This is a genomic window from Mesorhizobium sp. M1217, assembly GCF_040318275.1.
In the GTDB taxonomy this organism is placed as follows: domain Bacteria; phylum Pseudomonadota; class Alphaproteobacteria; order Rhizobiales; family Rhizobiaceae; genus Mesorhizobium.
Map to the genome: position 1 here is coordinate 1 of NZ_JAMYMA010000019.1, position 109,770 is coordinate 109,770.

A 109,770-nucleotide genomic window follows, 5' to 3' on the forward strand; every position below is an offset into this window, starting at 1 on the left:
TGGGGGTTCCCCCACCCCCCTGCGGCCTGCGGCCCCTACTTTCTGCCCACACCCAACCCAAAAACCCGGGGCTATGGGCGGGGCGCTCGGGGGGGGTGGCCCGCGCCCCCCCTCGACGCCCCGGCGGCGGCATTGCTGGCACCGTATCTTGGAGCCGTCCGTTCGCTCAATCCGGACGGCGGCGTGAAAAAATACCCGGGTTCGCCGCTGATCGCCCGGCACCTGCTGCGCAAGCAGGACCGGCTGTCGGCGGTCGAGCTGCACCCTAAGGATGCTGCCAGGCTGAAGGCGCTGTTCGACGGTGACTTCCAGACCCGGGTGATCGAGCTCGACGGCTGGCTGGCGCTCGGCGCGCATCTGCCGCCAAAGGAGAAGCGCGGCCTCGTGCTCATCGATCCGCCTTTCGAGGAAGAGGGCGAGTTCGGTCGCTTGGTCGACGCGCTGCAAAGAGCCCATCGGCGCTGGCCAGGCGGCATTTACGCGCTGTGGTATCCGCTCAAGGACCGCAAGGCGGTCGCCGCCTTCCGAAAGGCGCTGAAGCAAACGGGCATTCCCAGGCTGCTCGACGTCGGCTTTGAGATCAGGCCGGCCTCGGTCGAGCCGAGCCTCGACGGCTGCGGCATGGTGATGGTCAATCCGCCCTTCACCCTGGAGGGCGAGTTGCGGACGCTGCTCCCGGCGCTGCACCGGCTGCTTGCTGTCGAGCAGCCATCGCATTGGACGCTGGACTGGCTGGCGGGAGAGTAGTTTGAGGTGCGGTCCTTGCCGTTCCCTCAGCGCAACCATCGTCACCGTAACCATCGTCACTACAACCGCTTGACCGCGCGTCAGCGAATCCGCACAGTGCGCGCAGTCGACCTTGAGAGGCTGCCATGACTCGCTTCGCCCAATCCGCCCTTGCCGCACTGCTCGCCGTTTGCACGCCGCTGGCTGCGCCTCTCGGCGTTACTCAGGCGGTGCAGGCCGCCGACCTTGCAATCTATACCGATGAGGACAGCGGCGTCTGCGGCGAGGCCTGGGTGCTGAACAAAATCACCGACCGCTTCTCGTATCAGGTGCATCACGTGCCGCATCTGCCGGATGTGCAGATCGTCGACTTCCAGCGCATCCACCAGCATCGCTATCTGCCGGCCGACGACACCTGGCCAATCGGCCGCCATTATTGCGGCGCCACCGTCAGCCTCTCCGACGGCCACGCCCGCACCATCTGGTATCTGATCGAGGAAGGCCAAGGCTTTGCCTCGATAGGCGACAATGTCGAATTCTGCGTCTCGGGCTTCGACCGCTGGATGGTCTACAACGGCCGCTGCCGCGTCCTGCGCTGAACCAGTGCCTTCCGATTCCCGATGGATTGTTGCGTCACTTAGGTGGTCGAGAAAAGAAACACCTGACGGCCGTCAGGATCGCGGACGATCACACGCCTGCCCATAGCCGTCGCCTTGACATCCGCAATGATTCCAAAACCATTGGCCTTCGCGGCAGAAGCCGCTTCGTCCGCGTCGGTGACCTCGAAGCCGATCATCGTTCCCGCTCCTTCCGCCGTCGTTCCTTCGTTTGCCGGATAGAGTTCGATCGCGAGCCCTTGACCTTGGAACGCGAAATGTATCGGACCGGAGCCGTGCTGCTCTTGCCTGAAGACAATTCCGAAATTCGCATAGAAAGCCGCGGCTGATCTGGGGTCAGCCGAAAACCATGTGACAAATGCCAAGCTCGGCAAGGGGGGCATTCATACCTCTTTGGTGTGTGGACTGTCCGGCGCTCAAGGTCGGACGGAGGTTGCGAAAATCGTAGATTTCCATGCAGGTCAACGCCAACCGGCCACATCGATCACTTTGCGGGGAAACAGCACTACATGGATTCGCTTGTTTATATTGTTGCAATTGGGGCGGTCGTTGCAGGTTTCGTCCAAGGGCTGTCCGGGTTCGCTTTCAGCCTGGTTGCCATGTCGTTTTGGGTTTGGACCGTGGAGCCCCAGCTTGCTGCTGCCATGGCGGTCTTTGGGGCGCTCACCGGCCAAATCATCGCCGCCGTCACCGTCCGCCGGGGTTTCGACCTCAAGCTTCTGCTGCCATTCCTGATCGGCGGGACCATAGGAATTCCGGTCGGTGTCGCCATCCTGCCCCTGCTGGATGTGCACTTGTTCAAGTTGATCTTCGGCGCGCTGCTGGTCGTTTGGTGTCCCTTGATGCTTTTTGCCCGTCGCCTCCCTCCCATCACGCTCGGGGGTCCTGTTGCAGACGGTGCAATAGGTCTGGTTGGCGGCATCATGGGCGGGCTTGGCGGCTTCACCGGCCCGGTTCCAACGTTGTGGTGCGTGCTGCGGCAATGGGAAAAGGACAGTCAGCGCATTGTCATCCAGAATTTCAACCTTGTGACCCTCTCCATGACGATGGCCGCCTATCTTGCGACCGGAAAGATCAAGCTCGAAATGCTGCCGATGTTTGCCATCGTCGCGCCGGCGATGTTGATACCGACACTCCTTGGCGCGAGACTCTACATCGGCATCAGCGAAGCAACGTTTCGAAAGATCGTCCTCACGCTCTTGGCCGCATCAGGTGCGGCATTGCTGGCATCGGCCTTGCCGCATCTCATGAGCCGGGTTTGAATCCGACGTACAGAAATCCCCGACTTCCGCCGTGCCCTGCGCTATCGACCGATGCGGCCCGCGCCCGATAGGTAGGCGCAGATCAGTTCGACGAGTTGCTTTTGCAGCTCCGGCGCGGCGAGCATGTTCCGGCGTGCCGCGTTATGGATCACACCTTCGATCGCCGACGACAGCACGCGCGCGACGGTCTCCATGTCGGCGCCTTTCCTTGGCTTGCGATAGGCGGCGACGGCGGTCGCGTAGTGGTTGAGATATTGTGTCTGGAACGAAGCGTGGGCGGCCCTGGAGCCGCGATCGCCCGGCGCCTCGTCGAGCAGCACCTGATGCAGTGTCGGGTGAATGCTGTGCGCCGCGATCATGCCGCGCACCAGCTCCTGCGCGAATTTCCTGAGCGGCTTTTGGCCTTCCGCCGAATCGCGAATGACCGACAGCACATGATCGAAATGACGGCGCCGGACGGCTTCGAGCAGGGAAAGCTTGTCGGGAAAATACTGGTAGAGCGTGCCGATGCTCACGCCCGCAGTCTCGGCCACCTTGTTGGTGGTGAAGCCGGCCCAGCCCAGCCCGCTCAGAACATGAGCCCCTGCCTCGACGATCGCCTCTACGGTCGCCCTGGAACGCGCCTGGCGCGGCTGCTTGCGCATGCGCGGATACGGTTTTGCAATGCGAGTAGACACGCCCGCCCATTCTCCTGAAAATATGAACAACATACTCGCATTTCCAGAAAAGGACACCGACCATGAGTGCGCACGCCCTGCTTCGCAGCCTGTTTGCCTATCAGGCCTGGGCAAATGACGAACTGCTGGAAAGGCTCGTCAGTCTCGACCCGCCCGTTCACGGCAAGGAACGGCAGGCCGTGATACGGCTCATCGATCACAGCCATGTGGTGTCGCCGATATTCTCAGCCCACCTGGTTGGTGCAAGCCATGGCTACTCCGCCGACAACATCGAGGACACGCCGGCCCTCGACGAACTTCGTGCCGCAGTCGCGGCGACCGATCGGTGGTATCTCGATTATCTCGAAACCGTTTCGTCGCAACAGCTCTCCGAGCCCGTCGCATTCGTGTTCACCGACGGGGATAAGGCATTGATGTCGCGACAGGAAATGCTGACCCACGTCGTACTGAACGGCGTCTATCATCGCGGTGAAGCGGGGCGCATCCTGGCGCAGATTTCCGTCACGCCGCCATGGGATACCTTCGCCGTCCATCTCCACAGGGCCGAGCCTTCGCGCCGGCTGCAGAAGCAGCGCGAGCCGCTCGGCGCCTGAACGGCCGAGCGTTTTCGATTAGGAGATCGGCTCGACCGGATCTATCGAGCGATATCCTGTCTTTCAGAAATGCGAGCTATCTGCTTATTTTCATCGCGTCGTGCAAGATAGTGCAGCGGCGTGCTCGTCGCGTTGCTTCGTACTTACCTGTAGTTTATCGTTTCGGACAAGACGAGGCGGGCGACCGCCTTCACTCTTGACAATGTTCGCGCTGAGCGTCGGACGTTGAAGCGCAGAGCTGGTCGAAAAGGTCCTGAGCTTGACGCGAAGACCGGTCGAGATAGAGCGAGCAGAATTTCTGTCGCAGAACTTCGCTGCGCGACACAAAGATTCGCAGCCGATTTTTGCACCGGTAAAATGGTCGCGCGCTCGCCGTAACCGAAACTTAAGCTGCAGAAATCATTCTAATGCTTCGCTGGCTAGCAAGCCGCGAGTCAGATATGCATTGCGCGCCGGGTCAATAACGGCCGTCGGCACAACGGAAGGGGCATGATATGGCTAAGCAGTCATCCAAAGCGCCGGCATCCAAGGCACCGGCAAAGAAAGCACCAGTAAAAGCAGCGGCGGCAAAGGCCGCAACTGCTGTGAAGAAAGCAGCACCCGCTGCCAAAGCGAAGGCCGCCGCGCCTAAGGCAAAAGCAGCGCCGGCGAAAAAGCCGGCCGCCAAGGCGGCAGCAAAACCAGCCGTGAAGAAAGCAGCACCTGCCAAGGCAAAAGCAGCACCGGCCAAGGCCAAGGCTGCACCGGCAAAGAAGGCGGCACCGGCCAAGAAGCCGGCTGCAAAGGCCGCTGCGAAACCCGCTGCGAAGAAGGCAGCACCGGCAAAGGCCGCCGCTGCAAAATCTTCCGCAGCAGTGAAGAAAGCAGCGCCCGCGGCCAAGCCGAAGGCAGCGCCCGCAAAGGCGAAGGCCAAGAAGTAGTCGCCGCTCTCCGATCGCCGGGGACAGTACTCAAGACAGCCAGGGCGGGATGCCGGACAGGCGCCTCGCTTGCTAGCTGACGGTCGGGCAGGACGAGAAAGAGGCGGGAGGAAGATGTCTTTTCGCAGCTCCCAGGACTTCGCCACGCGGCGAAGTCCGGTGGGATTTTCGTGGCTGCCAAAGACCAACCTTCGGTGCAAGGCCGAGTTGGTAGCTGATCGGATTTGGATTGTCCGACCTGCTCGCTTCTGCCGCCGCACCTCCGGCTCATCGCATCCAGATTGAAGTCGAGACAATGGCTGCGCGCTGGCGGCGCGGTTTTCCGCCTCTGGCCGTTGATGAAGCCAGCATGATCGGTCGTCAACAGTGCCCACGCACGAGCCCCAATCGGAATCGATTTTCGGTGAGGGTCATGCGCGAAGTCACAATGCTACCGCGTCCTCTTGCGCGTCCAACAGGACATATGGAACTGTAGCCGGTAAACAGGAATCGACAATGCCCAGACTGCTCTACGCGTCTACTTCTCCCTACAGTTCCAAGGTGCGCATGGCAGCACTTCATGCCGGCATTGCGGTCGATCTCGTGCCGATAAAGACCGAGGAAAAGCCGGCCGCGCTGATCGGCGCCAATCCGCTCGGCAAGATCCCGGTGCTGGTGCTCGACGACGGCCGCTCGGTCCACGACAGCCGCGCCATCACCCAGCATCTCAACCGGATGTCCAAGAACGCATTGTTTCCGCGCAATCCCGACAAGCGCCTCGAGGCGGAGGTGCTGGAGGCGTTGGCCGACGGCATCTGCGACTGCGCGCTGTCGATGGTCTATGAGCGGCGCACGCGGCCCGAAGAGATGGTCTACCAGCCTTGGCTCGAGCGCCAGTGGAGCAAGATTTCGGCCGCGCTCGATCTGCTCAACGCCAACCCGCCGAAGCTGCCGAAGAAAATCACTGTCGGCCAGATCGCGCTGCGCGCTTGCCTCGGCTATCTCTCGCTGCGCTTCGCCGGAAAATGGGAAAAGGGCCGCGGCCGGCTGACGCGCTGGGCGGCACGCTTCGACGAGAAATTCCCGGAGCTGAAGCCCGGCATCCCGGCTTGAGGGCGGGGATGGCGAAGCTACCGATCTTCCCCTAATGCATGTCGCGCAAAAGTGTGCAGCGGTTTTGTGATAACGACATGCATAAAACAGGAACCTAAGGCGCGTCGCATGCCGCCGGTCGAACGCGACGCGCTTTAGCGGATTCCTGGCGGGGGAGGCGCAACGGCCAATTTCGACATGCTGGGAGTGAGCCGGGCCGGCGAGGCTGGAAGGTTGGTCTTGGGGGCATTTTGGTCGACAGACGTTCCGCCCAGTCTTATCGTCGCTTTCTCAAACGTAAGCCGGTGGGGGAGGGCGATTTGATACAGCGCTTGTTTGCCCTGATCATTTGTCTATCCGCGTGCACTGGCATTGGCCTTGAACTCAGCACCTTGATCAAGGGCGGTGCATCGATGCTTGGCTCGCTGTGGGTGTTGGTGGGATATTTCACGATCCTGACCAACGGTCTTGTCGCCATTGTATTCGCAGCCATAGCGCTCCTCGGGGAGCGTTTCGACCATCCAACGCTGGTGGCGTGGACGGCTGCCGTGATGGCCCTGGTCGGGGTGATTTTCGCGGTGTTGCTCCAAGGGCTGCGCACTTTGGCTGGCGCGACCGCCGAAGCAACCTTTCTGCTCCACCAACTCAATCCTGTCCTTGTCTTATTGTTCTGGCTTCTATTCACGCGAAAGGGGAGGCTCTCGTGGCGCGATCCGCTTCTATGGGCGCTCTATCCCCTGGCCTATCTCGCTTATGCCCTGGCTCGTGGTGTCGCTGAAGGGAAATACGCTTACCCGTTCATAGATGTGTCCGCCAATGGCTGGGTCGCAGTCATGTCGAATGCCGCCACTATCGCCCTCGGTTTCATCGCAGCAGCCGAAGTTCTGGTCCTGGTCGACCGGATGCTGGCTCAACGCTGACCTCGAGATCACGCGTGCCCATGCCGACAGGATGGGCACCGGGCACAAAAAAAGCCGGGCGCGAGGCCCGGCTTTTTCGTGTCGTGGCTTGGACGACTTAGAACTTCATACCGACGCCGAAAGTGACGCGATTGTCGGTCGACTTGACCTTGCCGATACCGTCGAAGTTCTTGTCGCCGAAATCGGTGTAGCGGTACTCGACACGGCCGAACACATTGTCGGTGATCTTGATGTCGGTGCCGACGCCGGCCGTCCAGCCGAGCATGGTGTTGGTGTCGCTGAAGCCGGCGGCTTCCACCTTCTGGTTCTTCAGCGCGCCACCGGCGGTGCCGTAGAGCAGGATTTCCGGGGTAACAGCGTAGCCGAGGCGAGCGCGCAGCGAGCCTTCGACGCCGCCCTTGGCCTCGATGCCGGCATCGTCGCCCTTGACGCCGTTATAGCCGATATCGGCTTCGGCACCGTAGACGAAGTTCTCCTGCTGCCAGTTGTAGCCGCCGAAGACGCCGCCGACGAAGCCCTTGGTATCGATGTCGACACCAACGGTTTTGGCATCGGCATGGCCGGCGAAGCCGTAGCCGACGCTCACACCGGCATAGGGGCCGGCCCAGGATGCGACCGGAAGTTCGGCGATCGGGGCAGGTGCCGGCGGCTCTTCCTGAACCACGTCCGCGGCATAGGCGGTTCCGCCGAGGGCGAACAGCCCAAACGCCACCGCGAGCGGTCGCGCAAATTTAAGATTGGCTTGCATTGTTCTTTACTCCTTAAGCCACAGGACACAGGCTTGTTTTTTCATGAGCGCCCTCAACCCGTCCGGGGGGTGAAACGGATCCGGCGTTCAACGGTTCCAAATGTCGTGTCGAAATGCGGCTGAAGCGAACCTGAACTTGGGTCATTCCCTGGCACGAATGAGGCAGAACCTTGACGTTGCATCTTCGCAACAGCGAGATGTCAGCAGGTTCGCCGTGCTGCACTGCACACGGCTTGGTGCAAGGGCTCCCGCGCCCTATATTGCGGTCGGGCTGGCCCGGATTCCGGTCGAGCCAGAATGCCGACCGGGCCACTTTGCCACAATCCTGCCCCAGGTGGAAATGGGATTTAACACTTGGCAGGCCATATTTTGCCGGCCCGGTCCCGGCAGGTCGGAATCGGCATCAGATTGAGGATTGACAGATGAGCAAGGTCGCCGCGACGGCACTGGTGACAGGCGGGGCGAAGCGGATCGGCAGGGCGATCGTCGAGGATCTTGCTGCGCACGGTTTTGCCGTCGCCATTCACTGTAATCGCTCGCTGGCCGAGGCGGAGGCACTGGCGGCCGGGATCAACAGTGGTCATTTTGGTCGAGACGGCAGGGCCGCTGTGGTTGCTGCCGACCTGACCGACATGGACGCCGTCGGCAACCTTGTCGGCCGCGCGGCGGCGGCGCTCGGACCGGTGTCGCTGCTGGTCAACAACGCCTCGCTGTTCGAGCACGACAGTGTTGACGATTTCGACTGGCCGGCCTGGGATCGCCATTTCGCCGTGCATGTCAAGGCGCCGGCTCTGTTGGCGCAGACTTTCGCCCGGGCCTTGCCGCAGAGCAGTGAGGGGTTGATCGTCAACATGATCGACCAGCGCGTCTGGCGGCCGACGCCGCGTTATTTCTCCTATGCGCTGTCGAAGTCGACCTTGTGGGCAGCGACCGAGATGATGGCGCAGGCGCTGGGTCCCCGCATCCGCGTCAACGCCATCGGTCCGGGCCCGACCTTGAAGAACACGCGCCAGCACGACAGCGATTTCGACGCGCAGATTGCCGGCCTGATCCTGAAGCGCGGCCCGGAATTGCCCGAATTCGGTGACACCATCCGTTACCTCTGGGCGGCACGCTCGGTCACCGGCCAGATGATCGCGCTTGACGGCGGCCAGCATCTTGCATGGCAGACGCCCGATGTGACAGGCATGACGGAATGAGCCCCATGGACCAGAAACAAAAAACGCGCGGCGGCGCCGACGACCTGCCGCCCGAAATCGACCTCGAGGACGAGGCAGCCGAGGAGGTCGTCGAGCCTGCAGCCGCTGGTCCGGACGTCACCTTCACCGCCATCGACTGGACGCCGCATGCCGGCGATGCCGACGGCATGGTCGGCGCCGAGGTGATCCAGACGCTGGTCAAGCGGCTGCCCAACGCGCCCGGCGTCTACCGCATGATGAATGCCGCCGGCGACGTGCTCTATGTCGGCAAGGCACGCAGCCTGAAGAAGCGGGTCACCAACTACGCGCAAGGTCGGTTCCACACCAGCCGCATCGGCCGCATGGTGCGCGAGACGTCGACGATGGAGTTCGTCGTCACCCGCACCGAGATCGAAGCGCTGCTGCTTGAAGCCAACCTCATCAAGCGCTTGCGGCCGCGCTTCAACGTGCTGATGCGCGACGACAAGTCGTTTCCCTATATCCTGTTGACCGGCGACCATGTCTCCCCCGGCATCTACAAGCATCGCGGCGCGCGCTCGCGCAAGGGCGACTATTTCGGCCCCTTTGCCTCAGCCGGCGCCGTCGGCCGCACCATCAATTCGCTGCAGCGCGCCTTCCTGCTCAGGAGCTGCACCAACTCCTTCTACGAGAACCGCACCCGGCCTTGCCTTTTGTTCCAGATCAAGCGCTGTGCCGGCCCGTGCACCGGCGAGATCTCGCATGGCGACTATGCAAGGCTTGTCGCCGAGGCGAAGGATTTTCTCTCCGGCCGCAGCCAGAAGGTGAAGACGGAGATCTCCGCCGCCATGCAGCAGGCTTCGGAGAACCTCGATTTCGAACGCGCCGCCATCTATCGCGACCGGCTGGCGGCGCTGTCGCATGTGCAGAGCCATCAAGGCATCAATCCGCAGACTGTCGACGAGGCCGACGTCTTCGCCATTCATCAGGAGGGCGGCCAGGTCTGCATCCAGGTGTTCTTCTTCCGCACCGGCCAGAACTGGGGCAACCGCGCCTATTTTCCCAAGGCCGATCCGGCGCTCGAAGCTGGCGAGGTGCTGGGTTCGTTCCTGGCGCAGTTCTACGACGACAAGCCGACGCCACGCACCATCCTGTTGTCGTATGGCGTCGAGGACCAGGAATTGCTGGCGGAGGCGCTCTCCACGCGCGCCGGCCGCAAGGTGTCGATCTCGGTGCCGCAGCGCGGCGAGAAGAAGGACCTGACCGACAACGCGCTGCAGAACGCGCGCGAAGCGCTCGGCCGACGGCTCGCCGAGACCTCGACCCAGGCGCGGCTGCTCACCGGCTTTGCCGAGACCTTCGGCCTGGAAAAGCCGCCGGTGCGCATCGAGGTCTATGATAACTCGCACATCATGGGCACCAACGCCGTCGGCGCCATGGTCGTCGCCGGGCCGGAAGGGTTTGTGAAGAACCAGTATCGAAAGTTCAACATCCGCTCGACCGAGATCACGCCGGGCGACGATTTCGGCATGATGCGCGAGGTGATGCAGCGGCGCTTCTCGCGGCTGTTGAAGGAACATGGCGATGCCCCGCAAACCGAGAGTGCGGACGAGGCGAGCGCTACCGGACCGGGCGACGATGTCGAGGACGCCGGCGGCTTTCCGGCCTGGCCCGACGTCATCCTCATCGACGGCGGCCAAGGCCAGATGACGGCGGTGCGCAAGATCCTGTCCGATCTCGGCATCGAGAACCGCGTCGTGGCCATCGGCATCGCCAAGGGTCAGGACCGTGACGCCGGCCGCGAACGCTTCTTCGTCAAGGGCAGGGACTCATTCTCGCTGCCCGTACGCGATCCGGTGCTCTATTTCGTCCAGCGGCTGCGCGACGAGGTCCATCGCTTCGCCATCGGTTCGCACCGCGCCCGCCGCAAGAAGGAGATGGTCAAGAGCCCGCTCGACGAGATCAGCGGCATCGGCCCCGGCCGCAAGCGCGCGCTGCTGATGCATTTCGGCACGGCCAAGGCGGTCAGCCGCGCCGCCGTTGAGGATCTGGTCAAGGTTGACGGCATTTCCGAGCAGGTGGCGAAATTGGTCTACAATCATTTTCACGAGAGCTAAGATCTATTGCCGATATTTCGGCTGGCTAATCGATTCTGGCCTGTTGACCCCCCACATTCGCTTCTGATTTGACTAAGCAGGCAGAAAGAGTTCCCAAACATGGCCCAGCGCGCGTTCAACCTGCCTAACATGCTCACCTATGCCCGCATTCTGGCGGTGCCGTTGGTCGTGCTGTGCTTCTTCCTGGAAGGGCATCTGAAATCGAGCGACTTCGCCCGCTGGTCGGCGCTCATCATTTTCCTGCTCGCCTCGATCACCGATTACTTCGACGGCTATCTGGCGCGCGCCTGGCAGCAGACCTCCAATATCGGCAAGATGCTCGACCCGATCGCCGACAAGCTGCTGGTCGCCACTTGCCTGCTGCTGCTCGCCGCCGACACCGACCGCCATGCCGGCATCGCCGGCTGGTCGCTGTGGGCGGCGATCATCATCCTGTGCCGCGAGATCCTGGTCTCGGGTCTGCGCGAATATCTGGCGGCCCTGAAGGTCTCGGTGCCGGTGACGCAACTGGCCAAATGGAAGACCACCATCCAGATGGTCGCCATTGCCTTCCTGCTTGCAGGCCCCGCCGGCGACAAGATCTTTCCACTGACCACCCAGACCGGGCTGGTGCTGCTGTGGATCGCAGCCCTGGTCACGCTCTACACCGGCTACGACTATTTCCGCGCCGGCCTCAAGCACATCATGGACGAGTAACATGTCGACCAAGCTCATCTATTTCGCCTGGGTGCGCGAGCGGATCGGCAGACCGGAGGAAGACGTCGAACTGCCGGACGGCATTGAAACCGTCGCCGACCTGTTGCGCTGGCTGAAATCACGCGGCGAGGAATACGAGAACGCGCTGCAATATCCTGATGTGATCCGCGTCGCCATCAACCAGGAACATGTCGAGCACCGCGAGAAGATCGCCGGCGCGCGCGAGATCGCGCTGTTCCCGCCGATGACCGGTGGCTGAACCATGTCCGCGGTGGTGCCTGTGGTGCGCATCCAGGCGGAGGACTTCGATGTCGCCGCCGAGATCGCCAGGCTGACCCAGGGTCGCAACGACATCGGCGCTGTGGTGACCTTCTCCGGCCTTTGCCGCGACGAGCAAGGCAGGCTCTCCGCGCTTGAGCTCGAACATTATCCCGGTATGGCCGAAGCCGAGATTTCCCGCATCGCCGGCGAGGCAATCGAGCGTTGGCCACTGCAGGGCCTCACCGCCATCCATCGCCACGGCAAGATCGCGCCCGGCGAAAACATCGTGCTGGTGGTGGCGGCTTCCGCCCACCGGCAGGCGGCGTTCGAGGCCGCGAATTTCCTGATGGACTATTTGAAATCACGGGCGCCGTTCTGGAAGAAGGAACACCATAGCGACGGTTCGGAGGGCGGCTGGGTCGACGCCAAGGAGGCCGACGACAAGGCGGCGAGCCGCTGGAAGCAGCCGCCGTCCGAATAAAATCCCGACGGCCGTTCCCATACCCTGCCGGCCATTTATTGACCGCAATCCTGCGAGACCCTTGGCCGGAAGGGGAGCAGGATCATGCTGGACAGGATCGCCGAGTTCTTCATCTTCGGACTGGTGCCGCTGGCCGTCGGCATACTGGCCGTTCCGGATCATTCCGTGGCTGCCGAAAAGACCCTCAAGGGCAAGGTGATGTATCGCGAGCGCATCGCGCTGCCGCCTAATGCCGTGCTTTCCGTGCAGCTTGCCGACGTTTCGCTGGCCGACGCGCCGGCTGCAATCATCGGTGAGCGCAAGGTGGTGCCGGCCGGCCAGGTGCCGATCAAGTTCGAGATCAGCTTCGATCCGCAGGTGATCCGGCCTGATATGACCTACGCTCTGCAGGCGCGCATCACTGTCGACGACCGGCTGCTGTTCGTCACAGGTGCGCGCCACCAGGTCGACCCGCTCAGCGACGCGCCACAGACCATCATGCTGAAAATGGCGGCGCCGAGCGCCGAGCCGGCGACAGCTTCCGTGTTCGGCCAAAGCTGGCTGGTCGAATATATCGACGGCATCGGCGTGATTGCCGAGCCGCGGGCGACATTCCGGATCAGCGAAGCCGGCAAGGCCGGCGGCAGCGGCCCTTGCAACGTCTATTTCGCCACCGCCAAAGTCGATGGTTCGACGATTACCATCAGTGACATCGGTTCGACCTTCAAGGCCTGCGCGTCCGAGACCATGGCCGAGGAAAAGGCGCTGTTCGAGGCGCTGGCCAAGGCAGCGTCGTACCATATCGACGCCGGCAAGCTCATCATCGCCGACAAGGATGACCGCGTCATCCTGCGGTTCAATGCTGCGAGTTGAGACTTGTCGATATTCAGGTGAGGCCTGCACCGGCTCGGCCTGCCCTGATTCTCAACAGGCCTTGGACCGTTCCGAAACGATCACACCTGTGGTGGCTGCGCAGGCGTCAGGCCGAAGCGGCGCATCAAAGGCTGGCTCGCCGGAAGAGATAGCGAAGGTCGTGGCCTTCCTTGCTTCCGATGACGCCTCGTTTGTCTCAGGCCACGGCCTGCTCGCCGATGGCGGCTATTCGGTCGCCTGATCGGCCGCATGCCGATCACGTTGTGTTTCAGGGGGAATAAACTGGGCAGAGCGCGCGTTACGTCCTCATACGATGGCGGGTAAGGCAAAAGGGATGTTTGTCCCTTCGTTGAAGCCGCCAGAATGGCTGCGGCTCGTTCTGGCCTAACTCAAAGGAGTCCAGACATGAAAACGCACGCGCTTATCCTTGCCGCCACCGGTGCATCGCTCCTTGCCTTCACCGGCCTTGCCAAGGCAGACGACCATCTGTTCGACGCCCTCCAGCATGGTCTCAGTCCTGACAGCCAGCCTTTCCAGACCAACAAGGCTGGTCATAGCGGCGATCTCGCGCCCGGGCAGGGCAGCCCGTTCACCGGTCACGATACACAGACGCCGGCCACCGACACGGAAGCGGCGAACGAACATGCGAACGTGAAGGAACGCCAGGCGAAATAGACTGGCAGAACCCGCCGCTAGGGGCGGCGGGCGAGATCTATCGGGGCGACGACCGCATACACCAGGCATTCTCAATTTGTCGCGAGTTTGAATACCGCGCCGTAGTGGTAGGGCGGTATGTCGACCAGCCCGGCGAGCTTGAACCCGCTTGCTTCCACCGCCGCGGTGGTCTGTTCGGGTGACAGCCTCAGCTCGGTCTTCGGTCCGCGCGGCTCGCCCAGAACCGTGGTCTGCTCGCGCGGCTTCTGGTGCCAGTTGACGATGGCAAAACGACCGGCCCTGCCAAGCGTCGCCCGCACGGCGCGGGCAAGGCGCGGCCGGTCCGGAACGCCATGGAAAGCGTTGGCCATGAAGACGAAGTCGACGGGCCGGGGCACCAGCCTGGCAAGCTCATAGGCGTCGCCCGCCACAAACTCGCAATTGCTCGCGCCTCCGTCGGCCAGCCGCCACCGGGCGACTTCGAGCAGATCGGCATCGATGTCGATGGCGATGACCTGACGAACGACCCTGGCCATTGGCAGCGTGAACCAGCCGTCGCCGCAGCAGAGATCGACCACATCTATGCCGGGCTTCATTCCCACCGCCGTCAACACCCCGGCAGGGTCGGGCCACAACGCCTCCCACCAGCCACCGGTCGGCATCTCGGTGCCCTGGAACAAGCCGGGAATGGTGCTGGTCATGGCCTGGTCGGCTCCGTTGTCGCGACCGCGTTTGATCCGTGCCCTCGAGCTTAACGCACCCATGACCCGTCGAGGAGCCTGAACCTGAAAATGTCTGCTAACGAAAAAGGCCGGCGTTGCGCCGGCCTCTTTGATGGGTTCGGGATGCCGGCTTAGCCAACGATCTCGGTGTCCGAGAACCAGTATTTGATCTCCTGCGCGGCGGTTTCCGGCGCATCGGAACCATGCACGGAATTCTCGCCGATCGACAGCGCGTGCAGCTTGCGGATGGTGCCTTCGGCGGCGCTTGCCGGATTGGTGGCGCCCATCACTTCGCGGTTCTTGGCAATGGCGTTCTCGCCTTCCAGCACCTGCACGATGGTCGGGCCCGACGACATGGACTCGACCAGCTCGCCGAAGAACGGACGCTCCTTGTGGACGGCATAGAAACCTTCCGCCTCGCGGCGGCTCATCCACACCCGGCGCGAAGCGACCACGCGCAGGCCGGCATCTTCCAGTATCTTGGTAATGGCGCCGGTGAGATTGCGGCGGGTCGCGTCCGGCTTGATCATGGAAAAGGTGCGTTCGAGCGCCATGGGATCGTCCTTGTGATGGAGAGTGGAATTGAGGGTGGCGGGCTCTATACAAGCCGCCCGCCGGCTTGCCAAGGGGAGGTGGGCGCACAGCGCGTCGCCGTCAGCCAGACCCAATGTGTCATAGCTCAATCTCGATCGTCAGATTGGCCGTGTCGCCAGCCCCAAGGCCTTCGCGGACCCGCACCGCCGTCTTGATCGGTAAGAGCAGGCTGCCGGATTTCTTGTCGGGAAACAGCGATGTCCGCCATCTGGTCTGGCCGATGACGGCTTCCACGCCAAGCGAGCCCCAGGGCCTTGCCATCCCCACCATCGCCGTCTTGATCCAGGCTCCAGGTTCCGGCGGCAGCGTCACGAAATGCCAGCCGCCCTTGCCCGGATAGACCCAGATCTCGGCCTGCACGTCGCAGCGAAACATTCTATGCCCCTTCCTCAGATCAAGGCCGTCACGACTGGCTTTGCCTTTGGTCTCTTGTTGGCGATGCTGACGATTGGCGAAACATCCATGACATCCATTCTGCCCTGCAGGGGAGGAGTCATTCTCCCCTGCAAAGAGAATGGCTTCCCTGCAAAGAGAATGGCTTTCCTGCAACGAGAATGGCAGCGCCGCCGTTGCACTACCGTTTTGTCACGATCGAAGCGCGCCGGACTTCCCAGCCTTGCCGTTCCAGTTCCGGCACGCTGTGTTCCTCGCTTGGATAGCCGACGCAGAAATAGCCGATCAGCGTCCACTCCGGCGGTGCGTCCAGGATCGTCACCATCTCGACCGGATCGAGGATCGAGACCCAGCCCATGCCTATTCCTTCGGCGCGCGCCGCCAGCCACATCGTGTGAACCGCCATGACAGCGGAATAGTCTATGGTGGCTGGCATGGTCAGGCGGCCGAGCCCATGCCCTTGCTCGGTTGCGCGGTCGGCGAAAACCGCAAGCTGGCAGGGCGCCTCATTCAGGCCGGCAAGCTTCAGGCGCCCATAGAGCGCGGCGCGTTCACCGCAAAAATTTGCGAGTGCCTCCGCGTTGCAGCGCTCGAAGCATGCCCTAACGGCGGCGCGGCATGCTTCGCTCTCGACGATAACGAAGCGCCAGGGCTGGCTCAGCCCGACAGACGGCGCGGCGCTGGCAAGCTCGAGCAGCCGCTCCAGCGCCCCTTCGGGGAGCAGCGTCGGCTTGAACCGCCTGACGTCGCGTCGCCACAGGAAAAGATTGGCGAGCCCGGCGCGAAAGTCGGCCGGGAACTCTGGGTTTGCGGTCATGGCGCGCTGCCTCTGTTGTGATTGTCCGGTTCGCCGGACTTTCGTCTTGTTTGCTTCGATCCGGGCAGTGATGAGGCGCTTCGAGCGACACGTCGTCTACCCGCATTGTCGCATTTCGCCGGGGCGGCAATTCTAATGCATGTCGCGCAAAAGTGTGCAGCGGTTTTGCGCTAACGACATGCATCAAAACAAGAACCTAAAGCGCATCGCATGAGGCCGGTCGAACGCGACGCGCTTTAGCCGAGGCCCGGCGACATTGCCGCCATCTGCGCCGTTGGACCTTGATCGGCAAACAAAACCCGCCTCGGCAAGCCGGGCGGGTCGTTGGAGCCAATTAGCACCATACCCAGATTAGTAGCATAGCTGCCGGCACAAAGCAAGAACAAAATGTGGCGCCGCTGTAAAACTGCCGATTTCAACTCTCAAGCGAGGCGAGCGCCGCCGGCGCGACGGTGCGGCCGAGGCCGCCATGCAGATCGAGGCATCGTTCGAACCATTGCGCCACGACGTCGCTGTCGTCGAGCAGCCGGTAGGGCGTGGCGATGCGCGCCCATTGCAGCGCGCCGAAAACGATGTAGTCGGCAAACAGCGGCGACGGGCCGCCGATGAAGGGCTGATAGCCAAGCATCGAGCGGAGCGGCTCCAGCGAGGCCCGGAAGCTGGCGAGCCCAGCGTCGCGGGTGGCGTATACCGCCTCCAGGCGCTTGCCGAAGCGCTGCTCGCGGTTCTGCCGGAAATAGGCGGCGTTCGCCTCGTCCTGCATGGCGTGCAGGTCCAATATCGCAGCGGTGGTGACGTAGGGATGGATGGTCAGCTGCGACCAGCGTTCGATGAAGCGCGCCGTCGCCTTGCCGCCGTCGCCGGAAAACAATGTCGGCCGCTCGGGATAGGCCTGCTCGAGATAGAGCGCGATAGCGAAGGAATCGGCGACCACCGTCTCGCCGTCGCGGATCACCGGAACGAGCTTCGAGACGCCGCCTTCCACCTTCGGCACTTCGAGAAAACGGGTCGGCACGCTGGTGATGTCGAGCCCTTTGTGGGCCAGCGCCATCGCCGCCTTCCAGCAATGTGGGCTGAACGGGCGGGCGGCGTCGCGTCCGACAAGGTCGTAGAGCAGAATGGTCATTGGCGGCAGCGTCCTCGCAGTCTAACTATGCCCGAAACAGACCCACGCGAAACAGGGTCTCGCAGGTCGAGAGAAGAATGAAACAGCATTTCAGGATGTTTGCGGCCTACAATCAATGGGCCAATGGCCGCATCTACGATGCCGCCGCCGATCTCGACGAGGAAGAGTTCGACCGCAATATCGGCGTCTTCTTCGGCTCGATGATGGGAACGCTCAACCACCTCCTGGCAGCCGACCGTATCTGGATGAAACGCTTCACCGGCGAGGGCGACGCGCCGGCAAGGCTCGACACGATCCTGCACCGCGCCTTGCCCGGCTTGCGGCTGGCGCGCGAGGCCGAGGACAAACGGATCATCGACTGGGTCGACGGCCTGAGCGACAAGGCGCTGTCGGGCCGCTTCTCCTACATGACCGTCTCGGATATGCGCACCGTCTCGCAGCGGCTGGCGCCGGCGCTCGACCACTTCTTCAACCACCAGACCCACCACCGCGGCCAGGCGCATGCGATCCTGACCATTCTGGGCAAGCCAAGCCTCGGACTGGACCTGACGATGTTCCAGCGCAGCGAGGAGGGCAGGGCATTCGCCTGAACCTGGGGCGGCTGGGGAAGCGGTGGATAGGGGACGATCTGCCGAGATTGCAAAACGCGCCAAAACATTTTATGGAGCGCACGGTCGTGAGGGCGGCCGCTTCAGCAGCATTCAGCAGCAACAGCGAGAATTGGCACGCATGCCCAATGAACCCTTGCGCCTTGTGGCGTTCTTCGCCGTGGTCCTGGCGCTTCTCAACTCCGGTTATTATTTCCACCAGGGCGACATTGTCGCGACCATCTATTTCATGATCGGCGCCATTCTTGTGACTGCGGTGACCCGGATGAGCATCAGAAGGCAGCTGATTTAGGATCTGCCGACCTAAAACCACCGACAACGGACCGCATCTCCGGCCGGCCATGATGACGAAGAGGTTGCGTCAGGCGGCGTAGCCGCCGAGGCCCCGGGCGACCGGCTTGACCGAGACTGCCGGCTGGGCGGCCGGCCAGAGGATGCCGGCCGTCACGGCGAAGGTGATCAGGGCGTCGCGTGCCGCTTCGGCCGAGATCTCGCCGGCGCGTGCCGCCTCGCAGGCCTTTACCGCGGCGCCATAGCTCAGCCGCCGGCGCGAAGGCGGGAACTCGGTCAGGAACTCGTGCATCTCGGAGAACGAAGCGATCGTCCGCTTGTAGCCGGCGCCAACGGTTAGGGCGACCGGTGTGGAAAACGTCCTGTCGTGCATTCTGGCCTCTCGAATGGGCGGAGGTCACGGCGGACGCCGTTCTCCGGTCTGGGGGTCGGGCAGAAACGCGGATCACGGCGCGAGGTTCCATGTTGCCGGGATTTGTTTTTCGCCGGCTCTGGGGGTTGTCGCCGGGAGAGCAGCGCCAGCGGCGAGGGCGCGTGCCTATTTCCACATGCCGCGCATGCGGGCGCCGAGGTCGACACGCACCTGCGGCTGGCGGCACGGATCGTCCCTGGCCTGGACGCTGGCCCACGCCACCTGCTCGAAGGCACCAAGGATCGGGCGCGGGATGAAGCGCGTGCGCGAGGCATAGACATGGCGGTCGCCGCGCGCCGCCTGGCCGTGGACGAAAAAACGCTGCGGCATCACCAAATGCAGGCTATCCTTGGCCCGCGTCATGGCCACGTAGAGCAGCCGCCGCTCCTCGTCGACGTCGTCCTTGCTGCCGACGCCGAGGTCGATCGGGATGCAGCCGTCGACGGTGTTGAGCACGAAGACGTTCTTCCACTCCTGGCCCTTGGCCGAATGGATGGTCGACAGGATCAGATAATCCTCGTCGCGGTGCGGCGGGCCGGCTTCGTCGCTGGTCGCGTCCGGCGGATCGAGCGTCAGCTCGGTGAGGAAGCGCTCGCGCGATCCATAGCCGGAAGCGATCTGCTCGAGCTGCAGCAGATCGGCCCGGCGCGTCGTCGCATCCTCATGGATACGTTCCAGATGCGGTTCGTACCAGAGCCTGACCTGCTCGATGTCGGCCGGCCATTTCTTTGCGCCGGCGCGCAGGCCGCAATAGAGCGCGACAAAGCCCGGCCAGTCGTCGGCGGCGCGCTGCGGCGGCCGGTAGCGGGCAAGCCCCATCGTCTCGTCGAGCGACGTCGCCATGGTCTCGACAATCGCATTGGCGGCCGAAGGGCCGATGCCGGGCAGAAGTTGCAGCACGCGAAAGCCGGCGACGCGGTCGCGCGGGTTTTCGGCAAAGCGCAGCACGGCCAGCACGTCCTTGACGTGGGCGGCATCGAGGAATTTCAGCCCGCCGAATTTGACGAAGGGGATGTTGCGGCGCGTCAGTTCGATCTCCAGCGGGCCGCTATGGTGCGAGGCGCGAAACAGCACGGCCTGCGCTTTGAGAACGGTACCGGCCTCGCGCTCGGTGAGTATCGCCTGGCAGACATAGCTCGCCTGCTCGATCTCGTCGCGCACGCTCACCAGCTTCGGCTTTTCCGCCGATTTGCGCTCCGACCAGAGATTTTTGGTGAAACGTTCCGACGCTTCGCCGATCACCGCATTGGCCGCCGCCAGGATCGTCTCGGTCGAGCGGTAGTTGCGCTCCAGCATGACGACCTCGGCCGGCTGCGCGAACTGCTTGGGAAAATCCAGGATATTGCGCACTTCCGCGGCGCGGAACGAATAGATCGACTGCGCGTCGTCGCCGACCACCGTCAGCCCCGATCCGTCGGGCTTGAGGGCCGTCAGGATCGAGGCCTGCAGCCGGTTGGTGTCCTGGTATTCATCGACCAGCACATGGTCGAAACGTGCACCCAGATGCGCGGCGATTTCCGGCTCGCCGGCCATCTGCGCCCAGTAGAGCAGCAGATCGTCGTAATCGAGCACGTTCTGCGCCTGCTTGGCCTCGACATATCTGGCGAATAATTGTTTCAGCTGTTCGGCCCAGCCGGCGCACCACGGGAACACCGAACCCAGCACCTCGCCGAGCGGCGCCTGTGCATTGACGGCACGCGAATAGATCGCAAGGCAGGTGCCCTTGGTCGGGAAGCGGGCTTCGGTCTTCGAAAACCCAAGCTCGTGGCGGGCGAGGTTCATCAGGTCGGCGGAATCCTCGCGGTCGTGGATGGTGAAGGCGGGATCGAGACCGATCTCCAGCGCATAATCACGCAGCAGCCTGGCGCCAATGCCGTGGAACGTGCCGGCCCAGCTCAGCGCATCGGTGATGACAGAAGCATCGCGGCCCAGCACCTCGCCGGCGATGCGCTCGACCCGCTTGGCCATTTCCGCCGCGGCACGGCGGGAAAATGTCATCAAGAGGATGCGGCGCGGATCGGCACCCCTAACGATCAGATGCGCGACCCGGTGCGCCAGCGTGTTGGTCTTGCCGGAGCCGGCGCCGGCAATCACCAGCAATGGTCCCGCGACCTTGCCGTCGCCATGTTCGACGGCAAGCCGCTGCTCGGCGTTGAGCTTTGCCAGATAGGCCGGCTGGAAGGACGAATCACGGGCGGCGAGGTTCATCGCCCATCAAGCATCGTTTCTGCTTTGTTCGCAACGGTTTGCGGAGCCGGGATAGGGCTCGTGAACGAAGAAGCCTTGCGGGCAGGCCTGTTGACTAACGCCCGGGCTCGACGCCCATCCTTGCCGATTGCCGCCGCAGCGCCTCGCGATCGTCTTCTGGTGGCGGCAGCAGCAGCGGATCGAAATCGTCGGGCACCTCGTCGATCACTTTCTTGGCGACGCGATAGGCAACATAGACGATTGCCCCGGCGATAAGCAGACGGATCATGGCTTCCTCCATTGATTCTGGAGCAACCGGAGACGCGGCATTTTGTTCCCCGACTGCTCGGCAAATGCGGGAACGACACCGATCGCGCAACCAAATCGCCGACGCCTCGTTGTCGGGCGAGAGGAGACTGCGATGAAAAAGCGCTCAATCCTGCTGCTTGTGGCAGCGCTGACCGTTGCGGGTTGCGACAACAACATCCAGCCGACCAAGGCCCCTGGCGATACGGTCGAGCAGAATCCGCAGGTCGACAAGAATCCGGTGCCGAAGTCGACGACCGGCGGCGATCAGCCCGGCACGCCGCCGAAACAATGACCGCTTCAAATGGCGTCGGCGCCGGTCAAAAAAGGGTGGCCGGCGCCGCTTGGGAGGAAGCTGATGACGCCGGCCAGGCGGAGATCAGGCCCGCCGCACATCCAAGAATAGCCGAGTCTTTCCGCAGCGTCATGGTCCGATAGCGTACAAACGGCACGCCCTGTGGACAAACCTGCCGCCACGCCGGCGTTTGTTCATCACATGGTTTGTCTATCCCATGGAACAAACCCGGCTGCTGCGTGTTTGGGTGTCGATCGGACGCTCCCAAGGCCGCCGTTCACGAAAGAACCCGCTTTCCTTGTCCCCCCTCAGGATAGCGGGTTCTTTTTGCGTTTTGCGGGAAGTCGCGGTGCGCGGGGGTCGGCGTCACCTGCTTGCCGGTTTTCGCGCCTTATGCGGCGAACCGGGGCTCAAGCCCTTGCGAAGCATGGTTGTCCCGTGCAAAAGCGCGGCCATGCTGATCATCAACGACCTTTCGCTCCGCATGGCCGGACGCCTGCTTCTCGACCATGCCTCGCTGACCTTGCCGGCCGGCAGCAAGGCTGGCCTTGTCGGCCGCAACGGCACCGGCAAGACGACCTTGTTCAAGGCGATCACCGGCGACCTCGCCTCCGAGACCGGCTCGATCAGTCTGCCCAAGAACACACGCATCGGCCAGGTCGCTCAGGAAGCGCCGGGCACCGAGGAGCCGCTGATCGAGATCGTGCTCAAGGCCGACCTTGAACGGAGTGCGCTGCTCGAAGAGGAAAAGACGGCGACCGATCCGCACCGCATCGCCGATATCCATATGCGGCTGGCCGATATCGATGCGCACTCGGCCGAGTCACGCGCCGCCACCATTCTCGCCGGCCTCGGCTTCGACGACGCCGCACAACGGCGCCCGGCCTCGTCCTTCTCCGGCGGCTGGCGCATGCGCGTCGCGCTGGCCGCGGTGCTGTTTGCCGAGCCCGATCTGCTGCTGCTCGACGAGCCGACCAATTATCTCGATCTCGAAGGCACGCTGTGGCTGGAAAACTACGTGTCGAAATACCCGCACACTGTGCTGCTGATTTCGCACGACCGCGACCTGCTCAACCGAGCCGTCAATTCGATCGTCCATCTCGACCAGAAGAAGCTGACGTTCTGGCGCGGCGGCTACGATCAGTTCGAGCGCCAATATACCGAGCAGCGCGAATTGCAGGAGAAGGGCCGCGTGAAGCAGGAAGCCGCGCGCAAGCACATGGAATCCTTCGTCGAGCGCTTCCGCGCCAAGGCGTCGAAGGCGAGGCAGGCGCAGTCGCGCATCAAGGCGCTGGAGAAGATGAAGCCGATCGCCGCGATTGTGAACGACACGGTTCGGCCGTTCTCCTTTCCGGAGCCGGTGAAGACGGTGGCCTCGCCGATCATCGCGCTGAACAACGTCAATGTCGGCTATACCGAGGGTGCGCCGATCCTGAAGAAGATGACGCTGCGCGTCGATGCCGACGACCGCATCGCGCTGCTCGGCGCCAACGGCAACGGCAAGTCGACCTTCGCCAAGCTGTTGGCCGGCCGGCTGAAGCCGGAGACCGGCGGCATGACCGTGGCGCCCGGGCTGAAGGTGGCAATCTTCGCCCAGCACCAGCTCGACGACCTCAGGCCCGACGAAAACGCCTATGAGCATGTCCGCCGGCTGATGCCGGACGCGCCGGAATCCAAGGTGCGCGGCCGCGTCGCGCAGTTCGGCCTGACCACCGAAAAGATGAACACCGCCGCCAAAGACCTGTCCGGCGGCGAAAAGGCGCGGCTCCTGATGGGCCTGTCGGCCTTCGAGGGGCCGAACCTGTTCATCCTCGACGAGCCGACCAACCATCTCGACATCGACAGCCGTGAATCGCTGATCCATGCGCTGAACGATTTTCCCGGCGCCGTCATCCTGATCTCGCACGACCGCCATCTGCTCGAAGCGACCGCCGACCGGCTGTGGCTGGTCAAGGAGGGCGCGGTTAACCCGTATGACGGCGACCTCGAGGACTACAAGACGCTGGTCACCGGCGTCTCCGGCGACCGCCGCGGCAAGCGCGAGGCGGACAAAGCCTCGAAGGCCGACCGCCGCCGCGATGCAGCCGCGCGCCGCGCCGCTTTCGAGCCGCTGGCCAAGGAAATCCGCGCCACCGAAGCGCTGATGGACCGCCTCCGCAAGCGCATCGACCTGATCGAGGACGAACTCGCCAATCCGGCCGTCTACGAAAAGGACCCCTCGACCGCGACAAGGCTGGCCAAGGAACGCTCACAACTCGCGCAACAGCTGGCCGGCCACGAGGAGAAATGGCTGTCGATGTCGGCGGAGTACGAGGAAGGCACGGCGGAGTAGGACGATGTCGGCAAAACTGTGGATCGAAGCTGCCAAGGTTTTGGCCGTCAATTCCGGAGCTGTCGTAAAATGTCCTGAGTGTGGAGACGGCAATCTGCTGGTCATCGACGCCGGAGCCGGATCATCGCATGTCGAGCGCCACATACATTGCCCGAAATGCGGTGCCTACAACGCCTTGTTCAAGCGCATTGATGGCGTGTAACTGGCCCTACACGCCGCTATCACAACCGGCTAGTTTGCTCCCATGAATCAGCACGCCAAGCTCAAAATCGGCCATTCGGCCTGTCCGCATGATTGTCCCTCAACCTGCGCGCTCGAGGTCGAGTTGCTTGACGCCAGGCGTATCGGCCGCGTCCATGGCGCCAAGGCCAACAGCTACACGGCCGGCGTCATCTGCGCCAAGGTCGCCCGCTACGCCGACCGCGTCCATCATCCCGACCGCCTGCTGAAACCGCTGATCCGGGCGGGCGCCAAGGGCGAGGGCGCCTGGAAGGAAGCGAGCTGGGAGGCCGCACTCGACCTTGTCGCCGAAAAGTTCATCGCGGCGGAGGCAAAATTCGGCTCGGAGACGGTCTGGCCCTATTACTATGCCGGCACGATGGGTCTGGTGCAGCGCGACGGCATCGAGCGGCTCAGGCATGCCAAGAAATACTCCGGCTTCTTCGGTTCGATCTGCACCAATCTGGCCTGGACCGGCTGGATGATGGGGGCAGGCGCACTGCGCGGTCCCGATCCGCGCGAGATGGGCAAATCCGACTGCGTGGTGATCTGGGGCACCAACGCCGTGGTCACGCAGGTCAACGTCATGACCCACGCCATCAAGGCGCGCAAGGAACGCGCAGCCAAGATCGTCGTCATCGATGTTTACGAGAACGCGACGATGAAGCAGGCCGATCTCGGCCTAGTGCTGAAGCCCGGCACCGACGGCGCGCTGGCCTGCGCGGTGATGCACGTGCTGTTCCGTGACGGCATGGCCGACCGCGCTTATTTGGAAAAATACACCGACGACCCGCATGGTCTGGAAGCGCATCTTCAAACGAGGACGCCGCAATGGGCCGCTGATATCACCGGGCTTTCTGTCGACGAAATCGAGACCTTCGCCCGTCTCGTCGGCACGACGAACAAGACCTACTTCCGCCTCGGCTACGGGTTTTCGCGCCAGCGCAACGGTTCGGTCAACATGCACGCCGCAGCCTCGATCGCCGCGGTCACCGGCTGCTGGCAATATGAAGGCGGCGGCGCCTTCCATACCAATTCGGGCATCTTCAAGCTCAATCAGGAACTGCTCGAAGGCACGCGGATGCGCGACCCCGCGATCCGTCATCTCGACCATTCGCGCATCGGCCCGGTGCTGACCGGGGCTGAGGATGCGCTCTATGGCGGCCCGCCGGTGACGGCGCTGCTGATCCAGAACACCAATCCGGTCAATGTCGCGCCGGAGCAGCGGCTGGTGAAGCAGGGTTTTTTGCGCGACGATCTGTTCTCCTGCGTGCACGAGCAGTTCATGACCGACACCGCCAAGCTCGCCGATGTGGTGCTGCCGGCGACGATGTTTCTCGAGCATGACGACGTCTACAAGGGCGGCGGCAACCAGCACATCACGCTCGGGCCGAAGCTGATCGACCCGCCGGAAGGTCCGCGCACCAACCATTTCGTCATCGAGGAACTCGGCAAAAGACTCGGTGTCGCCGATCGCCCGGGCTTCGGCATGACCGAGCAGCAGCATATCGACGTCATTCTGGGCAAGCGCGGGCTGGGCAGCTTTTCGAGCCTGAAAGAGCAGAAATGGGTCGATTTGCAGCCGGATTTCGATGCCGCGCATTACCTCGACGGCTTCGGCCATGCCGACAAGAAGTTTCATTTTCGCGCCGACTGGACGGGCCAGGCGTCGCCCAATCGGCCACCGAAAAGCATGGGCCTGTTCGGGCCGGTGGCGAGCCTGCCGGAATTCCCCGACCATGTCGATCTGATCGAGGTGGCGGACGAGGCGCACCCGTTCCGGCTGACCACCTCGCCGGCGCGCAATTTCCTCAATTCGACCTTCACCGAAACGCCGGTGTCGCAGGCAAAAGAGCGCCGGCCGGAGCTGCTCTTGCATCCCGATGATGCGGCGGCACTCGGCGTCGCCGACGGCGGCCGCATCGAAGTCGGCAACCAGCGTGGCGAAGTGGTGCTGCACGCAAAACTGTTCGACGGCATCAAGCGCGGCGTGGTCATCGCCGAAGGCATCTGGCCGAACAGCGCCCATGAGCGCGGCGAGGGCATCAACGTGCTGACTGGCGCCGATGCGCCGGCGCCCTATGGCGGCGCCGCCTTCCACGACAACAAGGTCTGGCTGCGCCCGGCAACTTGAAGCGTTCGGAACGATATGTTCCTCCGTCCGTTTTCGCATGGCGGGTGGAGGCATGGTCATGGCAGAAGCGTTGGCGGCGCCGGACCCCATCGGGCGAACGCTTTCGTCCGGCGAACTCGTAACCACGATGTCCCACTTCCATCGCGCCGAGATTGCGCGCATGGCTGGGTGGCGCGACCGCCTGGACCGGACGAGCAACTGGGCGATAACGGTTGTCGCGGCGATGCTGTCCGTCTCGCTTTCGACAGCCAGCGCTCACCATGGCGTGCTGCTGTTTGCCATGCTGCTTGTTCTGCTGCTGCTGTGGATCGAGGCGCGGCGATACCGCTTCTTCGACTTCTATCGGGCTCGCGTGCGCCAGTTCGAACGGCACTATTTCGCACAGGTATTCTCACCGCAGCCGGATTTTGCGTCCGATTGGCTGTTGATCGTCGGCGAGAGCCTGCGCGCACCAAAATTCCTGATTTCGCAACGCGTGGCTTTGGCGCGCCGCCTGCGTCGGAATTACATCTATATGCTGCTGATCCTGCTGCTGGCCTGGATCCTCAAACTGTCGACCCCCAGCCTCTTAAACGAAGGCGTCCGCATCGGCTTCGTCGGGTCGATGCGTGAGGCCGTCGCCAGTGCTGCGCTGGGTCCAGTTCCTGGTGGCGCCATCGTCGTGCTGGTCGCCGTCCTCTATGCCGGCCTGCTGATGGCAGCCTACCTGACGGAGAGCGACGACGGCGAACTCTCCTTCGGTGACGTCCACGTCTAGCAACGCAACTCATTGTCGCGCGTTGTTGGGCAGGTGCATTGGGCGATGGGGGTTTCATGGCTTGGCAGGCTCCGACACGTTCCAGCCTGGCGCTGTTGGTTTGCGCTTTCGCCCCCGCAGGCGCGGCCCGGGCGGCGGAGACGCTTGTTGCCGGAACCAAGGCTTCGGGAATGGGCGGTTCGGGCGAAGGCGCTTTCGTTGCCGAGATCGTCCTGCTGCTGCTTGTCGGGCGCGGCCTGGGCGAAGTGCTGCAGCGCTATGGCCAGCCGGCAATCATGGGCCAACTGATCGGCGGCATCCTGCTCGGTCCTTCGCTGTTCGGCTGGCTATGGCCATCGGCTCAGCACCTGATCTTTCCCAGCGATCCTGCGCAAAAGGGCATGATCGACGCCGTCTCACAGCTCGGCATCCTGATGCTGCTTTTGCTGACCGGCATGGAAACGGACCTGCGGCTGGTGCGCCGGGTTGGCGCGGCCTGTTTTTCCATTTCGGCGACCGGCGTCGTGGTGCCCTTCATCTGCGGTTTCGCGCTGGCGCAGTTCCTGCCGGGCGCATTGCTGTCTGACGCCACGCAACGCACCGTCGCCGGGCTGTTCCTGGGCACCGCGCTGTCGATCTCGTCGGTCAAGATCGTCGCCATGGTGGTGCGCGAGATGAACTTCATGCGCCGCAACCTCGGACAGGTGATTATTTCCTCGGCGATCATCGAGGACACGATCGGCTGGCTTATCATCGCCGTAACCTTCGGCATCGCCACCAATGGCAGGTTGCAGTTCGCGCCGCTGGTGACCACCATCGCCGCGGTGGCACTATTCATGGTGTTCTCCTTCACCATTGGCCGCCGTCTTGTCTTCACCTTGATCCGCTGGACCAACGATCAATTCCACAGCGAGTTCGCGGTGATCACCATGATCCTCATCATCATGGGCGTGATGGCGCTGATCACCAATATGATAGGCGTGCATACCGTCCTGGGTGCGTTCGTCGCCGGCATTCTTGTCGGTGAATCGCCCATCCTCTCCAGCCATATCGAAGGCCAGCTGCGCGGCGTCATCACTGCGCTGTTCATGCCGATCTTCTTCGGCATGGCGGGGCTTTCCGCCGATCTCACAGTGCTCGCCGATCCGACGCTTGCCATGCTGACGGGCGCTCTTGTGGTTATCGCCAGCATCGGCAAGTTTGGCGGCGCGTTCATCGGCGCCAGGCTCGCCGCCATGTCGTTCAAGGAAGCAATCGCCGTCGGCAGCGCCATGAACGCGCGCGGCTCGACCGAGGTGATCGTCGCCAGCATCGGCCTGTCGATGAACATCCTGTCGCACAATCTCTTCACCATGATCGTCACCATGGCCGTGATCACCACGCTGGCCATGCCGCCGATGCTGCGCTGGGCGCTCGGCCGGCTGCCGGTGGGGCACGACGAGCAGCAGCGTGTCGAGCGCGAGGCGTTGGACGAATACGGCTTCGTTTCCAGGCTGGAGCGGCTGCTGGTGCTGGTCGACGACAGCAGGATCGGCAAGTTCACTGCCCATCTCGCCGGACTGGTCGGCGGAGGCAGCGGCATGCCCACCACCTTGCTTCGCCTGCCCACCACCTTGCTTCAGCCGAAAGACGGCCGAATTGACAGGCCGAGCGACAGCAAGGGACAGGAGCGCGCCCTGCAGGAAATCAAGAAGGGTGCAAAGAAAAGCGCCCAGGCGGTGAAACGGATCGAAGATACGCTTGTCGGCAAAGTCCACCTGACGGCCCGCACCGAGTTGGAAGCCACCGGTGAGACGATCGCCGAAGAGGCCCGCAAGGGATACGGCCTGCTGCTGGTCGGCCTCGACAATGTGCTGACCGCCGATGGCGCCTTCGCGCCGGCCCTCAACGACATTGCCGCAGGATTTGACGGCCCACTTTGCCTGGTCCTGAACGGCGGCAATGCAGCCGAAAAGATGCCGACGCTGAAGGCCGGCACCAGCATTCTCGTCCCCGTCAACGGAACCCAGGTGGCGCGTCGCGCCGCCGACTTGGCGCTGGCGCTGGCCCGTCCAAACCGGGCGCGGATCAAGGTTCTCTACGTCTCGCAAAGGGCAGCCAAGGGCCGCAGGTCGACATCGGTGTCGCATAGCCGCGAAGAGGCCGTCCTGAAAGACATCGCCGACTTGGCGGGCCGCTACGGCCTGCATATCGACACCGCGTTCCATACCCGCGTCACACCCGACAAGGCGATCACTAGGGAGGCGGCCAAAGGCGCGGCGATCGTCGTGATGGGTGTCACCCAACGTCCGGGTGAGGACCTGTTCTTCGGCGAAACCGCCGGCGCTGTTTTAGCCGCCTGCAACTGCCCCGTGGTGCTTCTGGCCAGCGCGCGGCCCAAGCATGACACCGCTGGCGCTGAGCTGGCAGCGTGATTTTTACTGGGCATTGATCGGTCGGCAGGCATGTCGATCGAGGCTCTGAAGCGCTGATCCAGCCAAACGTAAAATAGTTCGAACCGAACGGTTCGGTTCTGTTGACAGAGGGTACAGGAATACAGGAATGGGTGAACGCCGGCTCACAGAATGTTCGCGCTGAAAATCACCAATAACCGCATAACCAATTGAAAAGAAATAAGAACATTGTGGCGAAAGGAGCCGCATGTCGAATTTCAAGCGGCCAATTTGGCGCACCTGTACAAAATTTTTGTGATTGGAAACGACAAGCTTGCGGACCCATCTCGGGGCGGTCCGAGCGACGCGAATTCTTCCCAAGGCACGCCACTTGACGGACAGACCAAAGAACTACCGGAGTACCTGAAATGACCAAGATCGCTCTTACCGCCGGCGCCATCCTCGTTGCCACCGGCATTGCTTTTGCCGGCAGCGACCATTATGGCTCAGACAACGTCAACCAGCCGGCCGCTCCTGCTGCCAACGTTGACAACACGTTCACCGGCTCGATCCGCAAGCCGGTTACTTCCGAGCATACCGGTGCCAAGACGACTTCCGAGTCGGTGGCGCCTGAATCCGGCCAAGGCATCTGGGGCCGCTGATTATCACAGCCCCGGAACACAAAGAGCGGCGGGCTCGGCCCGCTACTCTTGCTTTCGCGTATCAGCCGGGACGAGCGCTGGATCGAATCCTGCGCCAATCGAATACTTTGAATTGCAGGTTTCATCTGTAGCCATAATCTCGGTTGCTGAAATCGTCCAGCAACGTGCACGTCGGAAAAAGCCGATGCGTATTCGTCGGTGCGGGCAGCGCTCTCATCTCGAATGCGTCGAAAGCAACGACAACTCACGAATGACCAGCACACTGGAGTACCCGAAATGACCAAGATTGCTCTTACCATCGCCGCTATCGTCCTCACCGCCACGGGCAGCGCCTTTGCCGGCAGCGACCACTATGGTTCGGACGGTGCCAACCAGCCGGCCGCGCCTGTTGGCAATGCGCCTGTCGGCGCTATCGACAGCGGGTTTACCGGTTCCATCCGCAAGCCGCTGACGGCTGAGCACAACGCCGTCGACACCGGGGCGACGACCCGGTTCGGCACGGATCAGCCCGTAGTGCCCCAATCTGGCCGGGGCAACTGGGGCCGCTAGTTCCTCAAACCCCGGGAGCACAAAGAACGGCGGGCTTGGCCCGCCGCTCTTGTTTGTGCGAAGCTCGGTCGGTCGAGGGATCGGCGGTTTTTCCCCCGGCCTGTTGGTAAATCCCTAACGCAGATCCTTCGGCCAAATGCAGTGCGTCAGTCGGGCGCTGCCGAAGGTGAGACCGGCCCAATCGCCATCGACGTCGAACCGAGCCAGGGCCGCGGTCGGGAATTTTTCCGCCAGCTTTTTCAGCGCCGCTTCATCCGATCCAGCCCCGGCAAGCCCGCGCGCGAACTCCTCCAACCCGGGATTGTGGCCAAGCACCAGCAGCGTTCCGGTCTCCGCCTTTACTTGCCGCACCTTGGCGAGGATGTCCGCCGCCGCTGCCTCGTAGAGCGCCTGGGCAAATTTGGCCTGCACCTTCGCCGGCAATTCCGCCGAAACCAGCCGCCATGTGTCGCGGGTGCGCAGCGCCGGCGACACCAGCGCCAGCTCCGGCAGCCAGCCGCGCCGGGTCAGTTCGCGCCCGACCAGCGGCGCTGCTTTCCGCCCGCGCCCGGACAGCGGCCGGTCGAAATCGATGAGGCCAGGATCGTCCCAGCTCGACTTAGCGTGACGCAGGAGCAGCAATTGCATCATGGTTTCAAAATAAGGCCGAAACATCGCGTGCGCCATGCACGACGCGGACAATCTCGACGCATTGTTCGGCCAGTCAATAAAGCACGAGATAATTTGCCGTCAACGATCCGGATGTCAGCCATTCCGCTGGTTTTTGATGGCGTTGCCGAACCTGCTGCGGGCTTTTTGTTTTATATCCTCGATGTCGAACGGGGCGGACGGACCACTCTCCAGCCCCTCCGCCCAGGCTTTCCGTAATCGCTCCGCTTCGGCTATGCGCAAGGGCTGGCCAAGCCCGCATTCGGGTAGCACCTCGCTGACTTTTTCGACGGTCGCCATCAAGCTGTCTCCTATGACTTACCTGTGCTGTCGGCGACGTCGCATCGTCTATGAGCTGCCCTTCCGGGCGCGCACGAAAATGAACGCCGGGAGGCGGCAAAGTCGATCATATCCCTTTGGGTCCTTCAGTCTCAGTTCCTCACTTGGCGTCGGCTCGCACATCCGCTCAATGACAAATCCAGCATCCGCAAGAGGGTCAGTCAGATCGCGTAGCGGCCTTCGATAGTAGCGCATTTTCTGCCCGAGCCATCCCCATTCCTCCTCGATCAGTTCGGCATTCAAATATCCAGGATCGAGAATGCTGACCTGATCGTGAACTGGGTGATGCGTCGAAAATACCAGCGTGCCAGTTGGTCGAAGCAGCCGCGCATATTCAGAAAAAACGGCTGGTAGGTCCGCTAGGTAATGGAGGACGAGCGAAGATAGCACGAGGTCAAAAGTCTCGTCGCCGAGGATACCTTGCAGATTGCTCACGTCGCCCTGGATCACGCGGGCGCGACCTGCGACGCGCTTTTGCGCGAGAGCAACCATTGCGGCGCTACGGTCGACAGCAACCACGCGAGCACCGTGGCACATCAGCCAATCGGCGTACCAGCCGTGACCGCAACCGGCATCAAGAACATCGATATTGTCGACCGGTGGCAGGAGATGCAAGGTCGTCGGGCGCTCGTAGAGAGCATTCCAGGGCCGCTCATCGATCATCGCCGAGTAACGCCCGGCGATGGTGTCATAGTCTGTCGTTTCGGGCACGGACGTCATACCTCGTTATACCCGAAATCAATATCACTGGCGTCTGCCTTTGGCACATCGCGTCCTTGCGCTGTGCTGCCGAAAATCTGGCCGCTATCGAGACACAGCAGGCTTTCGCAGCCCACCGCACGGCTAATTTGTGGGGTTCACGACCCAGCCGATTGAAAAGCAATCACGGCGTTATCCGCGCCAGGTGCTCAAGATCGGTCTCTTCACGCAGCGGGTCGGGCGCGATCACCACCGACGTGGCGTTGTCGGCATCGTCGGCGAAGCGCGAAAACACCGTGCGGCCGGCTTCCATCCGCGCCTTGCCTTCGGCGACCAGGCCCAGCGCCAGCGGATAGAGCTGGTGCTCGGCCTTGAGCACGCGAGCGGCCAGCGTGTCCTCATTGTCGCCGACCATCACCGGCACTGCGGCCTGGGCGATGATCGGCCCGTCATCCATGTCGAGCGTGACGAAATGCACTGTGCAGCCATGGATGCGCATGCCTGCGCGGATGGCTCGCGCGTGCGTATCCAGCCCCTTGAAGGCAGGCAGCAGGGCAGGGTGGATATTGACCATCCGGCCCTGCCACTTCTCGACGAAACGCGCGCCGAGGATGCGCATATAGCCGGCCAGCGCGACGATTTCGGCGCCGAACGACAAGAGGGCCGCATCGATCGCCCCGTCATGCGCTTCCTTGCTGGCATAGTCGGAGCGCGAAATCACCTTGGTGGCGATGCCGCGAGCCGCGGCGATGCCGAGGCCGGCGGCATTGGCGCGATCGGAGATGACGCCGACGATCTCGGCCGGATAGGCCGGGCTGCCGGCGGCCGCGATCAGCGCCGTCATGTTGGAGCCGCGCCCCGAAATAAGCACTACGGTGCGTTTTCTGGTCATAGGCCGATCGAGCCCCGATAGATGACGCCGGCATCGCGGCGCGGTACGATCTGGCCGATCGGCGTCACCGTCTCGCCGGCCTCCTGCAGAACGGCGGCGACCTGCGCCGCCTGGCCGGAGGCGACGACCAGGATCATGCCGATGCCGCAATTGAAGGTGCGCATCATCTCTTCCGGCGCGACGCCGCCGGTCTTGGCCAGCCACGAAAACACCGGCGGCACTTCGATGGCGCCAAGATCGAGCTCGGCCGAAAAATCCTTGGGCAGAACGCGCGGGATGTTTTCTGGAAAGCCGCCGCCGGTGATATGGGCCAGCGCCTTTATGCCATGCGTGTTGCGGATCGCCTTGAGGATCGACTTGACGTAGATGCGCGTCGGCTCGAGCAGCGCCTCGGCCAGTGTCGCCTCGTCATTGAACGGCGCCGGATCGCCCCAGCCAAGGCCGCTTACCGCGACGATGCGGCGGACCAGCGAAAAGCCGTTCGAATGCAGGCCCGACGAGGCAAGGCCGAGCAGCACGTCGCCCTCGACGATGTCGTCGGTCGGCAGCAGCTGGCCGCGTTCGGCGGCACCGACGGCAAAGCCGGCAAGGTCGTAGTCCTTGTCGTGATACATGCCCGGCATTTCCGCCGTCTCGCCGCCGATCAGCGCGCAACCGGCCTGCCGGCAGCCGGCGGCAATGCCGCCGACGATCGAAGCACCCTGGTCGGGATCGAGCTTGCCGGTGGCGAAATAGTCGAGGAAGAACAGCGGTTCGGCGCCCTGCACGACGATGTCGTTGACGCACATGGCGACGAGGTCGATGCCGATCGTATCGTGCTTGCCGGCGTCGATGGCGATCTTCAGCTTGGTGCCGACGCCGTCATTGGCGGCGACCAGCACCGGATCGGTGAAGCCGGCGGCCTTTAGGTCGAACAGGCCGCCGAAGCCGCCGATCTCGCCATCGGCGCCCGGCCGGCGGGTCGCGCGCACCAGCGGCTTGATCTTCTCGACCATGAGATTGCCGGCATCGATGTCGACGCCCGCTTCGGCATAGGTGAGCCCGTTCTTGCGCTTGCTCATTTCCGGCGCCTGCTCATCTGTTGCGCTTGCCTGTCGCTGGTTTCATTCGCTTGCGGGCTCTTCGCATGAACGGCCGCACCTCGCAAGGATGACGGCGGGATCAGACGGTCTTGGCTCGACAAAAGAGTGGACACTGCCGCCCTTATGGACGCCCCTCTCGTTCCGCCAGAACCATGTCGACGCGGTCGAGTTGTGCCTTGGCGTAGCCGCTCAGCGCTATTCCGCTATTGTTCGTTCGAATCCAGTGCACAGCCTGCCTCACCCGCTCGTAGTGCCCAAGTTCGATTTCGCAGGCAATCAGCGCGAGGATCCGAACTGCGAAGGGCTGTGTGAATTCGTAAGGTTTGTCGAGCAGCTCGCTATGTCCGGCGACGTAACTGGCGAGGTCCGGATTCTGAGCCCTGATCCGTCGCGCCAGCTCGACATATTTCCCCAGCAACCTATCTATGCTCGTCTGGTCAAGGTTCTCGAAGTAACGAGCATAAGCTTTCAGCTCATTGTTAAATATCGTTTCGGGATGAAACTGCGACAGTCCGGGCCAGATCCATTTTTTGCCGTACAGCCTTTCAAGCAACGGCCTGACGGTAAGAAAGTCCAGGTAAACGAGCATGTTCACATGAACATCGCCAGAGCTTGCAGTAAAGGCTTCTTCGAGAATCAGGCTGATATCGTCGCTCCGGTCGACTTCGAAGACGCCTTTCCGGATGCGGCGAAAGCCATGTCCCATCATGAACGTATCGAGATACTTACGCGCTTCGCCAACGGCCAAAGACAAGGTTCCACTCCCTCTTTGTTGCGCCATGGTGCCTTGATGGTTGCCGAAGAGTCCAGCCACTGCGCCGCTTGTTCCAAAATAGCTTCGCGGCCAGTGCGCTCTCGACAAACCCGTGCACGGCCCAACTTTTGTCGCTTCTCACTTGCCGTGACCCTCCATCTCCATCATGTATCGACAAACAAGAGCGACGGGATAATGCGTTTGACCATCCCCAACATGATCACGATCATGCGCTTCGTGCTGGTGCCAGCCGTGGTGCTGGCCATGCTGCAGGAACGCTGGGACTGGGCCTTTGCCGGCTTCCTCATTGCCGGCATTTCCGACGGCGTCGACGGCTTCATCGCCCGCCATTTCAATCAGTTTTCCAGGCTCGGCGCCTATCTCGACCCGATGGCCGACAAGCTGCTGCTGGTCTCCGTCTTCGTGGTCATGGGCATCAGCGGCGAGTTGCCGCTATGGCTGGTCATCACCATGGTGTCGCGCGACGCGCTGATCGTCTGCGCCGTGCTTTTGTCCACCGTCATGGCGCATCCGGTTGAGATGAAGCCGCTCCTGGTGTCGAAGGCCAACACCGCGATCCAGATCGTGCTGGCGGCAGTGGTGTTGGGCGAACTCGCCTTTGACATCCGTCTCGATCCGCTGAGGCCGGCCCTCATATTGCTGTCCGGGGTCTTGACCGTGGCTTCGGCCGCGGCCTATCTCGTGGCTTGGCTGAGGCATATGAGCGGCTATGGCGAAGGCTCCACACCCGGCACCTGAACACGGGGCACCTGAACGCGGGGCACCTGAACACCAGGCACCCGACGAACGGTCGATCGACGCCGAGGCCGAAGCCGCGGCAGCGGAAGCTGCGGCATCGGCGTCGTTTCGCCGCCAGATCCGCTTCTGGCTGGTCAGCGCCATCATCCTCGCCGTCTTCCTCTATGTCTTCAGCGGCATCCTTCTGCCCTTCGTCGCCGGCATGGTGCTCGCCTATTTCCTCGACCCTGTCGCTGACCGGCTGGAGCGGCTCGGCCTGTCCAGGCTGATGGCGACGGTGGTCATCCTCATCGCCTTTATCGTCGTCCTGGTGCTGGCCGTCGTCATCCTGGTTCCGGTGCTCGCCTCGCAGATGGCTGATTTCGCCAGCAAGCTGCCGGACTATCTGACCCGGCTGCAGAGCCTGATCACCAGTTTCGACCCGAAATGGCTGGAAGAGAAATTCGGCGTCGACGCCAATGGCCTGCGCGAAGGGCTGAACTCGCTGCTGACCTCCGGCTTCGGTCTCCTGACTACGGTCTTCACCTCGATCTGGAGCTCCGGCGTGGCGCTGGTCTCGGTTGTCAGCCTGTTCGTGGTGACGCCGGTCGTCGCCTTCTACATGCTGCTCGACTGGGACCGCATGGTGGCAATCGTCGACGGCTGGGTGCCGCGCGACTATGTCAAGACGGTCCGGGCGATCGCCAGGGACATCAACACCGCGACCGCCGGCTTCGTGCGCGGCCAGGGTACGCTCTGCCTGGTGCTCGGCGCCATGTATGCCACCGGCCTGACGCTGACGGGCCTGAATTTCGGCATCCTCATCGGCCTGTTCGCCGGGCTGATCTCGTTCATCCCCTATGTCGGCTCGCTGACCGGGCTGGTGCTGGCTGTCGGCGTTGCCTTCGTCCAGTTCTGGCCGGACTGGACCATGATCGCGGCAGTGGCAGGCGTGTTCTTCGTCGGCCAGTTCATCGAGGGCAACATCCTGCAGCCGCGGTTAGTCGGCAAAAGCGTCGGCCTGCATCCGGTGTGGCTGATGTTTGCACTGTTTGCCTTCGGCGCGCTGTTCGGCTTCGTTGGCCTGCTGATTGCCGTACCGGCTTCCGCCGCCGTTGCCGTTCTGGTGCGTTTCGCCATCGCGCGCTATCTGGAATCGCCGCTCTACAAGGGCCATGCCGACGAGCCGGTGCCGCCGCTGCCGGTTCGGCGCCGCGGGGGCGCGCGCGGTTGAGCCAGATGCCGGACAACAAGATCGATCCGCCGCGCCAATTGCCGCTCGATCTAGGCCACGGCACCGGCTATTCGCGCGACGAGCTCGTCGTCTCCGCCACCAACAGCCAGGCCGCGGCGCTTGTCGACCGCTGGCCGGACTGGCCGTCGCCGGTTATCGTGCTGGCCGGGCCGGCCGGCTCGGGAAAAACCCATCTGGCCTCGATCTGGCGGACCCGCGCTGGCGCCGTGAAAGTGGAGGCCGGCCGCATCGGCGACTGCATCGAAAATCTCGGAGCGCGCCCCGCCCTGATCGACGATGTCGATGCCGGCCCGATTGATGAGCACGGCCTGTTCCATCTGATCAACGCGGTGCGCGGCGCCGGCTCGAGCTTGCTGTTGACGGCGCGCCGCTTTCCCTCCGCCTGGGGCGTCGGGCTGCCCGACCTGGCGTCGCGGCTCAAGGCGGCGGCTACCGTCGAGATCCACGAACCCGACGATCTCTTGCTGGCCGGCGTCATCACAAAGCTGTTCGCCGACCGCCAGGTCGAGGTCGAGCCGCATGTCGTGCAATATCTGGTGCGCCGCATCGAGCGCTCGCTGGCCACCGCCATGCGGGTGGTCGAACGGCTCGACCGCACCGCGCTCGAGCGCAAGACGCCGATAACGCGGGCGCTCGCCGCCGAGACCGTCAGCGCCATGGACGAAGGGCAGGGCGAGTTCGAGATTTGACGGTTCCAGTTCAGCCACTGTCCCATTTCGGGAACAAAAGCTGGCATCCGTCTTGCAGCAAGGAGCTTGCCGGCTGATCCCGGTCCTGATTGCGTATCAATCAGGTAAGTAGGCTCGCCGGGAGATGGGGTGGTTGGGGTTCTCTTCCCGGCGAGCTTGCCTTTGGCAGCATCGAATCGATAGCGCCATTGCGCGGCGGCCGGGCCTCAGCTCTCTCCACCCGCAATCACAGCTCATTCCACGCCAAAGCGCCGGCGATAATCGCCGGGCACCAGGCCGGTTATCCTGGCGAATACCTTGCGGAAGGAGCCGGGATCGTCATAGCCGACCTCCCAGGCGATCTGGTCGATCGATCGTATCGTGGTTTCCAGCATCTCGCGCGCCTTGCCGACGCGCAGGTGCTGACAATATTCGGTCGGCTTGAGGCCGGTGGCGTTGCGGAACCTGCGTAGGAAAGTCCGCTCCTCCAGTCCGGCATGCTCTGCCATGGCGCCAAGCGTCACGTCACGCGCGCCGTTCGCCTGCAGCCAGTGCTGCACCTTGAGGATCGCTTCGTCGCCATGGGTCAGTCGCGGCGCAAACGGGCTGTAAAAACGTTGCTCGCGGCCCGGCGGATCGACCAGCATGAAACGGGCCGTGTCCATCATGACGGCTGACCCGAGCACCCTGTCCACCAGCTTGAGGCCAAGGTCGGTCCAGGCCATGTAGCCGCCGGCGGTGATGATATCGCCATCGTCGATGACCAGCCTGTCGGCGTCGAGCAGGATGTCTGGAAAGCGTAGCGCCAGCGCGTCGCGATAGGCCCAGTGCGTCGTCGCCGCACGGCCGGACAACAGGCCGGTCTCGGCAAGCACGAAGGCGCCGGCGCAGACCGAACCGAGCGTCGCCCCTGCCATGTGGCGGTCCCTGAGCCAGCCGGCATAGGGTGCTGCCGCCTCGCGCGGAATCGGATCACCTAGGGTCGGGGGCAAGATGACCATGGCAGGTCCATGGCCAGCACCGGACCCGCTGTCGAAGGTGCGGATAACCGTTGGGCTCGCCTCCTGCAGCCGCCAATGGCTGACGCGAAGCGTCGCCGCCTCCGGCGACCGCTCGACAGCCAGCCGGTTTGCCAGCATGAAAAGATCGGTCAGGCCGAGCACGGCTGCTTCCTGCACGCCGGGATACAAGACAAGGCCGATTTCGATCAGATCACGCGCAGCCGTCATTTGTCAGTTTTGCCACGTTGAATGTCCGTTTTGCCAATGCTCACCCTGACCGCACTGTTATAATTTGTCCAGCTGAAGGGGGCTAAAAGCTTCCCTGTTACCCGCCAACTTTTCCATCAAGGAGTAGGACGATGAGCACATTCACCACCCGTGACGGCACCGAGATTTTCTACAAGGATTGGGGCAAGGGCCAGCCGGTCGTGTTCCATCACGGCTGGCCGCTGAGCTCAGACGACTGGGACAACCAGATGCTGTTCTTCCTCGAAAAGGGCTACCGCGTCATCGCACATGACCGCCGCGGCCACGGCCGCTCGTCGCAGACCGCGACCGGCAACGACATGGATACCTACGCTGCCGATGTCGCGGCGCTGGCGGCGCATCTCGATCTCAGGGATGCGATCCACATCGGCCACTCGACTGGCGGCGGCGAGGTGGCGCGTTACGTCGCGCATTACGCCGGCGGCGGGCGTGTTGCCAAGGCGGTGCTGATCGGCGCCGTGCCGCCGATTATGGTCAAGACCGACAGCAACCCCGGCGGCTTGCCGATCGAAGTCTTCGACGGCTTTCGCGCGGCTCTGGCCGCTAATCGCGCCCAGTTCTACAGGGATGTGCCGGCCGGCCCGTTCTATGGCTTCAACCGCGACGGCGCCAAGATCTCGCAAGGCGCCGTCGACAATTGGTGGCGCCAGGGCATGATGGGCGGAGCCAAGGCCCATTACGACTGCATCAAGGCATTCTCGGAGACCGATTTCACCGACGATCTCAAAAAGATCGAGGTTCCCGTCCTGATCATGCATGGCGACGACGACCAGATCGTGCCGATCGCCGATTCCGCGCTGCTTGCGGCCAAGCTGGTGAAGCACGGCACGCTCAAGATCTACAAGGGCCTGCCGCACGGCATGTGCACCACCCATCCGGAGATCATCAATCCGGATCTGCTGGCCTTCATCCAGGGCTGACATCTTGCCTATCGGACGGGCAGCGCAGGCTCGTGCTGTCCGTCCGTCGCTTAAGCATGACCGGCGACAGGAGACACGCTCGAGCGTGATCCGCTTGCCCTGCCGACGAGATTTGCTTGATGAATGGTCGGAGTGGAGAGATTCGAACTCCCGACCCTCTGGTCCCAAACCAGATGCGCTACCAGGCTGCGCTACACTCCGAACGGTCTGTTGCCTATTGATTTCGGCCCGCCAAAGCAAGCGCAAAAACCATCGGCCTTGCTGCCGGCGTCATTGCGCAGTAATGACGGGCTAGTGCATGGCCAGAGAATAGTAATCTGGTTTCGAGGTCGTGTGCTTGCAACCAGCAATGAGGTGGTCATGTCAGCCCGCATTTTCAGCCCAGCCAAAACCGCGATGCAGTCCGGCAAGGCCAAGACCGGCCATTGGGTGCTGGAATTCGATCCGGAGCAGCGCAAGAAGATCGATCCGCTGATGGGCTACACCACGTCCGGCGACATGCGAAGCCAGATCAGGCTGACCTTCGACACCAGGGAAGAGGCGGTCGCCTATGCCGAGAAGGAAGGGCTGTCTTTCCGCGTCGAGGAGCCGAAGGAAATCAAACGCCGCCAGATTTCCTATGCGGAGAATTTCCGCTATGACCGCAGGACGCCCTGGACGCATTGATCTCATACCGGCCCTGCCGGCGCCAACAATCAGCCGGTCATGCGGCCGGCCAGCGGTCCCGTAGCTCAGCTGGATAGAGCACCGGCCTTCTAAGCCGATGGTCACAGGTTCGAATCCTGTCGGGATCGCCAATATTTCAGCGTCCATTCCGGACAGGTTCACTCGCCAGTCGCGAACAGGATTTCCAACACATGACAGCGATGGGCGCGGCGGCATTGCTGATCCTGGTCCTGACCTATGCCGGCGTCGCCATCGGCACGATACCAGGGCTGCGCCTCGACCGGGCAGGCATCGCGCTGCTCGGCGGTGCGGCGATGATCGCCATCGGCGCGCTCAGCATGGAGGACGCCTACCGCGCCATCAGCTTCGACACCATCACGCTTTTGCTCGGCATGATGATCGTCGTGGCGCATCTGAAAGTGTCCGGCGCTTTTCGCGCGCTCGGCGGGTTCGCCATTGAGCATGCGCATGCGCCATTCATGCTGCTGGTGATGGTGACGCTGTTGACCGGCGTCCTGTCGGCATTCCTGGTCAACGACGCCATCTGCCTGGTCATGGCGCCGATCGTCGTCCATGTCACCCGCGTCATCAACCGCAACCCGGTTCCCTATCTGATCGCCACCGCCACGGCCTCGAATTGCGGCAGTGTCGCCACCATCACCGGCAATCCGCAGAACATGGTCATCGGCGCCCTGTCGGGGATTTCCTATCCGGCCTTCTCGGCGGCACTTGCACCGGTCGCGGCGTTCGGCCTCTTCGCCGTCATCGTCATCATCCGCATCGTCTACCGCGCCGAATTTTCGCGCAAGGCCGAGCTCAGCCCCGAAGTCTATCGCGGCCGCATGCTGCCGGGGCAGGTGCTCAAGGCGGTGGTCGTCTGTATCGGTTTGGCGGTCGCTTTCTTTGCCGGCGTTCCCGTAGCCAAGGCGGCGCTGATTGGCGGTGCGATTCTGTTGCTGACCCGCGCCATCAAGCCTGAGCGCATCTATCGCGAGATCGACGGGCCGCTGCTGTTCATGTTCGCCGGGCTGTTCATCGTCGTCGCCGGTGCCGAAAAGACATTGCTGACGCCCGACATCGTCGCTTCGGCAAAGGACCTTGGGCTGAATGATGTCTGGCGGCTGTCCGGCTTCACCGCAGTGCTGTCCAACATCATGAGCAACGTTCCGGCCGTGCTGGCGCTGCGGCCGTTCATACCCGGCCTGGAGAATCCAGAGCGTGCCTGGCTGGTCGTCGCCATGAGCTCGACCCTGGCCGGCAATTTCACGCTGCTCGGCTCGGTCGCCAATCTGATCGTTGCCGAGCACGCGCGGGTCTCCGGCAAGCCGCTGGGCTTCATCGCCTTCTTCAAGGTTGGCCTGCCATTGACGCTGGTCACGCTTCTTGTCGGGACGGCATGGCTGGCGGCCTAAAAGCACGTCGCGTTCGACCGGCCTCATGCGACGCGCTTTAGGCTCTTGTTTTATGCATGTCGTTATCGCAAAACCGCTGCACACTTTTGCGCGGCATGCATTAGCCGGTCAGGGCGATGTCACCGTCACATGGCCCTTCATATTGGGATGGAAGCGGCAGAAATAATCGACCGATTCGGCCTTCTTCACCATCAGGCTTGCTGCCTGCTTCGGCGGGATCATCACTTCCCAGCCGCCGTTGACGGTTGCCGTGTGGGCGAACACGTCCTTGTTCACCCACTTGATCGTGTCGCCGACCTTCGCCTCGATGTTTCCGGGCGAAAACACAACCTTGTCGATCGTCACCTCAATGGTTTCGGCCTTGGCAGGTGCGGCGCCGATGGTCAGCGCCAGCGCAACCCACAGATGCCGCCTCGACACCATTGGCCCGATCCTCACTTCAGCATACCGGCGACGTGTTCGGCGTGCTGTTCGTGGCCCTGGAATATTTTCAGGCCGGTTTCCAGCAGGCTCTTCAGCTCGGCATTGCCGGCCGACGGGATCAGCAGAGTTTCGAGCGCGCCATTGACCTGCTTGTGGTAGGCCACCTCGCTGGCGACATAGGCCTTGTCGAACGCCGCGCCCTTGAGCTTGGCAAGCTTGGCACGTTCCTCGGCCGCCGCCTTGGTCAGCGCTTTGCTGGTCGGATTGTCCTCAGGCGTGACCTTGAGCTTCTTGACTAGGTCGAGAGCCTGTTTGTTGACGGCCTCGTGATCCCGCACCATGTCCTTGGCGAAATCTACGACCTCTTTGTTTTTCGATTTCTGCAGCGCCTGCTTGGCCGCCTCGACGTCAAGCACGCCCGCTGTGTAGGCGATATGTGCGATCTGCGGATCGGTCGGCTTGTCGGCAGCTTGCGACAAGGGCGCTGCGCTAAGCAGGAAAAATGCGGCCAGTGCCGTGGTCGATCGAATAAACATGATGCTCTCCTTCGCCCCGACGCCGAGCTGCATCGGGCTTCGTTTTCAGTGATGGCCATTGGATGCAGGTCGCCGGAAAACGTTCCCGCGAAAATCGACGCGACCTATACGGAAAGACCAAGCCGCTGCATCACGGCATTGGTCAGCCGTTCACAGCGCCGGCCCGCGAACGGAAACGCGTCGAGCAGCACCGGGCCGATCTGGTCGTCCAGCGCCTTGCGCACCAGCGCACGAGCGCGGTGCAGCCGGGTCTTGATGGTTTCTGGTCGCACGCCAAGCAGTTCGCCGGTCTCCTCGATGCTCAGCCCCTCGATGACTCGCGCCACGAACACCAGCCGGTAGACATCGGGAAGACTGTCGGTTGCCCGTTCGACAAGCTCAAGGATCTGCCGTTGCGCCATCGTCCGCTCCGGGTCGTCGCTCGGGTTGAGGGGAAACCGGATGATTTCGGCTTGCGGATTTTCAGGTATCGCCACCATTCGCCGCCTTTTGCGCAAGCGGCCGAGCGCTTCGTTGATGACGATACGCGACAGCCACGTGGCGAGCGAGGCATCGCCACGAAAGGCCTCGAGGTGGGCAAACGCCCTGACATAGGCCTCCTGGACGATGTCCTCGGCCTCGCTGTCGTTGCGCACAACGCCGCGGGCGATGCGGTAGAGCCTCTGGTTGTGCGTCTTGATGATGGTGCGGAATGCATCGCCATCGCGTGCCAGCGCGCGGCCGACAAGCTGCATGTCGCCGGAAGCGGCGGACGTTGCCGTCAACACAGCCGGCATTGGCGATCTCCTGATAGGCTTCTCATCGGGATATTGGATGCATCGGCCGACAAAAGGTTCCCGACCGATCCGCCGGCCAGCCTCGATCCGCATCAAGCGCCGGCAGAAGCTATTCTATCGCTTCCGCCACGCCGGCGTCTCTATTTTGTAGACGCCGCTTCATCGGCTGATCGGTCGCCATGACACCGCTCAGGATCGCAGTGTATCCAGGCTGTTACGCCGATTCCTGACTCAGTCTGGCAAGGTGCTGGCTCAGGCCTCTGCGGCCGCCGCCAGCCCGCGCGCCAGGTCGGCCTTCAAATCCTCGACATCCTCGAGCCCGATCTGCAGGCGCACCAGCGGTCCGTCATACGGGCCCTTGGCGACGGTACGGTCGCCCAGGAATACCGGCACGGCAAGGCTCTCATAGCCGCCCCAGGAATAGCCGAGGCCGAAAAACTTCAACGCGTCGAGGAAGGCGTGCTGCTGCTTCTGTCCGCCGCCTGCAAGGACGATAGAGAAGATGCCGCTCGATCCGCAAAAATCGCGCTTCCACAAAACGTGGTCGGGATGGCTGGGCAGCCCCGGATGCAGCACCTGCGCCACGCCCGGCTGGCCCTCCAGCCAGCCGGCGAGGGCAAGCGCGCTCTTTTGATGGTGCTCCAGCCGCACGCCCATTGTGCGCAGGCCGCGCAGCACCTGGTAGACGTCATCCGGCCCGGCGCAGCATCCCATCGTGTTGAACGTCTCGCAAAGCTGCTTCCAGCAGGCTGCGTTGGCCGAGACCGTGCCGAGCAGCACGTCGGAATGGCCGGCCGGGTATTTCGTCGCCGCATGGATCGAGATGTCGACGCCATGGTCGAGCGGGCGGAAGTAGAGCGGCGTCGCCCATGTGTTGTCCATCATGACGATGGCGCCGGCGGCATGCGCTGCCTTGGCGATGGCCGGTATGTCCTGCACCTCGAAAGTGTTGGAGGCCGGCGATTCGGTGAACACCACCCTGGTGTTGGGCTTGATCAGCGCCGCGATGCCGGCGCCGATGCGCGGTTCGTAATACTCGACCTCGATGCCCAGCCGCTTCAGCATCGTGTCGGCGAAATTGCGGGTCGGGTGATAGACGGAATCGACGATCAGCAGATGATCGCCGGCCGACAGGAAGGCGAGCAGCGGCAGCGTCACCGCCGCCAGGCCCGATGGAACCGCGACCGTGCCCGCAGAGCCTTCCAGCGCATCGATCGCGCTGTTCAGCGCATCGGTGGTCGGCGTGCCCCGCGTTCCGTAGGTGTATTTCTGGCTGCGTGAAGCCATCGCCGCCGCGTTGGGATAAAGCACGGTCGAGGCATGCACCACCGGCGGGTTGACGAAGCCGAAATAGTCATGCGGGTTGTTGCCGGAATGGGCGAGCCGCGTGTTGATGCCCATCTCGCTGCCGTCTTTTGCCATTGCATTTCGTCCCGTGAGTAGGTCGTTAGCCATAGTGCGGCGGCATTGGCCGCGCAACCGCACCGCACTCGCCAGGCAAAGGTCTTGAATATGCCAATTCAGCAATGCGCCGTCGATCCGCAGGGCGCCCGGCGCGGTCGGGAAGTCGCGGTCGGGAAGGCGCGATCGGATTTTGCCGGCTTTATCGGCGCGTTGACCGATTTGCGGGCGCGTTTGTCTGCGATTCAGGCATTTCAGCCAGTTGGTTTTCAAAGTCTTTCGGATTTGGTCATTTCCCTTGACCTCACAGGAATAATCGCCTTCGATGTTGTTCGTGAATGGGAGACAGCGCGTCGGTTACGATGCGGGATTCCGGTAATGGGCCGGGATACGAAGCTGCGTTCACACGGGAAAAAGTCAGGTTCGCCTGGAAAAAACAGAAAAGGGTCTGTGGGTCATGAAACACATTGCAATCGGCGTTTTGGGCGCCGCCGCGTTTGGATTCGCGGCTTCGGCCGCATCCGCGAGCACGCTCGACGACGTCAAGGCGAAAGGCTTCATCCAGTGCGGCACCAACACAGGTCTTGCTGGCTTCGCGGCGCCGGACGACAAGGGTGAATGGAAAGGCATCGATGTGGATTTCTGCCGCGCCGTGGCGGCCGCCGTCTTCGGCGATGGCACCAAAGTCAAATTCACGCCGCTCAGCGCCAAGGAGCGGTTCACCGCGCTGCAGTCGGGCGAGGTCGACATCCTGTCGCGCAACACCACCTGGACCATCAACCGCGATACGGCACTTGGCCTGAACTTCGTCGGCGTCACCTATTATGACGGTCAGGGCTTCATGATCAACGCCAAGAAACTGCCGGGCGTCAATTCGGCGCTGCAGCTTTCGGGCGCGGCGGTCTGCGTGCAGAGCGGCACCACGACCGAGCTCAATCTCGCCGACTACTTCAAGGCGAACAAGATGGAATACAACCCCGTCGTCTTCGAAAAGCTGGATGAGGTCAACGCCGCCTATGACGCCGGCCGCTGCGACGTCTACACCACCGACCAGTCGGGTCTCTACGGCATCCGCCTGACGCTCAGCGCGCCGGCCGACCATGTCGTGCTGCCCGAGATCATCTCCAAGGAACCGCTCGGCCCGGCCGTGCGCCAGGGTGACGACCAGTGGTACCACATCGTCAAGTGGACCTACTTTGCGCTGTTGCAGGCCGAGGAACTGGGCATCACCCAGGCCAATGTCGACGAGATGAAGAACTCGGACAATCCTGAGATCAAGCGCGTGCTCGGCCAGGAAGCCGACACCAAGATCGGCACCGATCTCGGCGTCTCCAACGACTGGGTCGTCAACATCGTCAAGGCAGTTGGCAACTACGGCGAAATGTTCGAACGCAATGTCGGTTCGGGCAGCCCGCTGAAGATCGCGCGCGGCATCAACGCGTTGTGGACCAAGGGCGGCCTGCAATACGCTCCGCCGATCCGCTGATCGAAATGTGATCCGGAAGGCAGCTTCCTGCCTTCCGGTTTCTCTTTCCAGGGGATGGTCGCCAGAAGGGTGGTGGTTTAATGGCATCGCAGGAAATTCTTCGCGAGGAGCCAAGCCGCGGTTCCTTCATCAATGATCCTCGCGTCCGCGGCATATTCTTTCAAGCACTGGTCCTTGTCCTGCTGGTAGCGGGTGTCTGGTGGGTTACCCACAACGTCATCGCCAATTTGACGCGGCTGCACATCGCTTCCGGCTTCGGCTTTCTCAAGGGCCGCGCCGGCTTCGACATCAGCGAAAGCGCCATCGCTTATTCATCGGATTCGACCTATTTCCGTGCCATCCTGGTTGGCTTTATCAACACCGTGATCGTTGCTGTCGTCGGCATCATCACCGCTACCATCATCGGTTTCATCGTCGGCATCGGCCGGCTGTCGCATAACTGGCTGATCAGGAAGATCTGCACCGTTTATGTCGAGGTGTTCCGCAACATCCCACCGCTGCTGGTCATCTTCTTCTGGTATTCCGGCGTGCTCGCCGTGCTGCCGCCGCCGCGCGACAGCATCAATTTGCCGTTCGGCTCCTTTCTCAACCAGCGCGGCTTCTATTTTCCCCGCGCTATGTGGGGCGAGGGATCCTGGCTCATCCTGGTCGCACTGCTCCTCGGCATCGCCATGGCCTGGTTCGTCGCCCGCAAGGCGCGACAGCGGCAGATGGCGACGGGGCAGCCATTCCCGGTGTTCTGGACATCCATAGCGTTGATCGTCGGCCTGCCGCTGCTGGCCTACGCGCTGAGCGGCTTTCCGCTGAGCTTTGAATTTCCAAAGCAGTCAACCTTCAATCTCGTCGGTGGCTTTCAGGTCAGGCCCGAGTTCCTGTCACTCTATCTGGCGTTGTCCTGCTATACGGCCGCCTTTATCGCCGAGATCGTGCGCGCCGGCATCAGGGGCGTCAGCGCAGGCCAGACCGAGGCGGCCGCTGCACTCGGGCTGCGCTCGGCATCGATCCTCAGGCTTGTCGTCGTGCCGCAGGCGATGCGCATCGTTATTCCGCCGCTGACCAGCCAGTATCTCAACCTGACCAAGAATTCCTCGCTCGCTATCGCCATCGGCTATCCGGACCTGACGGCGACGGCCGGCACGGTCTTGAACCAGACCGGGCAGGCAGTCGAAGGCGTGGTGATCATGATGGCGGTGTACCTGGCGCTCAGCCTGATCACGTCGGCGGTTATGAACGTCGTGAACGCCAGGATGGCGCTGGTGGAGAGATAAGGCCATGCAAGAGCACGATATGTCCTGGGTGCGGACGGAGATGGCGCTGGCGCAGCCGGCGCCGTCGAGCGAGCGCGGCCTCGGCGCCTGGGTCCGCAAGAATCTGATCGCGTCGACCGGCGACGCCATCCTGACCATCATCGGCATCGTGCTGGTTGCCATGATCCTGCCGCAGATCGTCAATTGGGCTTTCATCAACGCCCAGTGGACGGGACCGGACCGCACGGTCTGCGCCACCGTGGCGCAGGGCGGCATCCAGCCGGACGGCTGGACCGGCGCCTGCTGGGCCTTCGTCAACGCCAAGTTCGGCCAGTTCATGTTCGGCCGCTATCCCCTGGAAGAGCGTTGGCGCCCGATCCTGGTGGCCATCCTGTTCGTGGCGCTGCTGGTGCCGCTGCTCATTCCGCGCGTACCGCGCAAGGGGCTGAATGCCATTCTTCTCTTTTTTGCACTGCCGGTCGTCGCCTTCGTTCTGCTGCTCGGCGGCATGTTCGGCCTGCCCTATGTCGAAACCCCACTCTGGGGTGGACTGCTGGTGACACTCAGCCTGTCCTTCGTCGGCATAGCTGTGTCGCTGCCGGTCGGCATCGTTCTGGCGCTCGGCCGGCGCTCGAACATGCCGATCGTCAAGCTGCTGTGCGTGATCTTCATCGAGACGGTACGAGGCATCCCGCTGATTACGGTGCTGTTCTTTGCCAGCGTGATGCTGCCGCTGTTCCTGCCGGCCGGCGTCAGCTTCGACAAGTTCCTGCGCGCGCTGATCGGCGTGTCGCTATTTGCCGCCGCCTACATGGCCGAAGTGGTGCGCGGCGGCCTGCAGGCGATCCCCAAAGGCCAGTATGAGGGCGCCGATTCGCTCGGCCTCAGCTACTGGCAGAAGATGGGTCTGGTCGTCATGCCGCAGGCGCTGAAGCTGGTCATTCCCGGCATCGTCAACACCTTCATCGGCATGTTCAAGGACACCAGCCTGGTCATCGTCATCTCGATGTTCGACCTCCTCGGCATCGTCAAGCAGAACTTCTCCGACGCCAGCTGGGCAACGCCGCAGACGGCCAGGTCCGGCCTGGTGTTCGCGGCCTTCATCTTCTGGCTGTTCTGCTTCGGCATGTCGCGCTATTCAATGTACACGGAACGCCGTCTCGACACCGGCCACAAACGCTAAAAAAGGGGACCTTGTCATGGCCATAGAAAACGCCGTCAGCGCGGAAGAGATCAAGGTCAATGCCGCCAAGATGCACATTTCCACCACCGATGTCGCCATCGACATCATTGCCATGCACAAATGGTACGGCGAATTCCATGTGCTGAAGGACATCAATCTGAAGGTGATGCGCGGCGAGCGCATCGTCATCTGCGGCCCGTCGGGCTCCGGCAAATCGACGATGATCCGCTGCATCAACCGGCTGGAGGAACACCAGAAGGGCAAGATCATCGTCGACGGCAAGGAACTGACCAACGATCTGAAGAAGATCGACGAGGTCCGCCGCGAGGTCGGCATGGTGTTCCAGCACTTCAACCTGTTTCCGCATCTGACCATTCTCGAGAACTGCACGCTGGCGCCGATCTGGGTGCGCAAGATGCCGCGGAAGCAGGCCGAGGAAATCGCCATGCATTTCCTCACGCGCGTCAAGATTCCGGAACAGGCCAACAAATATCCCGGCCAGCTTTCCGGCGGCCAGCAACAGCGCGTGGCGATCGCCCGCTCGCTGTGCATGAACCCGCGCATCATGCTGTTCGACGAGCCGACCTCGGCGCTCGACCCGGAAATGATCAAGGAAGTGCTGGAGACGATGGTCGGGCTGGCCGAGGAAGGCATGACCATGCTCTGCGTCACCCATGAAATGGGCTTTGCGCGCAAAGTCGCCAACCGGGTGATCTTCATGGACCAAGGCCAGATCGTCGAGCAGAACACGCCGGCCGAATTCTTCGACCACCCGCGCCACGAACGCACGAAACTGTTCCTGTCGCAGATCCTGCACTGATCCTGTACGCCGGTTCGGACAAGAGCGGCGGACCGGGCTCGCTGCCTTGCTCAGGGCCTTACGCGTATTCGACGAGCGCTGACCGTGCGCGGCGCGAGAAGATAGCAAGCGTGCTTCAGGCCGCTCGAGTGGTCACCTTGCAACCTGGTAACTAAGGCCGGCACGGATCATAAGCGCGCCGGCTGCGTTCATTGCCACTAGGAGTTGTATAACAAGCCGAGTGGGCGCGTGCGGCGGCAGGTCAAGGGCTCATCCTGATGCTCATCCAACCGATCGATTATTTTCTCGTCGTCTGGTTCGCGCTGGCGCTGGCTTCGACGCTTTATGTCGGCTTCGACCAATACCGCAACAATCCCGAGCCGGTGGTGATGAAATGGGGCTTCATCCTGGTTACCCTCTATATGGGGCCGCTCGGCTTGCTGCTCTACGTGCTAGCCGACAAGGAGCCCCGGCCGGGCGAGCATGAACTCTTTACCCGGCCGCTCTGGAAGCAGGGCGTCGGCTCCACCATCCACTGCGTCGCCGGCGATGCCACCGGCATCATTCTTGCCGCCGCCGTCACGGCGGCGCTCGGCCTGCCGATGTGGATCGACCTGATCGTCGAATATCTCGCCGGCTTTGCCTTCGGCCTGTTCATCTTCCAGTCGCTGTTCATGAAATCGATGATGGGCGGCACCTATTGGGAGAATGTGCGCAAGAGCTTCCTGCCCGAATTCATCTCCATGAACTTCATGATGGCCGGCATGGCGCCGGTCATGAGTTTTCTGATGATGGGCCGCGACATGCGCGCGATGGAACCGACGGAGCTTTTGTTCTGGGGCGTGATGTCGATCGGCGTCATCGCCGGCTTTGCGCTTGCCTACCCCGCCAATGTCTGGCTGGTCGCCCGCGGCTTGAAACATGGGCTGATGACACAGCGCCAACAGGCGGCCGGCACGAACGGTCGGGAGCAGGCCGGCCACGGGCAGCACGCGCAGATGCAAATGCAGCAGGCCGACGCCAGTGGCCACGGCCATCACGGGCGAGGCCACGATATGGCTCCCCACAAAGGCAAAGGCGGCGCCGGTCATCACATGGAGACGGACGCCACGACCCCGCAGGTCGCCGCCCTCAGCATGGTCTCCCTGCTGGCCCTCGCCATCGGCATGATCGCGCCGGCGAACTGGCTGAACCTAACCTTGTCGGCGCGCGATGTCGGCGGGGTGATCATGCCGCAAGGCATGATCATGGATCGCGACACGCCCGCCGACGCAATGCGCGACATGGCCGCCACCGATCCGCGCCTCGTGGCCGCCTCTTATGGTCTGACGATAAGGGGTGACCAGGACCTGCCGTTTCGAATGGAGAACGGCATCAAGGTGTTCGAGCTCAGGCCTTCGGTGGTCCGCTGGCAGATCCTGCCGGACGTTGCGGTCGACGCCTATGCCTATAATGGCCAGATTCCCGGTCCGCGAATTCACATTCGCCAGGGCGATCGGGTCAGGATCAACGTCGTCAACGGCCTGCCTGAGGAAACGACGGTGCATTGGCATGGCCTGATCCTGCCGAACCAGATGGATGGGCCGGCCGAGATCACGCAGGCGCCGATCGAGCCCGGGCAATCCTATTCATACGAATTCACCGCAACCCAGCACGGAACCTATTTCTATCACCCCCATGCCAAGCCGGACCGGACCCAGGCGCTCGGCCTCTACGGTGCGCTGATCATCGATCCCGCCAATCCCGCCGATGAGGTCGCGGCCGACCATGATTACGTCATCGAGCTTCAGGAATGGCTGGTGCGGGAAGGGCTGACCTACCCGTCGATGCCGATGGACGGCGGCATGCCGAATTTCTTCACCATCAACGGCAAGGCCTATCCCTCGACCGAGACGATTCCGATGAAGGTCGGCGAGACGCTCAAGGTGCGGTTCATCGGCACCAACAACGGCTTCATCCATCCGATGCACATCCATGGCGGACCGTTCGAGGTCGTTGCCCGCGACGGCGAGACGATCCCTGCCTCGGGTCGTTTCCTTGCCGATACAGTCAACGTCGGGCCAGGTCAGCGCTATGACGTGATCTGGAAGGCACAGCGTCCGGGCAAATGGCTGATCCATTGCCACATCCCGCATCACACCACGAACAACAATGTCGAGGAGAAGGGCGGCGGCGGGCTGATGGTCGTGATCGATGTGACATGACCGGCGTCGGCTTGGCTCGTTCCAACTGCTGCACCGGCCCGGACGCCATGCAGTGGCTGAAACCATGTTTTCTCTTAAGCTGATGTGATCTGCCAGACAGCGACGCCGGCAAGGGCGAGACCGGCAGCGCCCTCGATGGCCCGGGAAATGGTTTCGAACAGCCGTGGCTGGCGCGCGAAAAACTGTACAAGCCGTTCCCGAAACACGATCGACAATACCGCGACGCAGGACAGCGTCAGCGCCACGCCGACCATCATGGTGATGGCAAACAGGACGCCCGCTGCCGGAACACCCCTGGAGATCGCGAAAGTCATCGCGAAAAGCGTCAGCGGGCAGGGGATCAGGCCTGCCATCACGCCGACAGCCTCGCCTTCGTGCCTGTGGTGATGGCTGTGGCTCAAAGCGCGCCAGAGCATCCAGACGCCAATGAGGCCGAGCAGCCCACGACTGATATGCTCCAGGAGCGGAGCGCGGCCAACGCTGCCCAATGCTATGGAGACCAGTGGCAGCGAGAGAGCCGCAATCAGAACGGCAATCGTCACATGCGTGAACGATAGCGTGATAGACACGAGCAGGCCGCGCGAGACCTTCGCATCCGAACCGGCAAGATAGGTCGCCAGGACCGCCTTGCTATGACCCGGCGTCAGCGCATGGGCAGCCCCGAACACGACGCCCATCGGCAGGAAGGCCATGAATGCCAGCCAATTGCCTCCGGCCGCAAGCAGCTTGATCTGCTCGCCGAGCGTCAGATAGATCGTGCGCTGAAATTCGACGAGCGTCTGGAACATCGGACGAGACTAGCAGAAAATCGGCGAGCGTCAGTGCATGTGGCCGTGGTCATGCGTGTGCTCGTGAGGGTGCGGATGGTCGTTCTCTCCACGTTCCGTTGAAAACCGGACATTCGCCTCAGCCAGGGCTGGCATATGCTGGGACAGTTCGTCTTTCAGCGCTGCCGCGATCTTGTTCGCCGCCGACAGCGGTAAGGTTTCGTCCGCGGCAATTGCGATGTCGGCGTGCAATCTATGACCGACCCAGCGCGCCTTAGCATCGACAATATGCGCGCCCGCAACATGCTCGGCGGCATGTCGGATTTCATCCATCACACCGGGTTCGATTCCGTCCAGCATGCGGGTCAGCACCGAACGGGCCGATTGCCACACGATACCGAAGATCGCAATCGTGATCAGCAGGCCGACGATCGGGTCGGCCAAGGAAAAGCCGAGCCAGACGCCGATGGCTCCGATGACCACGGCAAGGCTGGTAAGTCCGTCGGTGCGGGCGTGGTAGCCGTCGGCAATGAGTGCCGCGCTGTTGATTTCGCGGCCGACGCGGATACGGAACACGGCAACCGCCTCGTTGCCGAGGAAGCCGACAATGCCCGCCGCCGTCAGCCAGCCGAGGTGTGTCACTACTTGTGGATTGATCAGCCTGTCGATGGCTTGGTAGGCGGCGACAACAGCGCTGAACAGGATGATGAGCACGATGATGATGCCGGCCAGATCCTCGACCCGGCCCAAGCCATAGGTAAAGGTCCGCGACGGCTTGCGCCGCGCCAGCACGAACGCAATCCATAGCGGGATCGCCGTTGTCGCATCGCCGATGTTATGGATCGTGTCGGCCAGCAATGCCACGCTCCCCGACAGCACAACCACGACCATCTGCAACGCCGCGGTGATGGCCAGGATTACGAACGACCATTTGATTGCCCAGATGCCCCGGTCGGTGGTAGCAATTGTCGCATCGATGACGCCGTGGGTGTGACCGTGCGAACCGTGATCGCCGTGATGATGTGCGGCGTGCGAGCCGAACCCGAGCCAGTCCAGAATGCGGGCTACGATGGCATTCATAGATACTTCGCCAGCTGCTTGAGTTCCGCCAGCGAGTTGCCGCCGGTTTCCACGCTGTCCGTGAGGCAATGCTCGATGTGATCGTTGATCAGCTCGCGCTTGGCGCTGCTGATGGCCCTTTCGACGGCATGAAGCTGCTGCGCCAGATCAACGCAAGGGCGATGCGCCTCGATCATGGCCAGCACCGCCGCAAGGTGGCCTTGCGCGCGCTTCAGGCGCTTTATGATGGAAGGATGTGAGGCGTGGAGGTGATCTGACATGCCTCCAGCATATCCTCCCCGGGGAGGATACGGGTCAAGCTCTAAGTCAGCTGTGCAATTTCCGGAGAGGCTTCACCTTGAACATTGCTTGGTCTATGCCTTCCCCATGAAGAAGCTTGCCCGTTTTCTTGGCCTGCTGGTCGTTACAGCAGTCCTTGCGGTGGCGCTGGGCACGCTGCTGCCGCGCCCGCTCTGGCCGGCGGCCGCTGCCGATCCGATCGGCGCAAGCCACCGCATCTTGGTGCTGAAAAACCCGATCCACGCCGACATCGCCATCCCGGTCGACGACGATGTGCGCCGGCGCTTCCACTTCCTGGTCGATGCCGGCATTCCGGCCGACATGGCGGAGGTCCGCTACATCGTCTTCGGCTGGGGAGGCCGCGCCTTCTATCTCGAGACGCCGACCTGGTCGGAACTGAAGGCAGTGCCGGTGATGAAGGCGCTGACCGTCGATGCTTCGGTGATGCATGTCGACATTTCAGGCGAAATCGCCGAGCCGCATCCCGACGTCGCCGGCTTCGACGTAAGTGAGGAACGCTTTGCGGCGCTGCTCGATTTCATTGCAGCGAGCTTTCAGCAGGGACCGAACGGGGCCATGCCGATCGAGAATGCGGCCTATTCCCGTTTCGATAGTTTCTTCGAAGCCAATGGCCATTTCAACGCGCTGGTCGGCTGCAACACCTGGGCGGCGGCGGCACTGCGCACCGCCGGCCTGCGCACCGGCTGGTGGAACCCGCTGCCAGCCTCGCTCGGCCTGTCGATGCGGCTTTACAATTGAAGAGGGTTCCGGCTGATCAACGCCGCGATCCTTCGAGCCCTCCTTTCGCCAATCTCTAACGTTGCAGGACCTAGCAAGGCGCCGAAACTGCCAATCTCCCTCCTTGTGGGGGAGATGTCCGGCAGGACAGAGGGGGGCGCTGTCCCGCCGGCCTATCGAGCTTTTTATCGCCGATCCCCAGACTCGCGCGCCCGCTAGCCATAAAGCCAATCAAGATCGGCGGCGAGCTTTTCGGGTGAGCGCATCGCCAGGAACAGGTTGCGGGCCATCGCCACCGGCCCGGCCGCGTGCCAGGCGAGGCGGTTGACCGCGCCGCGGCGGGCGACCTGGGCGACGCGCGGCCGCCGCGCCTGTTCCCAAGCGGCAAGCGCGCCGCTGAGATCGGCAGGCGAGGTGGCAACGAAGCCGGCAAGCGTCGCCGCGTCCTCGATCGCCATCGCCGCGCCCTGTGCGGCAAAGGGCGTCATCGCATGCGCCGCATCGCCGATCAGTGCGACGCCTTCCGGTGTCGTCCACCGCCGCTGCTCGACGGTGTGGATCGGCCATGCCGTCCACGGCGCCGCCTCGCTCGCCAGACGGACCAGCGCCGGCGCGGTACCGCGCATGGCACTGACGAGGCTGGCGGGGTCGGCATGCCCCGACCAGCCCTCGGCGATTCGCTCACCCCTGGTGAAGGCGGCGAGATTAAAGGCAGTGCCACGGCTGACCGGATAGGCGACCATATGGAAGCCGGGATAGAGGAATGCAGTAACGCAATCGGGCGCACCGATCATGCCGAAGGCCTGTCCGGCGAGGCTGTCCGCGGCCACCGTGGCTCGCCAGGCAAGCTCGCCCGAGAATCGGCTTCTGACAAAGTCGGCCTCCGTGCGGGCCAGCTTTTCTCGCACCGACGACCAGACGCCGTCGGCTCCCACCAGCAACGATGCCTCGGTTTCGATGGTCGTGCCGGCAATCTCGACTGTTGCGGTGATGCCATTCGGTCCGGATGCTACGCTGCCGACGCGGGCGCCGGTGACAAGCTCGAACTCGGGTCGCTCGGCTGTCCGCGCCATCAGCGCTGACTGCAGATCGCCGCGGTGGGCAACGAGATAGGGCGCTCCCCAGCGCGTTTCGGCGGCCTGGCCAAGCGGTACGCGCGCCAACTCGCGCAGCGTGGCGGCATCCTTGAGCACGACCGCCTCCGGCCGCACCGCCGTCGGCAGCAGCCGATCGAGTACGCCGAGTTGTCGAAGAATACGTGTCGCGTTGGGCGACAGCTGGATGCCGGCTCCGGCAGCCTCGAGGTGCTGCGCCTGTTCGAACAGTTTTATCCGATGGCCGCGCTCGGCGAAGGCCAGTGCCGCGGTCAGCCCGGCGACGCCCGCCCCGGCCATGACCACATGCCGGGACTGCGTTTCTCGCATCAGGCTTGTCGCGGAAGAATCAGGCGGCCTGGTCGATATAAAGGCAGCCCAGCGGCACCGTTTCCAATGCCTTCAGCTTCGGCGAATAGCGATAGAGCGTCGAGCAGTAGGGGCAGACCTTTTCATTGTCGTCGCCCATGTCGAGAAATACATGCGGATGGTCGAAAGGCGGATTGGCGCCGGTGCACATGAATTCCTTGACGCCGATGTCGATTGCCGGATAGCCCGCATCGTTCTGGAAATGGGGAATGGAACCGCCTGCCATCGTCGTCTCCTGATCTTGTCGATTGGATCTGGATCATAACCCGTCTCTTTGCAAGATCGATGAAATGAAACTGTCGCAAAAGCCTGTCAGAGGATAAGTTAAGCCGGTTAAGGCTGGCGCCGACGGCTGGTGTAGGAAGAGCAGGAACCATGAACGAACTGAAGCCGGTGCAAAGCGAATTCATCACCATCGAGGCCGCGAGCCGCGAAGGCGGCAATCCTGACCGCTTCGTCAACCGCGAGTTTTCCTGGCTGCAATTCAACCGGCGCGTGCTCGAGGAATCGCTGAACGCCAATCATCCGCTGCTCGAGCGCGTTCGCTTCCTGTCGATATCGGCGGCCAATCTCGACGAGTTCTTCATGGTCCGCGTCGCCGGTCTTGCCGGCCAGGTGCGCGAGGGTATCGTGCTGAAGAGCCCGGACGGGCGCACCCCCGAGCAGCAGCTCGAACAATTGCTGCGCGAGGTCGAGCGCCTGCAGGAGGACCAGCAGAACAGCCTTTCGGCGCTGATGCTGCAGCTCAACAAGGAAGGCATCGAGAGCATCACCCGCGATGCGCTGACCAAGGACGAGAAGACCTGGCTCGAGGACCATTTCCAGGAGCAGGTGTTTCCGGTCCTGACGCCGCTGTCGATCGACCCAGCGCATCCGTTTCCGTTCATTCCCAATCTCGGTTTCTCGATGGCGCTGCAATTGCGCCACCGCAAGAACGGCGAGGAAATGAGCGCGCTTTTGCGCCTGCCGGTAGCGCTGAGGCGCTTCATCCGCTTGCCGGATCGCAAGCATCACGTCCGCTTCGTTCCGCTCGAAGAGGCGGTCAGTCTCTACATCGGCAAGCTGTTCCCCGGCTATGAGGTCAAGGGCTCCGGCACGTTCCGCATCATCCGCGACAGCGATATCGAGGTCGAGGAAGAATCCGAAGATCTGGTGCGGCTGTTCGAGACGGCGCTGAAGCGTCGCCGCCGCGGCTCGGTCATCCGGATCGAGTTCGACAGGCTGATGCCGTCCGAATTGCGCGACTTCGTCGCCGGCGAGCTTGGCGTCTCGGCCAGCCGCATCAGCGTGCTTACCGGGCCGCTGGCGCTTAGCCAGATCTCGGAGATCGTCGCCGTCGCTCGCGACGATCTGAAGTTCACGCCCTACAATCCGCGCTTCCCGGAGCGCATCCGCGAGCATGGTGGCGATTGCTTTGCCGCCATCCGCGAGAAGGACATCATCGTCCACCACCCCTACGAATCCTTCGACGTGGTGGTGCAGTTCCTGCGCCAGGCGATGGCCGATCAGGAAGTGGTGGCGATCAAGCAGACGCTCTACCGCACCTCCAACGACAGCCCGATCGTGCGGGCTTTGGTCGACGCCGCCGAGGCCGGCAAGTCGGTGACGGCGCTGGTCGAGCTCAAGGCGCGCTTCGACGAGGAGGCCAACATCCGCTGGGCGCGCGACCTCGAGCGCGCCGGAGTCCAGGTCGTCTTCGGCTTTCTCGAGCTGAAGACCCACGCGAAAATGTCGCTGGTGGTGCGGCGCGAGGATGGCAGGCTACGCAATTACGTGCATCTCGGCACCGGCAATTACCACCCGGTCACCGCGCGCATCTACACCGACCTGTCCTTCTTCACCACCGATCCGACGATCGCGCGCGATGTCGCGCAATTGTTCAATTTCATCACCGGCTATGCCGAGCCGGCCGAGCAGATGCGGCTGGCCATATCGCCGTTCACGCTGCGCAACCGCATCCTCAAGCATATTTCGGACGAGATCGGCCACGCGCTGGATGGCAGGCCGGCTCGCATCTGGATGAAGATGAATGCGCTGGTCGATCCGATCATCATCGATGCGCTCTACGATGCCAGCCGCGCCGGCGTCGAGATCGATCTCGTCGTGCGCGGCATCTGCTGCCTGAGACCGCAGGTGCCGGGCCTGTCGGAGAACATAAGGGTGAAGTCGATCGTCGGCCGCTTCCTCGAGCACAGCCGCATCTATTGCTTCGGCAACGGCCACGGCCTGCCCTCGGACGGGGCGATCGTCTACATCTCCTCGGCCGATTTGATGCCGCGCAATCTCGACCGCCGGGTCGAGACCATGGTGCCGATCACCAATCCAACTGTGCATGAACAGGTGCTCGGCCAGATCATGCTCGGCAACATCATGGACAACCAGCAAAGTTTCGACGTATTGGCTGACGGAACCTCCCGGCGCGTTGTGCTGGAGGAGGGCGAGGAACCGTTCAACGCGCAGGAATATTTCATGACCAATCCGAGCCTGTCCGGACGGGGCGATGCGTTGAAGTCGCATGCGCCCAAGCGCATCGCGCAGTTCAAGCGCCGCAAGAAACAGAACGCAGCGACGGGCTGATGATTTCAGCGTCCCAGGGCCGGCTTCAGGACCGCCGACCGCTGTCCATCATCGATATCGGGTCGAACTCGATCCGTCTTGTCATCTATGAAGGGCTGGCGCGCTCGCCGACCTTGCTGTTCAACGAAAAGATGCTCGCCGGCCTCGGCCGCGGCATCGTTTCGACCGGAAAGCTCGATCCCGAGGCGGTGACGCGCTCGATGGAAGAGTTCCGCCGTTTCCGCGCGCTCTCCGACCAGGCCGGCGCCGAGCGCATGTATGTGTTGGCGACCGCCGCCGCCCGTGAGGCGGTCAACGGCCCCGACTTCATCCACCGCGCCGAGGATGTACTCAAGACCGAGATCCAGGTGCTGAGCGGCCGCGAGGAAGCCCATTATTCGGCGCTCGGCGTCATCTCCGGTTTCCACCCGGCCAACGGCATCGCCGGCGATCTTGGCGGCGGCAGCCTCGAACTGATCGATATCGACGGCGAGGCGATCGGTGACGGCATCACCCTGCCGTTGGGCGGCTTGCGCCTGCAGGACATGGCGAAGAACTCGCTGACCCAGGCGGCAAAGATCACGCGCGAGCAACTGGCGCGGGCGAAATTGCTGAAGGGCGGACAGGGCAGGGCCTTCTACACGGTCGGCGGCACCTGGCGAAATCTCGCCCGGCTACACATGGAAATGACCAACTACCCGCTAGGCGTCATGCACCATTACGAGATCGGCATCGAAAGCGCCGCGAACTTCCTCCGGCAGGTTGCTAAGGCCGAGATCGACAAGATCAAAGGCATCGAGGGCATCTCCAAGAACCGCCGCTCGCTGCTGCCCTATGGCGCCATCGTGCTGCAGGAGATCATGGCGGCGATGCAGCCGTCGAAGATCATCGTGTCGGCGCTGGGCGTGCGCGAGGGCTTTCTCTATTCGCTGCTCGACAAGGCCGAGCAGAAAGCCGATCCGCTGATCTCGGCGGCGGAAGAGCTTGCCCGCCTGCGCTCGCGCTCGGTCGACCACGCGCATGAGCTTGTCGAGTGGACCGGCAAGGCGTTCGCCGCCTTCGGCATCGACGAGACCAGGGATGAGGCGCGCTACCGCCACGCCGCCTGCCTGCTCGCCGATATCGGCTGGCGTGCCCATCCCGAATATCGCGGCAAGCAATCGCTCAACATCATCGCCCACGCCTCCTTCATCGGCGTCGATCATCCCGGCCGCGCCTTCCTGGCGCTTGTCAGCCTGTTTCGCCACGAGGGCGTGTTCAATGAAGCCGCTCCGGAAATCCGCGGACTGGCGACACCGCGCTATCTCGAACGGGCCCGCGTGCTGGCGGCGCTGCTGCGCGTCGTCTATCTCCTGACGGCGGCAATGCCCGGCGTCATGTCGCGACTGAAATGGGAAAACCGCGGCAATGGCGTGCTGGCGCTGGTGCTGCCGGCAGCGCTGGCCGATCTTTACGGCGAGCGGCCCGCCGGCCGGCTGGCACAACTGGCAAGGGTCACCAACCGTCGGCTGGTGCTGGCGGTCGAGGGCGGGCCTAGCGTTTCAGTGAAGTAGTTTCAGGCACGACGCCAATTGCATGTGGCAATTCGCTGCGAGCTCCACGCTTGGGAGAAGATCGTGAAATCCAGTCAAATCCTGCTGCTGCTTTCCATCCTGCCATTGTTGATTTTCGACGCGGCCAGAGCTCAGACGGTTTCCAAGGTTTCCGTTGCTGCAAAAGGCGCGTTTGAGTTTGACAAGAGTTATCCAAAAGCCGCAGACGGAAAAACACTGTTCAATTTGCTCACAGGTTTTCTAAAACCTAAAAGCGGGCAAAAGATAAACTATTTTGTATTTAGAATAAGCGACGAAATGATCAAATTTCAAAGATCGATTTCGATGAACACGTTTTATGCGGACGTTAATCTCTGTCCTGGCGCTGTCGATCGAACCGTGTCCGTTCATCAGCCCCTCGGCAACTTTCTTGAGCCTGTCGCGGGCCGAATCGACCTGTTGCCATACGTTAAGAGGGCAAGCCTGATCCAACTGCGCAACTACCTGTATGTCGCGATTGACAGCAATCTTCGGAGCTACTCCCCCAAGGGGGCAGATCAATATGGATATGAATGGTTGCCGATCGCGGTACAAAGCAGACAGGTTTGCCTGACCATCAGCGTCGGCCGAATGGGGCATGGGGGCTTCCTCTCTCAGCCCATAAACATAACCAGGCTTGCGGAGTTCGTCTTTCTCGACAGCAAATGAGCCGAGCCGGGCGGCAGCTTAGCCAGTCCCTGCAGCCATCCGGCCGTCGGCCGACCATGCACCCGCGCCAGCCATCGCCAGCGCCAGAAAACCGCCTGATATCGCGATGTCCTTCATCAGCATCTGCGAATGCATGAAGGTCAGCGTCGGATCGCCGCCGCCCTGGCCATAGTGGCCGATGAACGCTGTCGCGACGCAAAAGGCGGCGAGCAGCAGCGCCACGATCGGCGTCTTGAAGCCGACGAGGATGAGCAGCCCGGCGATCAGTTCGAACAGCCCGGTGCCCCAGGCAGCCAGCGTCGGCAGCGGCAGGCCAAGGCCGGCGAAATAGCCGGTCGTGCCGGCAATGTCGGTCAGCGCGTGGAAGCCGGACGGCACGAACAGTGCGGCGAACAGCAGTCGGGAAAGCAAAAGCAGCGCATTGCGGGGCATGGTAACCTCCGTTGTCGGCCGGGTGGCCAAGAGCCCGATCCTAGCAGAATTCCGGTCAGCGGACCGACAGGCACAAACGACAACGAAAAAGGGGCGCGGAAAATTCCGCGCCCCTTTTGTTCAGGAAATGCTGGACTGCTTCAGCCGCGCTTGGCGTCGATCGAATACGCGCCTGGGCCCGAGGAGGCGAGCACGAGGAAGCCGCCGGCAATGCCGAGGTTCTTCATGAAATTGATCATCTGCATCTGATCGGCCCAGCCGGTGTGGGCGACCAGCGCGGTGGCGACGGTGAAAATCGCCATTACCCAGCCGACGATCCGGGTCTGGAAGCCGACGAGGATGGCCAGGCCGCCAAGCAGTTCGATAAGGCCGACGACAATGGCGGTCACCATCGGCAGCGGCAGGCCAAGGCTGCCGAAATAGCCGGCGGTGCCGGCAATCGCCGTCAGCTTGCCGAAACCCGAAAGCAGGAAGATGACCGAAAGCAGGATGCGGCCGAGCAGGATCGTGCCCGAGGCGCCGGCGGCGGTGCCGGAACCGGCAAACGAAGTATTGGCGGACGTGTTGGTGGACATGCGTAACTCTCCAGAAGGGTTTGGCCAAACGGCTTGGGATACCCGTCTAGTTAGCGCAGGCCGACTGTTCACCAAAGATGCCAGATTGGTTACGGATTGTTCACCAAGGTAACGTTTTCGCGATCAACATGGGTGTTGAGATCCAGGATATCAACGCCCTAGCCTGGATGCGTCATGTCCTCCGGCCGCACCAGCCGCTCATAATCGGCTTCGCTGACCAGCCCGGTGGCCAGCGCTTCCTGGCGCAGCGTGGTGCCGTTCTTGTGCGCCGCCTTGGCGATCTTGGCGGCGTTGTCATAGCCGATCGTCGGCGCCAGCGCCGTCACCAGCATCAGCGAACGGTCGAGCGCTGCCTTGATGTTGTCTTCGCGGGCCTCGATGCCGACGACGCAATTGTCGGTGAACGACACCGAAGCGTCGGCCAGCAGCTGCACCGACTGCAGGAAACAATAGGCCATCAGCGGATTGTAGACGTTGAGTTCGAAATGGCCCTGGCTGCCGGCGAAGCTGATCGCCGCATTGTTGCCGAAGACCTGCACGCAAACCTGCGTCATCGCTTCGCACTGGGTCGGGTTGACCTTGCCCGGCATGATCGACGAGCCCGGTTCGTTTTCCGGCAGCGACAATTCACCGAGGCCCGAACGCGGGCCGGAACCGAGCAGACGGATGTCGTTGGCGATCTTGAACAGCGCCGCCGCGCAGGCATTGATGGCGCCGTGCGAGAAGATCATGGAATCATGGGCGGCAAGCGCCTCGAACTTGTTCGGCGCGGTGACGAAATCGATGCCGGTGATTGCGGCGATGCGCGCCGCCACCTTTTCGGCAAAGCCGACCGGTGCATTGAGGCCGGTGCCGACCGCGGTGCCGCCCTGTGCCAATTCCTGCAGGCCGGGCAGCGTCATCTCGATGCGCTTGATCGAGGAGGCGACCTGCGCCGCATAGCCTGAGAATTCCTGGCCGAGCGTCAGCGGCGTCGCGTCCTGTGTATGGGTGCGGCCGATCTTGACAATATGGGCGAAAGCCTTGGTCTTGGCGTCGAGTGCCGCATGCAAATGTCTTAGCGCCGGCAGCAGGTCGTGAATGATGCGCTCGGCGCAGGCGATGTGCATTGCCGTCGGATAGGTGTCGTTCGACGACTGGCTCATATTGACGTGGTCGTTGGGATGCACCGGCTTCTTTGATCCCATGACACCGCCCAGAAGCTCGATTGCCCGGTTGGAGATCACCTCATTGGCGTTCATGTTGGACTGCGTGCCCGAACCGGTCTGCCAGACGACCAGCGGGAAATGCTCGTTGAGCTTGCCGTCGATGACCTCCTGGGAGGCCTCGATAATGGCCTTGCCGATTGCCGGATCGAGCCGCTTCAGCTCCATATTGGCCTCCGCTGCCGCCCGCTTGACGATGCCCAGCGCCCGCACGATCGAGGCAGGTTGTTTCTCCCAGCCGATCTTGAAATTGGCCAGCGAACGCTGCGCCTGCGCGCCCCAATAGCGGTCGGCGGCGACCTCGATGGGACCGAACGTGTCGGTTTCGGTTCTGGTCTCTGGCGCGCTCACGTGTCTCTCCGGTTTGCAATTTGCAATCGGCGTATCGCGTTGCACAAATGCCTTCAAGCGGAGATTGCGGGTGACGGGAATGCAAATCGGTTGAAGGTGCTGGCAATCTCCCCACTTGAGGGGGAGATGTCGCCGAAGGCGACAGAGGGGGGCGGTAGGTCTTGACGCAACTCCCATAGCGGACGGAACAGGCTGGTGTTCCACGCGAGACGACCCCCTCTGGCCTGCCGGCCATCTCCCCCTCGAGGGGGGAGATCGCAACCTTACCCCGCCGTGTATCCTCCATCCACGGCGAAGATTCCGCCGCTGGTCCATGCCGCTTCGTCGCTGGCGAGATAGACCGCGATGCCGGCAAGGTCGCTGGTCCGGCCGATGCGGCCGAGCGGATAGCTGCGCTCGACATAGGCCTTGAGCTCGGCTTGCGCGGCCTCAGGCAGGTTTTCGATCGACCTGCGCCGCATCGCTGTGTCGACCGTGCCGGGCGCGATCGCGTTGACCCTTATGCCGCGCGGCCCGAGCTCGAAGGCGAGCGACTTGGTCAGCGAATTGAGCGCGCCCTTCGACAGCGAATAGAGGCTGGACGGCCGCTTCGGGATCATCTTGTGCGCGAAATAGGACGAGATGTTGATCACCGAAGCCGCACCCGGCGCGAGATGCGGCAACAGCCGTTGGGTGAGAAAGAATACCGCCGTGACGTTGAGCGCGAATGACTGCTGGAACTGGTCCTCGCTGACGGTCTCGAACGGCACAAGGAACGCTACGCCGGCATTGTTGACGAGGATATCGACAGGTGGGCCGCGCCTGGCATGCTCGACCACGGCATCGATGCCGGCGCTGGCCGACAGGTCGGCCGACAGCGTGTCGACATTATCCCCGAGCTGCTTGCGGGCGGCGTCGAGTTTTTTGCCGTCGCGGCCGACGATCAGCACGTCCGCGCCTTCGCGCAAGAAAGCCTCGGCGATTGCCAGCCCGATCCCGTCCGAGCCGCCGGTGACCAGTGCCCGTTTGCCGCCTAGTCTCATCCAACACTCCCGCGCATTGCCGTCTGGAGAACAGCGCCGTTGCCAATTGTGGTCAAGCCGCCGGCCTATCCTACAATATGAACTTTCGGCTGATGCGCCTAGCTATTCGGCAGCGGCTGCACCGCGCCGAACAGCCAGCCGCGTAGCGACGAAATCCTTGACCTGATGAATGGCCTGTTCACGCGTGACGCTGCCTGGCTGCAGGCCAAGCCGCAACCACAGCCCGTCGATCAGGGCGGTGACGCCGAAAGCGATCTCGTCAGCATCGCGTGCCGGCGCCAGACCGCGCAGGCCAGACAGCAGGTTGGAGCGCATGCGCGCATGGATCACCTTCTGGATGCGGGCAAGCCTTTCGTCGCGCGGCACCTCCGCGCAAAGCGAAAGCCAGGCGTGGCAGAGGGACGGCTGGAAGAGATGCGGCTCGAAATTGCCTTCGATGATGGCCTCTATCCGTTGCATTGGCGTGCGCGCCTGTCTCAGCCGCTCGACCACCGCATGCCGCAGCACCAGGTTCGATTCGCGCATGGCATGCTCGAACAACTCCCGCTTGCTGTTGAAATAGTGCAGCACGATGCCCTTCGACGCGCCGGCCTGTGCCGCCACTTTTTCTATGGTCGCGCCAGCTATGCCTTCGCGCTGAAGCACGGCAAAGGCGGCTTGCCGCAGCTCCTTGCGGCGTATGTCGCTGAGACGCTTGAGTTTCACGGGCCGGGATCCTGCATCGAAAACCGACGTTGACATTTTTGTCCGCCGAGATCAATGATTGACCGTTGGGACAATTTAAAAACCGAATGGTCAACGTCGTTGGTGAAATGAGGAGAACCGAAATGCTTCGTAGCCTTGGAATAGGCGCCTCGCTCTGCGTCCTGCTGGCGATCCGGCCGGCCTTTGCGGCTGAACCTGAGCAATGCAAGGTCGTGCGCATGGCCGAGCCTGGATGGAACGACCTTGCCTTCACCACCGGTGTCACCAGCGTCTTGCTCGATGCGCTCGGCTACAAGCCGGCAAGCTCGCTTCTGGGCATCAACGTCATCTATGAATCCTTGAAGAACAATGATTTGGACGTGTTCCTTGGCTATTGGGATCCGGCGATGATCACCTACTATGAGCCCTATAAGAAGGACGGCTCGGTAGACGATGTGCGCGTCAATCTCGTCGGCGCCAAATACACCTTTGCCGTGCCGACTTACGTGTGGGAGGCCGGCGTCAAGGATTTTGCCGACCTGCAAAAGTTCGCCGACAAATTCGGCAGGAAGATGTACGGCATCGAGCCGGGCTCGAACCAGCTGATGATGGACGCCATCGCCGATAAGTCGCTCGGCCTCGATGGCTGGCAGGTCGTCGAATCGAGTGAAGCCGGCATGCTTTCCGAGGTCGGCTACGAGATCAAGGAAAAGCGCTTCATCGTCTTCCAGGGCTGGGCGCCGCATCCAATGAACACGATGTACGACTTCAAATATCTGAGCGGCGGCGACAAGTTCTACGGCCCGAACTTCGGCGCCGCGACGGTGACGACGCAGGTGCGCAAGGGCTATCTGCAGCAATGCCCGAATGTCGGGCAGTTGCTGAAGAACCTCGCCTTCGATATCGATTTCGAAAATCTCGGCATGGGCTATCTCATCAATGACGGTATGAAGCCGGAGGAAGCCGGCCTGAAGGCCCTCAAAGGGAATCCGGATAGGCTCGGCGCCTGGCTTGCCGGTGTCACCACATTCGATGGCAAGCCCGCGCTCGACGCGGTCAAGCAGCAGCTCGGCCTTTGATATCGGTCGATCAGGCTGGCTGGAACGGCCGCAAGCGCAAGGTCGGTGCCGGCTGCACTGAAACGGCCTGCGTCGAAATCGCCGGGCAGGAGCCCGCGCTGGTGCTGGTGCACGGCTTCTCCGACACGAGCCGCAGCTTCTCCTTGCTGGCGCCGCATCTCGCCGGGCGCCGGCTTATCATCCCAGACCTGCGCGGGCATGGCGCCTCGCCGGCCGGGACACGCGGCTTCGCGTCAGCGGATTTCGCGGAAGATGTGGTGAGTTTGATCGAGCGGTTGCGCCTCGAGCGGCCGGTTCTGGTCGGGCATTCCTTGGGCAGTATGGTGACGATCGAGGCAGCAGCGCGCTATCCCGAGATGATTGGCGGCCTGGTGCTGATGGCCGGAACGGTGCGGCCGCAGATCGGTGAGGATCACCCGATGACCATTGGTGTGCGGGCACTTCGAGACCCGATATCGCCGGCCGATCCGTTCTATGACTATTGGCATGCCTGCGAGGCCGAGGTTCCAGCGGACTTCCTGACCATGGTTGCAAAGGAGGCGTCAGCCATGCCGGCGGCACTTTGGCGAGCAATCCTGGAGCAGGTTCGGCGCGTCGATCTTACCGACAAGGCGCGTACGCTGCGCCTGCCGGCGCTTGTCATTGCTGGCGGGCGCGACCTGCTCTTCGACGAAACGCACCAACAGCGGCTCCTCGAAGAAATCCCTGCCGCGGAGTTCGTGGGCGCGGCGCGGTGCGGGCATAACCCGCACTGGGAGGATCCGGCATTGGTCGCGGCAGCCATCGCCCGATATTTCAAGGTCCGGAGTAAAGCTGGATCCCAGTCGACGGCCGACGCGACCGGCAGTCCGGGCTGAGAGCAGTCATGAACCTTTCCGAATATGTGGCGTTGGATGCCGTCGCCCTGGCCGGGCACGTTCGTTCGGGCGAACTGTCCGTTGTCGAGGTCGTCGAGGCGGCTATCGAAGCAATCCAAAGCATCAATCCCGCCATCAATGCCGTGACACTGATCGATGCGGACCGGGCGCTTTCCGCGGCGGCAAGCTGCAACCGGCACGCCGCACTCGCCGGCATTCCTTTCCTGGTCAAGGACACCGGCGTGAATGTGCGGGAGTGGCCGACGACGCACTCGTCGCTCTACTTCAAGGATGCCGCGCCGAAACCCGACAGCGAGATCGTCCGGCGCTGGCGGGCCGCCGGTCTGATCTTGCTGGGCAAGACAAACACGCCTGAATTCGCCAATGACTTCGTCACCGAACCCAGCTTTCGCGGCCCCACCTTGAACCCTTGGGATCTTTCGCTGACGGCGGGCGGCTCAAGCGGTGGAGCTGCTGCCGCGGTGGCAAGCGGCATGGTGGCGGTCGCCCACGGTTCCGATATCGGCGGCTCGATCCGGGTGCCGGCTGCCTGTTGCGGCGTGTTCGGCATGAAGCCGTCGCGCGGACTCACGCCTGTCGGCCCCTGTCGAGGTCAGGTCGGCGCCGGGCTCTACGCCGACAACGTCCTGTCCCGCACCGTTCGCGACAGCGCCGCCATGCTGGACATAACTGCCGGTCCAGAACAAGGAGCGCCTTACTCCGTGTCAAAATCGGTGCCGTCCTACCTGGACTGGCTGTCTTCGCCCGGCGAGCATCTGCGCGTCGCGTGCCTGGCGCACCGGCCGGATGGCGCGCCGGTCGCGCCCGAGATCGAGGAAAAATTACGTCAAGCCATGGTCCTCCTCGAGGATATGGGGCACGAGGTCACACAGGCGCGTTTCCCGCGGGAAGGCAGCGCCGAAGCGGACTGGAGCATCTTCTGGATGTCGGAGGTCGCGCGGCTGGTTGACGAGCGCGCCGACGAGATCGGGCGGATGCCGGGGGCCGGCGAAATCGAAAGCCTCAGTCGTCACGCGCTCGACTGTTTTCGACGGTCCTCGGCCGCCGACTATCTCAGGGCGCAGGACCATGTGCACAGCGCTTCGCTGGCGATGGCGAGGGCGTTCGATGCGTTCGACCTGATCATGACGCCGACCACGGCCGGCCTGCCGCCCCGGCTTGGCGCCATCCATGGCGATGGTGCTCTCTTTGATTACGAGGCTTGGGCGAGCCGGGCTTACGGCTTTGCGCCTTTCACGGAAATCTTCAACGTCACCGGCCAACCGGCCGCCAGCCTGCCGCTGTTCCAGTCGAAAGGCGGCCTGCCGATTGGCATCCAGCTCATTGGCCGCAAGAACGAGGATCACCGTCTGCTGCGCGTTTCCCTTGACCTGGAGCAGGCAACCGCATGGACGGCGCGTTACCAGGCGATCCATGCCAGACACTTTCAGGCATGAACCAGGAGGCTCCGGCGACGTAGGAGGCGTCGACGATGTTGGTTCATACCGAAATTGGGTGCTGCCCGAGCAGCGATCGCGCCGTCGGTAACAGACGCAAAACCTCCGCGGGCCTGGCGAATTCCCGTTGTACGGTCTGCTGAAGCGCCTGCCAGTCTGGGGAGGCGGCCAAGGCCGCCTCGTGGCGGGTATGCGCCTCGGCGCTGTCGAAACCCGTGACGCTGATGAAGACGTTTTCGCTGGCCCGCACCGGCAGCCGCGGAAAGCTGTTTTCGGCATGCTCGGTGACGAAGGCGGCGAGCGGTTGTCCGCCAAGTGCGGCAAGAACCGGAAGAGCCTCGGTCTGGAAATCCCTGGCGAAGCCGGCTTCGAGGCCCGGTCGCAAATGATGAATCCTGATGACAACAATTGCCTGTAAAGCACTGCTTGTGCTTGGTTCTTCGAGATCCGTCTGGGGTACTCGTTGCGATCCCGAGAGGTCGAAGCCGGCGCCCGGCCAAGCCGGTTTCAGCAGCAGCACGTCGTCGGAATCGATCATCGTGGCGTTGGCGGCGTTGCGCCAGGCCGCCCACACCGGCCCGTCATAGAAGGCGGCCAGCGCATGCTTCCGCGCGATCATGCCGTCGAAGCCGCGCAACCAGACGAACATATCTGGCCGGTCGAGGTCGCGGAACTGGCCGATGATGGTCATCCCCGCGGTTTCCTGGCCCTCGATCAAATGATTGTCGAAGATGCCGATCAGCGTCTCGCGTCGGCCAGGTTTCAGCGTGTATTGCCGAAGTTCGACGACGGGCGAGGCGAGCAGATCGGATTTAGGCGCGGCATTCAAAGGCAGGTTCATCGCTCGATCTCAAAAACAGGACAGTCATCCTGTTTTACAAAACAGACCGGTTGTCCTGTTTTGTCAATCTGCTATCGTGTGGAAATGTCAGCAGAGACCACAGCCCGCCCAAAGGCGCGGGCTAAAAAACGCACCAATGACCCCGAAGGCATGCGCAAAAAGGTGCTCGATGTCGCCGAAGAGGCGTTTCAGGCACGCGGCTATCACGCCTCCAGCATGGGCGACCTGATGGCGACGGCGGGCGTCACCGGCGGCGCGCTGCACCACCATTTCGCGACCAAGAAGGCGCTGGCGCTAGCAGTCATCGAAGAGCGGGTCGCCGCCGCCGTCGAGGAGACCTGGATCGCGCCAGTGCGGAGGGCCGGCTCGGCGCGGGAGGGCGTGCGCGCCGTGTTCGCGGCCGTCGCGGCGGAGCTGGAGCAGCAGGGATTCGTGCGCGGCTGCCCGCTCAACAATCTGGCGCACGAACTGTCGCTTGCCGATCCGGATTTCCGCATTGCCCTTGCCGACATTTTTTCGGCCTGGCGTCAGGCGATTGCCGACAAGATCAGGGCCGACCAGCAGGCGGGCCGGGAGCAGGGCACCGATCCGCAGCGCTTCGCAGCGCTCGCCGTCGCCACCTATTCCGGCGCCATGTCGATGGCCAAGACCGCACAGGACACAAGAGTGCTGCGCGACTGCCTGATGGCCTTGGAACAGGGAGTCACGAGGCGACGTCGCAGGATACTCCACAAAGCCCCTTGACGCCGGCAGGACAGAGGCGCCGCCGTCGCTCACTATGACCGAGGTGGGGAGGCCGAGCTCTTAATTCGGCAGCGGCTTGATCAGCTCGTAGCCGACCACGCTTTCGGCGCTGGTGCCCTCGTCATAGCGCCTGGCCACAACTGCCTGCAAGTCGGGTGCGTAAAGCGCGGTAAACTCGTCCCGCGTCTCGCCGGCCTCGCTCCTGATCGTCTGCTTGACCGCGAGCACGGAGTATTTGCATTCACCCAGGCTGAACGTCTCCTTGCCCTTGACGTTGATCTCCAGCGTCTCGGTGCCCTTCGGCGGCTTGTTCGGTGCGAGGCGGGCAAACACGATCTTGTTCTTAGCCCCCGCCTTCAGCGGGAACACCTTCCTGAGATCGGAAAACGGGATCATCGCCAGCTGCCCCGTGCTGCTGTCGCGAAACACCTCGATCAGTCCGCCGAACAGGTACTGCGACTGCGGCGATTGCGACTGGTATTTGTTGGCAACGGCCACCATTCCGCCCGCTGCCCGTCGAAATTCGCTGTGGATGCCAGGCCTTTCGAGAATGAAGCCGGCCTTGGCCGATTTGACGTCGATGCACTCGGCGCCATGCGCTGCGCTCGTCACCGCCAGAATGGCCATTGTCATGCCGATGGATGCAGTTTTCATGCCGTCCTCCTCTGCCCGCGCAAGTTGAATGCCGAAAGCAATGCCAGACCTGGGAGAACGTGTCGACATACTTTGCGAGCAACTGGACTGCCGATCCGCGTCGTGCTGAATTTTAGCGCATGATGCATCGCATTCCCGCCCTACCGGTTTCTCGGCGCAGCTTCCTGATGCAGGCAGCGGCCGTTGCCGCGGCCGGCGCCGTTTCGCGCCCGGCCTTCGGCCAGACCGGGCAGCGCATCCCGCCGATCGACGCCACCTTCCTGTTTATCGCTGATGTCCATGCCTGCCGAATGGCGAACGGATTGAGCCCGCATTGCGAGCAGGAGGGCAAGACCGACGCTGCCTTGCTGCGCAACGTCGCCGCACTCAACGGCGTCGGTGACAGACAATGGCCGGCTGAAATCGAAGGCGTTGCCACCGGCCTGCGCTCGACGGGCAACATCGGCACGCCGCTCGGCCTCGTCGTCGGCGGCGACATCACCGATGACGGCGGCGGCCAGATCACCCAGCCCAGCGAGGGCACGCAGCTGCTTCAGTTCAGCCAGCGCTACCAGCAGGGCGTCGGCCCCGACCGTGTGCACATGCCCGTCTATGTCGGCCTCGGCAACCACGACCTCGACCAGAACGGCCCGCGCTCGCATGTCGACTGGTACCGCCGCGAAATGCGCGACTATGTCGAGGTCAACCACCGCCCCGGCGTGTTCTTCAAGCCGCCTGCGCCGGCGACCGACTACGACGTCGAGACCGACTGCTATTCATGGGATTGGGGCGGTCTGCATCTTGTCCAGACGCACCGTTTTGCCGGCGATACCGGCCACGGCGCCGCCAACAGCCTGCCATGGCTGAAGCAGGATCTGGCGACCTATGCCGGCGACGGCCGCCCGGTCATCCTGTTCCAGCATTATGGCTGGGATACTTTTTCGATCGAAAGATGGGACGCCGCCGAGAGAACCTTCGACGACAGCGGCACGGGTCCGCCGCATTGGTGGAGCGAAGTCGACAGGCAGGCGCTGCTGGCCGTGCTGAAAGGCTACAATGTCGTCGGCATCTTCCATGGCCACCAGCACGCAACGCCGATGATCTACCGCCGTGACGGGCTCGACTTGTTCAAACCGAAGGCCGCCTTCATGGGCGGCTTTGCCTTGGCGCGGGTGACCGGAAACAGCATGGATGTGGTGCTGGGCGAAGCCGCCGGAAATCATGGCGAGGTCACCTTCACCAATGCATACAGCAAAAGCCTGACTTTCTTACGGTAAGAGAGGGCGCAAAAAAGGCGGCCGAGCCGCCTTTTTCCTGGTTCGCGAAGGGGGCCAGTGTCAAAGCGCCTTCTTCACCTTGTCCTTCACGTCGCCGTAAGCCTTCTGCATCTTGCCGGTCGCCTTGTCGACGTCGCCTTCGGCCTCGGTGCGCCTGTTGCCGGTGGCCTTGCCGGCGGCCTGCTTGACCGAGCCCTTGGCTTGCTTGGCGACGCCTGCCACCTGATCCTTGTTCACCATCGCGCATCTCCTGGAGTTCGGGAGTTTTATTTGCGAGGCAAACGGTCAGGCACCGCTTCGGTTCCATGCATCGCCGGACAACCGGTTGCACCCGGCGCGGTAATGCGGCTAGGCTCTGCCCGGGGGCATTTCGATGCGTTTTCGCCTTGCCTGTGCCGTTGCGACGTCCATGCTTTTGGCAGGCTGCGTCGCCGATGATGTCGGGCCGATCAACGTCTTTACGCCCGAAGCCGGCAGGCCGTCGCCGGCTTTCATTCCAGATCCGGGCGACGACGGCTCGACTGTGCTCGGCCTCGCCTTCTCCGGTGGCGGCACCCGGGCCGCGGCCTTCTCCTACGGCGTTCTGCGGGCGCTGGACGACATCGTCATCGACGAGCAGCCGCGGCGGCGCACGCTGGTCGATGACATCAGGATGATTTCCGGTGCATCAGGCGGCGCGGTGACTGCCGCCTATTTCGGCTACAAGGGCGAGGACGGCTACCGCGACTTTCGCGAACGGTTCCTGATCCAGAATGCTGAGGCCGACCTTCGAACAAGGCTGTCGCCGTTCAACCTTGTCCGCGCCTACTATGGCGGCGTCAATGACCGCAGCGGTTTTGCCAAATGGCTGAACGACAATCTCTTCGACGATGCGACATTCGAGGCGTTCGCCAAGCCGGACCGGCCCATCATCTGGATCAACGCGTCCGATATCTATAACCGCACGCCATTTCTGTTCAGCTACGACACTTTCGCGGCGCTTTGTAGCGATCTCGACAAGATGCGGTTGGCTGATGCGGTCGCGGCTTCCGCTGCCGTGCCGGTGGTCTTCGCGCCGATCGTGGTTTCCGCCACCAGCCCGGATTGCGGCTACCGCAGGCCGCAATGGTTGAGCCGGGCACTGGCCGATCACAATGCCTCGATCAGGCTCAAGGCCTATGCCAGCGCGCTCGATTCCTATCAAAACGCCGATCCCCTCGACTATGTGAAATTGCTGGACGGTGGTCTGACCGATAATCTCGGCGTCACCGGCTTTACCCTGGAGCGCTCCGCCGCCGGCACCCCCTATGGTCCGCTGTCGCCGGCCGCCGCTGTCCGGTTGAGGACGCTGCTTTTCATCGTTGCCGACGCCGGCGCCGACAACGACGTGAGCTGGGCCAAGTCTATCCACGGACCGCGGCTTAGCGAGTTGCTCGACGCCGTGACGAGCACCACCATGGCGGCCGCGGTGCGCGACGAAGCCGACGCACTGAAGCTGGCCGTCTCGCAATGGCGCGGTGAATTGGTCCGCTACCGCTGTGCTTTGCCGACCTCGACCGTGGCTGCCTATCGCGGCTCGACTGCCGGCTGGGATTGCCGCGATGTTGAACTCGTGGTCCAATATCTGTCCTTTGCCGACCTCGACCAGGCGACACAGGCCAAGCTGAACGCTGTCCCGACGCGGCTGAAATTGCCGGTCGATCAGGTCGACCTCACCATCGCGGCCGGTCGCGAGGCGCTGCTGGTCAATACGGATATCACCAAGGCGGTCGCCGCCATCCGCGCTCGCGCCGGCGTCACGCCGGGGGCACAATTGGCCGCGGCACAAGCAAACTGAGCCGCTGGGCTCGACACGGAGAGACCATCTTGGCTGAATTCACGCTCTTCATCGGCAACAAATGCTTCTCGTCCTGGTCACTGAGGCCATGGCTGGCGATGAAGCATCTGGAGATACCGTTCGAGGAAGGTTTTGTGCGCCTGCGCACGCCCGAGACCGCCGCCAATCTGGCCAGGATATCGCCGACCGGCCAGGTGCCGGTGCTGAACCATCGGCTGCCGAATGGCGAGATCCGGATCGTCTGGGAAACCCTTGCCATCCTTGAATATCTTGCCGACCTGTTTCCCGACAAGAAGCTCTGGCCGGCCGATATCGGCGCTCGCGCGCACGCCCGCTCGGCGGCGACAGAGATGCATTCCGGCTTTCGCGAGGTCCGCTATGGCTGGCCGATGAATTTGCGCCGGCCAAAAGGCCACAAGCCGCTCGACGCCGAAGGTGAGGCGCAACGGGCGCGCATCGAGGATCTGTGGCGGCAATGCCGGGAAAAATACGGCAAAGGCGGGCCGTTCCTGTTTGGCCATTTCACCGCGGCCGACGCCATGTACGCGCCGGTCGTCACCCGCTTCGACACCTATGGCGGCACGCTGGCGCCCGACACCCGCGCCTATGTCGATGCCGTGCTTTCGATGCCGGCGATGCGCCACTGGTATGCGGAGGCGGCGAAGGAGCCATGGCCGGAGCCCGGCCCCGACGAATGAGCCGAGCAACCGGCGAGCTGGTCTTCCACTTCGCGGCCCGCGGCCTATCTGAAGATCGGGCAGGGGCTTTGGAGACTTCACAATGACAGCTGTTTCTTCCGCACTGGCCGGCAAGGTCGCGCTTGTCACCGGCGCCTCGTCGGGCATCGGCGAGGCAACCGCTGTGGCGCTGGCGGCCGCCGGGGCAAAGGTGGCGATTGCCGCCCGCCGCGCCGATCGCCTCGAAGCGCTGGCCGCGCGTATCGAAAAGGCCGGCGGCACGGCACTCCGTATCGCGGCCGACGTCACCAGCAACGACGATGTCACCGCCATGGTCGACAAGGTTGTCGCCGAATGGGGCCGCCTCGACATCCTCGTCAACAATGCCGGGGTGATGCTTCTGTCGCCGGCCGCCGAGGCGGTGCTCGATGACTGGCGCCGCATGGTCGAGCTCAACCTGCTGGCGCTGATGGGTGTCACCAAAGCGGCGCTGCCGCATCTCAGGGCCGCCAAGGGTCACATCGTCAATGTCTCGTCGGTCGCCGGCCGCGTCGCCAATCCCGGCGCCAGCGGCTATGCCGCAACCAAGTTCGGCGTCGTCGGCTTTTCCGAATCGCTGCGCCGCGAAGTCTACTCCGACAAGGTTCGCGTCACCGTCATCGAACCCGGCCTGGTGCGCACCGAGCTCGGCGACCATATCACCAATCCGACGGCGAAGACTGGGCTCGACCAGCGGCTCGCCGCCATGGAGGCGCTGGCCGCCGAGGACATCGCCGCGGCCATTCTCTACGCCGTGAGCCAGCCGGCGCACGTCAACGTCAACGAGATCGTCATCCGCCCGACCGACCAGGAACGGTGAATGACGTCGGATCGTTTCGTTAGACTTCGAATCCCGCCCGCAGGAAATCGCCACACTCCTCGACCAGCCGGGACGGGTCCCTCGCAAGGTAGACGCCGAAATCCGCCATCGGCGCCGGCGGCAGGTTGAAGCGTCCGTTGAGGCTTTGGCAGTCGGGCGGCAGTCCTTCCTGCAGCAGAAGGCCGATGCCAAGCCCGGCCCTCAGCGCCGAGATCAGCGTCGCGAAAGTCGACACGCGGCAGCCGATCTTCCAGCCGAGCCCGGCCTCGGCGAGCGAGGCCAGCATTCTGTCCTGCCAGGAGCAGGCGCCTTCGAAGATGACCAGCGGAAGCTCGACCTCGTCATCGATCTCGATCATGCGGCTTGCCGCCCAGACCAGCTGTCGTGACAGATGACCTCGCGGCGCCTTTGTGAAGCGCGCCGGATCGGCCATGACGATGTCGCATTTTCCTTCGCCCAGCGACTTGCTGAGATCGGCGCTGCTGGCCGATGTCAGCTCGATCTCCACGGAAGGATGCCGGCGGCGGAAGTCGGCAATGATCAGCGGCAGCCGTGTCACCGCCAAATCCTCGATGATGCCCAGCCGGACACGGCCGACCAGCCTGCGGCCTTCTATCTCGCGCCTGGCATCGTCGCCGATCGCGATGGCCTTGCGGGCGAAGGCGAGCAGGATCTCGCCGGCCTCGGTCAGCGTCACGCCGCGCGGCGAACGGCGCAGCAGCTCGGCGCCGACTTCACCCTCGAGGCGCTGAAGCTGCATGCTCACCGCCGCCTGGGTGCGGGCAAGTCGATCGGCCGCCCGGCTCACCGTTCCCGTATCGGCCACGGTGACGAAGGCGCGCAGCAGCCTGACGTCGATATCTCCAGTCATAAGAATTCCTGATAGCTGTGTCAGCACTATCAGGCTATCCGAAAGCCCGATCTGAATTCAAGGTCCGCTTGCACGAACGAAAACAGGAGCAGCCACCTTGTCCTACAGAAGAAGATTTGAGGAGTTCGGTGTCGCCTGGCCGTCGCTCGAGCGGCCTGCTTTGCCGTTCTCGCCGACGGTTCGGGTCGCCGACATCGTCTATGTCTCCGGTCAGATTCCCGAGATCGCGCAGGAGATCGCCGCGATCGGCCAGGTCGGCAGAGAGATCGATCTGGCTGCTGCGCAGAACGCCGCCCGGCTCTGCGCGGCCAACATCGTCTATTGGCTGGACAAGGAACTGGACGGCAATCTTGACCGTGTCGTGAAATTCGCCAAGCTGACCGTCTATGTGAATGCGACGGCCGGCTTTTCGGCCTATTCGGAGGTCGGCAACGGAGCATCCGAATTTCTGCTCCATGTTTTCGGCGAGCGTGGCGAGCACGCCCGCTGCTCGCTCGGCATGGCCGGCTTGCCGGCCAATGTTCCGGTCGAAGCCGACGCTATCGTGCATGTCCGCTAGGGAAGTCGCTCGAAATAGCCAGTGAAACCAGCAGGAGGCTTGGCTTGATGGATGCAAATCTTGAGGGGCGGAGGGCGCTTGTTCTCGGCGGAGGCAAGGGCCTCGGTTTCGGCGTTGCCGAAGCGCTCGCGGCGAAAGGCGCCGAGATCATCCTGGTCGGACGAGGGGAGGCGACCCTGGATGTGGCGCGGCGCGCGATCGAGGCCGCCGGCCACATCTGCTCGACCTTCAGCGCCGACCTCTCCGACCACGACAGCGTCTCCCGGCTGATCCATGCCGTCGAGGACGAGCATCAGCGGATCGACATCATCCTGCTCAATGGCGGCGGCCCGCCGCCCTTCGCGGCCAGCGTCTTCGATGCGAGCGTCTGGGAGAAGCAGTTCACCAGCATGGTGCTGAGCCAGATGCGCGTTGCCATTTCTTTCCTGCCAGGCATGCGGGCGCGGCGCTGGGGACGCATCATCGCCGTTTCCTCGACTTCCGTCCGCGAGCCGATCCCCGGCCTTACCGCCTCGAATGCGCTGCGTGCGTCGCTCGCTGGCTGGGCCAAGACCCTGGCCGGCGAAGTGGCGGCGGACGGCGTTACCGTCAACCTGTTGCTGCCTGGCCGTTTTGCGACGGACCGGACCAAACAGTTCGACGCCATGGACGCCGCCGACAGGGGTGTCGACGCTGCCGTGATCGCCGCCGAGAGTCAGGCCGATATCCCGGCAAAGCGCTACGGCACTCCCGCCGAATTCGGTGCGGTTGCAGCATTCCTGGCCAGCGACGCCGCCGCCTATATTACCGGCGTGGCTTTGCCGGTGGATGGCGGGCTCAGTCGCGGCATGGTGTGAGGAGCAGGGGGCGGCGGCGCGAATGGTCGCATCACACAGGAACGCCCCTCGTGCCTTTTATCTGCGCGGGGGGCGTCCTGGTGGTCGTCCGCCTTTTCTCAAGATCGCTCTTTCGAGAACGGCGTTCGACACCGAAAAAATGCTCCGGCGCCAAAATGGTTCCCGGCTAAGTGGTTTTTTCGGCGGGCAATAGCCCGGTTTTCGCTGTCGTATTTGCCGCCGCCGCGCATCTCCACGAGTGTTGCAAATCAAAAAAATTGACACAGCGCGCAAAGAAGTCTACAAGAATTTTGTCGATGTTTGTTTGACCGACTTTTGTTATCCGCGTGCCGAGGCGCGCCTTTGACGAACTTCCCCATCAAAATCGAGACAAACGTTGTTGTGCATCCGCATGACGGCGAACGAATATTTGCCATGGAAAGGGTTCGTTATGAGCACAGGCACAGTTAAATGGTTCAACGCCACCAAGGGTTTTGGTTTTATTCAGCCTGACGACGGTTCTGCCGACGTTTTTGTCCACATCTCAGCCGTCGAGCGCGCCGGAATGCGCGACATCGTCGAGGGCCAGAAGCTTGGCTACGAGATGGTCCGCGACAACAAGTCGGGCAAGATGTCCGCCGACCAGTTGAAGGCGGCCTAAAACGGAATTCAGCCTCACCGGTGACCACGGATGTACTGGCACCGGTGAATGGCAATTCCAGCGCATGGTCGCGGGGAGGTTAAGCCCCCCGCTCATGCGCATGAGAAGAACGTTTCTTTGCGCGTCTCTCGGGATGCGCGGGCGCTCTCATGGAAGGTCAGGCGGTGCCTGGCCTTTTTCATTTTTGCGCTTCGACCGCCGAAAGAGCGCTGCTCGACGGCCCGGACGTGCTAAGAGGCTGTTTCGAAATTCGCTCTGACGGCCATCAGACGGCCGTCAGAGTAGAATTTCCAAACGGTCTCTGAGGACGTTCCAGCAATTTGAAACCGGCTGCCGTATTGCTTTGTGCGGGATCCTGGCCGAAAGACCAATCTCGCCACTTTTCGGCGGCGCGCTCCGAACCGGGAGAAAGACCTTGACCGCAACTTCAAAAAGACCCCGCGACCAGGCCGAATCCATTTTTAGCAAGACGCGGACCCAGTCGATGTCGCTCGACCGCATCAATTCCGAACGGGATGCCGTCAGCCAGGCGCGCGAAGCCAAGACCGCGCGGCTGCGCGAACTGCGCCTGGAAAAGGAAGCCGATGACATGGCGGCAGCGGTTGCGCTCGCGGCCTCGCCGAAACGCGCGGGCAAACGCTGATGGCCACCAAACGCGTGCCTCAAAAGGCGATCGCCGCCGATTCGACCATCGCCGATGTCGTGGGTGAGCTCGACAAGCCGGTCGAATATGTCCGGCGCGTGCTCGAAAAGCTCGAGCGCTGCCGGCGTGTCCACGGCGATGCCCAGGTGCGGCTCGGCGTGCGCGGCCGTGCCGAATGCCCCAATTATCTGATCGAATACGTCCGGGAAAACGCCAAGACGCACGAGCGCGTGACCTATCAGGACGCCGCCTACAGCGGCAGCACGCATCGCGAGCTGGCGCCCCGGCACATCGAGGAGGCCAGGAACTGGTCGCCCGAAGAAATGAACATCACGGCCGTTTCGGCGCTCATCGGCCGCCTTCGCAATCCGAATGCGCCATCATCGCGTTTCTCTGACGAGGATTGATATGGCAATCAAGTTTTCCGCCAAGGGCCAGCCGGCCGCGCCTACTGCCGCCGTGAAGCCGGCCAAGCCGGCCGCCGCACCAAAAACCGGTGAAGCCGCCGAAGCGGGTACCGATCTGTTCAGGTCGCCGGCCGAAGCACCGCCGCGCAAGCCGAAGAAGAAATAGCACCCTTGCAGCAAAATGCCGGCCGGAAATCTGCGCCAAGGCTGCTTGCCCTGGCGGTCGCAGAGGATTTTTTGTCGCCACAAGAGGGCGCCGATCCGGTTGCCTTCGATTGCCAGACCTGTGGCGCCTGCTGCGCCTACTCGTCAAGATGGCCGCGCTTTTCAACCGAGGATGACGCGCAGCTCGACCTTATCCCGCAAAAATACGTGGCTGCCGATGAAGCCGGCATGCGCTGCGACGGCGCGCGCTGTTCGGCACTGTGCGGCGAGGTCGGCAAGTCGACCGCCTGCGGCATCTACGAGATCCGTCCCGACGTCTGCCGCGCCTGCATGCCGGGCGATGACGACTGCCTGATGGCGCGCCTGGCTCACGGACTGCCGGTGGTGTAGTGACGGCCCTCGGGCAGTTTTGAAATTCGTCAGTCAGATGATCGAAAGTCGCTGCGGTAGAGGCCGGGCGATCGTCCGGTCAACCGTTTGAATGCCTGCGAGAACGACGGCACCGATTCATATCCGACGGCGCGCCCGATCTCGCCAATGTTCTGGTTCGTTTCTCGCAGAGCCTTGGCGGCAAGGTTCATCCGCCATCGAGTCACATAGGACAGCGGCGGCTGTCCCACGAGTTGAGCGAAGCGACGCGCGAAGGTGGCCCGGGACTGTGCCGCGCCGCTGGCAAGGGAAGCGATAGTCCAGGGACCATCCGGCCGCTCGTGGATCAGGCGCAAAGCCTGCGCAATGCCTTTATCGCGTAAGGCGCCAAACCATCCGCCTGTTCCGAGAGGCTGATGTTCTATCCAGGCACGCAATAAGAAGATCAACGTGCTGTCGAGAAGACGTGGGGCGACAATCTCGTGACCGCCGAGATTGCTTTTTGCTTCGACCTGCAGAAGTTCCAGGGCAAGCCGCAGCGGCTCGCTGGTGTCGATCTGATTTCGGGTCAAATGGATCAGCGGTGGAAGCAGCGAAACCATCGGATATGGTCCGACGCCGTCGAGTGAATATCTCGCACAAAGAAGAGTTGTCGCGCCGCTCTCGCTTTTCGGTTCCAGTCCGCTCCGATTTGCGGAAAGGACGGCGGATATCGATGCCGTCGGTGCATCCGCCGGATTGCAAAGGGCATGCCCGATACCGCTCGCGACAAGGATGACGTCTCCCTCGCCTAAGCGGATCGGCTCCTTTTCACCGGCTAGCCGCAGCCAGCATTCGCCGTTCTGTATGACGTGGATGGCGGCATTCCTTATCGGATCGACCGAAATACCCCATGGCCGATGCAGGGTCGCGCTGCCGATCATGGCGCTGCCAAATCTCAGCGAAGCAAGAACTTCGGACAAGGCATCCATGAGAACCATCCTCCGATGATGAATCGGACAACGATATTAGACGATTGGATAAGAATCTAGCGGATTGGCATATCGACCATCTCACAAGCGTGGCTGATTATGTTGGCAATGTCGGCGTGCGGACGCTCCTGTTCACACCAGGCAGAAGCAGGCACCTCACGGAGCAAAACATGCGTGACGAACCATCAAATCCAGTTACAGCCAAGAGTTATAATTCGCTCGAGACCAACAAGACGATCGTCCTGGACTTCATCGACAAAGCAGTAAACCAGGGCAACATCGAAGCTGCTTCGATGCATTTTGGCGAACGCTACATCCAACATAATCCGAACATTGCGGATGGTGCGGACGGCTTCAAAGCCTATCTGCAGCAGCTCAAACAGTCATTTCCCCTCGTGAGGGGAGAGGTGAAGCGGATTTTTGCCGAAGGGGATTTCGTCATCGTGCACATGCACGCAAAACGCGAACCCGAAGAGGAGGGCTTGGCCATCGTCGACATTTTCAGGCTGAACGAGAGTAAGCTAGTCGAACACTGGGAAGTTCGGCAGCCCATCGCGGATAGCAAGCTGCACGCCAATAGCATGATCTGAATGCGGATAGGCTCTCAGGCTGGCTTGTGCCCGCACGTTTCGCTGATTACGCTGCCGGCGGCAGGGCCAGCACCGGGAGACCATCTGTGAGCATCGAATTCCTGTTGACGTCGCTGATTGTCGTGGCTTCGCCCGGCACTGGCGTTCTCTATACGCTGAGCGCCGGGCTTTCGCGTGGTGCGCGTGCCAGCATCATTGCCGCTTTCGGCTGCACGCTCGGCATCATTCCGCATATGGCGGCCGCCATCACCGGCCTCGCGGCTCTGCTGCACACCAGCGCCGTCGCCTTCGAGACGCTGAAATATCTCGGCGTCGCCTACCTGCTCTACATGGCCTGGAACACGCTGAAGGAGAAGGGCGGCCTGAGCGTCGACGAAAATGTCGCGCCGCGCTCGGCCGGCAAAGTGATCACTTCGGGCATCCTCATCAACATCCTCAATCCGAAGCTGTCGATCTTCTTCTTTGCCTTCCTGCCGCAATTCGTCACCACCACCGAACCGCGTGCGCTGTCGAAGATGCTGGAGCTCAGCAGCGTCTTCATGCTGCTCACCTTCGTGGTCTTTGTCGGTTACGGCATCTTCGCGGCGTCGGTCCGCAGCCATGTCGTGTCGCGGCCGAAGGTGCTGACCTGGATGCGCCGCACCTTCGCCGGAGCCTTTGTCATGCTCGGCGCCAAACTGGCGCTGGCGGACCGGTAGACAGGAAAGATCGCGGGCAGCGCAAACCTAACCCTTCACGTAGCCCATGGCCTCGACGATCCGACCGCCCTCGACGCGCATCAGGTTGACGCCGCGCAGCGAATTGCCGTCGGCCATCCAGTAGCGCCAGCGGATCGTCGCCCGGTCGCCGGCGACGAAGGTTTCTTCGATGTCGAAGCGCGTGCCGGGTCCGGTCGCGATCGCCGACCACAGTTCGACGCAGGCGCCCTTGCCGATGCGGCGGGCGCCGTCCGGGGCCGGCGTGGTGTTCTCGATCACGCAATCTTCCGCCACCAGATCGTCGAGCGCCGACGCGTCGTGGCGCTGGAAGACGTCGTTGTAGCGCCGCATGATCTCGGCCGTTTCGGCGGAGCGTTTTGCCGCGGCGATGTCGATGATGAGTTCCTGTGTCATTGGATATTCCTTCCCTTCAGTGATCAGCAACGGTTTCGACGAGGCGGGCCTTGAGCGTGATCGCCGCGACGCCGGCCAGCGCCCGCGACACGAGGCAGCTCTCCTTGGCCGTCTGCGCCAGCCGCTCGAAATCCCCCGCCGCCAGCCCGGCCACGCTTGCCTCCGTCTCCAACTCGATACGGGTGATCGTCGGTCCGGCCGCGGTGGCGCCGAGATGCGCTTTCGCGATCGTGTGAATGCGTGCGGGAGTATAACCTTCGCGGCCCAGGATGGCGCTCAGCGCCATCGAGAAGCAGCCGGCATGCGCCGCCGCGATCAATTCCTCCGGGTTGGTGCCGGGACCGTTCTCGAAACGCGACGGGAAGGAGTAGGCGCCTTCGAATACGCCGCTGCCTAGCCTCAGCCGGCCCGAACCTTCTTTCAACGATCCCTGCCATTGGGCCTCTGCTTCACGAATGGTCATTGTGTCTCTCCTTTGATTTGAGGGGGTCGATCAGATTTTGGGGGCGAACCAGTCAGGCGCCGTCGACGACCACTTTCCCGAAGACGTCGCCTTGCTGGAAATAACGGTAGGCGTCTTGGGCCTCGTCGAAGGCGAACACCTTGTCGATGACAGGCTTAAGCCGATGCACCGAGATGGCGCGCAGCATGGCTTCGAGGTTGGTGCGATTGCCGACGAAGAGGCGGCTGATGGTGGCGAGGCTGCGCTGGTAGACCAGGCCGGGGATCTGCACCGTCCCGCCTTTCGCATCCTGTATGGTGAGAAGCACGATGCGCCCGTAAAGCGCGCAGGCGATCATCGATTGCGCGAAGGTCGGCGGGCCGCCGGTCTCGACGACGAGGTCGATGCCACCGGTTTGCTCGCGCACAGCTGCACCCCATTCCGGCGTGTCGGCCGTCGAGACGACGAGGTCGGCGCCCAGCGCCCGCGGCCGGTCCAGCTTCTCGCCGCGCGAGCTGACGGCCACGACCCGGCAGCCGAGCAGCTTGGCGAATTGCAGCGCAAACAGCGCGACGCCACCTGAACCGATGACCAGAACCCACTGCCCGGGCTTCGGCATCTCGGCCGCCGTCACGGCATTCCAAGCGGTCAGGCCGGCACAGGTCAGTGTCGCCGCTTGATGCCAGTCGAGATGATCGGGAAGCCACACCGCCCATTGCTCGTCGAGCATCGCGTATTCAGTCAGCATCCCGTCCAGCGTGCAGCCAAGCTGGTCGATCAGCCCGGCATTGATGCGGCCATCAATCCAGCGTGCAAAATAGCTGCCGGTGATGCGGTCGCCGGCGGCAAAGCGGGTGACGGCATCTCCGACGGCAACGACTTCCCCGGCACCGTCGCTCAGCGGGACGACGTCTTGGCGCGGCGTCAGCGGATAGGTGCCGTTGAGGATCATCGTATCGCGGCGGTTGAGCGATGTGGCGCGGACACGCACGACGATCTCGTGCGGCTTCGGCGTCGGCTGCGTCCCGTCGCGCATCACCAGGCACTTGGTCACGCCGGTTCCTTCAAGACGATAACTACGCATTCGCCCCTCGCTGATATATAGACTGATCTACATATTATATAGACCGGTTGTCATATTCGAGGCAAGGCCTATAATGCTCATTCCTGACAGAGGTTGACATGGCGAACGACACCCGCATCCGCATACTCGAGACAACGGCGCTGCTGCTGAGGCAGCGCGGCTACCACGGCACGTCGCTCAACGACATATTGAGCGCCTCAGGCGCACCGAGAGGCTCGCTCTACTTCCACTTTCCGGGCGGCAAGGATCAGCTGGTCGTCGAGGTTACGCGCGATAGCGTCTCCGATGTGACGCAGAGGCTGGACGCCGCGCTCGCTGCCGAAAAAGATCCGGCGGTGGCGGTCCACCACATCTACCAATCGGTCGCGCGCATGCTGGAAGACAACCAGTTCACGCTCGGTTGCCCGATCGCGCCCGTGGTGTTGGATTCGCCGACCGACATGCCGGAGTTGGCTGAGTTGTGCCGGTCGGCCTTCGAGCAATGGATAGGCCTGCTCAGGGCGGCCTTCGTCAGGGCAGGGGTGCCCGAGCGCCGCGCGCACGCGCTGGCGCTGCTGGTCGAATCATCGCTGGAAGGGCTGATGGTGATCGCACGCGCCACCCGCGACCGCGCCCCGGTGCTGGCGGTAGCCGATGAGGTCGCGGCGCTGATTGAGGGGGCATTGCCGGCGAAAGAGATCGCAGTCACGGCGCATTGACGTTTCGCGCTTCCACGGCATCGAGGCCAGCGCGGAGCCCTGCCGAAGGGCCAACGCTCCAGCTCTGCAATTCACGTTCTGCGCCGACGCCGTAGAAACGGTCAGGGGTATGCTTCCGCTTGCTTTGGAATCGGACCGCCTCTCATCCTCCGTCCCATTAACGAAAAAGGGCGACCTCTCGGCCGCCCTTTCCGTACATGAAGGCTGATGGGTTGGATTAGAAATCCATACCGCCCATGCCGCCCATGCCGCCGCCGCCCATGCCGCCAGGCATGCCGCCGCCAGCCGACTCCTTCTTCGGAGCCTCCGCAATCATGGCTTCGGTGGTGACCAGCAGGCCGGCGACCGAGGCCGCGTCCTGCAGAGCCGTGCGCACAACCTTGACCGGATCGACGATACCCATGGCAATCATGTCGCCATATTCGCCGGTCTGGGCGTTGTAGCCGAAGGTCGCGCCCTTGTTCTCAAGGATCTTGCCGGCAACGATCGATGCTTCCGCACCGGCGTTGGCCGCGATCTGACGGGCCGGAGCCTGCAGCGCGCGACGCACGATGCTGATGCCGGCGGTCTGGTCGGAGTTGGCGCCGGTTGCCTTGATGCTCAGCGAAGCGCGCAGCAGTGCGACGCCGCCGCCGGGAACGATGCCTTCTTCGACGGCCGCACGGGTCGCGTTGAGGGCGTCATCGACGCGGTCCTTCTTTTCCTTGACTTCCACTTCGGTCGCACCGCCGACGCGGATGACGGCAACGCCGCCCGCCAGCTTGGCGAGACGTTCCTGCAGCTTCTCCTTGTCGTAGTCCGAGGTGGTCTCCTCGATCTGCTGCTTGATCTGGGCGACGCGGCCCTGGATCTCGGCCTTCTTGCCGGCGCCGTCGACGATGGTGGTGTTCTCCTTGGAGATCGACACCTTCTTGGCGCGGCCGAGCATGTTCAGGCCGACATTCTCGAGCTTGATGCCGAGGTCTTCGGAGATGACCTGGCCACCGGTGAGGATAGCGATGTCTTCCAGCATGGCCTTGCGGCGATCACCGAAGCCAGGCGCCTTGACGGCGGCGATCTTCAGGCCGCCACGCAGCTTGTTGACGACGAGCGTGGCCAGGGCCTCGCCCTCGACGTCTTCCGAAATGATGACCAGCGGCTTCGAGGTCTGCACGACAGCCTCGAGGATCGGCAGCATGGCCTGCAGATTGGAGAGCTTCTTCTCGTGGAGAAGAATGTAGGCGTCTTCCAGATCCGCAACCATCTTCTCGGCGTTGGTGACGAAGTAGGGCGAGAGATAACCGCGGTCGAACTGCATGCCTTCGACGACTTCGAGCTCGGTCTCGGCGGTCTTGGCTTCCTCGACGGTGATGACGCCCTCATTGCCGACCTTCTGCATCGCTTCCGCGATCATCGAGCCGACCGAAACGTCGCCATTGCCGGCGATGGTGCCGACCTGGGCAACCTCTTCCGAGGTCTTGATCTTCTTGGCGTTCTTGATCAGCGTCGCGACGACGTCGGCGACGGCGAGGTCGATGCCGCGCTTGAGGTCCATCGGGTTCATGCCGGCGGCAACCGCCTTGTGGCCTTCCTGGACGATCGACTGTGCCAGAACGGTCGCGGTCGTGGTGCCGTCGCCGGCGATGTCGTTGGTCTTCGAAGCAACTTCGCGGACCATCTGCGCGCCCATGTTCTCGAACTTGTCTTCAAGCTCGATTTCCTTGGCGACGGTGACGCCGTCCTTGGTAATGCGCGGTGCGCCGAACGACTTGTCGATGACGACGTTGCGGCCCTTGGGGCCGAGCGTGACCTTCACCGCGTCGGCGAGGATGTTGACGCCGCGCAGCATGCGCTCACGAGCGTCGCGGGAGAATTTTACGTCTTTGGCAGCCATTTTTAGCTCCTGGCAGGGGCTTGGATTGAGCCCGAAGATTTAAATGAGGGTGAGGCCGATATTCAGCCGATGATGCCCATAATGTCGGCTTCCTTCATGATCAGAAGGTCTTCGCCATTGAGCTTGACTTCGGTGCCCGACCACTTGCCGAACAGGATACGGTCGCCGGCCTTGACGTCCAGCGGGACGAGCTTGCCGGCTTCGTCACGGGCGCCGGAACCGACGGCGATGATCTCGCCTTCCTGCGGCTTTTCCTTCGCCGTGTCGGGAATGATGATCCCGCCCGCGGTCTTGGATTCGGATTCGACCCGACGAACGACCACGCGGTCATGAAGCGGGCGGAACTTCGACTTTGCCATTTTTTATTCCTCGATGAGAATGGTGAGAACAGTTCCTCCGTCCGGCGGCGCCGGACATGGTTAGCACTCATCTTGGGGGAGTGCTAACGTGGCGCTGAAATAGTCTGGCAACTCGCGCGAGTCAAGGCGCCCGGTGAGCATCATCAGGACAATTGCTTCAAACGGATGCTTCAAACAGATACTTGACCAAGTCAACTAAATCGCTGATCTTGCCCGGAGGAGGATGCCATGACCATTCATCATCACCCAGGCAAGGAGCGGATCGACGCGGTGCGGGCCTTCAACCGCTTTTATACCCGCCAGATCGGGCTGCTCGACGAAGGGCTGCTGAAAAGCACCTTCTCGCTGACCGAGGCGCGGGTGCTCTATGAGCTGGCGCATCGCGATGGCCTGACCGCCACCGATCTTGGGCGCGATCTCGGCCTCGATGCCGGTTATCTCAGCCGGCTGCTGAAGAAGTTCGAGGAGCGTGATCTGGTCGAGCGTGCCACGATCGAGGCGGATGCGCGGCGCTCGTCGATCGCGCTGACCAAGGCCGGGCGGCAGGCCTTCGCACCGCTGAACCAGGGCTCGCACGACCAGGTCGCGGCTTTGCTCGACCGGCTTTCGGATGCCGAACAGGACAGGCTGGTCAAAGCCATGCAGACGGTGCAGCGTTTGCTGGGCGGAAGCGCCGAGCCCAAAATTCCCTATATGCTGCGGCCTCTGCAAGTCGGCGACATCGGCTGGATTATTCATCGCCAGGGCCTGCTCTACGCGCAGGAATATGGCTGGGACGAAACCTATGAAGCGCTGGTCGCCGAAATCCTCGGTGCCTTCGTCAAATCCTTCGATCCGAAATGGGAACGCAGCTGGATCGCCGAGCGGGAAGGCGAGGTCGTCGGCTCCGTCTTCGTCGTGCGCCAGTCGGACGCGGTGGCGAAATTGCGCCTGCTCTACGTCGAGCCCTCGGCGCGAGGTCTCGGCATCGGCAAGCGGCTGGTCGAGGAATGTATCGGCTTTTGCCGCGCCACGGGTTACAGGACACTGACGCTGTGGACCAACGACGTGCTCGCCGCCGCCCGCCACATCTATGAGGCTGCGGGCTTTAAATTGACCGACGAGGAGCGCCACCATTCCTTCGGCAAGGATCTGGTCGGCCAGAACTGGAATTTGGAGTTGTAGCAGCGCTTCCGGCGCTTCGGCGCCGGCCTGCCGTGCCTCACCCTTTGACCGGTATCCAGATTTCCAGCCCGCCATTGCCGCTGCGCGGATCAAATTCGGGGCCGTAGCGCTCGAATTCCGGCGCATCGGCGATCTCGTGCCCAGAGGCTGGCAGCCATTTGTTCCAGATCGTGTTGACCGTGCGGCGGATGGTCGAGATATGGTCACGATGGGCGAACACGGCGTATTTCTGCGCCGGCACGCGCACACGCCAAAACTCCCTCGGCAGGTCCGAAAAATCGGACACTTCGACGCCAGCGATGTAGTCGAAATTGCCGGCGTCGTCGCCGTTGACGCAGACGCCATAGGCGACGTCGCCGATCTCGCCAGGAATGTTGCCAATATAGGGGCCGAACCGCTGCCACTGCATCGGGGTGCCGGCGCTGGTTTCGCAGCTGTAGCGCTCGCCGAGACCGGCGATGAGAAACGGCCGGCTGGTCTCAAAACGCGGCGGTTCGAGAGTGGCGAGAAAGGACTGGTCCATCAGGATCGGCTCCACAAGATCGAGGTTGTCGAGCGAGCCTTGTGCGCGCACCAGTTCCGGCGTGGTGCCGAACTGGTCGCGGAAGGCGCGGGTGAAGGCCTCATGCGAGGCATAGCCGGCGTCGAGCGCGACCGAGAGGATGTCGGGTGCGCCGGCGCCAAGCTTGCGCGCCGCTTCGGTCAGTCGGCGAGAACGGACGTAGCTCATCACCGAACGGCCGGTAGCCGCGCCGAAAGCCCGCGTCACATGAAAGCGCGACACCCCGCTGATCTTGGCGACATCGTCCAGCGAGACTGCTTCGGGCAGATGGCTTTCGACGAACCACAAGGCTTTCTCGATCGGATTCATTTGGCACCTCGCATTGGCCCAGTCTCCGCATTGGCCCAGTCTTTACATGGCCCAGTCTTTACATTGGCCATGTCTTATATTGGCAAGATTATGGTGCCGCTTCCTGGCGGAGGCAGTTTGATCGAAATTGCGCACTGCGCAAATCGAGAGCGACGGTCGTCGGCAAGTCGCAGGCGTCGCGCGAAAAGGCTTGACAGGAAGCGGGCAAACGTCCTTTTAAATGTAACGTTATTACATCACGAGGTCTATATGGCTCCTTCTGACAAGACTTATTGCGCTGTGATTGGCGGAAAACTAGGGTGGCTGACTGATGGTCCCCGAGTCGAAAGGCAAGGGGTGAAAAGGGAACACGGTGAGATCTTCGGATCGAGGCCGTGGCTGCCCCCGCAACTGTAAGCGGTTAGCAAAATCCGAAGTGCCACTGGCCGGCAAGGCTGGGAAGGCAGGATGGCGCAAAGACCCGCGAGCCAGGAGACCTGCCATCAGCATGAGTTGACCGGACGGGGTGTGCCGGGAGGAGACGTGGACATCGGTCTTGTCGGCCGGTCCGTCCAGCTTCCTTCCGTCGCCATTGAGAAAGTGACGGCAAGTTGGACGCCTCCCAGCCTCTTCTTGAAGCGTGTGAACTGAGCGCGACGACGAATGGCCGGTGCCTGGTCAGCGCGGTGAGCCTTTCGATAGCGCCGGGCGACCGCCTCGCCATCATCGGCCCCAACGGCGCCGGCAAGACGACGCTGCTGCGCATGCTATGCGGTACGCTGCGGCCAAGCGCGGGAGATGTGAGATTTTCCGGACGCCGGCTGGAGAGGTTTTCGGCCGCCGAGCGGGCACTGCACATGGCGGTCGTTGGCCAGACCGACCAGCCTGATCCGCGGCTTGCCGTGATCGACTACGTCGAGCTTGGGCGCGTCCCGCATGCCGGCTTGCGACGGAGGAGCGAGCAACGCGACATCGTCATTGAAGCACTTCGCAGAACCGGCCTGCTGCCGCTGCTCGGCCGCACGATCGGCTCGCTATCCGGTGGCGAGCGGCAACGCGCCCAGTTGGCGCGCGCCATCGCCCAGGAGCCCAAAATCCTGTTCCTCGATGAACCGACCAATCATCTCGATCCGCGCGCCCGCAGCGACCTTCTCGAACTCGTATCGCAGTTTGGCATGACCGTCGTGGCGGTGCTTCATGATCTGTCGCTTGTCACGCCATTTGCCACCAGGGTCGCGGTGATGAACGAGGCCCGCCTGCAGGCACTTGCCAGTCCGCGCGAGGCGCTGACCAAGAAGTTGATCCGCGAGATTTTCGGCGTTGACGTGCTTTGGCTGCGCCATCCCACCGAAGACCGCGAACTCACGGTCTTCGACGTTCCGAACCGCGCCTCTTCACATCCCGATTTGACCAAGGAGCAACATCCGTGAAACGCCTCGTACTGTCTTTTGCCTCCCTCCTACTTGCCCAGACCGCCTTCGCTTTCCCGGTAACCGTTGATAGCTGCGGCACGCCGCTGACGTTCGACGCCGCGCCGAAGCGCGCCGTCATCCAAGATTTGAACATGGCGGAGATGGCCTTCGCGCTGGGGCTGCAACCATCGATCGTCGGCCTGACCGGCATCACCGGATGGTATAAGGTCGGTCCGGAATTCAAGGCCGAGCAGGGCGCGATCCCGGAACTCGCGCCGAAATACCCGACCCTCGAAAACCTCGTCGCCGTCGAGCCCGATTTCTTCTTCGCCGGCTGGTATTACGGCATGAAGCCTGGCGGCGAGGTGACGCCCGATACGCTGGCCCCGCACGGTATCAAGACGCTGGTGCTGACGGAAAGTTGCGTCCATCTCGACCAGAACCGCCCCGCAGCCTCGATGGACCTGCTCTATGGTGATGTCGAAAAGCTGGGCAAGATTTTTGGCAAGGAGGCGGAGGCGGGAAAGCTTGTTTCGAACTGGAAGGCGCAGCTCGCCGATATCACGGCAAAGATCGGCGACCGCACGGGAACGCGTGTGTTTCTTTACGACTCCGGCGAAGACAAACCCTTCACATCAGGCAAGTTCGCGATCCCCAGCGCCATGATCGCCGCAGCCGGCGGCGACAACATCATGGCCGACATGCCGACGAGCTGGGGCAATACGGATTGGGAGACGGTGGCGGCCCGCAATCCGCAATTTCTTATCCTGCTCGACTACCAGGACGGCGGCTACAGAAAACTGCTCGATTTCCTGAAAGCTCATCCGGCGATGAAGGAGACTGCGGCGGTCAAAAATGAGCACTTCATTGCGCTGCGCTATGCCGAACTGACGCCTGGGCCTGCCAACATCGAGGCGATCGGCAAGATCGCCAGGGCGATGCACCCGGAAGCTTTCTGAGCTTGCGCCAGAGAGCGTTCGAATTGGCGATGACAGCAGGAGCAGCAGCGATTGCCGCTCTTGCTCTGCTGTCGATTGCCTATGGATCGACGGTCATCGCGTTGAGCGACGTGATTGCTGCGCTCGGACATGCCGCCGGGCTGGACGGAGACATCGTGTCCGGTCCGGCCGGCAAGATCCCGATTGCCAAGATCGTCCTCGATCTTAGGCTACCGCGCACGATTATGGCCATCTGTGTCGGCGCCGGGCTGGGCGTCATCGGCGCGCTGCTGCAGACGGTAACGCGCAACGACCTCGCAGATCCGTTCTTGCTCGGCCTGTCGTCCGGAGCCGCGGCCGGCGCGGTTTCCGTCATCACCATTTTTGGCGACCATTTCGGTATCTGGACGTTGCCGGTCGCGGCCTTCACGGGCGGCGTATTGGCCGCCGGCATCGTGCTTTTGCTGGTTTCGCGGGTGAGGGGGCAAGGCCCCGAACGGCTGATCCTCGCCGGGCTTGCCGTCTCGTTCATGTTCACCGCCTTGACTAACTATCTCGTCTTTGCCGGAGACCAGCGCGCCGCTCACTCGGTGTTGTTCTGGACGATGGGCGGGCTCGGGCTGGCCCGTTGGGACAATATCGAGCTGGCTGCTCTGGGCGCAGGCACCATCCTTGTTTATGGACTTTGGAACCACCGCCGGCTCGACGCTTTCCTGGCCGGCGAGAATGCCGCTGAAAGCCTCGGCGTCCCGGTTGCGCGGATGCGCAGGATGACATTTCTCGTCGCCGCTTTCTCGACGGCGATCCTTGTCTCGGTCGCAGGCGTCATAGGTTTCGTTGGCTTGATGATCCCACATCTGTCCAGGACCCTGGCCGGCCCGCTTCATCTGCGCCTGATTGCAAGCTGCGCCCTCTTCGGAGCGGTGCTGTTGCTGGCAAGCGACCTTCTCGCGCGCACGCTGCTGCCGCCGCAGGAACTGCCGATCGGCATCATCACCAGTTCGGTCGGCGCTTTCTTCGTGGTCACGATGCTCATTCGCAATCGCTCATGATGTGACTGCCATGTACATTTGCCGCCTTCTGGCACAATCCGGGTTCCTTGAATTATAAGCACGCTTATTATATATGTCGCTCATGGTTTCCGACGGCATCGACAGATTGGGCTTTTTGATCCACGACGTGCAGCGCCTGATGCGCAAGCGCTTCGAGGCGCGCGCCAGTGGTTTCGGCCTTTCTTCGGCGCAATGGCGGCTTCTGGTCCGTGTCGCCAAGGAGGCGGGTGTCGCGCAGGCGCGGCTTGCCGAGCTTCTCGAAATCGAGCCGATCAGCGTCTCGCGCCTTGTCGATCGCATGGAGGAGGGCGGCTGGATCGAGCGCCGTCCCGACGCAACCGACAGACGAGTGCGCATGATTTTCCCGACCGCCAAGGCGAACGCAGCCTACGCCCACGTCAAGAGCCTTGCCGGCGAGGTGTATGAGGAATCGCTCGTTGGCGTTTCGCCGGAAGATCGCCGCGTCCTGGTCAAGGCGCTGGAGACAATGGTGCAGAATCTTGCGGATGGTGAGACGCCGCCCTCGGAAAAAGTGAAGAATACGGAAGGCGCAGCAGCATGAACGCGGTAGCCAAAGTAGATAAGAATGCGGCCAAGCTGGAGATGGAAGCTCCCGCGAAGCCGGCAGCTCCGGTAACGGTCGCTCCGCAGGTAGCTCCGGCGCCAGTGGCGCCGAAGAAGAAGCGTCGTGCCGGCCGCTTCCTTTTGATGTTTGTGCTGCCCGCTGCGTTGATCGCCGGCGGCAGCTATGTCTGGGTGACCGGCGGCCGCTATCAGGAGACCGAGAACGCCAATCTGCAGCAGGCCAAGGTGTCGATAGCCGCCGATACGGCGGGCCGCATCGTTCAGGTCGATATTTTCGACAACCAGTCTGTCAAGCAGGGCGACGTGTTGTTCGCCATCGATCCCGAGCCCTACCGGATCGCATTGGCCCAGGCCGATGCGGCGGTGGCCGGCGCGCGGCTCAATGTCGAGCAGTTGCGTGCGGCCTACAGCCAGGCGCTGGCGCAAGAGAAGTCCGACGAAAGCCAGGTCCAGTACGCGCAGTCGCAGTATGACCGCGCCGCCGACCTTGCCCGCAAGGGCATCAACGCCAAGTCGTCGCTGGACGAGGCCAAGAACGACCTCGACAAGGCCAAGCAGCAGCTGGCCGTGGCCCAGCAAGGGATCGTCAGCGCCAAGGCGGCACTTGGCGGCAATCCCGACATCGAGACCGACAAGCATCCGACAGTGATGGCGGCGCTCGCTGCACGCAACAAGGCGGCCTACGATCTGGTCCAGACAACAGTCAAAGCGCCTGCCGACGGCATCATCAGCCAGGCCGCTTCGTTCAAGGTCGGCCAGTATGTCGGCTCGGGCACGCCGCTGTTTTCGCTGGTCGAGACCGGCGATACCTGGGTCGACGCCAATTTCAAGGAAACGCAGCTCACCAACATGAATCCGGGCCAAAAGGCCGAAATCGTGGTCGACACCTATCCGGGCAAGACGTTCGAAGCCACCGTCAAGGCGATTGGCGCCGGCACCGGGGCCGAGTTCTCGCTGCTGCCCGCGCAGAACGCCACCGGCAACTGGGTCAAGGTCACGCAGCGCATTCCGGTCCGCCTGGAGTTGACCGACGCCGACGCCAAGATGGCGCTGCGCACCGGCATGAGCGCGACCGTCACGGTGGACACCGGCGTTTCCCGCGGGCTGCCGGGCATTTTCCGCCGCGCCACGGCAGGCGAGGCCAAGTAAAGAGGCCTGACGGCGGCCGCATGGCAAACAGCGAGATGGATGCAGGTGACAGGATTGGTCCGAGGGAGGCGCAGGAAGAGTTGAATGCGTAGACGGGCTGCGCTGCGGCCTGGCTAAACCAGACAACGTTGCGCAGGATCTTCGGTCCTCAGGTTTCCGGGCGGCAGGCGCCCGCTTTGTCGAGACGCTCAGTCGATGTAACCCCCACATCGATGCTCGCGTCCCACCGCGATGAGGGTCTCTCTGCAGCGAGGGCCTCGCCGTCCGGAAACCTAATGTACACGTTTTTGTTACCTGCTGGAAGTTTTACGTCATGAGCACCCCAGAACCCTTTCGCGAAGTACCGCACCGCGGCCTGATCACAGTTGCGCTCATGCTGGCGACGATCATGCAGGCGCTCGACACGACGATCGCCAACGTCGCGCTGCCGACCATGACCGGCGATCTCGGCGCCTCCCCCGACAACATCAACTGGGTGCTGACCTCCTACATCGTTGCCGCCGCGATCATGACGCCGGTGACCGGCTGGCTTGCCGACCGCTTCGGTCGCAAGGAGCTGTTCCTGACGGCGGTGGTCGGCTTCACCGTCTTCTCCATGCTGTGCGGCATCGCCTGGAGCCTGGAGACCATCGTTCTCTTCCGGCTGATGCAAGGCGTCTTCGGCGCGGCCATCGTGCCGCTGTCGCAGACCTTCCTGCTCGACATCAACCCTAGGGAACGCCACGGCCAGGCCATGGCCATCTGGGGCGCCGGCATCATGCTGGGACCGATCCTTGGCCCGACGCTGGGTGGCTGGCTGACCGAGAATTTCAACTGGCGCTGGGTGTTCTTCATCAACCTGCCGGTCGGCATCATCGCCTTCCTCGGCATGGCCGCATATCTCCCCAGCGTTGCCCGGCGGGTGCGCAGCTTCGATTTCTTCGGCTTCGCCATGCTCTCGCTCGGTGTCGGCGCGCTGCAACTGATGCTCGATCGTGGCGGTGAGGTCGACTGGTTTTCCTCGATCGAGATATGGATCGAGCTTGGTCTTTCCATCACCGGCTTCTGGGTATTCACCATTCACACGTTGACGGCGGAGCACCCCTTTATCGACCCGAAGATCTTCCTCGATCGCAATTTCGTCACCGGGCTGGCGTTCATCTTTGTCATGGGCGTGCTCATTTTGGCGAGCATGTCGCTGCTGCCGCCAATGCTGTCGACCATCTTCGGCTATCCGACCCTCACCATCGGCATCGTCCTGGGGCCACGCGGTGTCGGCACGATGATCGCGATGCTGTTCGTAGGGCGGATCATGCACAGGATCGATGCCAGGATCCTCGTCGTCATCGGCTTCCTGCTGACCGCGCAATCGCTCTATACGATGTCCAGCTTCTCGCCGCAGATGGACAACTGGCTTATCCTCAGCTCCGGCGTCATCCAGGGCCTTGGAATGGGAATGGTGTTCGTGCCGCTGTCCACCGTGGCCTTCGCCACGCTGGACGCACGCTTCCGCACCGATGCCACGGCGTTGTTCAGCCTGGTGCGCAATCTTGGCTCGTCGATCGGCGTGTCGGTGGTGACGGTTCTGCTGGTACGCAACACGCAGATCAACCACGCTGAGCTCTCGGCCTATATCAATCCGTTCAATCCCAACCTCTGGGCGGCGTCGCCGGCAGCGGCGGGCGGCGATCCGACGGCGCTGTCGCTGATGGATGGCATGGTCAATATCCAGGCGATGATGGTCTCCTACGTCAATGACTTCAAGCTGCTGATGATGATGACACTGCTTGCCGTCCCGTTTGTTTTCCTGCTGCGCAAGCCAAAGGCTGCGCCGCCCGCCGGTGGAGCGCCTGCCGCGCATATGGACTAAGTCTCACGGCTCCGGCAACCGCGACTGGCTCACGGCTTCCGTTGCCTGTGCCGGTCGGGTCGGCATTAAGCCGGTTCACCTGCCATTAGTATATCCCGACCAATATGCACTCGCTTTTGGGTTGAAGGCGAGCCTCCTTTGCTTGCCTCAAGCATCAGCGGGAGGAACTGTGTTTGGCCACGAAATCATCCAGGCAAACCGCCGAAGTGCCCGAATCCGCCAATTTGACGACGCTGGCACAACTGGCGACTGCCTCATATGAGGCGCTCGAGCGCGAGCTTCGCGCCACGATTGCAGCGCTTCAAGACCAGGCACTGCGGTTCCAGACTGCGATCGAGAACATCTCGCAAGGCATCTGCTTTTTTGACGCCGATGAACGGCTGATCCTGTGCAACCGGCGCTATGCGGAAATCTATCGCCTTGCGCCGGAGCAATTGCAGCCGGGGGCGGCGCTGCGCGAAATCGTCGAGCGGCGCGTCGCTGTCGGGACCTCGGCAATGAATGCGGACGCCTATCTGGCGTTGGCCCGGGCAGTCAATTCGGGCACTGCTTCGGGGAACTGGACAGCCGAGCTCGCCGATGGCCGGACAATTCAGGTCTGCCATCAACCGATGCCTGACGGCGGCTGGGTGGCCACGCACGAGGACATCAGCGAGCTCAGCGCCAACCGCTTGGTTGTCGACGAGCGTATCTCCTTGCAGACGCTGATCGACCTGGTGCCTGACTACATGTGGGTGAAGGACACCGAAAGCCGCTTCGTCGTCGCCAACCGAGCCATTGCGTCCGACAGCGGTCGAGACAGCACGAGCGACATGATCGGCCTGAGCGACTTCGACCTTCATGCGCCGGATCTTGCGCAGAAATTTCGCTTCGTCGAGCAGCAACTGATGCGCGACGGACAACCGATGATCGACGAGGAGGAGTTCGTCGTCGATGCGTCAGGCACCGGCAAATGGTTCCTGTCGACGAAACTGCCGTTGCGCAACGTTCAAAACAACATTTTCGGACTCGTCGGCATTGCCCGCGACATCACTGCGCGCAAGCGGGCCGAAATCCTTCGCGACGGGCAGGCGCATATCCTCGAGATGATCGCAAAGAGCGCTCCCCTCGAAGACGTGCTCGAGCGGCTCATGCGTCTGGTCGAGTCCCAACTGGCGGGGATATTCGGTTCGGTCTTGCTGCTCGACAAGGATGGCACCCATTTGCGCCACGCCGCCGCGCCGAGCCTGGCGAGAGACTACACCGACGCCGTCGACGGCGCCGCGGTCGGTCCCACGGCAGGATCTTGCGGAACCGCTGCCTATCGGCGCGAACCGGTGATCGTCGCTGACATCATGCAGGATCCGCTTTGGCAGGATTATCGCGAACTCGCGCGGCCCCATGGTTTGCGTTCATGCTGGTCGACCCCGATCCTGTCGCATCAGGGCGTCGTGCTTGGCGTCTTTGCGATGTATTCGATGGCAGTGCGCGAACCGACCGAGGCCGAGACCCGCTTGATCGATTTCACCACGCGCATCGCCGGGATCGCCATCGAACGCAAACAGGCCGAAGACCGGATCCACTTCATGGCCAACCATGACGTGCTGACTGGGCTTCCCAATCGCGCCTTGCTCGAGGATCGGCTTTCGCAGGCGGTCCTGTACGCCCAGCGATACGATCGCTGGGTGACGGTGGTGTTCATCGATCTGGACAATTTCAAATTTGTCAACGACACGCTCGGCCACAATGCCGGAGACGAGCTTCTGAAGATCGTCGCAAGTCGCATGGTCGACTGCGTGAGGGCAACCGATACCGTCGTGCGGCTTGGCGGCGACGAATTCGTCATCGTGCTTTTCGACCAGCCGGCGAACGTCGATCTCGTTTCCGAGACCTTGCAAAAGCTCAGGTCGGCACTCGCCGAACCGGTTCGGCTCGGAGCGCATCTTGTGCGGGCGACGGCCAGCATAGGCATTGCCAACTATCCGAAGGATGGGACTGATCCCGATACGCTGCTGGCAAATGCCGATGCGGCCATGTATCGCGCCAAGGAGTTCGGCCGCGACAATTTCCAGTTTTACGCTCCGGAGTTCAATACCCGGGCGCATGAAAAATTCGTGCTTCAGGAAGAGTTGCGAAACGCCTTGGCGCGTTCGGAATTCACTCTGCTCTACCAACCGCAAGTGGACCTTCGGTCAGGTCGGATTTTTGCGGTCGAGGCGCTGATACGCTGGAACCATCCAACGCTTGGCACGATAATGCCGACGATGTTCATCCCGACCGCCGAGGAGACAGGTCTGATCGTACCGATCGGCGACTGGGTTCTGCATGAGGCGTGCCGGCAGAACAAAGCCTGGCAAGACGCCGGGCTGCCGCCCTTGACCGTTTGCGTGAATGTGTCGGCGCGGCAATTCAGGGAGCGCAACCTGATCGATCGCATCGTCAGCGCGCTGAAGGACAGCGGCCTGGAGGCCAGGTATCTCGAGCTGGAGGTGACCGAGAGCCTTATCATGCAGGATATCGAGCTCGCCGTCGCGACCATGAACGCCCTGCAAAGCCTGGGTGTCCAGATCTCGATCGATGATTTCGGCACAGGCTATTCCAGCCTCAGCGCACTCAAGACCTTTCCCGTGGCGCGGCTGAAGATCGACAAATCCTTCATCAAGGATCTTGCCGCCGACGAGAACGACCAGGCTGTGGCCAGCGCGGTGATTTCATTGGGGCAAAATCTCAACCTGAGGGTCATTGCCGAGGGCGTTGAGACAGATGATCAGGTGGCCTTCCTGCGCAGGAACAATTGCGACGAAATGCAAGGCTATCATTTCAGCAGACCGGTTTGTGCGCAGGACATCGAGGAGTTGCTCGGCGGCCGCAAAGACTGACGGCTCGATCATCCGGCACGGACTCCGCCGACCAAAGGCGAAACCGTGCTATCTTCCGAGCACAAGGCACCAGTAGCGAAGCGTGTTGTCGCGGCCGTCGCGTACATAGGCGAGGCCGAAGCGGGTGAAGCGCGGGTCTAGCATGTTGCGGCGGTGGCCTGGCGAATGCACCCAGATATCGAACAGCTTCTGCTGGTCGAAGCGGCCTTCGGCGATGTTCTCGGCGGCGGCGCCGGCAATGCCATTGTCTTTGACGCGCGAGGCAAAGTCCTTGCCCCAGCCGGTGGTGTGATTCATGCGGCCGCGGCGCGCCATGTAGCCGGCCTGCTGCAAGGCCGCCTGTTCGAGACGAGGATCGGCGACAAGCGGTCCAAGACCGGCTGAGGCCCGAATGCCGCTCAGGGTGCCGGCCGCGGAAGCAGAGACACCGGCGCCTTCGCCGGTGGGCAGCACGGCGGTTGCGCAGGCGGCGAGCCCGGCAAGGGCGCCAAGGCCGGCAGCTCTGAGCAGCATGCGCCTGTTCAGGCTTGGTTTGCCTTCATAATTTTCAATTCTCGCAACGGTCATGCCCGCCTGACATAGCGGTGATCATGGCTTTTGCCGGGCAGGCGATTAGAATCTCGCTCAAGCCGACCCACAGCGCAACAAAAAGGGCCGAGCTCGCGGGTCGCAAGTCGCCCAGACTGTTCGTTGCGGAACCAGCAAAGTTTGCCGCTGGGTCCCCGCCTTTTATCGTGTTATGCTAATATACCCTAAAGGCCGTCCTTGAAGGGAACGGAAATGTCCGCCATGTCAACGTTGACCCGGACTTTCATTGCCGCTGTTCTTGTCGGCTGCGCACTCGTCGTGTCGTCTGCCATCGGAGCGGGAGTTACCGAGGATGTCGTGACGGGAACGCGACTCGCGGAATTGCTCCGTGCGGGGCGAAGCATCATCTCGAACTATCAGACGCTCATCAATGATCCTGCTCTTGGCGACAAGCACCTCGACGGTGAGCGCATTACGAGAGAAGCCATCGCCGCATACTCAAAACACACCGGCCACGACCCGCTTTCGGGCGGATTGACCGAGCGCGACCGGCGTCTGCTTGAGGCCCAGATTGAGGCGATGCGAGAGGTGGTGGACGAACAGCAAGATAACATCAACCGCGCGGGAACCGCTTTCAAAGGCTTCGTGCCAGCGGTGTTTGCGCGTCTGATGAATGACAAGTTCGCTGCCAAGGCCGGCAACGAAGCTCGGGTGCGCGTGACCGCGCCAGAGCAACTCGTGCGCAACCGCAAATCGCTTCCGGACGCATGGGAAGCACGGATCATCGAAAGCGTCTTGCTGGATCCGCAGAGAGCAAAGGGAGAAGCCTACACGGAAGTCACCGAGGCGGATGGGCGCCCTGCATTTCGAATGCTGCTGCCCGAATACTATACTGGCTCGTGTCTTTCCTGCCACGGCGAGCCGAAGGGCGAGATCGACGTGACAGGATACCCAAAGGAGGGCGGCAAAGCGGGCGATCTGGGAGGCGCGATAAGCATCGTCTTGTTCAAATGAGCGCTTTGGAACAATCACCGCACCGCGTGGAAACGGTATCGGCGCCGGCGAGGCCCTTTGCGCGTCCCTTTGCCCATCTACCGATTTCGGCCCGCATAGCTGCGCTGACAGCGGCCGGCCTTATCAGCCTTATCGTATCGTCAATCTTTCTCACACAGGCACTTTATCGCAGTGCAGATCGAACTGCGGAGACCAAAGCATTTTTCGACGCCGCGTCCACTGCGGCTGCGGCGCACGCAACATTCGGCGAATTGCGATACTGGCTGACTGATCTGTCGGTTAGCTTGTTGATGAATTCCCAGCGTAATGCCGAGCAGGCGCGCGAGCGACTACTGGCACATCTGGACCGCCTTTCGAAATCATCACCGGATGCGGTCAGGGAAATCCGCGTTGAGATGGATGCCTATGTCAAAACAGCGCTGGAGGCGGCAGACAGCTATACTCAAGACAACCGCATCATCGGCAACACTCTCCTCGCCGAGGCGCGCACCCACAGCGCAAACGTGGATGCTGCGCTTAACAAACTCGTCGACCGAGCGAGCGCCGAGGCAGAAGCCGCTCGCAACGAGGTCGTAACGGAAACCCAGAAAACGGCGACTACTGCTGCCGTTCTGGTGGCCATCGTGGTGATGATCGGGTCACTTCTCACCATCCTTGTTCTTCGCTCGATCGTCGGACCGTTGCGGCGGCTGAACCGGGTAATCGGAAATCTGACGGAAGGACGCTACGACGTCGAAATACAGGCAGAGGGAGGGGACGAGCTCGGCGCGATGGCGCGGACGCTTCGGCTTTTCCGGGCGAGCGCAATTGCAAAGCAACGACTGGAGGATGAGGCGGAGCGGCAAAGACGGACGATCGGAGCGGCACTCGAGGCGATTTCTGACGGATTTGTCCTGTTCGATTCGGAGGACAAGGTCCTTCTTGCCAACAGCAAATACTGCGAAATCTTTCCCGACAATGACCGAGCTACTCTGCCGGGGCAAAGCCTTCAGGATATTCTGAAAAGACGCTTGGCGAGCGGGCACGTCGACCTTGAGGGCGCGTCGCCGGAGGAATGGATTGCGAAGAGGCTGCGCATCCAGAAGGATCCGGCAGGCTTCGTCCACGAGGGTCGCTTCGGAGAACGCTGGGTCCGCGTCAGCAAACGAAAGACCCCTGACGGCGGGACCGTCGCCGTTTACACCGACATCACGGAACTGAAGCAGAGAGAGGTCGAACTCGAGCGGGCCAAGAGTCATGCTGAAGCGGCAAATGAGGCCAAGAGCAGCTTCCTCGCGTCCATGAGCCACGAGCTGCGCACTCCACTGAACGCGATCATTGGCTACAGCGAGATGCTGATCGAAGAGGCGAGCGACCAGCAAATGAATGAGTTCGTGCCAGATGTGGAAAAGATCGCCGGGGCCGGTCGCCATCTCCTCGCGCTCATCAACGACATCCTCGATCTGTCGAAGATCGAGGCAAATAAGATGGCAAATTTCCTCGAGACTTTCGACGTCGCCGACTTGTTGCGCGATGTCCAGGCCACAGTCGCGCCACTGATGGCGAAAAACCGAAACAGTTTCGTTATGGACCTCGCGGGCGACCTCGGGAAGATGCATTCGGACCAGACGAAGTTGCGTCAGAACCTCTTCAATCTCCTCAGTAACGCAGCCAAGTTCACCGAGGGGGGCCGTGTAACACTGGCGATTCGACGCGAGAGGAGATCGGACGGCGACTGGCTGATATTCACAGTGTCCGACACCGGGATCGGGATGACGCCAAAGCAGCAAGAACGGCTCTTTGATGCTTTTACGCAGGCAGACGCCTCCACCACTCGCAACTACGGCGGGACGGGATTGGGCCTCAGCATAACCCGGAGTTTCTGCCGCATGATCGGAGGCGTTGTAACCGTTAAAAGCGAGTTCGGAAAAGGCTCGACTTTCACAATGGAGATTCCAGCCGAGTGCGACGAAGAACCTGGCGAGCAGAAACCCGCCGAGCCGCTGTCGTCGAGGCCCTCGGAGCAGGCGGTTCTGATCATAGATGACGAACCAGCCGCCCGAACTCTCATCGCCAGGTCCTTGGCTGAGGCGGGACTGGCATCAATCGAAGCAGCAAGCGGCGAGGAAGGCATAGCCGCGGCGCGAGCGCATCGCCCGGCCGCAATCGTTCTCGACATCATCATGCCGCATCAGGACGGCTGGTCAGTGCTGCGCTCACTGAAGGGCGATAAGGAGCTCTGCGAGATTCCGGTAATCCTTGCGACGATACTTGCAGATCGCGAACTCGGCCTCTCACTCGGTGCGGTCGAATACCTCACGAAGCCGATCGACACCCAGAAGCTTATACGAACAATAGAGGCTTGCGGCGGCGGCAACCGCGATGTGCTTGTTATTGACGACGATCAAGCCTCCCGCGACTTCCTTCGGCGTATCCTGATCAAGAAGGATTGGCGGGTTCACGAGGCAAGCGATGGCCTGCGCGGCCTCAAGCTGATGAAGCGGTTGTTACCGCGTCTGGTCCTGCTTGATCTGCTGATGCCCGAAATGGACGGGTTCCAGACCCTGAACGAGATGCAGCAGGTGCCCGAGCTTCAGAACATTCCGGTCGTCGTCGTGACTTCCAAGGATTTATCGGCGGACGAGCTCAAGTGGCTTCGCGACAGGGCGGTCGCGGTTGTAATCAAGGGCGCAAATAGTCGGTCTCAGTTGGTCGAGGCCCTCGAGCGCCAGATCTTCCCACTTGGGTCGACAGGTGCCAGCATTGCCGATCGCGGAACCGCCCCCATGGCTGAAGGAAGCTAAAGATGACGAGGATCCTTCTGGTAGAAGACAACGAATTGAACCGCGACATGCTTTTGCGGCGGTTGTCACGGCGTGGGTTCGAAGTCCTCATTGCGGAAAACGGACAGTCGGGCGTGGAACTCACCGTTTCGGAAAGGCCCGATCTCATCCTCATGGATATGAGCTTGCCGGTCATGGACGGGTGGGAGGCGACCCGGCGGATCAAGGCTGATCCGGCCACCTCCGGGATCCCGATCATTGCGCTTTCTGCGCACGCGATGGCCAACGATCGCGAAATGGCGCTCGAGGCAGGCTGCGATGACTACGATAGCAAGCCGGTGGACCTGTCGCGACTTGTCCAGAAAATTGAACAATTGCTTGCCGCGAATCGATGAGGCGCGGACCGACGGTTTGAAAATATGCCTGCTAAGAACAAGTTCCAACGCCATGCGATCGCCGTCCATCTGGCGCAACAGCTCGCCGGACCGGCGCGGGCAATCTCAGGATTTCAGGAGTTGCTAACCGAGCAGGTGCAGGACCTCGGTCTGGCCCACATGAGACCGGATCTAGAGAAGGTTGGCGCCGCTGCTTGCGAATTGAGTAGCCTGATCGACAGCTTGATCCACGGCAAAGCGGACAATCAGAACCGGGCAGGGGTCGAGATCGAGGCGAAACTGCGCCACGACTTGCGAACGCCGCTCAACGCCATCATCGGCTATTCCGAAATGATTCGTGAAGAAGCCGAAGAATTGCACGAATACGCGCTGGAAGAGGATGTCAGGGTGATGCTCGCCGCGGCGGCTGAGTTGCTGGCGCATGTCGATGCGATTGCCGGCCTCTCGCGCGCACCCGACAGCGAGGAACCGCGGACCACGGATCAGGCTGAGATCGATGTGGCAGGGCTCGAACGGGCACTGATCAAGGCAGAGCACGACGCAAGCTCCGGTCACGGTGGCCGCATACTTGTCGTCGACGACATCACCAGCAACCGCGGTCTCCTCTCGCGCCGCTTGCAACGTGACGGTCATCAGGTAGTCACTGCCGAGTCCGGTCCGTCGGCGCTGACTCACCTCGCGGAACACGAGTTCGACCTAGTTCTGCTGGACGTCCTAATGCCGGACATGAACGGCATCGAGGTGCTCTCGCGATTGAAAGCGGAGCGCCGATGGCGGCATATCCCTGTCATCATGATATCGGGGTTGGACGAAGTGGACGCGGTGGTCCGCTGCATCGAGGCGGGGGCCGACGACTACTTGCCTAAACCTTTCAATCCGGTCCTGCTGCGCGCCCGGATCAACTCGAGTTTGGAGAAGAAACGTTGGCTCGACCGCGAGCACCAGTATCTTCAGCGGATCGAGGCGGAGAAGCGGCGGGCTGACTCGCTTCTCCATGCGATCCTGCCCGGTCAGATCGTGGCACGGCTGCAACGGGGCGAAGAGTTCATTGCCGACCGGTTCGATGAAGTGACCATTCTTTTTGCCGATATTGTCGGTTTCTCGAGCATAGCGGCAAGGTTGCCGCCGTCGGACCTGATCAAACGCCTCGACGGGCTATTCAGCACGTTCGACGTCTTGGCGGAGAAGCATGCCGTGGAGAAAATCAAGACCATCGGAGACGCCTATATGGCTGCGGGCGGTGTTCCGGAACCGGCAGCTGACCATGCCGACAGGATCGTGGCACTGGGGAAATCCATGCTGGACGCGTTGAAGCCCTTAGCGTGGGGCAACGATGGTTTTCGGATCCGCATTGGCGTGCACACGGGACCGGTGATCGCGGGCCTGATCGGCCGGCATCGGTTCGTCTACGACGTCTGGGGCGAAACCGTGAATATTGCAAGCCGGCTCGAGTCCCAGGGCGTGGCCGACCGCATGCAGATTTCGGAGGCAACCAAGCAGGCCCTGCACACCTCCTGGAAGCTCGAACCGCGCTGTAATGTAGAACTGGCAGGTGTCGGCAGGATTGAAACCTATCTCGTTCAACACTGATCGGAACAATGGCTAACCCTCAGGGAATTTCGCGAAGCGATGCTTGGAGTCGCGACACCTCGTAAACGAACAGCATGCAGCATTGGCGTTCCACTTTCACCCGGAGCTACACCATGAACAGGCGTCAGAGTCTTCTATTTCTCGCAGGAGCATCGGCCGCGGCAGCCAACACAACCCTGTTGGGCGCCGCGGCCTTTGCGCAGGAGACCCAACCCTTCAAGCTCCCACCGCTCGGCTACGCGAACAACGCATTAGAGCCGCACATCGACGCGACCACGATGATGATCCATCACGACCGCCATCACGCCGCTTATGTGAATGCCTGCAATCAACTCGTGCCGCTTTGGCCCGAGCTCGCCAGCACGCCGATGGAGGCTATTCTGGCAGATCTGGGCAAGGTCCCGGAAGGCGTGCGCAACAATCTTGGGGGACATTGGAATCACACTCACTTCTGGGAGCTGATGACTCCCGGGGGCCCCAACCAGCCCGGTGGCGACCTCAACGCCGCCATAAGCAGCACCTTCGGCAGCTATGCGGGCCTGACCGAAAAGCTCACGGCGGTTGGCCTTGGCCGCTTTGGCTCCGGCTGGGTATGGCTTGTCGTGAACAAGGACAAGAAGCTCGACATCGTCAGCACAGCCAACCAGGACACGCCGCTCGAGCTAGGGGCGCGTCCGGTGATTGGCGTCGACGTCTGGGAACACGCCTATTATCTCAAGTATCAGAACCGCCGCGCCGACTACCTCAAGGAATGGTGGCGCGTGGTGAACTGGGACAAGGCCCTCGCCAACTTCAAGAAGTCGACCGGCTGAGGGGCCGCAGATCGCGACGCCTCGTCCCTTCAGCCGCAGCAGCCGGCCGCGTTCGTGGTCACAGCTGTTTTTTTCAGCGTCTCGCGCGAATACCGAGCGGTTCGCCGGCTGGGGTAGCGCCTTCGGTTCAGACATCCCGGTTGCCAATTTCCGCGACTGGCTTGTCTGTCGTGTTCACACCTTTGATATGCCCCAAGCTGTGACCGAAGGGCAGCAACGGGTCCGAGACGCGACCTTCGCGGCATCATTGGCAAAGGTCCGCAAGTGGCGCAAACCAGCCCACGCTATGCTGGACGCGAAGGTCAGCTTTTTGGCCCAATCATCCCGAAAGCGGATCTCCGCTTCCGGCCCAAACGCGACGTTAGAGTATCTGCTCGGCAATGACAGCTTCTGGCGCTGTCCGTGCATTCCGATATTCGGCCGGATCCTATCCAAAGCGGTTGTCCAGCCTCGGATAGCAAGCGTCAGATTTTCACGATCGGCTAGGCCGCTGTGTCTAGCCTCGTTTCCGGCATCGGTGGAGCCTGGCCGACCCCGTCGTCCCCGGTATGTTCCCACCATCTGCCCAAGGCCTCGATGAGCGGCACAAGCTTGAGACCGGGCGTCGTGAGGTCGTAATCCACGCGTAGCGGATAGCCGGCATGCGCCGTTCGCCGCACAATCCCGGCGTCCTCCAGCTTGCGCAGTTCGAGAGCCAGAATGCGGTGCGACACGGTCGGGTTGTCACGCCTCAGATCGCTGAAGCGCTTGGTGCCGTCCTTGAGATAGTAGAGCAGCAAGGTGGGCCAGCGACCGCTGAGCACACGCATGGTCTCTTCGATCGGGCAGCGTGAGACGACATCTTTCATGGGGGGACCTGGTTACAGAATAGTGCGTAATTTACATGGGGCGACCAGCGTTTAGGGTCAAGTTTCGCTGCGCAGCGTAATCCCTAAATTATGGAAGAGACAAAGAAATGGAACCTATCCTCCTTTATGGCTTCCCGCTGGGAAGTTCGATGGGGCTCGTCGCTGCATTTGAACGCGTCGGACAGCCCTACCGCCTGAGTCGAGTCGACATGCTCACTGAAATGAAGAACGACGCCTATGCCAGCATCAACGGCCGTCAGGAAACGCCGGTGTTGATCACCGACGAAGGCAGGGTGCTCACCGAGACCATGGCGATTGCCGCTTGGCTCGAAGCCCGCGATACGCAACGTCGTATCAGCTTTGAGCCTCGCTCGCCGGAAGCCGACCGGATGCACCAGCTGATGGCTTTCGTGAACACCGGCTTCACCGCCGCTTTCACCCCGCTCTGGGCCGCATATGAAATGGAATCGGCCGAGCCGGTGCTGCTGGCAACCTTGCGTGACTTTGGCCGCAAGGTCGTTACCAACCGCCATGACCAGCTCGAGGCGATGATCCTCGACACGGATTTCCTGGTCGGCGACCGGCTGACGCTTGCCGATACCACGCTGATCGGCGTGGCGCGCTGGGCGGAGTTCCACAAGGCGGTCGACGGCGCAGCTTATCCCAAGCTGGCGGCGTTGCGCCGCCGGATCGAAAGCGATCCGGACGTGCGATTTGCGCAGGCCATCGAGGATGGTGAAAAGCCGGCCGGGTCAGGCGCTTGCCTCGGTCACGTGCGGCTGGCCGAGGTGATCGATCGCTTCGCGGCCTAATCTGTTCGTTCAGCCGCCCGGCGCGCCCTGGCGCCGGGTGGTGGCGACAAGCGCGCCGAGATCGGCTATCATAGCGCCGTTTTTGAAGTGGCAGCTGCGGGCGGCCATCCTGGCGGTGACCGCCCCGACACACGGGAGAAAGGTCATGGCCGGCTTTCATGTCATGGCGGACGCACGTGGAATGCATGTACAGCCCACGGTGCGCCGCATCAGCACCGAGGATCTGATCGATGCGCTCCGTCTCGGCGTAGAGGATTTCTGGGCAAAGCCGTCGCATTATGTGTTCCTGTGCCTGATCTATCCGGTGGTCGGCCTGATCCTGACGCAGTGGACGTCGGGCTCGAACGCCATCCAACTCATCTATCCGCTGATGTCCGGCTTCGCTTTGGTCGGTCCGTTCGCCGCTATCGGGCTTTACGAAATCAGCCGCCGGCGCGAGTTCGGCATGGATACATCCTGGTGGCATGCGCTCGACGTGCGCCACTCGCCGGCGCTGCCCGCGATTGCGGTCATCGGCATCATGCTGCTGGTACTGTTCCTGCTCTGGCTGTTCACCGCGCAATCGATCTACACCAGCCTGTACGGCAATCGGCCTCCGACCTCTATCGTCGGCTTTATTCGCGAGGTGCTGACGACCAGCAAGGGCTGGACACTGATCCTGCTCGGCAACCTGGCCGGGTTCGCCTTCGCCGCGATCGTGCTGGCGACGACTGTCGTCGCCTTTCCGCTGCTGCTCGACCGCGATGTCGGCGCGGTCTCGGCAGTCGAGACGTCGGCGCGCGCAGTTATGACAAACCCGCTGCAGATGGCGCTGTGGGGTCTGATGGTCGCCGTGCTCCTGGTCATCGGCTCGATCCCGCTATTTGCCGGGCTTGCCGTCGTCATGCCCGTCCTTGGCCACGCGACCTGGCATCTCTACCGCAGGGTGGTCGAACCGGAGCGGGCACAGCAGGTCAGGCGGCCGATGTAGGACCGATCAGCGTTGCGCGTCGGTTGCCATCTTGACGGCCAGCGCGGTCAGCACCGTGCCCATCATCCAGCGCTGGATCACCAGCCATAGCGGCCGCCCGGCGAGGAAGATGGCGATCGAGCCGGCCGTCACCGCGATGATGGCGTTGACGGTCAGGCTGATGGCGACCTGCGTGGCACCGAGCACCAGAAGCTGCGACAGCACGTGGCCCTTGCCGGGGCTGATGAACTGCGGCAGCAGCGACAGATAGAGCACTGCCACCTTCGGGTTGAGCAGGTTGGTCATCAGGCCCATGGCGAACAGCTTGCGCGGCCTGTCCTTAGGCAGTTCGCGGATCTGGAAGGGCGAGCGCCCGCCCGGCTTCACCGCTTGCCAGGCAAGCCACAGCAGATAGAGCGCGCCGGCAAGGCGCAGCACGTCATAGGCGAAGGGCACCGCGAGCAGCAGCGCTGTGATACCGAACGCCGCCGACAGCACGTAGAATAAAAAACCGAGCGCCACGCCGCCCAGCGAAATCAGCCCGGCCTTCGGCCCTTGCGACAGCGAGCGCGAGATCAGATAGATCATGTTCGGGCCGGGCGTCAGCACCATGCCGAGGCAGACCAGCGCGAAGGCGAGATGGTTGGCGGGTTCAGGCAAGAGCGTATCTCCGGATGGGGACACTCACCACATGCTTCCCCCACCCGCAAGGGCATGAGGGCAGGAGCCTTTGCGCCAGCGCGCTGCGCCCCTCTGCCTTTACGTCGCCAATCCCATCGCCTTCAGCCGACGATGCGTAGGTTCGACAATTCGTTGGCGATTTCCTTGAAATTGTCGGACAGCGTCGCGCCCGTCGCATTCCAGAACAGCTTGGCCGGCTTGCTCGGGTCGGCCGGATCCTTGCGGAAGCGCGAATCCGAGGAACACGCCTTCAGCGCATCGATCGCCTTCTTGTCGCCAGTATCTGTGGGCGACAGGTCGAGCGCCACCGTCATCACCAGAATGTTCGAATTCTTTGCATTGGCGCAGAGCGTTTTCATCTGCTCGTC

121 protein-coding genes, 2 tRNA genes and 1 riboswitch (1 of these 124 only partly in view) are annotated in these 109,770 nt (G+C 62.5%); of the genes, 73 read left to right on the forward strand and 50 right to left on the reverse strand.

Annotated elements, in window-relative coordinates:
• Positions 1-747, forward strand: a 747-nt coding sequence (locus NKH37_RS26460; protein ID WP_502906006.1) for a 23S rRNA (adenine(2030)-N(6))-methyltransferase RlmJ, incomplete at its 5' end; no start/stop codon positions are given.
• A gap of 125 nt (positions 748-872) precedes the next feature.
• Positions 873-1,325, forward strand: coding sequence for a hypothetical protein (locus tag NKH37_RS26465; protein WP_352481793.1), 453 nt, complete (start codon positions 873-875; stop codon positions 1,323-1,325).
• 38 nt (positions 1,326-1,363) lie between these two features.
• Here NKH37_RS26465 and NKH37_RS26470 read toward each other — a convergent pair whose 3' ends face one another.
• Complete coding sequence (locus tag NKH37_RS26470; RefSeq protein WP_352481792.1) at positions 1,364-1,726, reverse strand: VOC family protein; 363 nt, start codon at positions 1,724-1,726, stop codon at positions 1,364-1,366.
• A 126-nt stretch (positions 1,727-1,852) separates the two neighbouring features.
• Here NKH37_RS26470 and NKH37_RS26475 point away from each other — a divergent pair, with 126 nt between their 5' ends.
• Positions 1,853-2,605, forward strand: a complete 753-nt coding sequence (locus NKH37_RS26475; RefSeq protein ID WP_353005236.1) for a sulfite exporter TauE/SafE family protein — start codon at positions 1,853-1,855, stop codon at positions 2,603-2,605.
• A 41-nt stretch (positions 2,606-2,646) separates the two neighbouring features.
• Here NKH37_RS26475 and NKH37_RS26480 read toward each other — a convergent pair whose 3' ends face one another.
• The gene (locus tag NKH37_RS26480; protein WP_502895886.1) at positions 2,647-3,282 is read right to left on the reverse strand and encodes a TetR/AcrR family transcriptional regulator; all 636 of its coding nucleotides are present in this window, start codon (positions 3,280-3,282) and stop codon (positions 2,647-2,649) included.
• A gap of 62 nt (positions 3,283-3,344) precedes the next feature.
• Here NKH37_RS26480 and NKH37_RS26485 point away from each other — a divergent pair, with 62 nt between their 5' ends.
• Positions 3,345-3,875: a DinB family protein gene (locus NKH37_RS26485; RefSeq protein WP_352791488.1), complete on the forward strand. Its 531-nt coding sequence runs from the start codon at positions 3,345-3,347 to the stop codon at positions 3,873-3,875.
• A gap of 457 nt (positions 3,876-4,332) precedes the next feature.
• Here the strand turns inward: NKH37_RS26485 and NKH37_RS26490 are convergent, their stop codons facing one another.
• Positions 4,333-4,755, reverse strand: coding sequence for a hypothetical protein (locus NKH37_RS26490; protein ID WP_210164499.1), 423 nt, complete (start codon positions 4,753-4,755; stop codon positions 4,333-4,335).
• 535 nt (positions 4,756-5,290) lie between these two features.
• On the opposite strand from NKH37_RS26490, the gene NKH37_RS26495 reads away from it, so the two are divergent.
• Together NKH37_RS26495 and NKH37_RS26500 are read left to right on the forward strand one after the other, a co-directional pair.
• Positions 5,291-5,887, forward strand: coding sequence for a glutathione S-transferase family protein (locus tag NKH37_RS26495; RefSeq protein WP_023719799.1), 597 nt, complete (start codon positions 5,291-5,293; stop codon positions 5,885-5,887).
• A 230-nt stretch (positions 5,888-6,117) separates the two neighbouring features.
• Positions 6,118-6,786, forward strand: a complete 669-nt coding sequence (locus NKH37_RS26500) for a Pr6Pr family membrane protein (protein ID WP_352481788.1) — start codon at positions 6,118-6,120, stop codon at positions 6,784-6,786.
• A gap of 97 nt (positions 6,787-6,883) precedes the next feature.
• Here NKH37_RS26500 and NKH37_RS26505 read toward each other — a convergent pair whose 3' ends face one another.
• Positions 6,884-7,534 carry an outer membrane protein gene (locus NKH37_RS26505; protein WP_023719797.1) on the reverse strand — a complete coding sequence of 217 codons (651 nt, stop codon included), beginning with the start codon at positions 7,532-7,534 and terminating at the stop codon, positions 6,884-6,886.
• A gap of 422 nt (positions 7,535-7,956) precedes the next feature.
• On the opposite strand from NKH37_RS26505, the gene NKH37_RS26510 reads away from it, so the two are divergent.
• From NKH37_RS26510 to NKH37_RS26545, 8 genes are all read left to right on the forward strand, one after another.
• The gene (locus NKH37_RS26510) at positions 7,957-8,733 is read left to right on the forward strand and encodes an SDR family oxidoreductase (protein ID WP_023719796.1); all 777 of its coding nucleotides are present in this window, start codon (positions 7,957-7,959) and stop codon (positions 8,731-8,733) included.
• Complete coding sequence (gene uvrC / locus NKH37_RS26515) at positions 8,730-10,808, forward strand: excinuclease ABC subunit UvrC (RefSeq protein WP_352495590.1); 2,079 nt, start codon at positions 8,730-8,732, stop codon at positions 10,806-10,808. The genes NKH37_RS26510 and uvrC overlap by 4 nt, the downstream gene beginning before the upstream one ends.
• Before the next feature lie 99 nt (positions 10,809-10,907).
• Positions 10,908-11,504 carry a CDP-diacylglycerol--glycerol-3-phosphate 3-phosphatidyltransferase gene (gene pgsA, locus NKH37_RS26520; protein WP_127316551.1) on the forward strand — a complete coding sequence of 199 codons (597 nt, stop codon included), beginning with the start codon at positions 10,908-10,910 and terminating at the stop codon, positions 11,502-11,504.
• Between the two features lies 1 nt (position 11,505).
• On the forward strand, positions 11,506-11,763 hold the full coding sequence (moaD, locus tag NKH37_RS26525; protein ID WP_352495589.1) for a molybdopterin converting factor subunit 1: 258 nt from the start codon (positions 11,506-11,508) through the stop codon (positions 11,761-11,763).
• A gap of 3 nt (positions 11,764-11,766) precedes the next feature.
• Positions 11,767-12,246, forward strand: coding sequence for a molybdenum cofactor biosynthesis protein MoaE (locus NKH37_RS26530; protein ID WP_352495588.1), 480 nt, complete (start codon positions 11,767-11,769; stop codon positions 12,244-12,246).
• An 84-nt stretch (positions 12,247-12,330) separates the two neighbouring features.
• Positions 12,331-13,098: a YbaY family lipoprotein gene (locus tag NKH37_RS26535; protein ID WP_352909465.1), complete on the forward strand. Its 768-nt coding sequence runs from the start codon at positions 12,331-12,333 to the stop codon at positions 13,096-13,098.
• The gene (locus NKH37_RS26540) at positions 13,085-13,339 is read left to right on the forward strand and encodes an SDR family oxidoreductase (RefSeq protein WP_352909559.1); all 255 of its coding nucleotides are present in this window, start codon (positions 13,085-13,087) and stop codon (positions 13,337-13,339) included. The genes NKH37_RS26535 and NKH37_RS26540 overlap by 14 nt, the downstream gene beginning before the upstream one ends.
• Before the next feature lie 164 nt (positions 13,340-13,503).
• The gene (locus NKH37_RS26545) at positions 13,504-13,773 is read left to right on the forward strand and encodes a hypothetical protein (RefSeq protein ID WP_023719785.1); all 270 of its coding nucleotides are present in this window, start codon (positions 13,504-13,506) and stop codon (positions 13,771-13,773) included.
• A gap of 71 nt (positions 13,774-13,844) precedes the next feature.
• Here NKH37_RS26545 and NKH37_RS26550 read toward each other — a convergent pair whose 3' ends face one another.
• From NKH37_RS26550 to NKH37_RS26570, 5 genes are all read right to left on the reverse strand, one after another.
• The gene (locus NKH37_RS26550) at positions 13,845-14,453 is read right to left on the reverse strand and encodes a class I SAM-dependent methyltransferase (protein ID WP_353005238.1); all 609 of its coding nucleotides are present in this window, start codon (positions 14,451-14,453) and stop codon (positions 13,845-13,847) included.
• A gap of 152 nt (positions 14,454-14,605) precedes the next feature.
• On the reverse strand, positions 14,606-15,028 hold the full coding sequence (ndk, locus tag NKH37_RS26555) for a nucleoside-diphosphate kinase (RefSeq protein ID WP_023719783.1): 423 nt from the start codon (positions 15,026-15,028) through the stop codon (positions 14,606-14,608).
• Between the two features lie 118 nt (positions 15,029-15,146).
• The gene (locus NKH37_RS26560) at positions 15,147-15,443 is read right to left on the reverse strand and encodes a DUF1905 domain-containing protein (protein WP_352909467.1); all 297 of its coding nucleotides are present in this window, start codon (positions 15,441-15,443) and stop codon (positions 15,147-15,149) included.
• A 199-nt stretch (positions 15,444-15,642) separates the two neighbouring features.
• Positions 15,643-16,278 (reverse strand): 5,6-dimethylbenzimidazole synthase, encoded by a 636-nt coding sequence (bluB, locus tag NKH37_RS26565; RefSeq protein WP_352909468.1) that lies wholly within the window; start codon positions 16,276-16,278, stop codon positions 15,643-15,645.
• A gap of 415 nt (positions 16,279-16,693) precedes the next feature.
• Positions 16,694-17,404, reverse strand: coding sequence for a glutathione S-transferase family protein (locus NKH37_RS26570; protein WP_352909470.1), 711 nt, complete (start codon positions 17,402-17,404; stop codon positions 16,694-16,696).
• A gap of 77 nt (positions 17,405-17,481) precedes the next feature.
• Here NKH37_RS26570 and NKH37_RS26575 point away from each other — a divergent pair, with 77 nt between their 5' ends.
• Both NKH37_RS26575 and NKH37_RS26580 read left to right on the forward strand, forming a co-directional pair.
• A complete protein-coding gene (locus NKH37_RS26575) occupies positions 17,482-17,994 on the forward strand; it encodes a DinB family protein (protein WP_352457652.1) in 513 nt (170 codons plus the stop codon).
• 139 nt (positions 17,995-18,133) lie between these two features.
• Positions 18,134-18,304 (forward strand): hypothetical protein, encoded by a 171-nt coding sequence (locus NKH37_RS26580; protein WP_023677663.1) that lies wholly within the window; start codon positions 18,134-18,136, stop codon positions 18,302-18,304.
• 69 nt (positions 18,305-18,373) lie between these two features.
• Here the strand turns inward: NKH37_RS26580 and NKH37_RS26585 are convergent, their stop codons facing one another.
• The 3 genes from NKH37_RS26585 to NKH37_RS26595 all read right to left on the reverse strand — a co-directional run bounded on the left by NKH37_RS26585 (position 18,374) and on the right by NKH37_RS26595 (position 21,191).
• A complete protein-coding gene (locus NKH37_RS26585) occupies positions 18,374-18,676 on the reverse strand; it encodes a DUF982 domain-containing protein (protein ID WP_352452964.1) in 303 nt (100 codons plus the stop codon).
• A gap of 165 nt (positions 18,677-18,841) precedes the next feature.
• Positions 18,842-20,923: an ATP-dependent helicase gene (locus NKH37_RS26590; RefSeq protein WP_353005239.1), complete on the reverse strand. Its 2,082-nt coding sequence runs from the start codon at positions 20,921-20,923 to the stop codon at positions 18,842-18,844.
• 94 nt (positions 20,924-21,017) lie between these two features.
• On the reverse strand, positions 21,018-21,191 hold the full coding sequence (locus NKH37_RS26595; RefSeq protein ID WP_023719776.1) for a hypothetical protein: 174 nt from the start codon (positions 21,189-21,191) through the stop codon (positions 21,018-21,020).
• A gap of 132 nt (positions 21,192-21,323) precedes the next feature.
• On the opposite strand from NKH37_RS26595, the gene NKH37_RS26600 reads away from it, so the two are divergent.
• From NKH37_RS26600 to NKH37_RS26635, 8 genes are all read left to right on the forward strand, one after another.
• Positions 21,324-21,503: a membrane lipoprotein lipid attachment site-containing protein gene (locus NKH37_RS26600; RefSeq protein WP_023719775.1), complete on the forward strand. Its 180-nt coding sequence runs from the start codon at positions 21,324-21,326 to the stop codon at positions 21,501-21,503.
• Between the two features lie 454 nt (positions 21,504-21,957).
• Entirely contained in the window at positions 21,958-23,835 is a 1,878-nt protein-coding gene (locus NKH37_RS26605; protein ID WP_023719773.1) for an ABC-F family ATP-binding cassette domain-containing protein, read from the forward strand.
• A gap of 4 nt (positions 23,836-23,839) precedes the next feature.
• Entirely contained in the window at positions 23,840-24,037 is a 198-nt protein-coding gene (locus NKH37_RS26610) for a hypothetical protein (RefSeq protein WP_023719772.1), read from the forward strand.
• Positions 24,038-24,079: 42 nt separating this feature from the next.
• Positions 24,080-26,188 (forward strand): molybdopterin-containing oxidoreductase family protein, encoded by a 2,109-nt coding sequence (locus tag NKH37_RS26615; RefSeq protein ID WP_352791881.1) that lies wholly within the window; start codon positions 24,080-24,082, stop codon positions 26,186-26,188.
• A 58-nt stretch (positions 26,189-26,246) separates the two neighbouring features.
• Positions 26,247-26,945 (forward strand): DUF2270 domain-containing protein, encoded by a 699-nt coding sequence (locus tag NKH37_RS26620; RefSeq protein ID WP_023719770.1) that lies wholly within the window; start codon positions 26,247-26,249, stop codon positions 26,943-26,945.
• A gap of 170 nt (positions 26,946-27,115) precedes the next feature.
• Positions 27,116-29,338 (forward strand): cation:proton antiporter domain-containing protein, encoded by a 2,223-nt coding sequence (locus NKH37_RS26625; RefSeq protein ID WP_502906007.1) that lies wholly within the window; start codon positions 27,116-27,118, stop codon positions 29,336-29,338.
• Positions 29,339-29,724: 386 nt separating this feature from the next.
• Positions 29,725-29,958: a DUF680 domain-containing protein gene (locus NKH37_RS26630; RefSeq protein ID WP_352791879.1), complete on the forward strand. Its 234-nt coding sequence runs from the start codon at positions 29,725-29,727 to the stop codon at positions 29,956-29,958.
• Positions 29,959-30,234: 276 nt separating this feature from the next.
• Entirely contained in the window at positions 30,235-30,507 is a 273-nt protein-coding gene (locus tag NKH37_RS26635) for a DUF680 domain-containing protein (protein ID WP_352481779.1), read from the forward strand.
• 114 nt (positions 30,508-30,621) lie between these two features.
• Here the strand turns inward: NKH37_RS26635 and NKH37_RS26640 are convergent, their stop codons facing one another.
• From NKH37_RS26640 to NKH37_RS26665, 6 genes are all read right to left on the reverse strand, one after another.
• Positions 30,622-31,137, reverse strand: coding sequence for a SixA phosphatase family protein (locus NKH37_RS26640; protein WP_023719766.1), 516 nt, complete (start codon positions 31,135-31,137; stop codon positions 30,622-30,624).
• Between the two features lie 114 nt (positions 31,138-31,251).
• A complete protein-coding gene (locus NKH37_RS26645; RefSeq protein WP_352495577.1) occupies positions 31,252-31,455 on the reverse strand; it encodes a hypothetical protein in 204 nt (67 codons plus the stop codon).
• Between the two features lie 48 nt (positions 31,456-31,503).
• Positions 31,504-32,205, reverse strand: coding sequence for a class I SAM-dependent methyltransferase (locus NKH37_RS26650; protein ID WP_198030504.1), 702 nt, complete (start codon positions 32,203-32,205; stop codon positions 31,504-31,506).
• A 172-nt stretch (positions 32,206-32,377) separates the two neighbouring features.
• Positions 32,378-33,085, reverse strand: a complete 708-nt coding sequence (gene purN, locus NKH37_RS26655) for a phosphoribosylglycinamide formyltransferase (RefSeq protein ID WP_353000612.1) — start codon at positions 33,083-33,085, stop codon at positions 32,378-32,380.
• On the reverse strand, positions 33,082-34,146 hold the full coding sequence (gene purM / locus NKH37_RS26660) for a phosphoribosylformylglycinamidine cyclo-ligase (protein WP_352472623.1): 1,065 nt from the start codon (positions 34,144-34,146) through the stop codon (positions 33,082-33,084). The genes purN and purM overlap by 4 nt, the downstream gene beginning before the upstream one ends.
• A gap of 142 nt (positions 34,147-34,288) precedes the next feature.
• Positions 34,289-34,981 (reverse strand): hypothetical protein, encoded by a 693-nt coding sequence (locus NKH37_RS26665; protein WP_352481774.1) that lies wholly within the window; start codon positions 34,979-34,981, stop codon positions 34,289-34,291.
• A gap of 141 nt (positions 34,982-35,122) precedes the next feature.
• Here NKH37_RS26665 and NKH37_RS26670 point away from each other — a divergent pair, with 141 nt between their 5' ends.
• Genes NKH37_RS26670 through hdaA form a run of 3 tightly spaced genes read left to right on the forward strand, consistent with a single transcriptional unit; the run spans position 35,123 to position 37,603 of the window.
• On the forward strand, positions 35,123-35,680 hold the full coding sequence (locus NKH37_RS26670) for a CDP-alcohol phosphatidyltransferase family protein (protein ID WP_023719760.1): 558 nt from the start codon (positions 35,123-35,125) through the stop codon (positions 35,678-35,680).
• Complete coding sequence (locus NKH37_RS26675; RefSeq protein WP_353005243.1) at positions 35,652-36,893, forward strand: AI-2E family transporter; 1,242 nt, start codon at positions 35,652-35,654, stop codon at positions 36,891-36,893. Before NKH37_RS26670 ends, NKH37_RS26675 begins: the two co-directional genes overlap by 29 nt.
• Before the next feature lie 5 nt (positions 36,894-36,898).
• Complete coding sequence (hdaA, locus tag NKH37_RS26680; RefSeq protein WP_353005265.1) at positions 36,899-37,603, forward strand: DnaA regulatory inactivator HdaA; 705 nt, start codon at positions 36,899-36,901, stop codon at positions 37,601-37,603.
• 233 nt (positions 37,604-37,836) lie between these two features.
• On the opposite strand, the gene NKH37_RS26685 is transcribed toward hdaA, so the two are convergent.
• The gene (locus tag NKH37_RS26685; protein ID WP_352895338.1) at positions 37,837-38,811 is read right to left on the reverse strand and encodes a GlxA family transcriptional regulator; all 975 of its coding nucleotides are present in this window, start codon (positions 38,809-38,811) and stop codon (positions 37,837-37,839) included.
• A gap of 131 nt (positions 38,812-38,942) precedes the next feature.
• On the opposite strand from NKH37_RS26685, the gene NKH37_RS26690 reads away from it, so the two are divergent.
• The gene (locus NKH37_RS26690; RefSeq protein ID WP_353005244.1) at positions 38,943-39,770 is read left to right on the forward strand and encodes an alpha/beta fold hydrolase; all 828 of its coding nucleotides are present in this window, start codon (positions 38,943-38,945) and stop codon (positions 39,768-39,770) included.
• Between the two features lie 124 nt (positions 39,771-39,894).
• On the opposite strand, the gene NKH37_RS26695 is transcribed toward NKH37_RS26690, so the two are convergent.
• Positions 39,895-39,971 (reverse strand) — tRNA-Pro (locus NKH37_RS26695).
• 159 nt (positions 39,972-40,130) lie between these two features.
• On the opposite strand from NKH37_RS26695, the gene NKH37_RS26700 reads away from it, so the two are divergent.
• The 3 genes from NKH37_RS26700 (at position 40,131) to NKH37_RS26710 (ending at position 41,848) form a co-directional block, all read left to right on the forward strand.
• Positions 40,131-40,436, forward strand: a complete 306-nt coding sequence (locus NKH37_RS26700) for an ETC complex I subunit (RefSeq protein WP_352856488.1) — start codon at positions 40,131-40,133, stop codon at positions 40,434-40,436.
• 54 nt (positions 40,437-40,490) lie between these two features.
• A tRNA-Arg gene (locus NKH37_RS26705) sits at positions 40,491-40,567 on the forward strand.
• A 60-nt stretch (positions 40,568-40,627) separates the two neighbouring features.
• A complete protein-coding gene (locus NKH37_RS26710) occupies positions 40,628-41,848 on the forward strand; it encodes an anion transporter (RefSeq protein ID WP_352495570.1) in 1,221 nt (406 codons plus the stop codon).
• 108 nt (positions 41,849-41,956) lie between these two features.
• Here the strand turns inward: NKH37_RS26710 and NKH37_RS26715 are convergent, their stop codons facing one another.
• The 4 genes from NKH37_RS26715 to NKH37_RS26730 all read right to left on the reverse strand — a co-directional run bounded on the left by NKH37_RS26715 (position 41,957) and on the right by NKH37_RS26730 (position 45,005).
• The gene (locus NKH37_RS26715; RefSeq protein ID WP_352481771.1) at positions 41,957-42,271 is read right to left on the reverse strand and encodes a cupredoxin domain-containing protein; all 315 of its coding nucleotides are present in this window, start codon (positions 42,269-42,271) and stop codon (positions 41,957-41,959) included.
• An 11-nt stretch (positions 42,272-42,282) separates the two neighbouring features.
• Positions 42,283-42,807, reverse strand: coding sequence for a DUF4142 domain-containing protein (locus NKH37_RS26720; protein ID WP_023719753.1), 525 nt, complete (start codon positions 42,805-42,807; stop codon positions 42,283-42,285).
• A 104-nt stretch (positions 42,808-42,911) separates the two neighbouring features.
• The gene (locus tag NKH37_RS26725) at positions 42,912-43,583 is read right to left on the reverse strand and encodes an RNA polymerase sigma factor (protein ID WP_352856486.1); all 672 of its coding nucleotides are present in this window, start codon (positions 43,581-43,583) and stop codon (positions 42,912-42,914) included.
• Between the two features lie 252 nt (positions 43,584-43,835).
• Complete coding sequence (locus NKH37_RS26730; RefSeq protein ID WP_352481770.1) at positions 43,836-45,005, reverse strand: cystathionine beta-lyase; 1,170 nt, start codon at positions 45,003-45,005, stop codon at positions 43,836-43,838.
• A 436-nt stretch (positions 45,006-45,441) separates the two neighbouring features.
• On the opposite strand from NKH37_RS26730, the gene NKH37_RS26735 reads away from it, so the two are divergent.
• From NKH37_RS26735 to NKH37_RS26755, 5 genes are all read left to right on the forward strand, one after another.
• The gene (locus NKH37_RS26735; RefSeq protein WP_023719749.1) at positions 45,442-46,470 is read left to right on the forward strand and encodes an amino acid ABC transporter substrate-binding protein; all 1,029 of its coding nucleotides are present in this window, start codon (positions 45,442-45,444) and stop codon (positions 46,468-46,470) included.
• 80 nt (positions 46,471-46,550) lie between these two features.
• Positions 46,551-47,738, forward strand: a complete 1,188-nt coding sequence (locus tag NKH37_RS26740; protein ID WP_352856483.1) for an amino acid ABC transporter permease — start codon at positions 46,551-46,553, stop codon at positions 47,736-47,738.
• Between the two features lie 4 nt (positions 47,739-47,742).
• Complete coding sequence (locus tag NKH37_RS26745) at positions 47,743-48,900, forward strand: amino acid ABC transporter permease (RefSeq protein WP_352856481.1); 1,158 nt, start codon at positions 47,743-47,745, stop codon at positions 48,898-48,900.
• Positions 48,901-48,970: 70 nt separating this feature from the next.
• Complete coding sequence (locus tag NKH37_RS26750) at positions 48,971-49,720, forward strand: amino acid ABC transporter ATP-binding protein (protein WP_031194215.1); 750 nt, start codon at positions 48,971-48,973, stop codon at positions 49,718-49,720.
• A 257-nt stretch (positions 49,721-49,977) separates the two neighbouring features.
• On the forward strand, positions 49,978-51,903 hold the full coding sequence (locus NKH37_RS26755) for a multicopper oxidase domain-containing protein (RefSeq protein WP_353005245.1): 1,926 nt from the start codon (positions 49,978-49,980) through the stop codon (positions 51,901-51,903).
• A gap of 74 nt (positions 51,904-51,977) precedes the next feature.
• On the opposite strand, the gene NKH37_RS26760 is transcribed toward NKH37_RS26755, so the two are convergent.
• Genes NKH37_RS26760 through NKH37_RS26770 form a run of 3 tightly spaced genes read right to left on the reverse strand, consistent with a single transcriptional unit; the run spans position 51,978 to position 54,010 of the window.
• Entirely contained in the window at positions 51,978-52,691 is a 714-nt protein-coding gene (locus tag NKH37_RS26760; protein WP_023719744.1) for a HoxN/HupN/NixA family nickel/cobalt transporter, read from the reverse strand.
• A gap of 30 nt (positions 52,692-52,721) precedes the next feature.
• Entirely contained in the window at positions 52,722-53,750 is a 1,029-nt protein-coding gene (locus NKH37_RS26765) for a cation diffusion facilitator family transporter (RefSeq protein ID WP_502895887.1), read from the reverse strand.
• Positions 53,747-54,010 (reverse strand): metal-sensing transcriptional repressor, encoded by a 264-nt coding sequence (locus NKH37_RS26770; RefSeq protein ID WP_023719742.1) that lies wholly within the window; start codon positions 54,008-54,010, stop codon positions 53,747-53,749. The genes NKH37_RS26765 and NKH37_RS26770 overlap by 4 nt, the downstream gene beginning before the upstream one ends.
• 106 nt (positions 54,011-54,116) lie before the next feature.
• On the opposite strand from NKH37_RS26770, the gene NKH37_RS26775 reads away from it, so the two are divergent.
• Entirely contained in the window at positions 54,117-54,788 is a 672-nt protein-coding gene (locus NKH37_RS26775; RefSeq protein ID WP_353005247.1) for a TIGR02117 family protein, read from the forward strand.
• 194 nt (positions 54,789-54,982) lie between these two features.
• Here the strand turns inward: NKH37_RS26775 and NKH37_RS26780 are convergent, their stop codons facing one another.
• Positions 54,983-56,191, reverse strand: a complete 1,209-nt coding sequence (locus NKH37_RS26780) for an FAD-dependent monooxygenase (protein WP_353041822.1) — start codon at positions 56,189-56,191, stop codon at positions 54,983-54,985.
• 19 nt (positions 56,192-56,210) lie between these two features.
• Positions 56,211-56,456: a zinc-finger domain-containing protein gene (locus tag NKH37_RS26785; protein ID WP_353005248.1), complete on the reverse strand. Its 246-nt coding sequence runs from the start codon at positions 56,454-56,456 to the stop codon at positions 56,211-56,213.
• 149 nt (positions 56,457-56,605) lie between these two features.
• Here NKH37_RS26785 and NKH37_RS26790 point away from each other — a divergent pair, with 149 nt between their 5' ends.
• The 3 genes from NKH37_RS26790 to NKH37_RS26800 all read left to right on the forward strand — a co-directional run bounded on the left by NKH37_RS26790 (position 56,606) and on the right by NKH37_RS26800 (position 61,026).
• Positions 56,606-58,807: an RNA degradosome polyphosphate kinase gene (locus tag NKH37_RS26790; RefSeq protein ID WP_352481763.1), complete on the forward strand. Its 2,202-nt coding sequence runs from the start codon at positions 56,606-56,608 to the stop codon at positions 58,805-58,807.
• A complete protein-coding gene (gene ppx / locus NKH37_RS26795) occupies positions 58,807-60,339 on the forward strand; it encodes an exopolyphosphatase (RefSeq protein ID WP_352588589.1) in 1,533 nt (510 codons plus the stop codon). Before NKH37_RS26790 ends, ppx begins: the two co-directional genes overlap by 1 nt.
• Positions 60,340-60,402: 63 nt before the next feature.
• On the forward strand, positions 60,403-61,026 hold the full coding sequence (locus tag NKH37_RS26800; RefSeq protein WP_352588586.1) for a hypothetical protein: 624 nt from the start codon (positions 60,403-60,405) through the stop codon (positions 61,024-61,026).
• Positions 61,027-61,044: 18 nt separating this feature from the next.
• On the opposite strand, the gene NKH37_RS26805 is transcribed toward NKH37_RS26800, so the two are convergent.
• From NKH37_RS26805 to betI, 5 genes are all read right to left on the reverse strand, one after another.
• The gene (locus NKH37_RS26805; RefSeq protein ID WP_352588583.1) at positions 61,045-61,458 is read right to left on the reverse strand and encodes a DoxX family protein; all 414 of its coding nucleotides are present in this window, start codon (positions 61,456-61,458) and stop codon (positions 61,045-61,047) included.
• Between the two features lie 140 nt (positions 61,459-61,598).
• Complete coding sequence (locus NKH37_RS26810; RefSeq protein ID WP_352501902.1) at positions 61,599-62,033, reverse strand: DoxX family protein; 435 nt, start codon at positions 62,031-62,033, stop codon at positions 61,599-61,601.
• A gap of 158 nt (positions 62,034-62,191) precedes the next feature.
• Positions 62,192-63,589 (reverse strand): class II fumarate hydratase, encoded by a 1,398-nt coding sequence (gene fumC / locus NKH37_RS26815; RefSeq protein ID WP_353041823.1) that lies wholly within the window; start codon positions 63,587-63,589, stop codon positions 62,192-62,194.
• 263 nt (positions 63,590-63,852) lie between these two features.
• Positions 63,853-64,611: an SDR family NAD(P)-dependent oxidoreductase gene (locus NKH37_RS26820; RefSeq protein ID WP_352472648.1), complete on the reverse strand. Its 759-nt coding sequence runs from the start codon at positions 64,609-64,611 to the stop codon at positions 63,853-63,855.
• A gap of 102 nt (positions 64,612-64,713) precedes the next feature.
• Complete coding sequence (gene betI / locus NKH37_RS26825; protein WP_352472649.1) at positions 64,714-65,316, reverse strand: choline-binding transcriptional repressor BetI; 603 nt, start codon at positions 65,314-65,316, stop codon at positions 64,714-64,716.
• 122 nt (positions 65,317-65,438) lie between these two features.
• Here betI and choX point away from each other — a divergent pair, with 122 nt between their 5' ends.
• Genes choX through NKH37_RS26840 form a run of 3 tightly spaced genes read left to right on the forward strand, consistent with a single transcriptional unit; the run spans position 65,439 to position 68,688 of the window.
• Positions 65,439-66,374 (forward strand): choline ABC transporter substrate-binding protein, encoded by a 936-nt coding sequence (gene choX / locus NKH37_RS26830; RefSeq protein ID WP_353005252.1) that lies wholly within the window; start codon positions 65,439-65,441, stop codon positions 66,372-66,374.
• Complete coding sequence (locus NKH37_RS26835; protein WP_353005253.1) at positions 66,371-67,231, forward strand: alpha/beta fold hydrolase; 861 nt, start codon at positions 66,371-66,373, stop codon at positions 67,229-67,231. Before choX ends, NKH37_RS26835 begins: the two co-directional genes overlap by 4 nt.
• An 8-nt stretch (positions 67,232-67,239) precedes the next feature.
• On the forward strand, positions 67,240-68,688 hold the full coding sequence (locus tag NKH37_RS26840; RefSeq protein WP_352481758.1) for an amidase: 1,449 nt from the start codon (positions 67,240-67,242) through the stop codon (positions 68,686-68,688).
• 43 nt (positions 68,689-68,731) lie between these two features.
• Here the strand turns inward: NKH37_RS26840 and NKH37_RS26845 are convergent, their stop codons facing one another.
• Positions 68,732-69,529 (reverse strand): NIPSNAP family protein, encoded by a 798-nt coding sequence (locus tag NKH37_RS26845; RefSeq protein WP_023722738.1) that lies wholly within the window; start codon positions 69,527-69,529, stop codon positions 68,732-68,734.
• A gap of 84 nt (positions 69,530-69,613) precedes the next feature.
• On the opposite strand from NKH37_RS26845, the gene NKH37_RS26850 reads away from it, so the two are divergent.
• Complete coding sequence (locus NKH37_RS26850) at positions 69,614-70,273, forward strand: TetR/AcrR family transcriptional regulator (protein WP_036245857.1); 660 nt, start codon at positions 69,614-69,616, stop codon at positions 70,271-70,273.
• A 60-nt stretch (positions 70,274-70,333) separates the two neighbouring features.
• Here the strand turns inward: NKH37_RS26850 and NKH37_RS26855 are convergent, their stop codons facing one another.
• Positions 70,334-70,927 carry a hypothetical protein gene (locus NKH37_RS26855; RefSeq protein ID WP_352481756.1) on the reverse strand — a complete coding sequence of 198 codons (594 nt, stop codon included), beginning with the start codon at positions 70,925-70,927 and terminating at the stop codon, positions 70,334-70,336.
• Positions 70,928-71,046: 119 nt separating this feature from the next.
• On the opposite strand from NKH37_RS26855, the gene NKH37_RS26860 reads away from it, so the two are divergent.
• Positions 71,047-72,183 carry a metallophosphoesterase gene (locus NKH37_RS26860; protein WP_352481755.1) on the forward strand — a complete coding sequence of 379 codons (1,137 nt, stop codon included), beginning with the start codon at positions 71,047-71,049 and terminating at the stop codon, positions 72,181-72,183.
• Between the two features lie 60 nt (positions 72,184-72,243).
• Here the strand turns inward: NKH37_RS26860 and NKH37_RS26865 are convergent, their stop codons facing one another.
• Complete coding sequence (locus NKH37_RS26865) at positions 72,244-72,423, reverse strand: CsbD family protein (RefSeq protein WP_352481754.1); 180 nt, start codon at positions 72,421-72,423, stop codon at positions 72,244-72,246.
• 133 nt (positions 72,424-72,556) lie between these two features.
• On the opposite strand from NKH37_RS26865, the gene NKH37_RS26870 reads away from it, so the two are divergent.
• The 3 genes from NKH37_RS26870 to NKH37_RS26880 all read left to right on the forward strand — a co-directional run bounded on the left by NKH37_RS26870 (position 72,557) and on the right by NKH37_RS26880 (position 75,535).
• Positions 72,557-73,999, forward strand: a complete 1,443-nt coding sequence (locus NKH37_RS26870; protein WP_023722743.1) for a patatin-like phospholipase family protein — start codon at positions 72,557-72,559, stop codon at positions 73,997-73,999.
• Positions 74,000-74,028: 29 nt separating this feature from the next.
• On the forward strand, positions 74,029-74,697 hold the full coding sequence (locus NKH37_RS26875; protein ID WP_023722744.1) for a glutathione S-transferase family protein: 669 nt from the start codon (positions 74,029-74,031) through the stop codon (positions 74,695-74,697).
• 82 nt (positions 74,698-74,779) lie between these two features.
• Complete coding sequence (locus NKH37_RS26880; RefSeq protein WP_353005254.1) at positions 74,780-75,535, forward strand: SDR family NAD(P)-dependent oxidoreductase; 756 nt, start codon at positions 74,780-74,782, stop codon at positions 75,533-75,535.
• Positions 75,536-75,554: 19 nt separating this feature from the next.
• Here the strand turns inward: NKH37_RS26880 and NKH37_RS26885 are convergent, their stop codons facing one another.
• Entirely contained in the window at positions 75,555-76,406 is an 852-nt protein-coding gene (locus NKH37_RS26885) for a LysR family transcriptional regulator (protein ID WP_352481751.1), read from the reverse strand.
• 97 nt (positions 76,407-76,503) lie between these two features.
• Here NKH37_RS26885 and NKH37_RS26890 point away from each other — a divergent pair, with 97 nt between their 5' ends.
• The 7 genes from NKH37_RS26890 (at position 76,504) to NKH37_RS26920 (ending at position 80,046) form a co-directional block, all read left to right on the forward strand.
• A complete protein-coding gene (locus tag NKH37_RS26890) occupies positions 76,504-76,965 on the forward strand; it encodes a RidA family protein (protein ID WP_031195259.1) in 462 nt (153 codons plus the stop codon).
• A 47-nt stretch (positions 76,966-77,012) separates the two neighbouring features.
• The gene (locus NKH37_RS26895; protein ID WP_353005255.1) at positions 77,013-77,801 is read left to right on the forward strand and encodes an SDR family oxidoreductase; all 789 of its coding nucleotides are present in this window, start codon (positions 77,013-77,015) and stop codon (positions 77,799-77,801) included.
• Positions 77,802-78,231: 430 nt separating this feature from the next.
• Positions 78,232-78,441, forward strand: coding sequence for a cold-shock protein (locus NKH37_RS26900; RefSeq protein ID WP_010915421.1), 210 nt, complete (start codon positions 78,232-78,234; stop codon positions 78,439-78,441).
• A gap of 415 nt (positions 78,442-78,856) precedes the next feature.
• Positions 78,857-79,084, forward strand: coding sequence for a hypothetical protein (locus NKH37_RS26905; protein ID WP_352481748.1), 228 nt, complete (start codon positions 78,857-78,859; stop codon positions 79,082-79,084).
• Positions 79,084-79,491 carry a hypothetical protein gene (locus NKH37_RS26910; protein ID WP_023722751.1) on the forward strand — a complete coding sequence of 136 codons (408 nt, stop codon included), beginning with the start codon at positions 79,084-79,086 and terminating at the stop codon, positions 79,489-79,491. Before NKH37_RS26905 ends, NKH37_RS26910 begins: the two co-directional genes overlap by 1 nt.
• 1 nt (position 79,492) lies before the next feature.
• Positions 79,493-79,657, forward strand: a complete 165-nt coding sequence (locus NKH37_RS26915) for a hypothetical protein (protein ID WP_352481746.1) — start codon at positions 79,493-79,495, stop codon at positions 79,655-79,657.
• A gap of 71 nt (positions 79,658-79,728) precedes the next feature.
• A complete protein-coding gene (locus NKH37_RS26920; protein WP_502895891.1) occupies positions 79,729-80,046 on the forward strand; it encodes a YkgJ family cysteine cluster protein in 318 nt (105 codons plus the stop codon).
• Between the two features lie 29 nt (positions 80,047-80,075).
• Here NKH37_RS26920 and NKH37_RS26925 read toward each other — a convergent pair whose 3' ends face one another.
• Positions 80,076-81,005: an AraC family transcriptional regulator gene (locus NKH37_RS26925; protein ID WP_353005256.1), complete on the reverse strand. Its 930-nt coding sequence runs from the start codon at positions 81,003-81,005 to the stop codon at positions 80,076-80,078.
• A 161-nt stretch (positions 81,006-81,166) separates the two neighbouring features.
• On the opposite strand from NKH37_RS26925, the gene NKH37_RS26930 reads away from it, so the two are divergent.
• Positions 81,167-81,586, forward strand: a complete 420-nt coding sequence (locus NKH37_RS26930) for a nuclear transport factor 2 family protein (RefSeq protein ID WP_352859387.1) — start codon at positions 81,167-81,169, stop codon at positions 81,584-81,586.
• Between the two features lie 86 nt (positions 81,587-81,672).
• Positions 81,673-82,284, forward strand: a complete 612-nt coding sequence (locus NKH37_RS26935) for a LysE family translocator (protein WP_352481743.1) — start codon at positions 81,673-81,675, stop codon at positions 82,282-82,284.
• Positions 82,285-82,311: 27 nt separating this feature from the next.
• On the opposite strand, the gene NKH37_RS26940 is transcribed toward NKH37_RS26935, so the two are convergent.
• The 3 genes from NKH37_RS26940 to NKH37_RS26950 are packed head-to-tail and all read right to left on the reverse strand — an operon-like array spanning position 82,312 to position 84,194.
• A complete protein-coding gene (locus NKH37_RS26940; protein WP_353005257.1) occupies positions 82,312-82,698 on the reverse strand; it encodes a nuclear transport factor 2 family protein in 387 nt (128 codons plus the stop codon).
• 16 nt (positions 82,699-82,714) lie between these two features.
• Positions 82,715-83,161, reverse strand: a complete 447-nt coding sequence (locus NKH37_RS26945; protein WP_023722760.1) for an OsmC family protein — start codon at positions 83,159-83,161, stop codon at positions 82,715-82,717.
• 52 nt (positions 83,162-83,213) lie between these two features.
• Entirely contained in the window at positions 83,214-84,194 is a 981-nt protein-coding gene (locus NKH37_RS26950; protein WP_353041825.1) for a zinc-dependent alcohol dehydrogenase family protein, read from the reverse strand.
• Between the two features lie 128 nt (positions 84,195-84,322).
• Here NKH37_RS26950 and NKH37_RS26955 point away from each other — a divergent pair, with 128 nt between their 5' ends.
• Positions 84,323-84,922, forward strand: a complete 600-nt coding sequence (locus NKH37_RS26955) for a TetR/AcrR family transcriptional regulator (RefSeq protein WP_353005259.1) — start codon at positions 84,323-84,325, stop codon at positions 84,920-84,922.
• A 217-nt stretch (positions 84,923-85,139) separates the two neighbouring features.
• Here NKH37_RS26955 and groL read toward each other — a convergent pair whose 3' ends face one another.
• The gene (gene groL / locus NKH37_RS26960; RefSeq protein WP_352481739.1) at positions 85,140-86,795 is read right to left on the reverse strand and encodes a chaperonin GroEL; all 1,656 of its coding nucleotides are present in this window, start codon (positions 86,793-86,795) and stop codon (positions 85,140-85,142) included.
• A gap of 62 nt (positions 86,796-86,857) precedes the next feature.
• On the reverse strand, positions 86,858-87,154 hold the full coding sequence (gene groES / locus NKH37_RS26965; protein WP_006333965.1) for a co-chaperone GroES: 297 nt from the start codon (positions 87,152-87,154) through the stop codon (positions 86,858-86,860).
• Between the two features lie 228 nt (positions 87,155-87,382).
• Here groES and NKH37_RS26970 point away from each other — a divergent pair, with 228 nt between their 5' ends.
• On the forward strand, positions 87,383-88,318 hold the full coding sequence (locus NKH37_RS26970) for a bifunctional helix-turn-helix transcriptional regulator/GNAT family N-acetyltransferase (protein WP_353006965.1): 936 nt from the start codon (positions 87,383-87,385) through the stop codon (positions 88,316-88,318).
• Between the two features lie 37 nt (positions 88,319-88,355).
• Here NKH37_RS26970 and NKH37_RS26975 read toward each other — a convergent pair whose 3' ends face one another.
• Positions 88,356-89,189 carry a GyrI-like domain-containing protein gene (locus NKH37_RS26975; RefSeq protein WP_353006968.1) on the reverse strand — a complete coding sequence of 278 codons (834 nt, stop codon included), beginning with the start codon at positions 89,187-89,189 and terminating at the stop codon, positions 88,356-88,358.
• A 294-nt stretch (positions 89,190-89,483) separates the two neighbouring features.
• Positions 89,484-89,687, forward strand: a riboswitch (cobalamin riboswitch).
• A 92-nt stretch (positions 89,688-89,779) separates the two neighbouring features.
• On the opposite strand from NKH37_RS26975, the gene NKH37_RS26980 reads away from it, so the two are divergent.
• The 7 genes from NKH37_RS26980 (at position 89,780) to NKH37_RS27010 (ending at position 99,011) form a co-directional block, all read left to right on the forward strand.
• Positions 89,780-90,598, forward strand: coding sequence for an ABC transporter ATP-binding protein (locus tag NKH37_RS26980; protein WP_036244226.1), 819 nt, complete (start codon positions 89,780-89,782; stop codon positions 90,596-90,598).
• On the forward strand, positions 90,595-91,539 hold the full coding sequence (locus NKH37_RS26985) for an ABC transporter substrate-binding protein (RefSeq protein ID WP_353006971.1): 945 nt from the start codon (positions 90,595-90,597) through the stop codon (positions 91,537-91,539). The genes NKH37_RS26980 and NKH37_RS26985 overlap by 4 nt, the downstream gene beginning before the upstream one ends.
• A 29-nt stretch (positions 91,540-91,568) precedes the next feature.
• The gene (locus NKH37_RS26990; protein ID WP_353006974.1) at positions 91,569-92,570 is read left to right on the forward strand and encodes a FecCD family ABC transporter permease; all 1,002 of its coding nucleotides are present in this window, start codon (positions 91,569-91,571) and stop codon (positions 92,568-92,570) included.
• A gap of 82 nt (positions 92,571-92,652) precedes the next feature.
• Entirely contained in the window at positions 92,653-93,132 is a 480-nt protein-coding gene (locus NKH37_RS26995; protein WP_023717107.1) for a MarR family winged helix-turn-helix transcriptional regulator, read from the forward strand.
• Positions 93,129-94,304, forward strand: a complete 1,176-nt coding sequence (locus tag NKH37_RS27000; RefSeq protein WP_353006977.1) for an HlyD family secretion protein — start codon at positions 93,129-93,131, stop codon at positions 94,302-94,304. The genes NKH37_RS26995 and NKH37_RS27000 overlap by 4 nt, the downstream gene beginning before the upstream one ends.
• Positions 94,305-94,617: 313 nt before the next feature.
• A complete protein-coding gene (locus tag NKH37_RS27005) occupies positions 94,618-96,153 on the forward strand; it encodes a DHA2 family efflux MFS transporter permease subunit (protein ID WP_352495547.1) in 1,536 nt (511 codons plus the stop codon).
• A 173-nt stretch (positions 96,154-96,326) separates the two neighbouring features.
• A complete protein-coding gene (locus NKH37_RS27010; protein WP_353006980.1) occupies positions 96,327-99,011 on the forward strand; it encodes an EAL domain-containing protein in 2,685 nt (894 codons plus the stop codon).
• Positions 99,012-99,059: 48 nt separating this feature from the next.
• On the opposite strand, the gene NKH37_RS27015 is transcribed toward NKH37_RS27010, so the two are convergent.
• Positions 99,060-99,578, reverse strand: coding sequence for a CAP domain-containing protein (locus NKH37_RS27015; RefSeq protein ID WP_023717111.1), 519 nt, complete (start codon positions 99,576-99,578; stop codon positions 99,060-99,062).
• Between the two features lie 213 nt (positions 99,579-99,791).
• Here NKH37_RS27015 and NKH37_RS27020 point away from each other — a divergent pair, with 213 nt between their 5' ends.
• The 5 genes from NKH37_RS27020 to NKH37_RS27040 all read left to right on the forward strand — a co-directional run bounded on the left by NKH37_RS27020 (position 99,792) and on the right by NKH37_RS27040 (position 106,112).
• On the forward strand, positions 99,792-100,553 hold the full coding sequence (locus NKH37_RS27020) for a Tll0287-like domain-containing protein (protein ID WP_023717112.1): 762 nt from the start codon (positions 99,792-99,794) through the stop codon (positions 100,551-100,553).
• The gene (locus NKH37_RS27025; protein ID WP_352481732.1) at positions 100,550-103,336 is read left to right on the forward strand and encodes an ATP-binding response regulator; all 2,787 of its coding nucleotides are present in this window, start codon (positions 100,550-100,552) and stop codon (positions 103,334-103,336) included. The genes NKH37_RS27020 and NKH37_RS27025 overlap by 4 nt, the downstream gene beginning before the upstream one ends.
• A gap of 2 nt (positions 103,337-103,338) precedes the next feature.
• A complete protein-coding gene (locus NKH37_RS27030) occupies positions 103,339-103,710 on the forward strand; it encodes a response regulator (protein ID WP_023717114.1) in 372 nt (123 codons plus the stop codon).
• A gap of 24 nt (positions 103,711-103,734) precedes the next feature.
• Positions 103,735-105,300 (forward strand): adenylate/guanylate cyclase domain-containing protein, encoded by a 1,566-nt coding sequence (locus tag NKH37_RS27035; RefSeq protein WP_352481731.1) that lies wholly within the window; start codon positions 103,735-103,737, stop codon positions 105,298-105,300.
• Between the two features lie 113 nt (positions 105,301-105,413).
• A complete protein-coding gene (locus NKH37_RS27040; RefSeq protein ID WP_084642425.1) occupies positions 105,414-106,112 on the forward strand; it encodes a superoxide dismutase in 699 nt (232 codons plus the stop codon).
• Positions 106,113-106,594: 482 nt separating this feature from the next.
• Here NKH37_RS27040 and NKH37_RS27045 read toward each other — a convergent pair whose 3' ends face one another.
• A complete protein-coding gene (locus tag NKH37_RS27045; protein ID WP_353006983.1) occupies positions 106,595-106,960 on the reverse strand; it encodes a winged helix-turn-helix transcriptional regulator in 366 nt (121 codons plus the stop codon).
• A 107-nt stretch (positions 106,961-107,067) separates the two neighbouring features.
• Here NKH37_RS27045 and NKH37_RS27050 point away from each other — a divergent pair, with 107 nt between their 5' ends.
• Positions 107,068-107,772 (forward strand): glutathione S-transferase family protein, encoded by a 705-nt coding sequence (locus NKH37_RS27050; RefSeq protein ID WP_352856448.1) that lies wholly within the window; start codon positions 107,068-107,070, stop codon positions 107,770-107,772.
• A 9-nt stretch (positions 107,773-107,781) separates the two neighbouring features.
• Here the strand turns inward: NKH37_RS27050 and NKH37_RS27055 are convergent, their stop codons facing one another.
• Complete coding sequence (locus NKH37_RS27055; protein ID WP_352856446.1) at positions 107,782-107,919, reverse strand: hypothetical protein; 138 nt, start codon at positions 107,917-107,919, stop codon at positions 107,782-107,784.
• Between NKH37_RS27055 and NKH37_RS27060 the strand changes: the two genes are divergently transcribed.
• Complete coding sequence (locus tag NKH37_RS27060; RefSeq protein WP_352962305.1) at positions 107,918-108,742, forward strand: DUF2189 domain-containing protein; 825 nt, start codon at positions 107,918-107,920, stop codon at positions 108,740-108,742. The genes NKH37_RS27055 and NKH37_RS27060 overlap by 2 nt on opposite strands.
• A gap of 6 nt (positions 108,743-108,748) precedes the next feature.
• Here NKH37_RS27060 and NKH37_RS27065 read toward each other — a convergent pair whose 3' ends face one another.
• Both NKH37_RS27065 and NKH37_RS27070 read right to left on the reverse strand, forming a co-directional pair.
• Complete coding sequence (locus NKH37_RS27065) at positions 108,749-109,381, reverse strand: LysE family translocator (protein ID WP_023674336.1); 633 nt, start codon at positions 109,379-109,381, stop codon at positions 108,749-108,751.
• Between the two features lie 122 nt (positions 109,382-109,503).
• A protein-coding gene (locus NKH37_RS27070) for a pilus assembly protein TadG-related protein (protein WP_352909496.1) crosses the window boundary here: on the reverse strand, positions 109,504-109,770 show its end. Its footprint extends 1,701 nt past the window's final position; 267 of the gene's 1,968 nt are visible here — the last part of the coding sequence; its start codon lies off the right edge, out of view — the gene reads right to left on this strand; its stop codon occupies positions 109,504-109,506.

Excerpts from the sequence above, each read along its gene's own strand:
- NKH37_RS26465 (WP_352481793.1), top strand. The coding sequence starts at position 873 with ATGACTCGCTTCGCCCAATCCGCCCTTGCCGCACTGCTCGCCGTTTGC.
- NKH37_RS26470 (WP_352481792.1), bottom strand. The coding sequence starts at position 1,726 with ATGCCCCCCTTGCCGAGCTTGGCATTTGTCACATGGTTTTCGGCTGAC.
- NKH37_RS26475 (WP_353005236.1), top strand. The coding sequence starts at position 1,853 with ATGGATTCGCTTGTTTATATTGTTGCAATTGGGGCGGTCGTTGCAGGT.
- NKH37_RS26485 (WP_352791488.1), top strand. The coding sequence starts at position 3,345 with ATGAGTGCGCACGCCCTGCTTCGCAGCCTGTTTGCCTATCAGGCCTGG.
- NKH37_RS26495 (WP_023719799.1), top strand. The coding sequence starts at position 5,291 with ATGCCCAGACTGCTCTACGCGTCTACTTCTCCCTACAGTTCCAAGGTG.
- NKH37_RS26505 (WP_023719797.1), bottom strand. The coding sequence starts at position 7,534 with ATGCAAGCCAATCTTAAATTTGCGCGACCGCTCGCGGTGGCGTTTGGG.
- NKH37_RS26510 (WP_023719796.1), top strand. The coding sequence starts at position 7,957 with ATGAGCAAGGTCGCCGCGACGGCACTGGTGACAGGCGGGGCGAAGCGG.
- uvrC (WP_352495590.1), top strand. The coding sequence starts at position 8,730 with ATGAGCCCCATGGACCAGAAACAAAAAACGCGCGGCGGCGCCGACGAC.
- pgsA (WP_127316551.1), top strand. The coding sequence starts at position 10,908 with ATGGCCCAGCGCGCGTTCAACCTGCCTAACATGCTCACCTATGCCCGC.
- moaD (WP_352495589.1), top strand. The coding sequence starts at position 11,506 with ATGTCGACCAAGCTCATCTATTTCGCCTGGGTGCGCGAGCGGATCGGC.
- NKH37_RS26530 (WP_352495588.1), top strand. The coding sequence starts at position 11,767 with ATGTCCGCGGTGGTGCCTGTGGTGCGCATCCAGGCGGAGGACTTCGAT.
- NKH37_RS26535 (WP_352909465.1), top strand. The coding sequence starts at position 12,331 with ATGCTGGACAGGATCGCCGAGTTCTTCATCTTCGGACTGGTGCCGCTG.
- NKH37_RS26540 (WP_352909559.1), top strand. The coding sequence starts at position 13,085 with ATGCTGCGAGTTGAGACTTGTCGATATTCAGGTGAGGCCTGCACCGGC.
- NKH37_RS26545 (WP_023719785.1), top strand. The coding sequence starts at position 13,504 with ATGAAAACGCACGCGCTTATCCTTGCCGCCACCGGTGCATCGCTCCTT.
- NKH37_RS26550 (WP_353005238.1), bottom strand. The coding sequence starts at position 14,453 with ATGACCAGCACCATTCCCGGCTTGTTCCAGGGCACCGAGATGCCGACC.
- ndk (WP_023719783.1), bottom strand. The coding sequence starts at position 15,028 with ATGGCGCTCGAACGCACCTTTTCCATGATCAAGCCGGACGCGACCCGC.
- NKH37_RS26560 (WP_352909467.1), bottom strand. The coding sequence starts at position 15,443 with ATGTTTCGCTGCGACGTGCAGGCCGAGATCTGGGTCTATCCGGGCAAG.
- bluB (WP_352909468.1), bottom strand. The coding sequence starts at position 16,278 with ATGACCGCAAACCCAGAGTTCCCGGCCGACTTTCGCGCCGGGCTCGCC.
- NKH37_RS26570 (WP_352909470.1), bottom strand. The coding sequence starts at position 17,404 with ATGACCATTCTGCTCTACGACCTTGTCGGACGCGACGCCGCCCGCCCG.
- NKH37_RS26575 (WP_352457652.1), top strand. The coding sequence starts at position 17,482 with ATGAAACAGCATTTCAGGATGTTTGCGGCCTACAATCAATGGGCCAAT.
- NKH37_RS26580 (WP_023677663.1), top strand. The coding sequence starts at position 18,134 with ATGCCCAATGAACCCTTGCGCCTTGTGGCGTTCTTCGCCGTGGTCCTG.
- NKH37_RS26585 (WP_352452964.1), bottom strand. The coding sequence starts at position 18,676 with ATGCACGACAGGACGTTTTCCACACCGGTCGCCCTAACCGTTGGCGCC.
- NKH37_RS26590 (WP_353005239.1), bottom strand. The coding sequence starts at position 20,923 with ATGAACCTCGCCGCCCGTGATTCGTCCTTCCAGCCGGCCTATCTGGCA.
- NKH37_RS26595 (WP_023719776.1), bottom strand. The coding sequence starts at position 21,191 with ATGATCCGTCTGCTTATCGCCGGGGCAATCGTCTATGTTGCCTATCGC.
- NKH37_RS26600 (WP_023719775.1), top strand. The coding sequence starts at position 21,324 with ATGAAAAAGCGCTCAATCCTGCTGCTTGTGGCAGCGCTGACCGTTGCG.
- NKH37_RS26605 (WP_023719773.1), top strand. The coding sequence starts at position 21,958 with ATGCTGATCATCAACGACCTTTCGCTCCGCATGGCCGGACGCCTGCTT.
- NKH37_RS26610 (WP_023719772.1), top strand. The coding sequence starts at position 23,840 with ATGTCGGCAAAACTGTGGATCGAAGCTGCCAAGGTTTTGGCCGTCAAT.
- NKH37_RS26615 (WP_352791881.1), top strand. The coding sequence starts at position 24,080 with ATGAATCAGCACGCCAAGCTCAAAATCGGCCATTCGGCCTGTCCGCAT.
- NKH37_RS26620 (WP_023719770.1), top strand. The coding sequence starts at position 26,247 with ATGGCAGAAGCGTTGGCGGCGCCGGACCCCATCGGGCGAACGCTTTCG.
- NKH37_RS26625 (WP_502906007.1), top strand. The coding sequence starts at position 27,116 with ATGGGCGGTTCGGGCGAAGGCGCTTTCGTTGCCGAGATCGTCCTGCTG.
- NKH37_RS26630 (WP_352791879.1), top strand. The coding sequence starts at position 29,725 with ATGACCAAGATCGCTCTTACCGCCGGCGCCATCCTCGTTGCCACCGGC.
- NKH37_RS26635 (WP_352481779.1), top strand. The coding sequence starts at position 30,235 with ATGACCAAGATTGCTCTTACCATCGCCGCTATCGTCCTCACCGCCACG.
- NKH37_RS26640 (WP_023719766.1), bottom strand. The coding sequence starts at position 31,137 with ATGATGCAATTGCTGCTCCTGCGTCACGCTAAGTCGAGCTGGGACGAT.
- NKH37_RS26645 (WP_352495577.1), bottom strand. The coding sequence starts at position 31,455 with ATGGCGACCGTCGAAAAAGTCAGCGAGGTGCTACCCGAATGCGGGCTT.
- purN (WP_353000612.1), bottom strand. The coding sequence starts at position 33,085 with ATGACCAGAAAACGCACCGTAGTGCTTATTTCGGGGCGCGGCTCCAAC.
- purM (WP_352472623.1), bottom strand. The coding sequence starts at position 34,146 with ATGAGCAAGCGCAAGAACGGGCTCACCTATGCCGAAGCGGGCGTCGAC.
- NKH37_RS26675 (WP_353005243.1), top strand. The coding sequence starts at position 35,652 with ATGGCGAAGGCTCCACACCCGGCACCTGAACACGGGGCACCTGAACGC.
- hdaA (WP_353005265.1), top strand. The coding sequence starts at position 36,899 with ATGCCGGACAACAAGATCGATCCGCCGCGCCAATTGCCGCTCGATCTA.
- NKH37_RS26685 (WP_352895338.1), bottom strand. The coding sequence starts at position 38,811 with ATGACGGCTGCGCGTGATCTGATCGAAATCGGCCTTGTCTTGTATCCC.
- NKH37_RS26690 (WP_353005244.1), top strand. The coding sequence starts at position 38,943 with ATGAGCACATTCACCACCCGTGACGGCACCGAGATTTTCTACAAGGAT.
- NKH37_RS26700 (WP_352856488.1), top strand. The coding sequence starts at position 40,131 with ATGTCAGCCCGCATTTTCAGCCCAGCCAAAACCGCGATGCAGTCCGGC.
- NKH37_RS26710 (WP_352495570.1), top strand. The coding sequence starts at position 40,628 with ATGACAGCGATGGGCGCGGCGGCATTGCTGATCCTGGTCCTGACCTAT.
- NKH37_RS26715 (WP_352481771.1), bottom strand. The coding sequence starts at position 42,271 with ATGGTGTCGAGGCGGCATCTGTGGGTTGCGCTGGCGCTGACCATCGGC.
- NKH37_RS26720 (WP_023719753.1), bottom strand. The coding sequence starts at position 42,807 with ATGTTTATTCGATCGACCACGGCACTGGCCGCATTTTTCCTGCTTAGC.
- NKH37_RS26725 (WP_352856486.1), bottom strand. The coding sequence starts at position 43,583 with ATGCCGGCTGTGTTGACGGCAACGTCCGCCGCTTCCGGCGACATGCAG.
- NKH37_RS26730 (WP_352481770.1), bottom strand. The coding sequence starts at position 45,005 with ATGGCAAAAGACGGCAGCGAGATGGGCATCAACACGCGGCTCGCCCAT.
- NKH37_RS26735 (WP_023719749.1), top strand. The coding sequence starts at position 45,442 with ATGAAACACATTGCAATCGGCGTTTTGGGCGCCGCCGCGTTTGGATTC.
- NKH37_RS26740 (WP_352856483.1), top strand. The coding sequence starts at position 46,551 with ATGGCATCGCAGGAAATTCTTCGCGAGGAGCCAAGCCGCGGTTCCTTC.
- NKH37_RS26745 (WP_352856481.1), top strand. The coding sequence starts at position 47,743 with ATGCAAGAGCACGATATGTCCTGGGTGCGGACGGAGATGGCGCTGGCG.
- NKH37_RS26750 (WP_031194215.1), top strand. The coding sequence starts at position 48,971 with ATGCACATTTCCACCACCGATGTCGCCATCGACATCATTGCCATGCAC.
- NKH37_RS26755 (WP_353005245.1), top strand. The coding sequence starts at position 49,978 with ATGCTCATCCAACCGATCGATTATTTTCTCGTCGTCTGGTTCGCGCTG.
- NKH37_RS26760 (WP_023719744.1), bottom strand. The coding sequence starts at position 52,691 with ATGTTCCAGACGCTCGTCGAATTTCAGCGCACGATCTATCTGACGCTC.
- NKH37_RS26765 (WP_502895887.1), bottom strand. The coding sequence starts at position 53,750 with ATGAATGCCATCGTAGCCCGCATTCTGGACTGGCTCGGGTTCGGCTCG.
- NKH37_RS26770 (WP_023719742.1), bottom strand. The coding sequence starts at position 54,010 with ATGTCAGATCACCTCCACGCCTCACATCCTTCCATCATAAAGCGCCTG.
- NKH37_RS26775 (WP_353005247.1), top strand. The coding sequence starts at position 54,117 with ATGAAGAAGCTTGCCCGTTTTCTTGGCCTGCTGGTCGTTACAGCAGTC.
- NKH37_RS26780 (WP_353041822.1), bottom strand. The coding sequence starts at position 56,191 with ATGCGAGAAACGCAGTCCCGGCATGTGGTCATGGCCGGGGCGGGCGTC.
- NKH37_RS26785 (WP_353005248.1), bottom strand. The coding sequence starts at position 56,456 with ATGGCAGGCGGTTCCATTCCCCATTTCCAGAACGATGCGGGCTATCCG.
- NKH37_RS26790 (WP_352481763.1), top strand. The coding sequence starts at position 56,606 with ATGAACGAACTGAAGCCGGTGCAAAGCGAATTCATCACCATCGAGGCC.
- ppx (WP_352588589.1), top strand. The coding sequence starts at position 58,807 with ATGATTTCAGCGTCCCAGGGCCGGCTTCAGGACCGCCGACCGCTGTCC.
- NKH37_RS26805 (WP_352588583.1), bottom strand. The coding sequence starts at position 61,458 with ATGCCCCGCAATGCGCTGCTTTTGCTTTCCCGACTGCTGTTCGCCGCA.
- NKH37_RS26810 (WP_352501902.1), bottom strand. The coding sequence starts at position 62,033 with ATGTCCACCAACACGTCCGCCAATACTTCGTTTGCCGGTTCCGGCACC.
- NKH37_RS26820 (WP_352472648.1), bottom strand. The coding sequence starts at position 64,611 with ATGAGACTAGGCGGCAAACGGGCACTGGTCACCGGCGGCTCGGACGGG.
- choX (WP_353005252.1), top strand. The coding sequence starts at position 65,439 with ATGCTTCGTAGCCTTGGAATAGGCGCCTCGCTCTGCGTCCTGCTGGCG.
- NKH37_RS26840 (WP_352481758.1), top strand. The coding sequence starts at position 67,240 with ATGAACCTTTCCGAATATGTGGCGTTGGATGCCGTCGCCCTGGCCGGG.
- NKH37_RS26845 (WP_023722738.1), bottom strand. The coding sequence starts at position 69,529 with ATGAACCTGCCTTTGAATGCCGCGCCTAAATCCGATCTGCTCGCCTCG.
- NKH37_RS26850 (WP_036245857.1), top strand. The coding sequence starts at position 69,614 with ATGTCAGCAGAGACCACAGCCCGCCCAAAGGCGCGGGCTAAAAAACGC.
- NKH37_RS26855 (WP_352481756.1), bottom strand. The coding sequence starts at position 70,927 with ATGAAAACTGCATCCATCGGCATGACAATGGCCATTCTGGCGGTGACG.
- NKH37_RS26860 (WP_352481755.1), top strand. The coding sequence starts at position 71,047 with ATGATGCATCGCATTCCCGCCCTACCGGTTTCTCGGCGCAGCTTCCTG.
- NKH37_RS26865 (WP_352481754.1), bottom strand. The coding sequence starts at position 72,423 with ATGGTGAACAAGGATCAGGTGGCAGGCGTCGCCAAGCAAGCCAAGGGC.
- NKH37_RS26870 (WP_023722743.1), top strand. The coding sequence starts at position 72,557 with ATGCGTTTTCGCCTTGCCTGTGCCGTTGCGACGTCCATGCTTTTGGCA.
- NKH37_RS26880 (WP_353005254.1), top strand. The coding sequence starts at position 74,780 with ATGACAGCTGTTTCTTCCGCACTGGCCGGCAAGGTCGCGCTTGTCACC.
- NKH37_RS26885 (WP_352481751.1), bottom strand. The coding sequence starts at position 76,406 with ATGACTGGAGATATCGACGTCAGGCTGCTGCGCGCCTTCGTCACCGTG.
- NKH37_RS26895 (WP_353005255.1), top strand. The coding sequence starts at position 77,013 with ATGGATGCAAATCTTGAGGGGCGGAGGGCGCTTGTTCTCGGCGGAGGC.
- NKH37_RS26900 (WP_010915421.1), top strand. The coding sequence starts at position 78,232 with ATGAGCACAGGCACAGTTAAATGGTTCAACGCCACCAAGGGTTTTGGT.
- NKH37_RS26910 (WP_023722751.1), top strand. The coding sequence starts at position 79,084 with ATGGCCACCAAACGCGTGCCTCAAAAGGCGATCGCCGCCGATTCGACC.
- NKH37_RS26915 (WP_352481746.1), top strand. The coding sequence starts at position 79,493 with ATGGCAATCAAGTTTTCCGCCAAGGGCCAGCCGGCCGCGCCTACTGCC.
- NKH37_RS26925 (WP_353005256.1), bottom strand. The coding sequence starts at position 81,005 with ATGGTTCTCATGGATGCCTTGTCCGAAGTTCTTGCTTCGCTGAGATTT.
- NKH37_RS26930 (WP_352859387.1), top strand. The coding sequence starts at position 81,167 with ATGCGTGACGAACCATCAAATCCAGTTACAGCCAAGAGTTATAATTCG.
- NKH37_RS26940 (WP_353005257.1), bottom strand. The coding sequence starts at position 82,698 with ATGACACAGGAACTCATCATCGACATCGCCGCGGCAAAACGCTCCGCC.
- NKH37_RS26945 (WP_023722760.1), bottom strand. The coding sequence starts at position 83,161 with ATGACCATTCGTGAAGCAGAGGCCCAATGGCAGGGATCGTTGAAAGAA.
- NKH37_RS26955 (WP_353005259.1), top strand. The coding sequence starts at position 84,323 with ATGGCGAACGACACCCGCATCCGCATACTCGAGACAACGGCGCTGCTG.
- groL (WP_352481739.1), bottom strand. The coding sequence starts at position 86,795 with ATGGCTGCCAAAGACGTAAAATTCTCCCGCGACGCTCGTGAGCGCATG.
- groES (WP_006333965.1), bottom strand. The coding sequence starts at position 87,154 with ATGGCAAAGTCGAAGTTCCGCCCGCTTCATGACCGCGTGGTCGTTCGT.
- NKH37_RS26970 (WP_353006965.1), top strand. The coding sequence starts at position 87,383 with ATGACCATTCATCATCACCCAGGCAAGGAGCGGATCGACGCGGTGCGG.
- NKH37_RS26975 (WP_353006968.1), bottom strand. The coding sequence starts at position 89,189 with ATGAATCCGATCGAGAAAGCCTTGTGGTTCGTCGAAAGCCATCTGCCC.
- NKH37_RS26990 (WP_353006974.1), top strand. The coding sequence starts at position 91,569 with ATGACAGCAGGAGCAGCAGCGATTGCCGCTCTTGCTCTGCTGTCGATT.
- NKH37_RS26995 (WP_023717107.1), top strand. The coding sequence starts at position 92,653 with ATGGTTTCCGACGGCATCGACAGATTGGGCTTTTTGATCCACGACGTG.
- NKH37_RS27000 (WP_353006977.1), top strand. The coding sequence starts at position 93,129 with ATGAACGCGGTAGCCAAAGTAGATAAGAATGCGGCCAAGCTGGAGATG.
- NKH37_RS27005 (WP_352495547.1), top strand. The coding sequence starts at position 94,618 with ATGAGCACCCCAGAACCCTTTCGCGAAGTACCGCACCGCGGCCTGATC.
- NKH37_RS27015 (WP_023717111.1), bottom strand. The coding sequence starts at position 99,578 with ATGACCGTTGCGAGAATTGAAAATTATGAAGGCAAACCAAGCCTGAAC.
- NKH37_RS27020 (WP_023717112.1), top strand. The coding sequence starts at position 99,792 with ATGTCCGCCATGTCAACGTTGACCCGGACTTTCATTGCCGCTGTTCTT.
- NKH37_RS27025 (WP_352481732.1), top strand. The coding sequence starts at position 100,550 with ATGAGCGCTTTGGAACAATCACCGCACCGCGTGGAAACGGTATCGGCG.
- NKH37_RS27030 (WP_023717114.1), top strand. The coding sequence starts at position 103,339 with ATGACGAGGATCCTTCTGGTAGAAGACAACGAATTGAACCGCGACATG.
- NKH37_RS27035 (WP_352481731.1), top strand. The coding sequence starts at position 103,735 with ATGCCTGCTAAGAACAAGTTCCAACGCCATGCGATCGCCGTCCATCTG.
- NKH37_RS27040 (WP_084642425.1), top strand. The coding sequence starts at position 105,414 with ATGAACAGGCGTCAGAGTCTTCTATTTCTCGCAGGAGCATCGGCCGCG.
- NKH37_RS27045 (WP_353006983.1), bottom strand. The coding sequence starts at position 106,960 with ATGAAAGATGTCGTCTCACGCTGCCCGATCGAAGAGACCATGCGTGTG.
- NKH37_RS27050 (WP_352856448.1), top strand. The coding sequence starts at position 107,068 with ATGGAACCTATCCTCCTTTATGGCTTCCCGCTGGGAAGTTCGATGGGG.
- NKH37_RS27060 (WP_352962305.1), top strand. The coding sequence starts at position 107,918 with ATGGCCGGCTTTCATGTCATGGCGGACGCACGTGGAATGCATGTACAG.
- NKH37_RS27055 (WP_352856446.1), bottom strand. The coding sequence starts at position 107,919 with ATGACCTTTCTCCCGTGTGTCGGGGCGGTCACCGCCAGGATGGCCGCC.